Origin of the sequence: Candidatus Accumulibacter sp. ACC007 (assembly GCF_907163205.1) — a bacterium.
GTDB classification, from domain to species: domain Bacteria; phylum Pseudomonadota; class Gammaproteobacteria; order Burkholderiales; family Rhodocyclaceae; genus Accumulibacter; species Accumulibacter regalis.
Genome location: NZ_CAJQUD010000001.1, coordinates 2,237,827 through 2,352,466 on the forward strand (window position 1 = coordinate 2,237,827; position 114,640 = coordinate 2,352,466).

Below are 114,640 nucleotides of genomic sequence, written 5' to 3' on the forward strand. Positions count from 1 at the left end.
TCGCTCGCGCTGAGCGACCGCCTCCTCGAGCGTCTGTGGCACGGGGACTGGCGCAGGCTCGTCGGCGCAGGCGCCGCCACTGATCGATATAAAGACAAGCAGCAGGCTGCCCGTAAGACGCATGCAATTCTCCTTCATTACCTTCCTCGGATCCCGGGGTAGCCGGCTCGCTCGCCTCACGGCAGCGGCGCGCCGACTGACCGACCGGCTACCCGCGTATACTACAGACGAGCCTGATATTTGGGCGTAACCGGAGCACATGCATGCGCGCTCTGCAGGCAATCATTCTGCTGCTGGCCATTCTTGCCGCGCTTGCCCCGGCGAGTGCAGACACGCAGGTTCGCCTCACTGCGCTCAGCAGCTCGGTGCCGTTGCGCCCGTTCACGGAGGTTCTAGAAGACCCGGCCGGAGAGCTCACGCTGACCGACATCGAACGGCCGGAGACGGCAACGCGATTCCGGCGGCACGCTGGCGACGGTGATCTCAATTTTGGCTATTCGCCGACGACCTACTGGCTGCGCCTGACGCTGGCGCCCGAACTCGGGGCCGCAAAGCGATGGCTGCTCGAGATCAGCTATCCCTCGCTCGACTCCGTGACGGTCTTTGTCCGCCACGGCGCCACGGTGGTACGCCAACACGCCGGCGACCAGGCGCCTTTTTCAAGCCGGCCATTTGTGCACCGCAATCTCGTCTTCCCGCTCGAACTGGTGCCCGGTAGCGAACAGCGGGTGTACCTGCGCATCGCGACCAGCGGCAGCGTCACCATCCCTCTGACCCTATGGTCCCCGGCCGCCCTGCACGCCAACGATCAACGCGTCTACAGCGTCATGGCCACCTACTTCGGGATGTTGCTGGCACTCGGTCTGTACAACCTGCTGCTCTACTTCTCGCTCCGCGAAGCCGCCTATCTGGCCTACGTCGGCGTCGTCGCCTCCATCGCCGTCGCTCAGTTGTCGATACTTGGGCTGGGCAATCAGTTCCTGTGGCCCGACTGGCCGGCGTGGGGAGACCTTGCCATCCCGATAGGCTTCTGCTCAACCGGCTTCTTTGGTGCCCTATTCACGCGACTCTTTCTCGAAACCGGGAAGGCGACCCCACGCTTCGACCGCCTGCTGGCCATACTGCAGGCCGGCTTCGTACTGGCCGCCGCGACGGCCGTCTTTTATGGCTACCGCCCGGCAGGAATGGCCACCGCGCTGCTCGGTGCAGCGTTCGCGGCAACCGCGGTTGCCACCGCCACACTTTGTGCCGTTCGTCGTCAAGCGGGCGCGCGCCTGTTCCTGGCCGCCTGGAGTTTGCTACTGGTCGGCGCGGCCCTGACCGCCCTGCGCGCACTGAACTGGTTACCGACCAATCTACTGACCGTCTTCGCCCTGCAAATCGGATCGGCGCTCGAGATTCTGTTGCTTTCCTTCGCCCTCGCCGATCGCATCAACAGCACGCGCCGTGCGCTGGCAGCGGCGCAGGCGGAAACCCTGAGCGCCCGAGAGAGCGCCGTGCAGACCTTGCGGCAGTCGGAAAGAACGCTCGAGCAACGTGTCATGCAGCGCACCCTCGAGCTGGCCGAAAGCAACGAACGCCTGCGCCACAGCGAAGCCGAGCTGCGCAAGCTCGCGCACCACGACCCGCTGACCGGACTGGCCAACCGCTCCCTGCTTTACGACGAGTTGCGACGGATCATCGCCCGCGGCAAACGCAGCGGCGACATGTTCGCGCTGCTGATGGTCGACCTTGACGGTTTCAAGTTGGTCAACGACACCCACGGGCACGCCATCGGCGACCAACTCCTCGAGACCATCGCCGCGCGCCTGCAGGAATGCGTGCGCGTCTCGGACACCGTCGCCCGCCTCGGTGGCGACGAGTTCGTGGTCGTCGTCGAAGGCGTGCTCGACGAAGAACAGGCGCTGGCCGTCGGCGCCAAGCTCATCGCCACGCTGAGCTGCCCGGCGACACTCGACAGGCAGGTGGTGCAGGTCGGCGCCAGCATCGGTGTGGCCTTGTGGCCGCAGGACTCCGACGACATCGACTCCCTGCTGCTGGCTGCCGACCGCGCCATGTACCTGGCCAAGGAAGGCGGGCGCGGACAGTGTTGCCTGGCGTCGGCGGCGGTCAGATCAGCACCCGGTCAGCAGCAAAGCGGAGAGTGAGCACCGGCGACGATCACCCGCCGGCGGTGGCGGCCCGCGTGACCGGCGAGACTGTCGGAGCGCTGCCGCGCTGCGTACCTGGCAGGGCGGATTTGGTAGAATCTCGGTTTTTTGCCAAAACCTACCCACCGGGAGCCTGCCGTGCAAATCGTCTGCCTTGACCTCGAAGGCGTACTCGTCCCCGAAATCTGGATCGAATTCGCCGCTCGCACCGGTATTCCAGAGCTTCGCCGCACCACGCGCGACGAGCCCAACTATGACAAGCTGATGAGCTACCGCCTGGCCATCCTGGCCGAGAACAAACTCGGCCTGCCGGACATCCAGAAAGTCATCGCCGAGATGGGACCGCTCGAGGGTGCGCGTGCTTTCGTAGACGGGCTGCGCGAGACCTACCAGCTGATCATCCTCTCGGATACCTTCTACGAATTTGCGCACCCGCTGATGCGCCAGCTCGGCTGGCCGACGCTGTTCTGCCACAGCCTGGAAGCCGATGCCGATGGCAAGGTGGTGCACTACCGCCTGCGCATGCCCGACCAGAAACGCGAGGCCGTGCAACGCCTGAAGGAACTCAGATTCTCGGTCGTCGCCGCCGGCGATTCGTACAACGACACGGCGATGCTCGGAGAGGCGCACGCCGGGATTCTCTTTCGCCCGCCCGCGAAAGTGATCGCGGAATTCCCGCAGTATCCGGTCACCCGGACCTTCGCCGATCTGCGTGCCGAAATTGACAAAGCCTTTGCCGCGCGCGCGGCAATCTAGGATCGCCACGGCATGCAGACGAGACGTTTCTACACGCTTTCCGGCTCCTGCCCCGACCAGGTCGGCATCATTTCGCGCATCTCGGGCTTCATCGCCCAGCACAACGGCTGGATTCTCGAATCGAGCTATCACGCCGACAACGGCAACGATGACCATGGCAGTCGCTACTTCATGCGCATGCAGGTAAAGGCCGATTCGCTGCCCTTTCATCTGGCCGAGTTCCGCGAACGCTTCGCGCCACTGGCGGCAGAGCTGTCGATGGAGTGGAAGATCAGCGACTCGGCCGTCAAGCGGCGCGTCGTGCTGATGGTCAGCAAGCAGGAGCACTGCCTTTACGACCTGCTGGCACGCTGGCAGTCGAAAGAGCTCGACATCGAGATCCCGTGCGTGATCTCGAATCACGATACCTTCAAGGCCTTCGTCGAGTGGCACGGCATCCCTTTCCACCACGTGCCGATCAGCGCCGACAACAAGATTGGCGCGCACGCCGAAATCTGTCGCATCTACGACGAGGTCAGGGGCGACACCATGGTCCTGGCCCGTTACATGCAAATTCTTCCGCCGGAGATGTGTGCCCGTTACCCGGGACAGATGATCAACATCCACCATTCGTTTCTACCCAGCTTCGTCGGCGCCCGGCCCTACCATCAGGCTTTCCAGCGCGGCGTCAAACTGATCGGCGCGACCTGCCATTACGTCACCCGCGAACTCGACCAGGGACCGATCATCGAGCAGGACGTGATCCGCATCGATCATTCGGACTCTGTCGAAGACATGGTGCGCTACGGCAAGGATATCGAAAAGGCGGTACTGGCACGCGGGCTGCGCTACCACCTCGAGGATCGCGTGCTCCTGCACGCCAACAAGACGGTGATATTCCGCTGACCGCTGCCCGCGCCCATCCCGACCATCCCGACCATCCCGACGTCTCGGCACGACCAAGGCTGCCGGACAAACACCTGGAGTTTCCTGCCGCATGATCACCCTCAAGGGCGTTACCCTGCGCCGCGGCGCCAGGGTGTTGCTTGATAACACCTCGGTGACCATCAACACCGGCGAGAGAGTCGGCCTGATCGGCCGCAATGGCGCCGGCAAATCGACGCTCTTCGCGCTGCTCGACGGCAGCCTGCACGAAGACGCTGGCGAGTTTTTCCGGCCGGCACAGTGGCGCCTCGCGCAGGTCCTGCAGGAAATGCCGGAAACCTCGCAGAGTGCCACCGACTTCGTGATCAGTGGCGACACGGCCCTGCTCGCCGCCGAGGAGGAAGTCCGCCTGGCCGAAGCGAGCGGCGACGGCGAAGAGCTGGCACACGCCTACATGGCGCTACACGACGCCGGCGCACACGATGCGCAGGCGCGCGCGCAGTCGCTGATTCTTGGTCTCGGCTTCAAGACCACCGAACTGAACAATCCGGTCGACAGCTTCTCTGGCGGCTGGCGAATGCGGCTGCAGCTGGCGCGGGCACTGATGTGTCCGTCCGACCTTCTGCTGCTCGACGAACCGACCAACCACCTCGACCTCGATGCGCTGGTGTGGCTGGAAACCTGGCTCAAGCGCTACGAAGGCACGATGCTGGTGATCAGTCACGACCGCGAGTTCCTCGACGCGATTTCGACCGTCACCCTGCATCTGGACAACGAGCAGTTGACGCGTTACGGCGGCAATTACAGCGTTTTCGAGGAAACCCGCGCCCAGCAACTCGAACTGCAGCAAAACGCCTACGCCAAGCAACAGGACAGGATTGCCCATCTGCAGAGCTTCATCAGCCGCTTCAAAGCCAAGGCCACCAAGGCCAAGCAGGCGCAAAGCCGGGTCAAGGCACTGGAAAGAATCGAACGTCTGGCCCCGGTGCTGGCCAACGCCGAGTTCAGCTTCGAGTTCAAGGAAGCCGCCAACCTGCCCAACCCGATGCTGATCATGGACGATGCCAGCTTCGGCTACCCGGCGCCGGCCGAGGCGGCCGCCGGCACGCCAGCAACGGTGATCGTCCGCCAGGTCACGCGTTCGGTGCTGGCTGGCCAGCGCATCGGCATCCTCGGCGCCAACGGACAGGGCAAATCGACGCTGGTGAAAACCATTGCCCGCGTCCTGGGCTGTACCAGCGGCACGATCAGCGAAGGAAAAGGCCTGCACATCGGCTACTTCGCGCAGCAGGAGCTGGACGTCCTGCGTCCGGACGAAACACCGCTCGAACACATGCTCCGCATGGCCAAGGAAGGTCTGGCCAACGGGCAGAGCGGCCGCGAGCAGGACCTGCGCAGCTTCCTCGGCACCTTCAATTTCAGTGGCGACATGGTCAAGCAGGCGGTCGGCACCATGAGCGGCGGCGAGAAAGCTCGTTTGGTGCTGTGCATGATCGTCTGGCAACGCCCCAACCTGCTGCTGCTCGACGAACCGACCAACCATCTCGACCTCGCCACCCGCGAAGCCCTGTCGATTGCGCTCAACGAATTCGAGGGAACGGTGATGCTGGTCAGTCACGACCGCTCGCTCCTGCGCTCGGTTTGTGACGAGTTCTGGCTGGTCAGCCGCGGTGGGGTGGCCGACTTTACCGGCGATCTCGATGACTACCAGCGCTACCTTCTCGACGAGGCGAAGCGCAACCGGGAAAGTCTCAAGGAGTCGCTGAAGAGCGCCAAAGATCCGCTCAAACCGGCAGAATCGGTCGTCGCCACGGCCGCCCGGAAAGCGCCCGGCAAGCTGAAAGGACTGGCTCGCGACCTGGGCCGGGTCGAACAGGCGCTACTCGATCTGCAAAAAGAACAGCACTCTCTGGAGAGCCGCTTGTCGAACCCGCTGCCCGCCGCTGATCTGGCGACACTGGGAGGACGAATGGGCGAGATCGCCGAGGAACTGGCAAAACTGGAAGAGCGCTGGCTGACGCTCTCCGAGCAGATCGATTCGGCCCGCCAGCCGACAATTTCGTGACACGCCTGGCCCACCCCTACGGAGCAAATGGAGCGGCAAATGAACTATGAGTTGGTGGAGTGGTCCCCGAAGATACTGGTCGGCTTGCCCAACATCGATGCGCAGCATCGGCAATTGTTCGACCTTGCAGCAACCTTCACTGGCGATGGTGACCAGATCCGCGTGCTGAAATCGCTGGCCATGCTCACCGAGTACGTCAAGGTTCATTTGCGTGAAGAAGAGCAGATGATGGCCGCTTGCCAATACCCTGGCCTCGAGGCGCATCGGCAGCTGCACACGGAATTCCGGCGCATGCTGTTCAAGCTGCTGGAGAACGCCAAGCAGATGACCCTCGACGAGATTGCCGACGAGGTGAAATTCCTGATCAACGGCTGGTTCTACAACCACATCCTGGTCGCCGACTTCGACTACGTGCCGAGCGTCAAAGCGGCTGCCACGCCAAGGCCAATGCCAGCATCTTGACGAGGGGTGCTCGCTGCGGGTCTCCCTCGCGCCGCCAGGAAACCGCTTGACGACCGGCGTTGCCAACCGCCGTGACATCCGTCACGCGGGCCCGCGCGGCCTTCGCCTAGCATTCGCTCTAGCCAGTGCTCAGGCGTGCGGGCCCTTACAGCCTGTGCCCCTGTTAACGATGAAGTGCGGCGCAGCGCGGCGGCTTTTCTGGCGCGCTTTTCACCGAGTCGCTCACCGCGAGAGTCCATGAAGTTCCTGCAAATCCTTTCCCTGCGGCAGATGCTCACCCTGCCGTACGTGGTGCTGGTGCTGTTGCTGGCAGGCGCCATCGGCGGCCTGTCATACTCGACAGGGCGGGTCGCCGTCGACACCCTGTCCAATCAGTTGCTGTCGGAGATGGTGTACCGCATCGCCCAGGCCGCCGAGCGGCACGTCTTCGGTGCCAGCGCGGTGCTAGAAACGGCGTTTCCCGCCGGCGTGGCCGCGCCGGAAAACATCAACGACGACCTCGACAACCTGCGCACTCGCTTCTGGCTGGCCACCTCGGTGCATCGCGACCCCAACAATTACGCCTACTACGGCGATCGTACCGGGCGCTTTTTCGGACTCTGGCGGCATTCGGAAAGCGACGCCGAATTGCGCCTGCGAACCGTTGGCGACGGCCCGCGAACGATCTATTACTTTTCCGGGATTGCTGGCGAACTGACCAATCCCGTTCGCGAAACGCGCATCTTCGAGCCCCGCGAACGCCCGTGGTTCAAGTCCGGCGAGAGTTCGACGGCACATACCTGGACCTCGGTGTACATTGACTTCAAGACCGAGGAACTGGTCGCCACCCGCGCCCGGCGAGTCAGCAACGCTCGGGGGGAGTTTCAGGGCGTCGTCGCTACCGACCTGTCGCTGCAGGGAGTCAACGATTTTCTGCGCTCGTTGAGACTGAGCGCCAACGGCATCGCTTACGTGGTCGAAACCGACGGCCAGCTGATCGGTACCTCACGCGGCCCGCACCTGCGCAAGGACGCCGCCGGAGACAAGGTGCGACTCAAGGTGCAGGATAGCGACGATCCACTGGTCGCCGCCAGTTATCGCGAGATCCGCAAGCTGCTGCACCCTTCCGCGGGAGCCCCGCACCCGCAAACGGCGGTGTTTGAAAGCGCCGACGGCGAGGCAGTCGAGGCTGCCTATGCACGCATCCAGGACGCCGCCGGACTGGACTGGATCATCGTCGTCGCCGTACCACGCAGCGACTTCCTGTTTGGGGTGACCGAGAACTTCAAGCGCACGGTGGCGCTAGCCTTGCTGGCCTCGCTGATGACCATCTTGATCGGCTTCATGGTCCTCTCGGTCGTCGCCCGCGACCTCAAACAGCTCGCCGTGGCCGCCCGCAAGGTCGGCAACGGTGACCTGAACGCGGCCTTCGACGTCACGCGCAGCGACGAGATCGGCGACCTGGCGAAAAGCTTCAGGAACATGCAGAGCAAACTGCTCAGCGACCGCTTGACCGGGCTGGCCAACCGCGAAGCGTTCCTGCGCCGCGTCGATGAGCGCCTGGCACAGCAACGCGAACTCTCTGACCCGCGCCCTTTCGCCATCCTTTTCATCGACCTCAACGATTTCAAGAACATCAACGACAGCTTCGGCCACGACGTCGGCGACAAGGTGCTGCAGGAAATGGCGCAGCGCATGCTTACCGGACTGCGCAGCCGCGATCTGGTTGCACGCTACGCCGGCGACGAGTTCGTGGTCATGCTCGACGCGGTCAACAACCGGCACGACGCCGAGAGTGCGCGCACCAACATCGAGCAGTTGCTCGGCACGCCATTGTTGTCGATCGATCCGGCCGCGTCGGACGCCAACACCGGCGCCTCGATCGGCCTGGCCATGTACCCCGACGACGGACAGGATGTCGAATCGCTGGTGCAATACTCCGACGCCGACATGTACCGGCGGAAACAAGCCCTGCAGAGCGATCGCGACGGACCGTCGACGCCGAGCACCTGAGTGCTTGCCGGTAGTCGCTACGCGGGCATGAACCAGCGCAGCTGGCCAGCATCCACTTCGCGCAGCGGATAGCCGTACAGCCGGCTCAAGGAGTCGCTGCCGATCACCTCGTCGCTGCTTCCCTGCAGCGTCGTGCCGTCGTCGAAGAGCAGTAGCGCCCGCGAGCAGAACCGCGCCGCCAGCCCGGGTTCGTGGAGAACCATTACGGTGGCCATCCGCTGGTCGCGATTGAGCGCGGCAAACAGCTCGAGGGTGGCGATCTGGTGGTTCAGATCAAGGTGCGCAAGCGGCTCGTCGAGCAGGTAGAGCTGCGGTGCCTGCGTCAGCAAGGTGGCAATGGCCAGCCTTTGCCGCTCGCCACCGGAAAGCGTCTGCACGTCGCGTTGCGCGAATTCGGCCAGGCCGACCGCGGCCAGCGCCTGACGGGCTTTTCGGGCATCCGCTTCGGACTCCCAGTCCCAGCGATCAAGGTGGGGATGGCGTCCGACCAGTGCCGTTTCGAGGACCGTCGAGGAGAACGCCTCGCTGCGGCTCTGCGGCAACCAGCCCCGAATGCGGGCGCTACGCCGCGCGCCGAGTTGGGCGTAGCTGCTCCCGGCGAGGCACACCTCGCCCGCTTCCGGCGCGCGCAAACCGGCCAGCACCGAGAGCAGGGTCGACTTCCCGGCACCGTTGCGGCCGAGAATGGCCAGCGACTCACCCGGTCGCACGCTCAGCGCCAGATCGCGACAGAAAGTGCGGCCAGCGATGCCGACGCGAAGGCCTCGGGTGGACAGCAGGGGCTGAGGGTGATCCATCTCAGCCGCGCCCGGCCGCGCCGCGCGTCAGCAGGAAGAGAAAAACGGGCACGCCGATCAGCGCGGTGAGCACGCCGACGGGCAATTGCTGTGGCGCCAGAATGGTCCGTGCCAGGGTGTCGGCGATCACCAGCAGGCTACCGCCAGCGAGCACCGAGGCCGGCAACAACAGGCGCTGGTCGTTGCCGGTCGCCAGGCGGACGAGGTGCGGCACGATCAGGCCGATGAAACCAATCGCCCCGGCATGGGTGACCGCCGCGGCAGTGGCCAGCGAGGCGACCAGATAGACGCCACGGCGCAAGGGGCGGACGGCGACACCGAGCGCCTGCGCGACGTCGGCGCCGCGTGCCAGGAGATTGAGTTCGCGGGCGAACGGCAGCGAAACAAGGAGCACCGCGACGAGCAGGATCAGCACCAGTTGCGGGTCGCCGGTCTGCGAGAGATCGCCCATCAACCAGAACAGCATTCCCCGCAAACGATCGTCGGGGGCCATGGCCAACATCAAGGTGACCACGGCGCCGCAGCCGGCGGCAACGATCACCCCGGTCAGCAACAGCCGTGAGTGCGTCCAGCCACCCTCGCCATGGGCCAGGCCGAAAACCAGCAGCATGGCGCCGAGGGCACCCGCGAAAGCCAGCCCGTTGACCCCGGCAACGCCGAGTCCGAGGACGATGGCCAGCAGCGCGCCAATACCCGCCCCACCCGAAATGCCCAGCACATACGGATCGGCGAGCGGGTTGCGCAACAGCACCTGCAGCAGGGCTCCGGCCAGTGCCAGCAAGCCACCGCAGGCGAAACCGGTCAAGGCGCGCGGCAGGCGCAGGCTGCGTACCACCTCGCCGGTGACGCCACCATTGCCGTCAAGCAGCGTCGCCAGGACATCGAGCGGACCAATCGCGATGCTCCCCACCATCAGCGCCAGCACAATGCTCAGCTGCGACAGCCCGACGAGGGCTGCGAGAATCAGCAAGGCACGGCGGCGGGTGGGCACGCAGCGTCCTACTTCGGCGCGTAACGGACACCGACGAAGACGTTCGCCCCGGCGGTGGCGTAGTTGTCGATCGTCTCGTAGTACTTGTCGAAGATGTTGTTGGCCCGGGCAAACAGCGTCCAGTCGCGCTGCAGGCGGTAGTCCGCATAGAGGTTGACCAGGCCGTAGCCACCGAGGAGCTTGGTATTGGCCGGGTCATCGTAGCGGTTGCCGACCAGCTGCCACTCGCCGCGCAGGTCCCAGTCGCCGAGCTTTCGACTGATGTAGCTGCTCATCTGCTGGTCGGAGCGGCGGGCCAGTCGATTGCCGTTGTTGGGTCCGTCTTCGTCATTGCGCGGATCGAGAAAATCGACGACGACGCCCACCCCCCATTCCGAAAAGCGGCCGTCGTAGGTCAGTGTCGCGCCGCGCAGCAAGGCTTTGCTGACGTTGACCGGTGCGTAGGTCGGTGGCCTAAACTCGATCAGGTCGGTGACGTCGTTGTTGTACACGACGATTGAGGCACGATGATCGCCGCGCTCCCAATTGGCCCCCAACTCGATGTTCTTCGCCTGCTCCGGCTTCAGGTCGGGATTGCCCCCGGTAAAGAAATTGCCGGCCGGGAAATACAGTTCGTTGAACGTCGGCGCCCGAAAGGCCGTCCCATATGACACGTGCCCTCGCCAGTCGGGAGCGAACTGATAGCCGTAGGAAGCGGAACCGGTCGTTTCGGCGCCGAACTGGGAATTGTCGTCACGACGCAGGTTGAACTGCAAGCGGTGCTTCTCGATACTGGCATTCCAGCCGCCCAGCAGCGAGCGAATCGTGCGTTCGCTCACTGTGTAGTCGGTACTGCCGGACACTTTTTGTTTGGTGTATTCGGCGGCCAGCAGCGCTTCCCCGACGGGCAGCACGATATCGTTCTGCCACGACGCCAGATCCGCGTCGGTACGTATGGTGTACTCCCTGACGTTACCGGCGTAGCCCTTGCTGGCATCGGTACTGGTGCCGACACGCAGCGTACTCGTCCACGCCTGATTGATGCGGTTGCGCGAGTACAGCGAATACGATTCCACCAACTGATCGGCGGTGAAGTTCTGCCCGGCACCGCGAGCACCGAAGTCGTTTGAGTCATAGCGGTTGGTACCGTCGCTGGCCAGCAGATTGACGCCGATTTCCTGACCAGCCGCGGGGCGAACGGAGAAGTTCGCACTCAGATTGCTGTTGCGATAGCCATCGTCGTCCGGGTTGTAGTAGATGTTGGCCTTGTCGTGAATGGCGTTGAAACCGCCAGTGTCCAGATAACCCGCCTGGACACTGTAGGAAACCAGATCGGTCCCGCCCGAAATGCCGACGGTGGTGTCGGTGGTTCCGTAGGTGCCATACCCCGTACTCGCGTTGAGTCGCGCCGGACCCTCGCCCTTGCGCGTGAAAATCTGAATGACACCGCCAATCGCGTCGGCACCGTACAGCGACGAAGCCGGACCGCGCAGGATCTCGATGCGATCGATCTGGTCCAGCGGGATACGCGCCAGCGCAGCACTTCCGGTCGTCGCCGAGCTGATTCGCTGCCCGTCGATCAGAACGATCGACTGATTGCTGCTCGCGCCGCGGATGAACACGCCGCTGTTCGTGCCCGGGCCGCCGTTGGCGGTGTACTGAACGCCGGGTTGGCGCGACAGCAGCTGCTCGAGTGTGGATTGGCCGGCCTGATCGATTTCTTCACGGGTGATGACCGACACGTCGCTGGTCAACTCGTTGGCGCGCGTTGCCTGTCGGGTCGCGGTGACAACGATCGGATCGAGCTGCTGGTCGGCGGCGTTGGCCGCGATCGGAAAATGCGCCCCGCATAGCGTGGCCAATGCCGCGGCAAAACCTGCGCGCGGCGTCCTTTGATTCATCATGGGTTTCTCCCTGCTTCCGGCGAGCGTCCCCGCGAACCGGCGAGCAAACAAATATCAAATGCACGAGGGAGAAAACGACGAGGCGGGCGGCACGGCCGAGCGTTTCGTGTCCGCTTCCCCGCGGCACTTCCGTCAAATGTGTGCGAAGGCCGGTATCCGGGCTCGCGAGTCTTGATGTGTCGCCTTCCCAGGCTCTCGCCCAGTGGCATTTCGACACACCCGCACTCACTTACCGTTGCGGGGGCAGCTCAGGCCTGGTGTTCTGAAGAACACGCACCTGCTTCCCGTTTAACCGCTGCAGAGAATCTGCGTTGCGGCACCTTGCACGATGTCTTTCGCCGACCAAGGCCGACGAAAGCGCGGATTATAGCGCGCCCGGCATCGGACGGAACGCCCATGCCGCAGAAAGCGGTCAGCGGTCAGCGAGCAAGGCGCCGCCGGGAAGCAAGCTGCGCGCCTTGACCAAGGATAGCTCTTGAATCTATAGTCTGGCCATGCTGAATGAACTAGACACGCTCGAGAGCAAGATTGGCCAGGTGGTCGCGCTCTGTCAACGCCTGCGCGCCGAGAATGACCAGCTCCGCGAGCAGCTCGCTGTCGCCGAAGGGGACAGACAACGCCTCGCCGAGCGCATGGGCACTGCGTCCACCCGGCTTGAGCAACTTGCCCTGCAACTCCCCGAAGCCAAAGCCTGAGAGTTCTTTCCCGATGCCCAACGAAACCAATTTTCTGGATATCACCCTGCTTGGCAAGGAGTACCGTGTCGCCTGCCCGCCCGAGGAGCGTGCCGCACTGCTCAACGCCGCAGCCTACGTCGACGGCAAGATGCGCGACATCGCCGAGAAGACCAAGAGCAATCTCGCCGAGCGCATCGCGGTCATGGCAGCGCTGAACATTGCCCACGAGTACCTCTGCGCGAATCAGGACGCGCCGGCAAAAGATCAGAAAATTGAATCCGAAATAACGCTGGACAGCGACGCCTTTAGGCGTAGAATTTGCCACATGGAGACGGAACTTGAAGCGGTTCTAAAGCCCGACTGAGTGGTTCCGAAGACTCCGAGAGAGTTCCCTGCGGTGTTTGTTAAGGTCATAGATTCCTTGAACCAATGCAAATTGGCATTGGTTGCAGACCATAGAAACCGCTGTTGTGTGTGCCCCTCAAGTCGGGTATACCTGATGCGGAAGGGATGTGACCTATCTGAACCCAGGTTCAGGATGCCGGCCTGACGGCACTTGCGGGGACAAAATTAAAAAGCGCGGAACCTTCGGTCCCGCGCTTTTTTTGCGTCGCATCGCGTCGTCCTGTGCGTCGTTTCCCGGCGCGCGGGCGCTGCTGTGACGCAGCGGCCACGATGGCAGGCTGCCGTTCTGTCGCGCTCGTCCCGCCCGCGGCAAACCACCCACCGACACCTCCAGCGCTGGCGCTCGCCGCCTGCAGTCAGCCAGATTCCCTCCGCGCTTGACCTGCATCAAGCAAAAGGCCGCATGGCGCGCTTAGAGTACTTCCCTGGTGCACGCTGTCTGATTCAGTGTCCGGCCGCAGTGGCGACACGACAAGTCAGCTTGCCAACAGGGGAGCCTCGATCTGATGAATATTTCCAGTCTGCTGGTCAATGCCCGCCCCGAAGTACAGCAGCGGGTACAGGACGGTCTGCTGCTCCTGGGCGGCGTTGAAGTCCATGCAGCGAGCAAGGATGGCCAACTTATCGTGACCATCGAAGCGGACAGCGACCGCGCTGCGGCGGACATGTTCACCACCATCAGCCAGCAGCCAGGCGTGCTCTCCGCATCATTGGTCTACAGCCAGTTTGAACCCGATCCTGATGAGGAAGTATGAGATGAAAGTGACCTTGACTCGCCGTGATTTTATCAAGAGCAATGCCGTTGCCGCCGCCGCCACCGCGGCGGGCATCAGCATTCCCGGCATCACCCAGGCGGCACCCGCGAAGTCCGATGGCGTGCGCTGGGACAAGGGCGCCTGCCGCTACTGCGGAACGGGCTGCGGCGTGCTGGTGGGAACCAAGGGGGGGCGCATCGTCGCCACCCAGGGCGACCCGGACGCGCCGGTCAACCGAGGGCTCAACTGCATCAAGGGTTACTTCCTGTCCAAGGTCCAGTACGGCAAGGATCGCCTGACCACGCCCCTGCTGCGCATGAAGGACGGCAAGTTCGACAAGAACGGCGAGTTCGCGCCGATATCCTGGGATCAGGCCTACGACATCATGGCCGAGAAATGCAAGGCTGCGCTCAAGAAAGGCGGCCCGCGCAACATTGCCATGTTCGGCTCCGGCCAATGGACGGTGTGGGAAGGGTATGCCGCCGCCAAACTGATGAAGGCCGGCTTGCTGAGCAACAACATCGATCCGAATGCCCGTCACTGCATGGCGTCGGCCGTCGCCGGGTTCATGCGCACCTTCGGCATCGACGAACCAATGGGCTGCTACGACGACCTCGAACACGCCGATACCTTCGTGCTGTGGGGTTCGAACATGGCCGAAATGCACCCGATTCTGTGGTCGCGACTCACCGATCGGCGGCTGACGGGCAAGGGCGTCAAGGTGCACGTACTTTCGACTTTCAGCCACCGTTCAACCGAGTTGGCCGACAACGAGTTGATTTTCAAGCCACAGAGCGATCTGGCCATCCTCAACTACATCTGCAACTACATCATCCAGAACAACGCGGTGAATGAGGCATTCGTCGCCCGCAACGTCAACTTCAAGAAAGGCGTCACCGATATCGGCTATGGCCTGCGGCCAAATCATCCGCTCGAGAAGGTGGCGATGAACAACGGCTATCCGGGCGAAGACGGCAAGCCCAAGGGCAACCCCGGCGGCACCAGCGACATCACCTTTGACGAGTTCAAGGCCTTTGTCGCCGAGTACACGCTCGACAAGACGCACGAGATCTCCGGGGTACCGAAAGAAAATCTCGAAGCGCTGGCCAAGGCCTATGCCGACCCGAACGCCAAGGTCACCTCGTTCTGGACGATGGGCTTCAACCAGCACACGCGCGGCACCTGGGCCAACAACATGATCTACAACGTGCACCTGCTGGTGGGCAAGATTTCCGAGCCCGGCAACAGCCCGTTCTCGCTGACCGGTCAGCCTTCGGCCTGCGGCACGGCCCGCGAAGTGGGCACCTTCGCCCACCGTCTGCCGGCCGACATGGTGGTCAACAACCCGAAGCATCGGGAGATCAGCGAAAAACTGTGGAAATTGCCGGCCGGCACGATCCCGGACTGGATAGGCGCACACGCCGTGTTGCAGAGCCGTCTGCTCAAGGACGGCAAGATCAATTTCTACTGGACGACGACGACCAACAACATGCAGGCCGGGCCGAACATCAATGATGAAATCTTCCCGGGCTGGCGCAACCCCGACAATTTCATCGTCGTCTCCGACTGCTACCCGACCGTTTCGGCGATGTCCGGCGACCTGATCCTGCCGTCGGCGATGTGGATGGAGAAGGAAGGCGCTTTCGGCAACGCCGAGCGGCGCACGCAATTCTGGCGCCAACAGGTCAAGGCGCCGGGGGAGGCGCGCTCGGATCTTCTGCAGTACATCGAGTTCTCGAAGCGTTTCACGACCGACGAGGTGTGGCCGGCCGACCTGCTCGCCAAGAACCCCGAGTACAAGGGCAAGACGCTCTACGAGGTGCTCTTCGCCAACGGCCAGGTCGACAAGTTCCCGACCAGCCAGACCTACAAGGGCTTCGACAACGACGAAGCAAAGGCTTGCGGCTTCTACCTGCAGAAAGGCCTGTTCGAGGAGTACGCCGCCTTTGGTCGCGGCCACGCCCACGACCTGGCAGAGTTCGACACCTATCACAAGGCGCGTGGCCTGCGCTGGCCGGTGGTTGACGGCAAGGAAACGCTGTGGCGCTTCCGCGAAGGTTACGACCCTTACGTCAAGGCAGGCGAAGGCGTGAAGTTCTACGGCAAGCCCGACGGCAAGGCGGTTATTTTTGCGCTGCCGTACCAGCCGGCCGCCGAAATGCCCGACCAGGAGTACGACCTCTGGCTATGCACCGGGCGCGTTCTCGAACACTGGCATACCGGTTCGATGACGCGGCGCGTCCCGGAGTTGTACAAGGCCATGCCCGACGCCTGGATCTACATGCACCCGGACGATGCCAAGAAGCGCGGCCTGCAACGCGGCGACGTCGTCAAGACGGTTACCCGGCGCGGCGAGATCGCGTTGCGCGTCGAAACGCGTGGCCGTAACAAGCCACCGGCCGGCCTGGTGTTCGTGCCCTTCTTCGACGAACATCGACTGGTCAACAAGCTGACGCTCGACGCCACCTGTCCGATCTCCAAGGAAACCGACTTCAAGAAGTGCGCGTGCAAGGTGGTCAAAGCCTGATAGACACGCGAACGCAGGACAATCAGGGAGAGCCAGGGCGGGCAGAACATCGCCCGCCTCATGGCCGCTGAGCACCTGCCCGGTTTCTGGCGACACCATAAATGCCCACGGCAAATAAAGACCGCAGCCCCGCGCCCGCGCGCGCGGCCAACACTCAATCGTTGGCCCGCCGCCAGTTCGTCTTCGATTCAGCGCGGCTGCTTTGCGGCGTCGGCGTGCTCGGGCTGGGTCTGGCAAGCTATGCCAAGCAGGCCAGGGCCAGACCACCACTGGCCGTCCGCCCGCCCGGCGCCACCGCCGAAGACGACTTTCTCGGCGCCTGCATTCGCTGCGGCATGTGCGTGCGCGACTGCCCCTACAATATCCTCGAACTGGCCAGACCGGAATCGCCGATTGCCACGGGCACGCCGTATTTCACCGCGCGCAGCGGGCCCTGCGAGATGTGCGAAGACATCCCCTGCGTCAAGGCCTGCCCGACAGGAGCCCTCGACCACAGCCTGACCGACATCAACCAGTCGCGAATGGGCCTCGCCGTTCTCTCCGACCAGGAGACCTGTCTCAACTTCCTCGGCCTGCGCTGTGACGTCTGCTACCGCGTCTGTCCGGTCATCGACAAGGCGATTACGCTCGAGGTCCGGCCGAACACGCGTACCGGCCGGCACGCGATGTTCATTCCGACGGTGCACTCCGAGCATTGCACCGGCTGCGGCAAATGCGAAAGCGCCTGCGTCACCGAAGAGGCATCGATCAGGGTGCTGCCGGCCAAACTGGTGAAAGGCTCGCTCGGCGAGCATTACCGCCTTGGCTGGGAAGAGAAGAGCAAGGCCGGCGGGCATTCCCTGGTCGAGGACCGGGAACTGGTCGATTTGCCCGATCGCCTGCCCGAAGGCGTCCATCTCGAAGGCCACTTCGATCCCGGTAGCGACCCCTTGCCGGCAGGAGTTCCGGCTGGCGGCCCGGCGGTTCCCAGCCTGCCGCCCGGCCTCGGCGGTCCCGCGGCACCGGGCAGCGGTTTGAACAAGCTGCCTGCCGAGGCCCCACGATGAACAGCAAGCGGGCCGGTGCCGAAGCGGTTGCCAGCAAAGGCTGGATCGCCGCCCACCGCTGGCTGCTGGCTCGCCGCCTTTGCCAGTTGGCGATCCTGGCACTGTTCCTGCTCGGCCCGCTGGCCGCCGTGTGGATCGTCAAGGGGAATCTGGCGTATAGCCTGACGCTCGACAGCCTGCCGCTGACTGACCCGTACGTGCTGCTGCAGTCGCTATTTGCCGGAAACTGGCCCGAGAAACTCGCGCTGACGGGTGCGCTGATCGTTATCGTCTTCTACTTCCTGGTTGGCGGCCGCGTCTATTGCGCCTGGGTCTGCCCGATCAATCCGCTCACCGACCTCGCCGGCTGGCTGCGCCGCCGACTGGGGATAAAGGGCAGCGCACACGTTTCGCGCAGCAGCCGCTACTGGATCCTGGCGATGACCTTGCTCCTTGCTTCCCTGACCGGCAGCATCGCCTGGGAACTGGTCAATCCGGTATCGATGCTGCACCGCGGACTGCTCTTCGGGCTGGGCGCCACGTGGGTTGTCGTGCTGGCGGTCTTTCTCTTCGATCTGTTCGTGATGAGCCGCGGCTGGTGCGGCCACCTTTGCCCGGTCGGCGCCTTCTACAGCCTGCTCGGCAAGGGGAGTCCGCTACGCGTTACCGCCAGCAAGCGGGCGGCGTGCAACGACTGCATGGACTGCTTCGAAGTGTGCCCGGAACCGCAGGTCATCCGCCCGGCACTGAAGGGTGCGGGCAAGGGTATCGGCCCGGTCATTCTGGCCAGCAACTGCACCAACTGCGGACGCTGTATCGATGTCTGCTCCAAAGATGTTTTCACTTTCGGCCTGCGCTTCAACAACCCACCGGACAACGGCACGCAGGGCGAACCAACAGCAGCGACCAGCGGCCACTGAAGTACTCGAGCAAAAGCAGAAATCCTTTTTTTGACGTGGAGGGAACGCCAACCATGAAGCACTCACTGAAACTTACCATCGCCGTCGTCGCCAGTTGCCTGACGTCCCTGGTGTTTGCCGCCGACGCCACCACCTCGATGCGCGGAATCGACGTCGCAGCACCCAGCCCGGCACCCGAGATCAAGGATTACGCTGGCAAACGCCCGGGGACGGAAGAGCCAGTCGCGCGCACCTTCAGCACGCAGCCGCCGGTAATCCCGCACGCGGTGCAGAACTTCGACGAAATCAACCTCGAAGGCAACCAGTGCATGGACTGCCACTCGGCGGCGACCTATCAGAAGAAAAAAGCGCCGAAAATGGGCGATAGCCATTTCATCGACCGTGACGGCAAGAAACACGCCGAAGCGACCGGTGGACGCTACAGCTGCGTGCAGTGCCACGTGCCGCAGGTCGACGCGCCACCGCTGGTCGACAACACCTTCAAGGGCGACGCCGTCAAGAAACCAGTCAAGAAGAACTGAGGCAGGAGGGTCGCCGGCAATCCGCCGGCACTCACCTCCGACGAAAAGCCAGTAAACAGCCTTGCCGCGATCAGCGCCCTTCGGCCACCAGCGGCACTCACGCTGCTCAGCGTTCCAGATCGTGCTCTTCGCAAAGCCCGAGCATCGCCCTGCGCACGGCATCGCGCAAGGCCACGGCCGCGGCCCAGTCGTCGCCCGCCGGGGCCAGCAGTGGCCCGAAGGTGAGCGCCAGGCGACCGTGCCGCGGGAGCCACGTCTGATCGCGCAGGATCGCACGCGTGCCGCACAGACCGGCGACCAGTGCTGGCGTCCCAGCCCGCGCAGCGGCAACGAAGGCGCCCATGCGAAACGGTTTCAGCCCAGCTTCGCGCGAGAAGGTTCCTTCCGGGAAAATGACCAGATTCTGACCTTGCCGGAGCGCCGCAGCGATCTCGTCGACGTCCTCGGCACTCCTCGATGCCGCGAAGCGCTCGACGAACAGCGTGCCGAGCGCGCTCAGGAAAGCATGGACTGCCGGCTGTTCGACGAACTCGCGTTTGGCGACGAAACAGTAGGCCTGGCTCGGCGGCAATGCCGCGCAGAGGGCCAGCGCATCGAGATAGCTGCAATGGTTGACCAGTAACAGATGCGGCGCTTTCGGTAAACCCGCCGCGGCGCCGATCTGCAAGCGAATCCCGACGAGGACCAGGACGAGCCGCGCCACCCGGTGCACCAGGCGACGTCCGCTCGCCGGCGAGCGCAGCACTTTGCCCAGGACGACAACTGCCGCCGCAGTCGGCACGCCAAGGACGAGAAAAACACTCCAGCACCACGCGCCATAGAGCCGCCGCCCAAGACGCCGCGCCATCTCTCCCAGGCGCGCGCGCAGCGACGCGACGCCAAGGCGCAGCATCTGTTGCCGAGCCGGCGCCGCCGGAGCACCGATCGATCCGTTCTCGTAGGCATCGCGCGACGCGTTGCGGCGAATCTTGCCACTCGAGGTCTTGAGCACCGAATTCGGCGGGGCCAGGACAATTTCGTCAGCAGGCATTCCAATTGCATCGATTGCGGCAGCGTTGATCTTCTGCCGCAGCACATCGAGCACCGCTTTCTCTTCCTCGCGCGTCTCGGCCAGAACGACCAGCCGTTCGCTGGCACTGAGCGCATCCTTGCTCGCGAAAACAGCCACGCAGCCCTTGCGCACGCCCGGAATATCGCCGACCGCCTGTTCGAGTTCGTAGGGGTAGAGGTTTCTTCCGCCACGGATGATCAAGTCCTTGACCCGGCCGGTCAGATAGATCTCGCCAGCGACGGTATACGCAAAATCGCCGGAGTCGAGCCAGCTGTCGCTGAACAGGGCCTGCGTCGCCGCCGGGTTGCGATAGTAGCCACGCGTCGCCGAGGGGCCACGAAACTGCAGTCTTCCGACGCGCCGATCCGGCAGTTCGCAGCCTTCCGCGTCGACGATACGAATCTCATGCCCTGGCAGGGCCCGCCCACACGCCGGAACGCGCATCGCTTGGTCATCGTCGCTGCCCGCCGGAACAGCGCTTTTCTCGTTGACCAGTTCTTCGCGCTTGATCCGATCGATCAGCGGACCGCGCTGCAGCGTTGGGAAAGCCAGCCCGACCGAACATTCGGCAAGACCATAGACCGGCGTGATCGCCTCGCCGCACAACCCGAACGGGGCGAAGCGCTCGGCGAAAGCCTGCAGCGTTGCCGGACTCACCGGTTCGGCGCCGTTCAATGCCAGACGCCATGACGAGAGGTCCAGCCCCTGCACATCGCTGTCGGCAAGTTTTCGCGCGCAGAGTTCGTAAGCGAAGTTGGGCGCCGGAGAAATCGTCCCGCGATGATCCGAGATGGCCCGCAACCAGCGTGCCGGGCGCGCGAGAAACGCCAGTGGCGACATCAGCACCAGCGGCATGCCGAAGTAAAGTGGGCAAAACCAGGCGCCGATCAGTCCCATGTCATGATAGAGCGGCAGCCATGAAACGAAGACATCGTCACTGGTCACCGCGCAGGCCTCGCCCATCGCGCGCACGTTGGCCAACAGGTTGGCATGGCTGAGAACGACTCCCTTGGGGTCGCCCGTGCTGCCGGAGGTGTATTGCAGGAAAGCGATATCGTCCGCCTGCGCGCGGTAAAGCAAGTCGATCGGCTCGCTATCGAGTTCCGCCGGGGTGAGCACTTCATTCAGGCTCGGCACCTCGCGGCGCAACAGCGCGGCAACGCCTTTAGCCTGCGGCACGGTGACGATGAACACCGCTTCGGCGTTGGCGAGAATACGCGCGTGCCGGCGCAGGTGATCGTCGATCTGCGCCAGCCGCGCCGGAGGATAAATCGGCACCGGAATTCCACCGGCCAGCAACACCCCGAAAAAGCTGCCCAGATAGTCGCGACTGGTGGGCAACATAAGGGCCACGGTCTGTCGCGGCAACAGTCCGCGGGTCACCAGGCCGGTGGCCATGCGGCGCGCCTGCGCGAACAGATCGGCGTAGGAAATGGCCTCGGGGAGGAACTCGCCATGCTCGCCGCCAGTCCCGTAGAGCAGCACATGCGTGCGTTGCGGATTGCGTTGCGCGTGCCACTCGAAGACATCGATCAGCGTCGCCGCCTGCGCCGGAACGCTGATCGGGCCGCCACTGTGCTTGGCCAGATCGACGCCGGTCGGCGAATGGTCTTCGGCCGCTGCACCGACGATGAAGCGCAGAAAATCCTGCGCCGTTTCAGCGTCGGCCAGCGCCGCCTCCGGCAACGAGCGGCTGAACTCATTGCCGACACGCAACAGGAGTTCGACGCGCGCCAGGCTGTCCAGGCCAAGATCGCGCTCGAGATGACTACCCAGGCTCACCCGTGCGACACGGCCCGGGCGCGTCTCGGCGACCAGAGCCGTGAGCACGCCCAGCAGGCGCTCCGACACTTCCGGCGACGGCGGCAGCAAGGGCGCTGGCAGCGGTTCCGTGCTCACCCCCGGCGCGCCTCCCGGCCAGCGATCGCCCTGCCGAACAGCGGCTGGCGGGCGGCGCGGCGAAGAGCACTGCGCTCGCCGCGCTCAGCTACGCTCATGAATTTCCCCGATACGAATGGCCTGCGTCGGACACGGCGCGAAACACGCCGCGCAACCGTTGCATCGCGAAGTGTCCACCACCGGCAAGGCAATTCGGCCGACCCGCGGCACGAAGCGAATGGCGCCTGCCAGGCAATGATCGCCGCAGATTCGGCATTCGATCTGCCTGGCCGCCAGGCAGCGCTCGCCAATGGCCGCGCGCACAGACCAAGCTTCCTGAGCCGGTGCCCGATGCAGCGCACCGGTGGTGCACGCGTCAACGCAGGCGGCACAGAACGAGCATTCGCCAACGCTGAAATCAAGCACCGGATAGCCGCTGTCGCTGGTGCGGATGATCCGTGTCGGGCAGACTGGCTGGCAATCGGCGCAGCGCGTGCAGGCCTGCAGAAAAGCCTCTTCAGCGACGGCCCACGGCGGCCGCAAGGGCGCCGTTGCCCGTGAGAACCTCCCGCGGAGAAAGTTGCGACGGCTAGTCGGGTCGCTCACGGGTCCACTCCAGGCATTCAATACGCCGCTGGTGTGCCACCGGCGCCAGCTCGCCAGCGGTCCTCGAAGAGCACCTCGTCGAGCGGCAGGCGGTTGCCCCAACCCTTTGCTTCGAGCACTGGCAGCGCCGGGAACTCGGCCACCGGACCGAGACAGAGAATGGCGATCGGACGGCTGCCTGCCGGCATTTCCAGCAAGTCGCCGACCGCTGCAGGGTCGAAGAAGGAAACCCAGCCCAGGCCCACCCCCTCGGCCCGTGCCAGCAGCCACATGTTCTGGATGGCACAGGCGGTCGACGCGAGATCCATTTCCGGCAGGGTGCGGCGGCCGAAGATGTGCGCTTCACGCTCCGGCATCAGCGCCACCACCAGCACCTCCGCCGCCTCGCGAATACCGTCGATCTTGAGCTTCAGAAACTCGCCAGCACGCGTCGGCAGGTGGGCAGCGGTCGCCAGGCGTTCGGCATCGACGATACGCCACAGCGCCTCGCGCGTGGGGGCAGTGGCGATACGCACGAAACGCCAGGGCTGCATGTAACCCACCGATGGCGCCAGGTGGGCAGCCTCGATCAGGCGGCCAAGCAGCCCGTCGGGTAGCGTCCCGTCGGCAAACTGGCGAATGTCGCGGCGCTCGCGGATGACCCGCTCGATGGCGGCAACATCCGCCGCGGGGTAACGGTGCTGGTTCATCAACCGACAGACACCCTTGAGCGTTGCCTCGTCGGCGCTAGCCGCTTCTCGCCAGCGGGCGCAACCCCGCGCTGATGTGGGACGACGCGGGTCTTGCTTGCGGCGGCGCGCCGCCGACTGCCGGGCACGGCCAGTTGGTCACACATGCAAAGCTCTCCGGTGGTTGCAGCGATCATCCTTCGCCGGCCGAGTCTACCAGACTAGGCAGAGCAGCGTCGGGCAGGCGTCGTTGGCAGGAGATCCTACCACCCCGGCTTCCAGCCGAACGGCGTCACCGCCAGATAGGCGAGGCTCCGCCAGTAGCTGCGATCGATCGACCAGGCCTTGAGAAACGCCCTGGCAGCAATGGCGCGGCTTGCCCCAGCACCCCCTTTCAGGTGCCCGAGGCCGAATTCGGCGCAGTAGATGGCCAGTTGCCGCCGGAAACGTTCCGCCGCAACGCAGCGACCATCCTGGCTGCACAGTCCCCAGCGTTCTGCCGCCGTCTCGAGCAGGCGCGTGCGGTAGTCGATTGGCCGGATGACCCGCGACCCCTGCGCCGAGTGCTGCCGATAGAGCGTCGTCGCTTCGCGGAGCTTCAGGAACTGCGAGCTTCTCGACACTCGCAACCAGAAATCCCAATCCTCACTGTAGGGAAGCGCTTCGTCGAAACCCGCCTGAGCGACGACGACCGCGGTTCGTGCCAGGGCGGTACTGGTCAATACCCAGCTGTCGAGCAGCATCTGGTGATAGATCCAGCCCGAAAAGTCGCCGTCGACACCTTGCGCAGCCGCTCGCGGGAGGTAGTCTGCCGGCGCCGGGAATGCTCCCGCGTCGTCCTGCCGCCACCAGACGAAGTCGGTGAACACCACATCGACCTGGGGATGGTCGGCGAAAGCCGCCAGCTGGTTGGCCAGCTTGTTCGGCTGCCAGTAGTCGTCATGGTCGACCAGGGCAATGAACTCGCCGTGCGCTTCCCTTATGCCGTGGTTGCGGGCGGCGCAGACGCCGGCGTTGCTTTGCTCGATGACCCGAACCGGATCGCCGAAACGGCGGGCAATGGCGCAGGTGTCGTCGGTCGAGCCATCGTCGATGACGATGATCTCGAGATCCGCAGCGCCCTGGCGAAGAATGCTGTTGAGGGTTTCGCTGATGTAGCGCGAGCAGTTGTAAGTGGGGATGACCACGGAGACGGACGACATGGCGAAAAATCACTCCAGGCAAGAGCTGCAAGTAAACGGGCGCACAGCAGAACTAGGGCTTGTCCGGGGACCCGCAGGCCGCGAGCCAGAACGGGTGCCGCTTGGATGCGGACGAATGTTACCCGATTCACTCACCTTGTTCGTGACAGGCTTTGCACGACCGCCGCACAAGGTACCGGCGTCGCGCCTGCCTGTACAACATCGGCCGCAATGCCAACTCGGTCACACCACGACTCCTGTTGACAGCCCTTCCACGCCTACAAGCCTGTTAAACCTTGCTATGATTTCCTCCGGCAAAGCAAGCTTCCTTGTCCGGGGGCCGCTGAAGACGTCCTAGCGTAATGTTTCACGCAGTAGGGAACATAAGAATGCCAGCGGCGACATGGTTTCAAGCGGCTGTCCGGCGTGCTGAAAGTTTCGTCGGAAATACAGCGCCACAACAACCTGCACGTCATTGCGAGGAGGCGTAGCCGACGTGGCAATCCAGAGGTTCTGTTTTTCGCGCGGCTGATATGGCGCACCTGCAGTCAGAGAATGGAACTGGATTGCCGCGTCGGCTACGCCTCCTCGCAATGACGGTGGCTGGGAAATGGTGGCCCGGGTTTGGCGAGGCGGGCAGCGGTATGGACCGGGCGAACTCCAGCCACCCTACGCTTTTACGCTGCTGTCAGGGTCGCTGAAAGCCTCATCAAAAAAGTAGGCTACACTAGCGTAGCAAGGCAAGATGCTCGCGCTCGCCTGGCAGGGGATGACTTCGTTCTCGGCAGCGCCGCTGCGCATGATTACCGCACTCGGGATGCTGGTGTCTCTACTCAGCCTGGGCATGGGGCTCTGGGCTTTCGGCGTGCGCTTGTTCACCGACGCCGCGCTGCCCGGCTGGGCGTCGATCGTCATTCCGCTGTTTCTGATCTCGGGCGTCCAGCTGCTGTCGCTGGGCGTCATCGGCGAATACCTGGCGAAAATCTTCCTGGAGACCAAACGCCGGCCGCTCTTTTTTGTCGATCGCCTGGTTCGCTCCGACACTGACCCTTTGTCGTGAGAGCCGCGCACGCCGAGCGCGCCGCCAAGCTCACCGGCGCCATGCTGCTGCTCGCCGTCGTCGCGGTGACGCTGCTGCTGCAACTCGTCCTGCAGGCGTATTTCTTTCCGCTGTCGGCCTTGTCGGACGCCGCGCGCCTGGTGCACATCGACGCCCCTTTCCACCAGTACCAGATGGAAGTTGCCCGCCAACTGTGCGCCGAGCAGCGCCTGACCGGCTACGACATCTTCTTCGCTGCCGGCCACCTCGGCGGGGTGACCTTCAACGCCAGCGCCAAATTGCCGGCCCTGCTGGCCTGCCTGGATACGGCATCCGCCAACATTCCCGTGATCTACAAGCAGTTCAGCTTCTGGTCCGGGGTGCTCGCCCCGGCGATGCTGGTCGCCACCTGTGTGCTGCTGCGTCTGCCGGTCAGCGTCGCGGCGCTGGTTGCCCTGCTGAGCCTGTTGCTCTGGTGGACGGGCGCCATTCGCTGGTACCACGCCGCGGGGCTGGTATCGTACGTGATCGTCGCCTTCGCCAGCGTCCCCTTCGCCGTCGCCGCGCTACGCGTTTGCCGCCGGCCGACGCCGTGGCGGCTGGCGCTGCTGACCGTCGTGGCGGCAATCGGCCTGCTCGTGCACCCCCTGTTTGTCGTCGCCGCCGCGCTGATCGGCTTGCCCTTGCTGGTGGACGAGCTGCGCGCCGGCTTGCGCATTGGCAACGTCGCCCTGGTGGTGGCCGTCCTGCTCGCCGGCATGCTGCTCCTGAACGGCATCTGGCTGTGGCCGTCGCTGACCACGCCCAGCTTCGCGACCATTGTCCACCCCTATCAGCGGGCCGTCGATCCAACACTGGCGCTGCAGGAACTGCTCGGCTCGGCGCCGACGGCTGCCGGCGGGTCGCGACTGTACAACGTCCTGTGGATCGGCGCTCTGCTGTGTATCGGCTGCTGGCGCGGCAGCGCGCGGCGCGCGCTGCTGGCGTTGATCGCCGCTGCCGTGCTGCTCATGATCTGGGCCTCGTTCGGAGCCGTCGTCCCGGCGATCGCTTCCCTGCAACCCAACCGCTTCAGCGCATTGGCCTGGCTGTGCCTGGTCGTCCCGGCGGCTGCCGGCGTGGTCGCCGCAGCGCGGCAGATTCCTGCGGTGCACGGGTTCGGGCGCTGGCTCCGTGGCGCTGCGCTGCTCCTTGTCGCTGGTTTTCTGGCCTTTTTCGTGCGCGAAGCTGAGCGCGAGATCTTTGCACCGGCCGAGACCGGCCACTATGCGGTGGCCGCACCTGAAGTCAAGGGCGAGGGCGAACTTTCCCGGCCGCTGCTCGACTTTCTCGGCACACAGACCGACGCCTCAGCGCGGGTTTTCTTCGAGCTCTCACTGGCACGAGTTCACGACGGGGGCCACATGGCCGGCCTTTACGCCCTGGCCAGCAATCGCGAATTCATCGGCGGCCCCTACCCCTTTACCGACTTCGCCAGCGCCTGGGACGACTTCGCCTTCGGCAAACCCTACGCCGAGCATTCGCCGGAGCAGCTGAACACCTTCCTCGACGCCTACAACATCCGCTGGATGTTGTGCCACAGCGCCGCCTGCCGGGCAGCCATGGCGGCCTTGCCCGGAGTCAGCAAGCTCGCCGAACTGGGGCCGGTGACCGCCTTCGTGCGCGCAGCCAGCCCGGGTTTCGTCGTCCACGGGAGTGCGCGGGTGGTCGAGCGCTGCATCAACCGGCTCACCCTGGCCGATGCCGCCGGCTCTCCGCTGATCCTCCGCTACCACTGGGTGCCCGGACTGGTGAGCATTCCTCCGGCGCGCATCGAGCCGGTAGACATACTGCCCGGCGCACGCCCCTTCATCGCCATCCACAATCCGCCGCCCGACCTGACACTGCGCATTGGCGACGGCCCGGGCCAGGCCTGTGACGCCCGCGCCAGGCTGTCGCCCTGACTCCGCTCCGAGTCAATCGCCTGCGACGCCGCCGCCGCAATCGCTTCGCTCAGCTGCCGGTGGTCGTTCCCGGGGCATCGCTGTCCACCACCGCTGGCTCCTGCCCGGAATCCGTATCGCTACCGGCAGCGCTATCTTTGGCGGCGAGGGCGAGCTGGCGCTTCTCGTCCTTCTTGCGTTTCTTCTCAAGTTCTCTCTGGCGCTTCTCGAACTGATAATTTGGTTTTGCCAAGGCGAGTCCCCCAATAGCCGCGCGCGCGGCTCGACGAAGTAAAAAGCCGGGAGTGTCGCACAAATCGGCTTGCTCGCGGCGGTCGATGTTGCCTTGGCGGAGAATGGAAGGCGATAGCCTGTCTCGGCCAAGGCGCTAGAATGGCGACTTCATAACGCTCGGCGGCATTCCCATGGAGCAGGACCAGCCACCACTGACTTCCCCAGCCGACGACCAGACGCCGGCTCGACAGCCGCTGCCGCGGCCGACACGCCTGCCGCTCTATCTGGCGCTCGCCTACCTGGTGCTGATCAGCTACGCCAGCCTCTACCCGTTCGCCAACTGGCGCGACCTCGGCCTGTCGCCATTGGCCTTTCTCGCTGCCGCCTGGCCACGTTACTGGACGGCTTTCGACCTCGCGGTCAACATCGCCGTTTACGTGCCGCTGGGCTTCCTGCTGGCGCTCACCCTGCGGCGCTTGCCCGGCCGTTGGTCGGCGGCGGTCGCCGCACTGCTCGTCGGCAGCCTGCTCAGCTTCACCGTCGAGTGCCTGCAGAACTGGCTGCCGGCGCGCGTGCCCTCGAATATCGACCTGGCGTGCAACATTTCGGGAAGCGCCATCGGCGCCGTACTCGCCGTCTGGAAGGGCAAGCCGATCTTTCGCCGCATCGCCCAGCTGCAGCAGGCGCTACTGGCACCGATACCGCACGCCGAACTGGGCCTGGTTCTGATCGGCATGTGGCTGCTCACCCAGCTGTCACCCGAAACGCTGCTCTTTGGCGTCGGCGACCTGCGCCAGGTGCTCGGGCTGACGCCGGCGGTCCCATATGCGGCGCCGGCGTTTTTCATGCTCGAAACCGGCGTCATCGTCTGCAACACGATCGTCATCGGCCTGTTCACACGCACCCTGCTCGCCGACCGGAACGCCCCGCACCTGGTGCTGTTCAGCTTTTTCATGCTGGCACTGGCGATCAGGACGCTCGCCGCAGCGGTACTCGTCGCCCCGCACGACGCCCTGGCCTGGCTGACCCCGGGCGCCAGGCTCGGGCTGCTCATCGGCGGCGTGCTGCTCTCGCTGCTGCTGCTGCTGCCGGCGGCTCTGCGCATCGGTTTCGCCGGCGTCGCTCTGATGGCCGGAACGGCGCTGGTCAATCTGACGCCGCCCAACCCCTACTCGGAAGCGGCGCTGGCCACCTGGCGCCAGGGTCACTTCCTCAATTTCAACGGCCTCACCCGCTGGATCGCCAGTCTCTGGCCTTTCCTCGCCCTGCCCTACCTGACCGCCCTCGGTCGCCGCCTCTGATCAGGATCCGGCGGACTTTCGGCGCGCCTGGAGCTGCTGTTCCCAGGCCGCGAGCGGCGGCGCGCGGCGCTCGAGATCGCCGGTCAGTCGCTCTTCCAGGCGCTCGAGCAAATCCAGGTCCTCGGCCGCGAGGCTTTGCGGGTGAATGCGCTGCACCTGCAGCACCAGATCGCCGGCCGCTCGTCGGCCTTTTGCGGGGAAGCCCAGCCCGGGCAGACGATACTCTTCCGGAGGCTGAGGATCCGCAGAGAGTTCGAGCGGCGTCGTACCGCTCAGGCTCGGTACCTCGATCCGCCCCCCGCAGAGCAGGCGATAGACGCTGACCGGCACTCGACAATGGATGTCGCGCCCGTGCAGGACGAAGAGCGGATGCTCCGCCAGGCGGATTTCCAGGTAGAGATCGCCGGCTTTGCCCCCACCCCCTGGCGGGGGCGCCGCCTGGCCGACCAGGCGCAGGCGCTCGCCGGCGAGCAGGCCCGGCGGCACGGTCACCGCCAGGGTTCGTGGCTGGTGCAGCCAGCCACTGCCGCAGCAATCGGGACAGTCGGTCTCACGCAGAAAGCCGCGCCCGGCGCAGCCCTCGCAAACGCTGGTCCCGCCCCCGCGCCGGCTGGTCCGACCGCAACCGCTGCAGCGCTTGCAGGGCACCGAGGTGCGGTGTTGAACGCGGCCACTGCTGCAACAACTGACGCAGCGAACACCCTGCACCAGGGCGATCGTTTTCCGGCAACCGAGGGCAGCCTCCTCGAGAGTCAGCGTCAAGCCCTGTGTCAGGTCCTCCCCGGTGCTCCGCTGGCCCGCAGCCTTGCTGGCGCCGCAACTGCTTTCACGGGGAGCGCTTGCGCTGCCTTTGCTGTCGCGTCGCCCGCTTGCTGCCGCCTTGCTGGCCGCCTGCGCCTGTCGCCACTCGGCGAGCCGCTGCGGATCGAGAAACAGCTCGTAGGCCGCGTGCAAGCGCTTGAACTCGGCCTCGGCCGCCGCCGAGCGGTTACGATCTGGGTGCCAGTGCATGGCCAGCCGGCGATAGGCGCGCTTGATGTCGGCCGGCGAAGTCTCGGAGCTGACGCCGAGGACGGCAAAGGGGTCTTCACAGATAGTCATCGCTTGGGCAGTACCGGTGCCTTGGGAACCTGCCGCAAGCAGGGGACAAGAGGACACCCTGGGGCCGCGGCAGAAGGCGCATTTTACGCGATCAGCGATCATCGTTCTCGCCTGCGGCGCCAAGCCGTCGTCCAGCGTCGCTCAGCGCTGCGCCTGCGGCACGCGAATCGGGGTTAGAATCGACCGCCGCCAACAGCAAACCGTCGCCAGGAGCCCGTTCGCATGAGTTACTTCAAGCATCACGTCTTTTTCTGCTGCAACCAGCGCGGCGAGGGTGAGACCTGCTGCAATGACGCTGGCGCAAGCGCCGCCCAGACCTACGCCAAGGATCGCATCGGCGCACTGAAGATGAAGGGGGCCGGCAACGTGCGCATCAACCGTGCCGGCTGCCTCGACCGCTGCGACAACGGACCGGTGCTGGTCGTCTATCCTGAGGAAGTCTGGTACAGCTACGTCGATAACGAGGACATCGAAGAGATCATCCAGGAGCACCTGGTGCACGGGCGCGTCGTCGAACGACTGCGCATCTGAGAGACGTTCGCGAAAGGAAGCCCAGGCCATGAAAGTGCAGCCCGAACACCTGTTGATCGACGGACCGGTCGGCAAGGTCGAAGTGATCGTCGAGAATCCCGGCGCGCCGCGCGGTATCGCCATGATCGGCCACCCGCATCCCTTGTTCGGCGGCGGCAACACCAACAAGGTCGTGCAGACGCTGGCGCGCACCTTCAATCATCTCGACTACGTCGCGCTGCGCCCCAACTTTCGCGGCATCGGCCAGAGCGAGGGCACGCACGACGACGGCCGTGGCGAAACCGAGGATCTGCTCGCCGTGCTCGCCGAAGCGAAGTGCCGCTACGGCAATCTGCCGGTCGCGCTGGCCGGCTTCTCCTTTGGCGCCTATGTGCAGACGCGCGTCGCCGATGCCTTGCGCGAAGCCGGTCATCCCGCGCAGCGCATGGTGCTGGTCGGCACGGCCTCGGGTTTCGTCGAAGGCTTGCGCCAGTACCGGACCAAGGCCGTGCCTGGTGACACCATCGTCATCCACGGTTCGGAAGACACCACCGTGCCGCTGGCCAACGTCATCGAATGGGCGAAGCCGCTCGAGCTGCCGGTAATCGTCGTCCCCGGTGCCGATCACTTCTTCCACCGCCGCCTGCACGTCATCCGCGAAATCGTCAGTCGCGCCTGGCGACATTGAGCGCCGCCAGCGACGCTGCAGGAGCACGGGAGCCAGTGGAGTAGAGGAGCAGAGGAGTACAATGCGCCCTGTGGCCACTCTGCTCGTCCTGACCAACCTCCCCGACCGACCGTCTGCCGAAGCACTGGCCAGCGAACTCGTCGCAGCGCGTCTGGCGGCCTGTGTCAACGTGCTGGCGCCTTGCCAGTCGACCTACCGCTGGCGGGGAGCCCTGGAAACCACCAGCGAAGTACCGCTGCTGATCAAGACCCGCAGCGAACGCTACGCGGCGCTCGAAGCCGCCATCCGCGAACGCCACCCCTACGAGCTTCCGGAGATCATCGCCCTGCCGGTGACCGCCGGGCTGCCCGCCTATCTCGCCTGGGTCGCCACCGAAACGCGCGCCCCCGACGACCTTGAAGACGCCCCGCAATGACCTGGTTGTTCGTCCTCCCGCACTCTGTGCGGCGCTTTTTCCAGCGCTCCTGGCTGCTGCCGTTCCTGCTCGCGGTCTTCATGCTGCTCGCCTGGCCAGCGCGGGGCGAAGAGTTTCTCGACCCCGCCGTCGCCTTCAAGCCGACGGCGCATGCCGTCGATGGGCAAACCATCGAAGTGCGCTTCGAGATCGCCAAGGGCTATTACCTCTACCGCGACAAGTTCCGCTTTGCTGCCGAGCCGGCGAGCGTGCAGCTTGGCACGCCAATTCTGTCGCCGGGCAAGGTCAAGGAGGACCCCAATTTCGGCAACGTCGAGGTCTATTACAAACAGGCGCTGATCCGCATTCCCGTCGAGCGCAACAGCTCCGGGCCACTGCCGCTGACCCTGAAAATCACCTCGCAGGGTTGTGCCGACGCCGGCATCTGCTATCCGCCGCAAAGACAGACGCTCGCGCTTGAACTGCCGGACCCGGCGGCGGCGCCCTCTGCAGGCGCAACGACGCCAGGCAAGGACTTCAGCGATGACGAATCCAGACGCATTGCGCAGCTGTTCAGGAACGCCAGCTTCTGGTTGCTGGTCGCCAGCTTCTTCGGCTTCGGGCTACTGCTCTCCCTGACACCGTGCTGCTTCCCGATGATCCCGATCCTCTCGAGCATCATCGTCGGCTCCGGCCGCGACGGGCATGGCGTATCGCACGCGCGCGGCTTCGCGCTGTCGCTGGCCTACGTCCTGGGCATGGCGATCACCTACGCCGCGGCCGGAGTCGCCGCCGGGATGACCGGCACGCTGCTCACCGCCGCCTTGCAGAACGCCTGGGTCCTCGGTGCCTTCGCGCTGGTCTTCGTCGCCCTCTCCCTATCGATGTTCGGCTTCTACGAACTGCAGCTACCGACCTTCCTGCAAAGCAAGGTCTCGGAGGAGGCCAGCCACCTGCGCGGCGGCTCGCTACCCGGCGTCGCCGCCATGGGCGTGCTCTCGGCGATCATCGTCGGCCCCTGCGTCGCCGCCCCGCTCGCCGGCGCCCTGCTCTACATCGGGCGCAGCGGTGACGCCGTTCTCGGCGGCGCGGCGCTGTTTGCCATGGGCGTCGGCATGGGCGCACCACTGCTCGCCGTCGGGCTGTCCGCTGGCACCCTGCTGCCGCGCTCCGGCCCGTGGATGGAAGCGGTCAAGAAATCCTTTGGCGTCCTCCTGCTGGCCACCGCCGTGTGGCTGCTGTCGCCGGTCGTCCCGGTGGTTGCGCAAATGATCGCCTGGGCCCTGCTGCTGATCATCCCGGCGATCTACATGCACGCACTCGACCCGCTGCCACCGCACGCCCGGGGCTGGCAGCGCTTCTGGAAAGGCATCGGTATTTTCATGCTCATCGGCGGTACAGCGATGCTCCTCGGCGCGCTGGCCGGCTCGCGCGACCCGCTGCAACCGCTGTCGGTACTGCGCAGCAGCGCGGCAGAGGTCGAAGTCAGGCAACTGCACTTCACCCGCGTGCGCACGCTCGCCGAACTCGAAGGGCGCATCAAGAGCGCCGGCCAGCCGGTGATGATCGACTTCTACGCCGACTGGTGCGTGTCGTGCAAGGAGATGGAACGTTTCACCTTTGCCGATGCGCGCGTGCGCGCGAAGCTCGCCGGCTGGACACTGCTGCAGGCCGACGTGACCGCCAACTCGGACGAGGACAAGGCTCTTCTGCAGCGCTTCAATCTCTACGGCCCGCCAGGGATCATCTTCTTTGACGCCCAGGGTCGGGAGATCGACGGCGTACGCGTCGTCGGCTTCATGAGCGCCGACGAATTCCTCGGCCTGCTGGCACGCCTGGGTTAGGTCACTGTGCGGTTTTCTTGCCTGTCGAAAATTCTTACAGGCCGTTCCCTTGCCCGCCCGGATGCTTCGGCAAGCCCTTGATTAAGAACTGATGGCCGCTGTTGGCACGAATTGTGCTTACATCTCGAAAAGGCTCGTGGACCAGGTGTACGGAACCCGGCCTTGGTAGCGTTCGGTGCTGGCCTGACGACTGCCGCTGGACATGTCCATCCACCCGTGCCAGCCAAGACCCCACCATGAAGGGAGCAACCCGTGTTCACAAGCACTTCGATCGTTCTTGTTGCCGCCATGCTGTTTTGCGCGTCTGCGCAGGCCGGGCCAGTCCTTGTGCTCGACCAGCAGAACGTGGTTCCAGGCGTGCCTCCGGCGCCGAGCGTCATCTCGGTCCAGCTTGGAAGCGGTCCCGAATTCGCGCAGACGTTTACCGTGGGCGTCGGCGGGGTTCTCGCCCAGATCGATCTCCAGCTCGCTCGCTTTGGGTCGATCCCGCTCGTGCTCGACATCCGGGAAACAACCGCTGGCGTTCCCAACAGCACGGTTCTGACGAGCGTGAGCATCGACCCGAATACGGTCGTCCCCTGGCTGCCCACGCCCGACTGGACGCTCCCCTTCACCAGCATCGTGCTCGGTGCAGCCGAGCTTCCGGTCCTTGCGGGAGAGGTCCTGGCCATCTCGCTTTCCCAGCAGGTGACGCTGAACGACTTCTACTATTGGCACGTGACCGGCGATCTGTATTCCGGCGGTAGCACCTATGGCCGCAACGGTCCGGCGGCCCCCTTCGTGCCACTCTCAGAGATCTTCAACCAGCCGGCTTTCTATGACGTCGGATTCCGGACCTATGTCCGCACGAACGATGTGCCCGAACCGGAAGTGCTTGCTCTCGCTGCGCTTGCTTTGGCGCTGGCTGGCGGAGTACGCCGACGGCGCGCCGTGACTGCCCTGTAGTTCCATTCGGGTCTCTCACGGCTGCTGCGGCGCTCGCCTGCCGCAGCAGCCGTCATTGCGAGGAGGCGCAGCAGGCGCGTGTGGTCAGATTGCCAACCCGGGCACCCGACCCATGCCATCAAGCCCCTGCATGCACGGTTGCCTTGCGCTCCAGCTTGCCCCAGCCGACGAGGACGCCTTTCAGCGAGGTCAGGGTGCTCTTGATGGCCACGTAGTACATCAGCTGGCGATAAAAGAAGCGCTGCCAGAACAGCCAGATCAACAAGCCCCAGCTTTCCTTACGTTCGAGGACGAAGGCGAGGATGGCGGCCAGGTAGTCCACGCTGACGAAGAGCGCGTAGTAGAAAAGGACGCGCCACAGGTTGTCGGGGGAATACGCCTCCGGGTGATGCCAGTGATTGAAGGCGGCCGACCCCAGCGAGCCGATCAGCAGCAGGTCCATGATCGGCGAGATCAGCGGAAAGAGCACCTGGAAAATGATCACGTTGGGCAGCGCGACAAAGCCCAGCGCGCCGTAACGCGGACGGAAGACGACATCGCGATGTTTCCAGGCGGCCTGCATGGTGCCGTACATCCAGCGGTAGCGCTGGCCGATGAAACCGCGCACGGTATCCGGCGCTTCGGTCAGGGCAATCGCTTCTTCGTCATAGGCGATGCGCTTGCCGAGCTTGCGAATGGCCAGGGTGAGGTCGGCGTCTTCGGCCAGGGTGTCGTGCCTGAAGCCGCCGGCACGGTCGACGAGTTCGCGACGCCAGGCGCCGACGGCGCCGGGAACGACGGTGATGCAGTTGAGGACGGCGAAGGCGCGGCGATCGAGATTCTGGCTGGTGATGTACTCGAGTGCCTGCCAGCGAGTGAGCAAATTGACGCGATTGCCGACCTTGGTGTTGCCGGCAACGGCACCGACCTGCGGGTCGCTGAAGTGGCGAACGAGCTTGCTGATCGTCTCCCTGGTAAACACCGTGTCGGCGTCGAGGGCGACGACGATTTCGGCGCGCGTTTGCGCGAAGCCGAAGTTGAGTGCGGCCGGCTTGCCAGCGTTCGCCTGGCTGAAAACGCGCACGCGCGGGTCGTTGGCGAAGGCTTCGCTGGCCACACGATAGGTCGCGTCACTCGAGCCATCGTCGACGACAATGATCTCGAGGGGCCCCGGCGAGTCGCAGGCGAGCAGCGAGGCAATCGTCTGGACGATTACCTTCTCTTCGTTGAACGCCGGCACGACGACCGCGACCGATGGCGCATAGGCCGGATCAAAGACGCGATGGCGCTCGCTGCAGCGCTGGTAGATGGCCAGCCCGCCAACGAACAGCAGGCGCGCGATGCCGAGCGCGATGCCGAGAACGAACAGCCAGTCGATTGCCGCGCCGGCCCAGTTGATGACCGCGAACGCGGCTCCGTCGAAGCGGCTGCGCAACTGATCTTCGGGGAGCACTGGCGGCATGATGGCGTCGCGGCTACGGCCGAGGAGTTGCGCAATGGTGACGAATTCGAAACCGCGCCTGTGCAGCGCGTCGGCAATTCCCGGAATCGCCGCCACGGTCTGCGTGCGGTCACCGCCCGAGTCGTGCAGCAACACGACGTTGCCGTCACCGCGCTCCGCCGCCTCGACGACGCGCTTGACGATCTCGGCGGCACCGGGACGCTTCCAGTCGTCCGGGTCGATCTGCATGCCGACGTTGACGTAGCCCTGCCGCGCGGCGAGTTCGACCGGGCGCACCTGGTCGATGGTTTCCGGTTCGGCGTCGACGGCGTAGGGCGAGCGAAAGAGCAGCGAGTGGCGGCCGACCTCGCTGGCCAGCAGGTGTTGCGTCGCCGAGAGTTCGAGCTCCAGCTGCTTTGGCGAGATGCTTGAAATGTTGGGATGGGTGAAGGTGTGGTTGCCGATCTCGTGCCCTTCATTGACCGCGCGGCGCAGCAATTCCGGATGGTTCTGGCCGTTGGCGCCAATGATGAAGAAGGTCGCCGGCACTCCGGCGTCACGCAGCGCGTCCAGGATCAGCGGCGTGAATCTCGGGTCGGGTCCATCGTCGAAGGTGAGCACGACCTTGCGCTCGGCGCTGCCGTGGCGGGTGATGACGTACGGCGACGGGAAAGCGGTGAAGCGCTCGCCGGAGATCAGGCCGCGCTGCGCGTCGAAGCTGATGATCCGCCGGCCGACCTGCGGCTGCGCCGTAACGTCGAGAACCTCGCCCTTGCCTTCGTAGTCGACGCCGTAGGCAAAACGGATTTCGGCGAGTTGCTCGGCGCGCGCGGCATCGAGCGGACCTTTCCGGCCGAAGATCTGCCACAGCGCCGGGTCTTCGCTGCCCAGTCGCCACAAGGCCACTCCACGCGGGTGCAGCGAGCGCAGGGTGACCAGCTGGTTGAATGCCGTCACGGCATCGAGCAGCCAGACATGATGGCGGCGGTCGTCATCGTCAGCGTAGGCGAAGGTCGGGTTGAGCGAGACGGGGTCGAGCTGCAGCTTGGCCTCCGACTCCTTGGCGATGAGTACCGCTTCCTCGAAAGTACGTTCCTCGGCCGGCTGCCCGGGGCGGCCCCAATCGTAGGCGTAGTTGCCGATGGCGACGATCATCTTGTCGGCCGGAATGTCACGCTGCCTGGCGTGCAGGACGCGCGCGAACCACGGCAGGCTGGCGATCGGGCCGTGCCTGCCGTCAGCCCAGTGCTCGTCGTAGGCCATCACGATCAGGTAGTCGGCGTTGCGCACCAGTCTGCGGTAGTCGAAAGCGGCGTCGGCAGCCGGTACGTTGACCGACACCAGCAGCTTCCTCGGATGCATCACCGCATACAGCTCGGCCATGAAGCGCTGGAAGTCGGGTTGCGCCCTGGCGGCAATGTTCTCGAAGTCGATGCTGATGCCGGCATAGCGATGAGCTTCGACAAAGGCAAGAATCTGCTCGATCGTCCGCTTGCGCGCAGCCGGGTCGGCGAGCATGCGTCCCAGCTTTTCGCCTTCCCACTGGTGGCCGTTCCAGTTGTTGACCAGCGGCACCAGCGACAGGTCGGGTCGGCGCGCGCGAATGTATTCGGTGACGTGCGCGGTGCGCAGCGGATCGTTCTCGCGCAGCGTGCCGTCTTCGCTCGCCAGGTGCACCCACTCGGCGATCACCGTATCCAGGCTGCCGAGGTTCTCCTTCAGCGAGCTCATGCTGGCATCGTCCCAGTTGACAAAGAAGGCAATGGCCAACGGTTGGCTGTCCAGGCCGGCGCCACTCGCCCGCGGCGGCTGCAGCAGGTGGCGCAGACTGCGCTCACGCTCGCGGGCAAGTTTGAGCTGGTCGTTGCGCAGGACCCGTTCGCGGCGGCTCGCCGGTCGTTCGGGCGCCAGATCCGGGACGTCGGGAACGGCGTGCGCGCCGTGCGGCAGGAAACTGACATTCGGTAGATGCAGTGCCGGCAGCACCGGTGCGGCCAGAATACTGAGTACGAGTCCGCCCATCAGCAGCGTAAGCGCGACGCCGATCAGCGCCATGCCCAGGCGGAGACGCGGCCAGCGCTTGTTGGCCGGGTCGAAAAACACCGCCTTTGCCGTTTTCGGGCTGGCGCTTGGCCCTGGCGACGGGTCGAGGTAGGGCGGCAGAGACATGCGCGGATCACGGACCTGGATGAATGCGCCACTCGCGCGAGTTGCACTGACCGGCTGATCTTCCCGCACAAGGAGCAAAAGCGAGGCGCGCCGCTCCGGCCGGGACGTCGGATCGAGCGCGGAGGATAGCGGACATTGGGAAACTCGGGTGGCAGTGAATGCAGATCTTATCCGCAGTCCAGGAATTGCGCACGAATCCTGTTCACACGCCAGGTCGACAGCAAGGACCTCGCCCCTAAGCTTGGCCTAATCCTGAGTCGCTATCTTCACGCCTGCGCGAATTCCTGCGTGCTTTGAACGAGCGACGGCCATAAGGAGAAATTTCAATGGGAAAGCAGCGGCCGTCGTTTTTGCGCCCCGCCATTGGCGCGGGCTGCGCCGGAAGATCTGCCGGCAACGATGGCCTGGCGATCGCCGACGCGGTGCCCGATGCTGAATACAAGGGAAACACGAAATCATGTCCTGGTCATTGAAACCCTACTGGCGCAGCGCCCTCGTCGTCTTCGGCGCCGCCCTGACGCTCTACCTGAGCTACTCCGAGTGGCGCCAGTTCTACCCGGCGACGGCCGCGGCCGGCTGGGAGGTGCAGGTCTATCGCGACCAGATCCCCATGGTCAGCGCGCTGGCACTCGACGGCAGGGGCGACCTCTACATCAGCCAGGAGTTGTCCAGCGGCAAGGGCAAGATTCTCAAGCTGACCGCTGACGGCAGCCTGACCGAGATTCTCGCCGGCCTCTCCAAACCGGACGGCCAGGTGATCTTCCGCGGCGGCCTGGTGACCGGCCAGGAAGGCGGCAAGCTGCCGGTGCTCTGGCTGCGCAACGGCCAGACCGAAACGCTCTTCGAGGGCAACAGCGTCGAGGGCATTGCCACCGATGGCCAGGTGCTCTACGCGATCGAGGATGCGCGGCCGGGCCGCCTGTTGCGCTTCAACCCCGACAGTGGCGACCTGACCGTGCTCCGTGAAGGGCTGGACGATGGCGAGGGCGTCAGCCTGTGCGCCGACGGTCGGCTGTTCTATACCGAGAAGCGCAAGGGCTGGGTCAAGCAATGGCAGGCCAAGGGCCCGGACATCATCGTCGCCGATGGCCTCAACGCACCCGGCTTTGTACAATGCACGAGCGATGGCCTGTGGATCACCGAGGACGCCACGCACCTGGCACGCGTGCTGCTGCTCGACACGGGCGGCAAGCTACAGGTCATCCTAACCCACCTGCGTTCCGCGCAAACCCTCATCCCGCTCGCTGCCGGCAGTTACCTGCTCGCCGAACAGGGCCGCAAGCGCATCCTGAAACTCGACCGCCGCCCCACCTGATTCTGACAGTCTGACAGCCTGACATTCCGAGCAACCATGACCGCCACCCTCGCACCGCGCAACGCGCCGCTTCCCCGCCGCATCGCCCAGCCGACACTGAAGAGTCACCTGGCCTTCACCCTTCTCGGCGGCGCCGCGCTGCTCACGCTGTACACCCTGTTGCGCATCGCCTTGCTCGTCTACAACCGCGAATTGATTGGCGACACTCCAAGCGCGACGTTCATCGAGGCTTTCTACAATGGCCTGCGTTTCGATGTGCGCCTGGTGGTCTATGCGCTGACGCCGCTGCTCCTGGCACTGCTCAGCGTCCGCGCCATGGCCGCCCGCGGTCTGCTGCGTGGATGGCTGACCGCCTTCGCCAGCTTCACCCTCTTGCTCGGCATTACCGAGCTCGATTTCTACCGCGAATTCCACCAGCGCCTGAACGGCCTGATGTTCCAGTATTTCGAGGAAGACCTGGCCACGGTGGGGAGCATGTTGTGGAACGGCTTCCCGGTTGGCCGCTACCTGCTGGCCTGGGCGGTGGTCACCTGGCTGCTGGCCAGACTGTTCAAGAGCCTTGACCGGCTCAGCCGGCCGGCGATCCCGGCGCGGCACGAAGAATCGCCGCCGCAGCCGGCGTACGCCGCGCCGACCTGGTACTGGCGGAGCGGCCTGTTCCTTCTCTGCGCACTGCTTGCCGTGGTCGCCGCCCGCGGCCACTTGCGGCAGGGGCCGCCTCTGCGCTGGGGAGACGCCTACACCACCAATTCGATGTTCGCCAATCAGCTGGGCCTCAACGGTTCGCTGACGCTGCTCTCCGCGGCCGAGGCCAGCATGTCCTCGCAGCGCAGCAATGCCTGGCAATCGACCATGCCCGATGAACAGGCCCTGGACATCGTACGCCAGCTGCTGCTCACGCCGCACGACCGCCTGGTCGACGCCGACAGCGCGGCAATCCGCCGTGACTTCACTCCGCCCTCCGACCGTACCCTGCCGATTCGCAACGTCGTGGTCATCCTGATGGAAAGCTTCGCCGGGCGTTTCGTCGGCGCACTGGGCGGCACGGGCGACATCACCCCGCACTTCGACGCACTGGCCAAGGAGGGCCTGCTTTTCGACCGCTTCTTCTCCAATGGCACGCACACCCACCAGGGCATGTTCGCGACGATGGCCTGCTTCCCGAACCTGCCCGCTTTCGAGTACCTGATGCGCACCCCCGAAGGCGCGCACAAGTTCTCCGGCCTGCCGCAGCTGCTCAGTGCGCGCGGCTACGACAACCTCTACGTGTACAACGGCAACTTCCAGTGGGACAACCAGTCGGGCTTCTTCAGCAACCAGGGAATGACCCGCTTCATCGGCCGCGAGGATTTCGTTGACCCGGTGTACATGGACCCGACCTGGGGAGTTTCGGATCAGGACATGTTCGACCGCGCCGCCGCCGAACTCGACAAGCTGCCTGCCGACAAGCCCTTCTATGCCCTGCTGCAGACCCTGTCCAACCACACCCCGTACGCGCTGCCGAAGGTCCTTCCGATCGAGCGGGTGGCCGATCGCGGCATTTTCGGCGAACACCTGACGGCCATGCGCTATGCCGACTGGGCACTCGGCGAGTTCTTCGCGAAAGCACGCAAGTCGGCGTATTACAAGCACACCCTGTTCGTCGTGGTCGGCGACCATGGCTTCGGCAGCGACCAGCAACTGACCGAAATGGACCTCTTCCGCTTCAATGTGCCGCTCTTGCTGATTGCTCCGGGAGTCCAGGACAGCTTCGGCAGCCGCAATCACCATGTCGGCACGCAGGTCGACGTCGTGCCGACCATCATGGGCCGCCTCGGCGGCACGGTACGGCACCAGTGCTGGGGACGCGATCTGCTCAATCTGCCCGAGGGCGACCTCGGGATCGGCGTGATCAAGCCCTCGGGCGGCGATCAGACCGTCGCCCTGGTCACCCCCGAACGCATTCTGATCGAGCCCAAGGGCTTCGAGCCGCGCCTTTACAGCTATCAGCTGGGGGCCGATCCGAAAGCCGAACGCATCCCGCTGGATCTGGCTCCGGAGCTGAAAGCAAAGCTGGAAGCCTTTCTGCAAATGGCCACCCGGAGTCTGCTCGACAATACCGCCGGCGTGGAAGCGGCGATGGGCCACAAGCCCTGAGCCGAACGCACTGCCCGCCATGGCGCCGGCGATGCGCCGGCCGTAGAAAACGCCCAGCCTTGCCACCCGGGTTGGCAGGCGCCGGTCGAGCCAGCTGCGGTGCCTTGCCAACAGGGTCACGGGCAGCGTCTCGCGGGTTCTCAGTGGCCGTTGCTTCTGGACGCCACCGTGGCTTGCAAACAGGCGGAAGCGGACTTCGTACAGCTTCGCTCAACAGCATACTCGACGGCCATCCGCGCATGGCCATCGTAAAAGTCGACAAGCATCCTCGAAGAATCGACGACGATTTTCGCGAAACCATGTTGCGACCGACTGAACAGCAGGCCCGGTTGTTCCCTTGCGACGTCATAGAGGCTCTGGCCCCCGCCTCCAGAAATGACATAGACCGGTTCGCCATCCCGCACGATGAGCTGCTGGTCGTGATCATGGCCCGCCAGGTACAGGTCGACGTGCAGTTTCTGCAGCACGGGCAACAACGCAGACACCAGCTCCGGTGCTTCGCCGTGTTTGCCGAAGTTGCGAAACGGGTGATGCCCTACGACGATTCGCCATGTCGGCTGCTGCGCCGAGGGCGAAAAGGCCTCCTCCATGAAACGCGCCTGCTTCGCCATTTTTTCCCGTGTCGGGTCGTTGGTATCGATAAAGACGACGCGCAGCAAGGGATGCCCCCTGTCCATGCCGAAATCCTTGCTGTAGGAGTGGCCCGGCATCTGCCAGCGGCCAGACCCGGCGTGCTTTCTGGAGTACTGGATTTGTGCTTCGGCGTTTCCCTCGACATCGTGATTTCCGAGAACGGCGTAGAACGGGATGTTGACCAGCTTGTTCCCGATATAGACGTTTTCAAACTTCCAGTTCCACCGCTTGTCTCGCGTTGAACGAATGCCATGACTGTAGAAATTGTCTCCCAGCAAGGCAACGAAGTCGGGGGCGCCGGCACGCTCCGCGACCTTTTCCATGCCGCGAGCAATCTCCCACTGCTTGAGCCCGCCCGAGCCCTGGTCGCCAAGCGCGAAGAAGGAAATGCGGGAGGCGTCGGCAGCGGGTTCAACGAGTTGCACCCGCGTTGGCGCAGCGAACAGCAGATAGGCAAGCGTGGCCAGCGCTCCGAGCAAGACGACGCCGACAAGCAGCGCCAGGCGAATCCGGATTTCTCTGCTAATCGGCATCGGGGTGTCCTGCAGTATGGCCAGACGAAAAAATGGCGACGAAGACCTGCGCTGCGATCCAGCGCGTGTCACGAAATGCTCAGCCTATCGAGCGCGAATTAGATGGAACTTAGGGCGCGATGTAATCGACAGTCCGTGGCGCTCTCGGCGACCCGCAGGTCGGAACTTCATCCAGCACCGCGGGGGCTCCCGACCAAGGCCACAGCCGGCGATCGAAGGCGTATAAGATCCGGGACGGTCAGTGCCCGCAGACCACCACCGACGATCGGCGCATCCACCCCGCCAAACCTCCTGACAAACCTGAGCAAGGCGAGCCTGGCCCGACAGGCTCGCCGGGACATCCCATGAGCACACCCGCAGCAGGACCTCGACCTGGGCCGTCAGCACCGGCGCCCGCGGCGCCCGAACTGAAGCGGACGAACCACGCTCTGCGACGGGAAACGACGGTCGTTGCCGCCATTGGCTTGCTGCTGTTCACCTTTGGCTTGTGGGGTCAGGAGTTCGTCGGCTTCGAAACGCGCTTCGCCGTTTTCGCCAAGGAAATGCTGCGCCTGGGCGTGTCGATCTTTCCCAGAACCTACGGCGAGCCTTATCCCGACTACCCGGCCACCTCGACACTGCTGATCTGGCTGGGCGCCTTGCCCTTCGGCGAAGTGAACAAAATCACGGCGGTGCTTCCGACGGCGATCGCCAGCGCACTGAATCTGGCGCTGACCTATCGCCTGCTGAGCCACGTCTCGCGCCAGTGGGCTTTCATCGGCGTGTGCTTTTCGCTCCTGACCGCCACCTTTCTGGCCGAAGCACGCTCGATTTCACTGGACCAGATGCTGGCGACAGTCACCCTGGCATGCTTCGTGGTGGTCTATCGCGACGGCCATCGGGGGGGCGGGTCGGCGCGCCCCATGCCCTGGATTCTGGCCCTGCTGCTGGTCGGGTTTTCGCTTCGCGGCCCAATGGGCATCGTCATTCCGGTCGGGGTTGTTTGCAGCTATTACGCGCTGACCAATCAATGGCGTGCCGTATTCAAGGTCGGCCTGCCAGCATTGGCGCTGTTGATCGCCTGCTGGTTCGCGCTGCTCGCTCTCGCCAGAATCGAGGGCGGCGAAAGCTTCGTCAACGATGTCATCCGAATGCAGGTGAGCGGACGCTTGAGTGGCAACGACGACGCCTTGCCGCACTACTACTACCTGGTCAACAGCCTGGCCAACTTCGCGCTCAGCTTCCCGGTGGCGTTGCTGGTCACGGTGAGCGTGCTCACCACTTCACGTCCGTATCTGCAATTCCCCTGGCTGCGAAAAGCGTCCACCTCGGCGTGGGATCCCGCCTTGCGCATGGCCGCATTGATGGCTGCATGGCTGCTCTTGATATTGATCGGCTTGTCGATTCCGGAAACCAAGAAGGCGCGCTACCTGTTGCCGGCCGTGCCGGCAATGGCCGCACTGGCGGCTTACGTGTTCATCGATCAGAGCAACAGGCTGCTGTTGGTCACCTACCAGTTGCTGCAGAAACTGCTGCTGGTGCTGCCAACACTGCTCATCGCGCTGCTTCTTTTTGCGCAGCACTATGCGCGCAAGCACCAGCTGAGCGTAGACATCAACGCGGGCCTGCTCCTGGGTCTACTGGCCAGCGCTCAGTTCGTGTCTTTGCTTGCCCTGCGCCAGACGCAGGCGCCGGCTCGACGCGACAAGATCATCGTCGCCGTCGCCGCCCTTGCTTTCTGGCTGACCAATGTCACTCTGCGCGAACCTGCAGAATTGCAGCTCCACTCGGCGCGCCCCTTTGTCGAAGCCGTCGAGACGCTGCGGCGCGACAAACCCGCGCCGCTGGTACTGTACGGCATCGGCAAGGACAGCCTGGCGATCGTCTATCACGTCAATGTCGCTGGCGACTTTCGACCACAATTCGTCAATCAGGGAGAGCCACTGGCCGCCCTGCACTATCCGCTTTATCTGTTGATCAGCGACAGGGGCCGCCGCGCGCTAGCCAGCCCGAGCAGCGGCGACGAGCAAGCGGAATGGCCGACGCCGGCTTACCGGGGCTACTTCCGCGACGGCGATTACAGCGTCTACTATCTGGACCAGCCGCCACACTAGTGTAGTGTTGCACGCAGGGTGGAACATAGACATCCCAGCCACCACGGGGGTTGCGCGCGGCTGTCGGGCTTGCTGAAAGCCTCGTCGGGAAGGCGGCAACACGCCAGCCCGCTCGTCATTGCGAGGAGGCGCAGCCGACGCGTCAATCCAGTTCCATCCTCTTGCTATCCCGCCGCATCGACCGCGCGAAGCGCAAAACCTCTGGATTGCCGCGTCGGCTTCGCCTCCTCGCAATGACGGTGTGTGGGGCATGGGCGCCGCGGGTGGCGACGACGGACGCTCGGGCATGGGCCCGGCGAATTTCAGCCGCCACCGGGAAGCGAGCGCGGCCAGTCCACCCACACGCGCGCCGCAGAGATCACGCAGCCACGGTGGCGTACAGGGCGAGCATCGCCACGACTGCCGCAGCGAAACTGATCACCACGACCATGCCGGCGAGCATGTCCTTCACCTTGCCGACGACCGGGTGCAATTCGGGATGGAGGTGGTCGGCGAGCGCCTCAACGGCCGAGTTCAGCAGCTCTGCGGCGAGTACGAGCGCGACGCACAGTACGATGAGCGCCCACCACAGGGCGGTGGGTTGAAGCACAGCGAAGGCGAGCAGGGTGACGAGGCCGAGCGCCACGTGGACGCGGAAATTTCGTTCCTCCGTCCACGCGAAGCCGATGCCGGCGAAAGCATTGCGCAGTTTCTTCGTGAAGGACTGGTTTTTCATGGTCCTGGCTCTTGCTCGCCACACAGCCGTGAAAGGTCGCCCCGGTCGCCCGGGTCAAGCAGCCACAGCTGCCCGCGGGTGAAGAAATGGCCGCCCATCAGGTAGCTGCCGATCATCGGCGCGAGCAACGGTCGCCGACAAGCGTCGACGGGCTGTCCCGGGCGCTTGAGCGACTCGACGAAGCCTTCAGCCGCCGCATCCACGTCAGGAGAAATCGTGTGCAACACGCCCCAGCGGGTGCCATCGTACTCGCGCACCACCCCGACGAATAGACGATCCTGGCCAACCCGATAGGGCGTCGTCCAGATGCGAACCGTCGCCACCACTTTTTTCTCGGCCTCTTGAAGCGGTCGTTCGAATGCCAGGTCGTTCATCTGGTCGTTCCAGAAAGCCGGTGCGAGCGGTGCCGTGGCGTAATCCAGGCCTTGCCGGGCAAGGCGCAGCATGTTCTGCGCATCGGCTTTATCGGCGGCCAGCCATCCCGACTGACGCAGGCGAGCGGACAAGGCGTCGGCGTTCGCCTCGACGATGGCAAAGCTCAGCGGTTGTTCGGGCCGGCCAAGCAGGGTGAGCGTGCTGGCAAGCATCTGCGTGCGCAACAGCTCAGCGACCGGGCGATCGAGCTCAACGCTCAACTCGGTCGCGTGCGCAGGCGCCGGCAGCCGGCGGCTAGACGCATAAGCGAGGCACCCGATAGCGGCAACAGCGGCCAGAGCACGAGCCGCTGTCCTTCGCCGCTCCTCACTCGGCGCATGCCAGCTGATTCGGCCGCTGGCAGTCAGAAACTCACTCAGGCTGATGCCGACAATCAGCCACAGGGTTCCGATCAGGTAGCCCGCCCAGACATCGCTCAGATAGTGCACGCCGAGCACGATGCGGCTCAGGCCGAGCAGGACGATCAGGACGCCGGTGGCAAAGAATAGCTTGACCTGCGTCTTCCATGTGGCGCTCGAACGGATCAAGAGATAGCCCAGGAAACCGTAGAGCGCAACGGCTGCGGTGGCGTGCCCGCTCGGGAAGGACCAGGACGATTCGAGCAACAGGGCCTCGACCGGCCGAGGCCGCCGAAAGGCCAGTTTGGCCAGCGCGCTGAACGCCGTTGCGCCAAGGCTGGAGAGCAGCAAGCCCGCAATCGCGTAGTTCAGGTTCGCCAGCCAGAGCACCAGGCACGCGACCGCGAGCAGTGCTCCGACGACCGCTGGCTCGCCGAGGCTGGTAATCCACAGCGCCGGGGAAACGACTGCTGGCGTGCGAAACGCGGCGATCAGCTGGGCGGCGGCATGGTCGAGCGCAACGATCGGGTCGGAGGTGACGACATCCTCGACAACGCCCGCGAACAAGGCCAGGGCAAAGGCGAATGCCAGCATCAGAAGCGTCAGTGGCAGGCCTTTGAAATGGGCGCGATCGACACGCTCGGCGAGAAAGCGGACGCCGTCTGGATGGCGGCGCGCCATTCGGCGCAGATAGCGATTACGACCCAGGCCAGCCTTGATCGAGCGTCCGAGCGAAACCGCCACCTGCAGCACCGCGCCCCCATGGCGCACGACGAAGCGCTGCAAGAGCCACAGCAGCACCCAGACCAGCAACACGACGACCAGCGCCATCCCCGCGCGTGACATCCACGCCTGCGCCAGATTGAGCGACTGCCCGAACAGGTAGCCACCACCGACCCACTGCAGGCCCCAGCCGATCGCACCCAGGATATTCCAGAGCATGAACGTATAGCGCGGCATGCCGACAGTGCCGGCCACGAAGGGTGCGATTTCCTTGACGCTCGGGATGAAGCGCGCCAGAAAGACGCTCTTTGCGCCATGCCGATCGAAGAAGCTGCGTGCCTTACCGAAATGATCTGGCGTCAGGAACCACACGCCGTCACGCACCCACCTGTTGCCGTAGCGTTGGCCCAACCAGTAATTGAAATTATCGCCAAGGACGGCGCCGGCGACCGCAAACCACAGCAGGTCGACGAAATCGAGATGGCCGCTGGCCGACAGGGCGCCAAGCATGAGCAAGAGAGTCGAACCGGGCAGGAGGAGACCCACCACGAATGCCGTTTCGAGCAAGGCGGTAAAGAAGGCCAGCCAGTAGCCGAGCAGATGGAAGTGCTCAATGGACGGCAGGATAGAAGCGAAGAGTCTCTCGATCATGGAAGCACGCTAAGCCTTGCGCATGCGCATGGCTGGCTGCCAGGCCAGGCCCAGGAGTGCAATGGCGGAGAAAATCGCGCCGGCATAGAAAGCAAATGACGCGCCGAACCGATCCCACAGCAGCCCCGCCAACACACTGGCCAGCAGCATCGCCAGTCCGCTCACCAAACTGAAGAACCCGAACGCAGTGCCGCGCAGGTCGGCCGGAGCGGTGTCGGCCACCATCGTCGCCAGCAAGCCTTGAGTGATGCCCATGTGGATGCCCCAGAGGGCGACGCCGGCAAGCACGACAGCCCAGTGGACACCGCTGGCCAGGACCAGATCGGCGGCAATCAGGACGACCAGTCCAAGTGCCAGCAAGTTCTTGTGGCTCACCCGATCGGCGAGCCTGCCAAACGGGTAGGCGGACGCGGCATAGACCACATTCATCGCCACCATGAGCAACGGCACCAGGGCCAGCGGTATGCCGCCTTGCTGCGCACGCAGAACGAGAAACGCCTCGCTGAAACGAGCCATGGTGAACACGGCGCCGATGCTCACGACCCACCAATACGAGGCACCCAGGCGTTTCAGGTTCTCTCGCCGGATCGGATTGCTGCGCTTCGCCGTCTGCTGGCGTTCAGGTTCGCGCAGGCCGAAGAACAATAGTGCGACCGCCATCAACCCCGGAATCACCGCCACCCAGAACACCGCACGGAAATCGTTGGCCCAGATCAACATCAGACCCACCGCGATCAGGGGGCCAAGAAATGCGCCCACGGTGTCGAGCGACTGACGCAGGCCGAACGCCGCACCGCGCAAATGCGCTGGCGCGATATCTGCCACAAGGGCATCGCGCGGCGCCCCTCGGATGCCCTTGCCAGCGCGATCGAGCAAACGCGCTGTGAGCACGAGGCCGGTCGACGAAGCGACGGCGAACAGCGGCTTGGTCAGCGCCCCGAGCGCGTAGCCGAAGACTGCCAGGCCCTTGCGTTGGCCAAGATAGTCGCTCAGTGCGCCCGAGAAAATCTTGATGATCAGCGCCGTAGCCTCGGCCAAACCTTCAATCAGGCCGACCACGAAGGCGCTCGCCCCCAGGCTTGTGACCATGAATAGCGGCAGCAGGCTGTGGATCATTTCCGAAGAAATATCCATCAACATGCTGACGAAGCCGAGCACCCATATGCCGCGCGGAATTCGCCGTGACGACGGTTCGGCGGTCATGTCTTTCCCGCCAAGGCCAGGATCGCAATGGCCGGCCACGCCGTCCGACCTCGGCCTCGCTTAACGCTGAGCAATCGTGCCGGCATTTCGCCCCGACCCGCTGAAGGTGACCGTAACGCGCAATCCACGCGACTCGGCGACGTCCGTGTAGTCCAGCGCCACCGAAGCAGCGCAGCGATCGGTGATCGCCTTGACGATGGCGAGTCCGAGTCCCGAGCCGGCTTCGTCATTTCCCAACACGCGGTGGAATGGCTCGAACACCAGCGCCCGCTCGCTCGGAGCGATTCCGGGCCCATTGTCGCTGACCTGTACGACAACCGCGTCGTCTTCGACACCAACCGAAAGATCGATCCGGCCACCCTCCGGGGTGTACTTGATTGCGTTGTCCACGAGATTCCGCAGCAAGGTCATCAGATCGATTTCCGCGATAACGATGCTTGCATCCTGTTCGCTGCTGACCCCAATGTCGATCGATTTTGCCGCAGCCTGCGGATGCAGATCTTCGAGTACCTGGCGAAAGATCTGCTGGAGCGACACTGGCGAGGCCGCCATGACCGACGGCTCCTGGACCCGGGTCAAGGTCAACAGTTGATCGAGCAACAGGCGCGCGCGGCGAATCCCCTGCCGCAGCGATGCCATGCGATCACCTGCGACGCTGGACATTTCCTTGTCGGCCAGTCGCTCGGCTTGTAGCGACAGTGCGGTGAGCGGTGAGCGCAATTCATGTGAGGCGTCGGCGACAAAGCGGCGCTGTTGACTGACTGACTGCTCGACTCGCGAGAACAAGCGGTTGATTGCTGCCACGAAGGGGCGGATTTCGGTCGGCAGACCAGTGGCGCTGAGCGTACCGAGATCCTGTTCGCGCCTTACGTCGAGATCGGTGGCGAGGCGGTTCAGTGGTTTCAGCATTCGGCGGATGACGTCGCGCAGAACCAATAACAAGATGGGAATGAGAATGATGAACGGCATCAAACTGCGTAAAGCGCCGTCGCGGGCGATTTCGTCGCGCACCGCCGTTTGTTGCCCGACGACGAAGCGTGTGTCGGCGGCCAGTGTGGTGACAAAAAGCCGCCAGGATTCACTCCCAACGATCACGGTCTGAAGACCGTCTGGCAAATCGGCGGAGAGCAACAGTGGCGTTGCTGACGAGCGCGCCGCTTCCCCGCCCGCGTTGGGCAGCATCTGCACCACCACGCGCGACTCCGGATCCGAGTCAAGGTCGGGCAAACCTGTGGCCGCGTTGCCAACCGGAAGGTGGTTGCGGTCGATGAGGGCGCCGATCTGCCGCAGCGTGTCGTCCTGCAGTTCGTTCGCTTCTTCGAACGCAGTGACGAACGAGAACACCCCAGCGACCATCGCCACCCCCAGCAACAGCGCACTGACCGACGCCGAAAGCCTGAACTCCAGCGATTGCCTCAATGGTGCTTGGGGACCAGCCATCCCAGGCCTCGCACGTTCTTGATGGCATCGTTGCCGAGTTTCTTGCGCAGCGAGTGGATGATGAACTCGACGGCGTTGCTTTCCACCTCGCTTCCCCAGCCATACATGCGATCCTCCAATTCGCTTCGCGACAGGATCGCCCCGGGCCGGATCATCAGGGCGTGCAGAAGGGCGAATTCGCGCCCCGACAAGGGCACCGTCCTGCCGTCGACAGACACCGCTTTTGCCGCCACATCCAGTGATAGCGTGCCGTTGCACAGCAGAGGGCCGGCAACACCCCCTTTGCGACGGACCACCGCGCGCATGCGCGCCAACAACTCGGCCATTTCGAAAGGCTTCAATACGTAGTCGTCGGCACCGAGATCGAGGCCCTGAATACGGCTCTCAACAGCGTCGCGCGCCGTGATGACGAGCACCGGCACCGCATCGTTGCGAGCGCGAACGATGTGCAACACCTGCAGGCCATCCTTCTTCGGCAGCCCAAGATCGAGCAGTACGATGTCGTAGTGATGGATTTCGCAGGCGTCAATGGCCATCTGTCCGTCGCGCACCCAATCGACGGCATAGGCAGCGTCCAGCAACGCCGCTTGCACGGCTTCGCCGATCATCCGGTCGTCTTCGACAAGTAGAACTCGCATCGAACCCCCTGCGTGAAACGTTTCAGCGCGCACCCGGTCGCCGGACAAAGGCCATCATGCCAGAAGGCCAGCATCGCAGCGACTGTCGCGCGCCTTGATCAGATCCGCTCGGCCAGACGACGATCGGTCGCTGTCAGGTAGGCAACCAGACCCAGGATCGTCAGCAGGAAAACGGCACTGGTGACCACGCTTCCCAGGCCGAGTCCGCCGTTGGCGACCGGTTGTGAGAGCAGGTCGCCGCAGGAGGCGCCGAACGGACGGGTCAGCACATAGGCGATCCAGAACGCCAGCACCGCGTTCAGGTTGAATAGGTAATAGGCGATGGTCACCGCGCCAATCATTGCGCCAAACATCAGAGCCGAGTAGGCGTAACCCAGTTGCAGGCCTTCCCCGGCAAGGTCACCGGCGGCGGTGCCAAGCGCGAAAGTGAACAGGATGGCGGCCCAATAGAACAATTCGCGCCGGGTCGTGAAAATGGTGTGGATCGAGAGCGTTCTTTCGCTCGCGTACCAGAGCCCGAAGGCGGCCAACAGGGCGACGCTGAAGACGGCGGTGGTGGTCTGCAGGGAGACGCCGAAATTATCGACCAGATTATCGGTGACGAGGGTACCGAAAACACTGATCAGTACGACGGCAAGCCAGTAGATCCTGGGAACGTACCGTTTTACTTTGATCTGCGCCAACAGCGCCACAAGTAACAGTCCGCCCATGACCAGTGAGGTCCCGGTGAGGCCAAAATCGAGATTCACATTGAGAAAGTCAGCGGCTGTTTCGCCGACCGTGGTGGCCATGATCTTGATGATCCAGAAGAAGAGCGTGACTTCCGGAACCTTGTTGAGCATGCGCTGGCTATCGTCACGTGACAGGGTATTCATGATGTCCTCCCGCAGGCAGTGGTGGAAAAGGTATAGCCGGAGTTTGGCCGCGCAGTCTTGGCCGTGGCATAGGGTGTCTTCATTCGGTAACCCAGCGACGTCGAATCAGTGGGCCGAAAAGGCGTCGGCAAGCCATCAACGTCCACGGAAGGACCGGCTCGACCAGCCAGTGCGTTTCGCGCCGGCACAGCCAGGCGCTGAACGCTGCCGCCGCACCGGCAGATGGGGGCGCGGTGGAAAGCAGCGCCATCAATCCTTTTCGTCGTGATCTTCGTCGCGACCCTCGTGGCGGTCAGCCTTGTCCTCGGCTGACGACAGGATGGTGCCCTTGTCCGCATCGACCTTGACGTCGAACACCTGGGCCCCGGCGACGACCTCGACTTCATAGATCGCCCCCTGTTTGGTGTGCTCGAACTCGGCCTGGCTCGCCTTGCCGTTGTGCTGCTTCTCGGCGATGCTGATTGCTTGAGCGATGGGGATTTTTGCCTGATTGATCGCCAGGGCGTCGTTTTCAGTGGATCTCGCGGCGTAAGCGGCGCCGCCAAGGGTGGCGATCGCCGTGGCGAGGATCGCAAGTTTGGTGGTCTTGTTCATGTTCGTACTCCTTTTGTATTCACGCAGAAAGTTGCGTGATTCAAAGAGTACGCAGCCAGACTTAGCGGGTACTGAGCAAACGCTGCGCGCGAGACGACGTATCAACGCACGACCCGGACTCGGGCGATGCCAGCGGAAACCGGTACTGCGAGAGCCCCACCTTCGCTCCTTGCTTGCAAACTGCCATCTTTTGCGTAAAGATAACCAAGCGCTTGCTTGCTTAAACATTGATCGCCCTTTTCCGGACACCCCCATATGAACGAGAGCACCGGCACGAAGCTGCCCCCGACACAACCCGCCCCCTACCCGCATCTGCTGGCACCGCTGGATCTGGGCTTCACGACGCTCGGCAACCGCGTGCTGATGGGCTCGATGCACACCGGGCTCGAGGAAAAGAAGAACGGCTTCGAGCGCATGGCGGCCTTTTACGCCGAGCGCGCCCGCGGCGGCGTCGGGCTGATCGTCACCGGCGGCTTCTCGCCCAACCTCGCCGGGCGGGTCTACCACTTCGGTTCGCAACTCAGCTTTTCCTGGCAGGTGCGCAAGCACCGCCTGATCACCGAGGCCGTGCATGCCGCCGGTGGCAGGATCGCGCTACAGATCCTCCACACCGGCCGCTATGCCTATCACCCGCTGAACGTCGCGCCGTCGAAGCTGCGTGCGCCAATCAACCGTTTTACGCCACGCGCGCTGAGCGAGTGGGGAATTCGCAAGACGATCGGTGACTACGTGCGCTGCGCGCAACTGGCGCAGAAAGCCGGTTACGACGGCGTCGAGATCATGGGCTCCGAGGGCTACCTGATCAACCAGTTCATCGCCCGGCAGACGAACCGGCGTGACGACCAGTGGGGCGGCTCCTTCGAAAACCGCATCCGTTTCGCGGTCGAGACGGTGCGCGCGACACGCGAGAAAGTCGGCCCGAACTTCATCATCATTTTCCGCCTGTCGATGCTGGACCTGGTCGAAGGCGGCAGCAGCTGGGAGGAAGTGGTGCAGCTCGCCAAGGCCATCGAAGCCGCCGGCGCGACGCTGATCAATACCGGCATCGGCTGGCACGAGGCGCGCATCCCGACCATTGCCACGATGGTCCCGCGCGCCGCTTTCGCCTGGGTGACCAAGCGTTTGAAGGGCGCGGTGAACATTCCCCTGATCACCACCAACCGCATCAATACGCCCGAGGTCGCCGAGGAGGTGCTGGCCTCGGGCTGCGCGGACATGGTCTCGATGGCCCGCCCCTTCCTCGCCGACGCCGACTTCGTGAACAAGGCGGCAGCCAACCGGGGCGACGAGATCAACACCTGCATCGCCTGCAACCAGGCGTGCCTGGACCATATCTTCAACGGCAAGTTGAGCAGCTGCCTGGTCAACCCGCGCGCCTGCCACGAAACCGAGCTGAGCATCGAAAAAGCGGCTGCGCGCAGGAAGGTTGCCGTCGTCGGCGCCGGGCCAGCCGGCATGGCCTGCGCCACCACCGCCGCCGAACGCGGCCACGCGGTGACGCTGTTCGACGCCGCCGAACAGATTGGTGGCCAGTTCAACCTCGCCAGGCGCATCCCCGGCAAGGAGGATTTCGCCGAGACGCTACGTTACTTCGGCCGGCGCATCGAAACCAGCGGCGTCACCCTGCAGTTGAACCAGCGCGTCGATGCCGAACTGCTCAAGGCCGGCGGCTTCGACCACGTCGTGCTGGCCACCGGCATCACCCCGCGCCAGCCGCCGATCGCCGGGATCGACAGCGACAAGGTGGCCAGCTACGTCGACATCGTCGAAGGCCGCAAGGTCGCCGGAAAGCGCGTGGCGATCATCGGCGCCGGCGGCATCGGCTTCGACATCGGCGAGTTCCTGACGCACGCGCATGACGACAGGAGCGAGGCCGAACGCTTCAACGACGAATGGGGAATCGACCCGAGCTACGCGCACCGTGGTGGCCTCAAGCCGCCGCTCGACGAGCCCGCACCACGGCAGGTCTTTCTGCTCCAGCGCAAGTCCTCGAAAGTCGGTGACGGCCTGGCCAAGACCACCGGCTGGATTCGCCGCACCCTGCTCAAGAAGCGCGGCGTCCAGATGATCGGCGGCGTGAACTACGAGCGCATCGACGACGCCGGCCTGCACATCACCGTCGACGGCCAGGCCAGGACGCTGGCGGTCGACACCGTCGTCGTCTGCGCCGGCCAGGAATCGCGCCGCGAACTGCTCGCCCCGCTGCAGGCCGCCGGCATCCCGGTGACGCTGATCGGCGGCGCCGACGTCGCCACCGAACTCGACGCCAAACGCGCCATCGACCAGGGGACGCGGGTCGCGGCAGCGCTGTGACGATCACCCGCCTGCGCAGCCATCGACCGCGCGCCACGCCGCGCGCGCCGTACGCCCTCGGCCCGGCTTGATACGATGCCGAGACGAAAGGCAGAAGCCGGGCTCGAGCCCAATCGCCGCGCCGAGTTGCTGCGCGCCGCGGCACGACTGTTCGTTGAAAAGGGCTTCGACGCCACCACCACGCGCGACATCGCCGACGCCGTCGGCATGCGCTCGGGAAGCCCCTTCTATCACTTTCGCAGCAAACAGGAATTGCTCAAGACGGCCATGGTCGAGGGCCTCGACGCGGGCTACGCGCGCCTGCTCGCCGCCATCGACGGCGTCAGCGAACCCGAGCAGCGGCTGCGCATACTGGTCCGCACCCACCTCGGCACCCTGCTCGAAGGCGAGTGCCCGGCGCCGATGCTACTCGGCGAAACGCGCGCCCTCGACGCCGCCGCGCACGCCGAAATCGCCGCCGCCTTCGACCGCTACCAGGCGCCGTGGCAAGCGACGCTCGACGAACTGGCGCAAGCCGGCAAGATCCCGTCCGCCGCGTCGCCGGTACGGCTGCTGCTGTTCGGCATGCTCAACTGGTCAAAGCACTGGTATCGTGCCGACGGCAGGCTTTCGCTCGATGAACTCGCCGACAGCGCGGTGGCGCTGCTGCTCGGCGCATCGCCTGGCGACAGCGGCGAGCTCTGACACACCAGCAAAGCAGCGCCCGACAAATCCGCGCTCCCACCCAAAGAACGACGCGCCCGCCCCTGTAGGAGCCCGATTCATCGGGCGATAAAAGCTCCTCGTTCGCACACCACGCCGATAGGCGACGATGTCGATGTCGATGTCGATGTCGTGCGAAACGCTTCGGAACATGAAGACATCAGCCGACGCGTCATTGCGAGGAGGCGCAGCCGACGTGGCAATCCAGAGATTTGCCGCTGCGCATTGGCGATGCGGCGGAAAGGCAGTGAGAGAATGGCACTGGATTGCCGCGTCGGCTGCGCCTCCTCGCAATGACGGTGGGTGCGGGAGGGGCGCCGGATTACCCGCTGTCTTCACGCTTTCTTGAAGTCTCGTCAAGAAGGCAACACTACGCTAGCATCGGCCCCTGGGCTGACGATGATCGCCTGAAAATGCTGCTCCCGCAGGCTTGCTGTTACTGTGGAAGACGTGATTCTCTTTCGGTAGACCAGCTCATACCAACGAAACGAGGTGGTGCGAATAGCGGTGACAACCTCGTCTGGGCCTGTCGTTTATGCAACAGTTCGAAGGGCGCCCGTGACGTGACAACACCGCGCCGCGCACCTGTGGCGTCGTGGCTGGGCGAAAGCCGATGCAGAACTCGGACTTGCATATTTGTGGGCAACGAGGAGGTTCACCCGATGGACGCGACGAATGCGGAGCGAAACGTACTGGCAGAGGAATCCGGGACGCACGCGGCGTCGAACTTCGATCTCCAGCCGACGCTCAGCGGCGAAACGATTTCGCTGCGCCCGGTGCATGCCGACGATTTCGAGGCGCTTTACGCGGCCGCTTCCGACCCCCTGATCTGGGAGCAGCATCCGGAGCCCTTGCGCTATCAGCGAGCCGTCTTTGCGGGCTTTTTTGCCAGCGCCCTGGCGTCTGGCGGCGCGCTGGTGGTCATCGACAAGCCCTCGGGCACGGTGATCGGTTCGTCGCGCTACTACGACTGGAATCCTGACACCACGGAGGTCGCCATCGGCTATACCTTCCTGGCCCGCAGCCATTGGGGTGGCAGCGCGAACCGGGAAATGAAGCAGCTTATGCTCGGCCACGCCTTCCTGTTCGCGAAAGTCGTCTGGTTCCACGTCGGCACGAACAACTGGCGTTCACGGCGGGCAATGGAAAAGATAGGCGGCAAGCTGTCACATGAGGCAAGCGTCGAGTCGAACGGCATCGCGCACGACTACGCCTTCTACAGGATCGACGCGCCAAGCCCGCGTCATCGGAAAGATGAGAACCGTCGCTGTCACTGAAGCCGGGCCTGGTTCAGGCGCAGCCAAGGGCATCGCGATGCCGCTCGCCGGCACGTCATTGCGAGGAAGCGGAGCCGACGCGGCAATCCAGAGGTTTGGCTCCTTGCGTTGTCGATGCGGAGGCGGAAAGAGAATCAGAAGATGGAGCTGGATTGCCGCGTCGGCTTCGCCTCCTCGCAATGACAACCTGGCTGCCTGATGGCGTCGGGTGTGGCGACCGGAAACCCTCACTGAGCGTGCAGCCACAGCCGCGCAGCACCGCTATCTCATAGGCTTCGCGTCGCGCGCGAGCGCTTGCTGCAGTCGCGCGATCTCGGCATGCAGCACTTGCGTGCGCTGGCCGATCTCCGTTTCGGTGAAGCGCGGCGTGATGTGCTGCGGGCAGTTCCAATCGAAGGCCTCGACGCTGATCACCACCGCGCGCTCGCTACGCGCGCGATAGTTGCCATCCTCCAGGCGCGCGATCAGCGGCGCATCGTCAGCCGCGTCCACCAGCCGTGCGCGCCCCCATATCTTCAGGCGGCGCCGCTGCGCATAGTCCATCAGAATCAGGGAGACGCGACCGTCGGCTTCGATGTTGCCCGCGCTGATGTATTGCACGTTGCCGCGAAAATCGGCGTAGCCGATCGTGCGCTGGTCGAGCACGCGCAGGAAGCCGGCCGGCCCGCCGCGAAATTGCACGTAGGGCCAACCGTTGTCGCCCACACTGGCCTGGTAGAAGCCATCGCGCGCGGCGATGAATTCGGCCTCGGTCGGGCCAAGCGTGTCGCCACGGTAGTCAACATGGTCCAGACGGGCGTAGTTTTCCCGGCTGCCCATGCGGGTCTGGAAGGCGCGCACGCCGGGGGTGAAAGCGATTTCGCTGAAGGCACGAGCCATGATGAATTTCCCTTCTCGATGGGTTGGGGTTCGGGTGTCGCAGCAGGGGCGACGATTGCTATCTTGATCGCTTCGCAGGCACCGATAAATGGCGAGAACGGGATTTGATTGCTGCAGATTGCGCAGTAATATCCGACGTCATGGACATGCTCTCCGCGCTGCGCGCGTTTGTGAAGATCGTCGATTCCGGCAGCCTGACAGCGGCGGCGGAGGCGCTCGCGGTCTCGCAGCCGTCGATGGTGCGCACCCTGGCAGCGCTCGAACGCGAAGTCGGGGTGAGGCTCTTGAACCGCAGCACGCGACGCATGGCCCTGACCGACGAAGGCCGCGAATACTGCGCGCGTTGCCGTGTCATCCTGGCGGCAGTCGACGAAGCGCAGGCGAGTCTGAGCGCACGCCGGATCGAGCCGCGCGGGAATCTGCGAATCACCGCGTCGGTGCCCTTCGGCCGCCAGTTCGTGGCGCCGCTGGTCATCGACTTCCTCGCCGAGCACCCGCAGATGCACGTCGAACTGTTGTTGCTCGACCGCCTGACCGATCTGCTTGAGGAAGGGATCGATCTCGCGGTGCGGCTGGCGCCACTGCCCGATTCGTCGATGGTCGGCGTGCCGATCGGGGACACCCGCCGCCTGATCGTCGGCAGCCCGGCCCTGCTCGCGCGCCGCGGCGCGCCGAGCACCCCTGGCGATCTGGCCGGCGAGCCCTGCGTCAGTTTCACGGGCCTGGTGTCACCCGCCGAGTGGGAGATCCGCGAGCGCGACAAGGCGCTGCGGGTAACCGTGAACAGCGTGCTGGCCACCAACCAGATCGATGCCGCCGTGCAGGCCTGTGTGCTGGGGCTGGGCTGGGGACAGTTCTTTGATTACCACGTGCGCGAGGAACTGCGCGCCGGCACGCTGATCGAGGTCCTGGCCAGCCACCATGCCGCGCGAACACCCGCCCACATCGTCTATCCGCAAGCCCGGCTACTCTCGCCGAACGTGCGCGCATTCATCGATTTCGCTGCACCGAGGTTGCGGCGGGGGCTTGGCGATCCAGGTTGATCCGCTGCCCCGCGAAAGCGGGACGGCGCAAGGCAGTTGCAGCGGTATGGCGTTGCGGGGGCGGATCGGTCATCGACACCTGCAAGGCCGCCAACCTCTACGCCACCTACCCGGCCGATTTTCTCGACTACGTGAATGCCCCCATCGGCAAGGGGCGGCCGATACCCGGCCCGCTCAAGGCGCATATCGCCTGCCCCACAACCTGCGGCACCGGTTCCGAGTGCACCGGCATCACGATCTTTGACCTGCTCGCCCAACACGTGAAAACGGGCATCGCGTCGAAGCGCCTCAGGCCGTCGTTGGCGCTGATCGATCCCGCGACCACCTACACCCTGCCCAGGAACGTCGTCGCCGCCAGCGGCTTCGACGTGCTCTCGCACGCGCTGGAGTCCTACACGGCGAAACCCTACACTCGGCGCGCCGCGTCGCCCACACCCTCCCTGCGACCGATGAGCCAGGGCGCCGATCCCTGGAGCGACGTCGGTTGCGAAGCGGCGCTGAAACTTGCCGGTCAGTACCTGCAGCGCGCAGTGAATGACGCCAGCGATACCGAAGCACGCGACAGGATGATGTATGCCGCCATGCTTGCCGGAATCGCCTTCGGCAACTCCGGCGTGCACCTGCCACATGGCATGGCCTATTCTGTGGCCGGGCTGGTTCGCGACTATCGCGCCGCGGGTTATCCGCAGGACGAGCCGATGGTGCCGCACGGCATGAGCGTCATCGTCAATGCGCCCTCGGTGTTCCGGTTCACGGCGAGCGCCTGCCCGCAACGCCATCTCCACGGAGCGCACTGCCTCGGAGCAGAGGTAAAGGGGGCCACCGACGAAGACGCGGCAGAAATCCTCGCCGGCCAGTTGATCAAGATGATGAAGGCTACCGGCATTCCCAACGGCATCGGCGGGGTGGGTTACGGCGAAGCCGACGTCGAGGCGCTGACCCGGGGTGCCTGGGCGCAACAGCGCCTGCTGACCAACGCGCCGCGCGAAATCCTTCAGGACGACCTGCGCCATCTTTACCGCGGCGGGATGAGTTACTGGTAGATTGGGCAGCTCGCGCACCGTGCTTGCACTCGGCAGCAGGCGGCGTGGTGAATCGAACTGGTGTTGACAAGGGACCCTTGGGCGTTGGCAGATGCATTCCAGTGACTACCTACGGAAGATTCAGGCAACCGCTGCTGCCGGCCATGGCGAGATCGCGGCAATTCACGCATGAAAGCCGACACTCCAAGTTTAAGCATAAAATCGAGGCTCTCATTTCAGCGTCGTAGAGCCTCTCGATTTCATTTCGCAGCAGACCCCAATCGCCGCAACAAGATCGCGTACACGCGCGAAGGGAAAGCTGCCGAGAAGTGCAGAAAAGTTTCGCTTTCGGCGGTCGAACGCTTCCCCGCGGGACCGCTCTTGGCAGGGTTTAGGTCGTTTCGTGTGGAACGGGCAAGAATGGGGCGAAGGGCGAGGCGGGCAAATGAGTGAGCTTTCCAGCGATGAGGTAGGCCATGGCGATGAAGTTTTCGACGCGGCGATAGCCACGTGCCCTTGCGCGCGCCTCCTGGAGCGCTCGATTCATCGCTTCGACCCGGCCATTGTGCTTGCCGGGGTGAAAACCGTTGAGGACGCCAGGAAGATGCTTGCTGATGGTCCGGCCGAGGCGCTTGAAGGGTTCGAGTCGGCAGCGGCTGGCCCAACTGAGCCAGCGCTTGAGCAGGGGGTTGGCTTCGTCAGGTGTCGTGGCGGTGGCGTAGATGGAGCGCAGCGCCTGCTTGATCCGCCAGGCCCGTGCGGTCTTGAGGTTCGAGCGCTGCAACCAGTACATGGTGTCGGTTTGCTTGACGGTCCAGTCGGCGGGTTTCTTGTGCAGGCCCCAGCGGGTGCCTTTGAGTTCGGGCGCGGTCTTGACCTCGGCGCGTCGCACCTCGTCCAGCGCCGTGCTGCTCAGAGCAACGACGTGAAAGCGATCAAAGCAGACCTCGGCTGCTGGAAAGTGCTCGGCGGCGCCGGCCTGAAACGAGCCGCTCATGTCCATGCTGACATGGGTGATCGCGGTGGGCTGGCCGCCATGCGCCCTGAGGTCGCTGGCGAACTTCCCGAGCGTGGCCTTGTCCCGGCCCGGCGTCGCAAACAGCAGACGCTGTGCGTCGAGGTCATAAAAAACAGAGAGGTACGTCTGGCCGCGCTTGCTCGCGGTCTCATCGACGCCGATCGCGCGAACCCTGGCATGACTTTCCCGGGCGCGCGCCCGGCCCACATGATGATTGATCACGCGCCACAGTCGGCGACTGCGGACACGCAGCAGTCGGCCGGCCGCCAGGACCGACATGGTCGGCGCCAGCATCAGCGTCAACGCCTCGAACAGCAGGGTGAAGCCACTGCCTTCACGCGCCCAGGGTACGGCGATCTGCGTCACCTTGCCGCAACCGGCACAGGCCACTCGCGGCACCTCGGCATGCAGGTGGGCCTCGTATTGGAAGAAATCCAGATGGCGCCAAGAGCGCGCCAAGCGGTCGTGCAGCGGCTGCGCCGCTGCACCGCAAGCTGGGCAAGCGTGAATGGCGGCGCCAAATCCGACCTGGAAATCGATCCGCGCGTTCTCTGGCTTGAAGATGACTTCATCGACCTGCCAAGGAGCAACGAGGCCCAGAGCCTGGGTGAACAGCGTTTCAATCATGAGGAACCGGTCGCGAGAGGAAAGGCCGCCATTGTCCTCCATGCCGAGGGCGGCAGACTGCCTTCCTCGGCCCGGAGCAAGCGTAAGCGAGGGGGCAGCGATGTAAAGGGTTCGGCTGCGCCCGGACTGCGTCCGCCCTTGACATCACCGCCCCCTCAAAACGCGAAACCCATCGCCGGTTCCACACGAAACGACATAGAGCCTCTTGGCACCATCCTCAGCGCTTCCCCAAGACTCGACACCTCAGAAAGGCGACAAATGAACAAACTGAAGCTGACCTATTTCGACTTCCCCGGCGGACGGGCAGAGCCTGCCCGGCTGGCCATGCATATCGGCGGAGTTCCGTTTGAGGACTATCGCTTTGCGCCGAGCGATTTTGCTGAAGTCCGCAAGACGACACCCCTGAATCAGGTTCCGACCCTTCACGTCAATGATGTGCAAATCACGCAAAGTGACGCGATTACGCGTTATGTCGGGAAACTTTCCGGGCTGTATCCCGAAGATAATTTTCAGGCCTTGTTGTGTGACGAAGTCATGGGTGCGCTGGAAGATATTAACGTGAAACTTGGGGCAACTTTTGGAAAAGCAGGCGACGACCTGAAAAGCGGTCGCGACGCCTTGGTAACCGACGCATTACCCAAGTATTTGCGGTGGCTCCAGCATCAACTTGAAAGCCACGGCGGAGAGTTTCTTTCGGACAATCGCCTGACCATTGCCGACCTCAAAGCCTTCGTTATCCTGCGTTGGCTCAGTTCCGGGAAACTGGATCACATTCCAAGCGATTTGATCGAAACAGTGGCGCCAAAACTCAACAATTACATGAATTGTCTCGCCAAACTTCCTGCCATAGCGCAATATTATACTAATGGCGGTTGATCGTGAGGCACTAAGCGTTCAACGGCCGCCGATTTTCTTTAACTCCCTTTCCATACGTCGTTGCGGGCCGCTTTCGGCCATTATGCATAGTTCCCAGTTATGACCAGTTGCGGTGCGGGCCGCGGCATCGCACGAGCACAGGGTCGGTGTACGATACCTGCGGCCTGCGCATAATTACAGGGTCTTCAGGAACTCGAGCAACGAGTTGGGTGCCTTGTAGCGCCTGATCGCGGCGTCTGGTTCCTGCAGTCTCCCCAGGGCCTGCTCCTTCATCGCGAGGTCAGCTTCGACGTATAGGTGAGTTGTCGTCGGGCTCTCGTGCCCCAGCCACAGCGCGATGACGCTGATGTCTACGCCGGACTGCAAGAGGTGCATTGCCGTCGTGTGGCGGATGAGGTGCGGGGAGACCCGACGCTTGGCAAGCTGCGGCTGCGCTACAGTCGCGGCCTTGACGGCGAGTGTGAGGCGCTGGGTGACGTTGCCACGCGTCATGGCGTGGCCATCGCGGTTGGGCAACAGCGCCGATGTTGGTTGCAGCTGCGGGTTTAGTCGCAGCCACGCCCGAATCTGCTTCACCGTCGATCGCCACAGCGGTACCGTGCGCTGCTTGCGCCCTTTGCCATGCAGTTGCACGCACGCTGCACCGTCAAGCACCACGTCGGCCAGCGTCACGCCGATGATCTCGGAGACCCGGGCGCCGGTGTTGTAGAGCATCCTGATGAGTAGGTGGTCGCGCTGGCTTGTCCAGGACTCGTCCGGCTTGCCGATGATCGCCAGCATCTCCTCGCGCGTCAGGAAGCCCAACATCGGCCGCTCGAAACGCTTCATCGGCACGGCTAGCGCCATCTCGACGGCATGCAAGGCGCTCATGTCGCGCCGACCGGCGAACTTCAGGAACGCGCGCAGCGCCGCCAGCCGGGCATTGCGGCTCCTCACCGCATTGCCGCGCTCGCACTCGAGGTGGTCGAGGAAGGCCAAGATCAGCCCCGGCGTGATCTCCTCGAGCCGGATCTCGGTAGGCTGCTTGCGCAGCCGCACCTGGGCGAAGTTCAGAAACAGCAAGAAGGCATCGCGATACGCGGCAACTGTGCGTGGGCTCATCGCCCGCTGCTGCTGCAAGTGCTCGGCGAAGAACGCCTGTACCAGGGCCGCGAAGCTGGGCGCCTGGACTGAATCGGGCTTAACCATCGTCGTCCTCCTCGGCTTCGTACGGATCGACGAAGTGCTCGAAGCGCCTGCTCACCACTTGCAGGAGTTCGGGCGTGCCCGTGAGGTACCAGTACGTGTTGGAGACCTTGGCGTGGCCCATGTAGGTCGACAACGCCAGCATGTGCTCGTGCACGTTCTCGCCCTGCTCATGCCAGCGCAACAGGCGGCGCACCGCAAAGCTGTGGCGCAGATCGTGGATGCGCGCCGCACCGTGGCCGCCGCGGGAGACCCAGCCCAGTTTCCGGCGCAGCTGATCGAAGATGCGGTGTGCCTGCCGATCACTGAGCGCCCGGCCGAGACGGCGGCCGCGGGTGGCGATGAAGAACCGCCCTTCAGGATCGGCAGGCACATACTTCGTCCGCTCACCGCGGTAAGCGCACAGGGCGGCCACTGCACTGGGGTGCAGCGGCACCAGCCGCGACTTGCCGAACTTGCTGCAGCGGACGGTCAGCAAGCCGACCTTGAGGTCGACATCCGCGTTGACCAGTGCCAGGGCTTCGGAGATGCGCAGACCTGTACAGGCGATCAGCCCGAACAACGTCCGCATGACGGCACTACGCAGTGGCGGCCCGACCTGCCCGGCCGCTTCGAGCAACGCCTCGACCTCCTCGTCGCGGAAGATGTGTGGGGTCAGCCGGCCCGGGACCGGCCCGAAGGTCGCCTCATCGGGCACCTCGGTGGCCGGCTCGAACTGCTGCAGCCAGCGCGTAAACGGCCTGAGCAGACGTAAAGCGCGAGTCGCCGTACCCCGATCACCTTGGCCACCCTTGGCCTGACGCGCCCAGGAAGCCATTAACTCGACGGTGAGCGGCCCGCGGTGACCGGCTGCCTCGGCATAGCGCGCGAACCGGCCGAGCGCTTGACCCATGTAATGAAGTTCGAACCCGAGGCGACGCCGCTCGGCCAGGTACTCCGCGATCCGCTCGGGAAGGGATATGCGCGCGCTCATGCTGCGCTCCCGGGCCAGGGCAACGCCACTTCAGCCAAGGCAACGCGATCGGTCTTCGCGTAGATGAGAGAGGTGTTCAGCGAGCGGTGGCGCAGCACGTCGGCGACTTCCTTGATCGAGCCGCCGCTGTTGACCAGCCGACAGGCCAAGGTGTGGCGCAGCGCGTGTGCCCGGCCATGCGGGATACCGGCACGGCTGAAGGCGTCGCGGATCACCCGCCGGATGGCATGAACGCTCACCGGCGCATCGTGCGGTGCTATGCAGCGTACGAACAGGGATCGGTTGCTGGTAGCCGGTCGCTCATGCCGCAGGTAGGCCTCCAGCGCCTTGCCCGTGAGTACCGGCAGCGGCAGGACATCCTGGCGGCGAGACTTCGTCCGCCTCAGCGTGAGCGTGCCGTGCGGCCAGTCGATGTCGTCCAACTGCAGCCGGTTGATCTCGATACAACGAAGGCCCAGATCAAGCGCCAAGCGGACGACCGCATAGCCGCGCTTGGGCGAGCGCAGCGTCTGGCTGAATGAGCTCAGGACACGGCCGACCTCATCGGGCTGCAGCGCTTGCGGCAGCGACGCATGAGCCCAGTTGGCGGGCGAGGCGATGACGCCCAGCAGCGTTTGCACCGGATCGCCGCAAGTGGAGCGCCAGCGCAGATAGTCACGCACGGCGGCGTTGATGGTCACCGCGTTGCTGATCGTGTTGCGCAGCTCCAACTGCTCGCCGACGAAGCGGCGGATGTCCTCCGGCCGCAGCTTGCGCAGATCCAGAGGGCGGCCTGCGAATTTGTGCACCAGTAGCCGCTCGATGATCCGCAGTCGGACGGAACGGGTGCCGCTCGCCAGCCCGCGGGTATCGAGCATGTAAGCGTCGTAGTGACTCAGTTCTTCGGCGATCGGACCCGACGCCGTCGGCAAGTCAGCGATCACGCCGCGCTGGCGAAGGATGGCCAGCAGGGGCATCAAGGCAGCATGTGCCTCGCGCGGATGCCGCATCACCGGCGCTCTGCAACCACAGTGTGGCAGGTGCTCCTGGAGAAATTGATCGATGCGGCTCTCGTCGAGCTTGGCCACCGGCAATCGGCACAGCGACATCCAGTGAGCGAAGTGTGAGACGGCGTTCAGACATCGCTGGCTTGTGCTGGATGCGTAGCGGCCGCGCTCCAGTCGTTCGCGGTAGGCCGGCACATACGCGGCCAGCGGACCATTGAGCAACCAGCCTCGCAGCGTCAGATGCAAGGAGGGGATCTTGGGCATGGTAATCTCCTATCCGGAAGAGGAGTTACCGTGCTGCTCCTGCGCCGGACTTATGTCCAGCCCAAGGCTCGTCAACGCTTCAGATTAGGAGCAAGGACAGGCCGATTCAGCCATTGCGGTGGGCCAACTGTTCATAACTGGGAACTATGCATAATGGCCGTTATGAACATCTATCCATAACGGCCACAACCTGCCGGTCGAGGTGGTCATCCAATTTGAATAGCCAAGGCGTTCCGTGACGCGGCTGAATGTCCCGAATTCGGCAAGCAACTTGTTGCCTGCACTGTCTCGACCCGGCCAACTGCGGACGGTCGCCTATCCTCGGAAGCAGTCACCTGAATGACTGCTTAACTCTGTCACCGGTCGCGGGCGTCATCTAGAGTTCGCCTCCTGATCGGCCATTTCCGCTATGACGATGCGTTGGCCAATTCACCAAACGTTGGCTCTATGTCGTTTCGTGTGGAACCGGCGATGGGTTTCGCGTTTTGAGGGAGCGGTGATGTCAAGGGCGGACGCAGTCCGGGCGCAGCCGAACCCTTTACATCGCTGCCCGCTCGCTTACGCTTGCTCCGGGCCGAGGAAGGCAGTCTGCCGCCCTCGGCATGGAGGACAATGGCGGCCTTTCCTCTCGCGACCGGTTCCTCATGATTGAAACGCTGTTTACCCAAGCTCTGGGTCTCGTTGCTCCTTGGCAGGTAGCTGAAGTCATCTTCAAGCCAGAGTCCGGACGGATCGATTTCCAGGTCCGATTTGGCGCAGCCATTCATGTTTGCCCGGCTTGCGGTGCGGCGGCGCAGCCGCTGCATGACCGTTTGGCGCGTTCCTGGCGCCATATGGATTTCTTTCAGTACGAAGCCCACCTGCATGCCGAGGTGCCGCGAGTGGCCTGTGCCGGTTGCGGCAAGGTCACGCAGATTCCTGTGCCCTGGGCGCGTGAAGGGAGCCGCTTCACGCTGCTGTTCGAGGCCTTGACGTTGATGCTGGCGCCGACCATGTCGGTCTTGGCAGCTGGCCGACTGCTGCGCGTGCGCAGTCGCAGACTGTGGCGCGTGATCAATCATCATGTGGGCCGGGCGCGCGCCCAGGAAAGTCATGCCAGGGTTCGCGCGATCGGCGTCGATGAGACCGCCAGTAAACGCGGCCAGACGTATATCTCTGTTTTTTATGACCTCGACGCACAGCGTCTGCTGTTTGCCACACCGGGCCGGGACAAGGCCACGCTCGGGAAGTTCGCCAGCGACCTTACCGAGCATGGTGGCCAGCCCACCGCGATCACCCATGTCAGCATGGACATGAGCGGCTCGTTCCAGGCCGGCGCCGCCGAGCATTTTCCCGCAGCCGAGGTCTGTTTCGACCGCTTCCACGTGGTCGCTCTGAGCAGCACGGCGCTGGACGAGGTGCGACGCGCCGAGGTCAAGAGCGCGCCCGAACTCAAAGGCACCCGCTGGGGCCTGCACAAGAAACCCGCCGACTGGACCGTCAAGCAAACCGACACCATGCACTGGTTGCAGCGCTCGAACCTCAAGACCGCACGGGCCTGGCGGATCAAGCAGGCGCTGCGCTCCATCTACGCCACCGCCACGACACCTGACGAGGCCGAACCCCTGCTCAAGCGCTGGCTCAGCTGGGCCAGCCGCTGCCGACTCGAACCTTTCAAGCGCCTCGGCAGGACGATCACCAAGCATCTTCCTGGCGTCCTCAACGGTTTTCACCCCGGCAAGCACAATGGCCGGGTCGAAGCGATGAATCGAGCGCTCCAGGAGGCGCGCGCAAGGGCACGCGGCTATCGCCGCGTCGAAAACTTCATCGCCATGGCCTACCTCATCGCTGGAAAGCTCACTCATTTGCCCGCCTCGCCCTTCGCCCCATTCTTGCCCGTTCCACACGAAACGACCTAAACCCCAAACGTTCCAGTCCGAATCCATCTACCCGGAACGCTTCCGCAAACGTGGCACTAAAGTGGTCCCCTTAGTCAAGACAAATATCAACTCAGTTTAAGTTGTGCATTTGACTTCGCTAGCAGCTGGACGGCGCTGCCCCGGTGTTGCCTTTGACTCTGCTTTTGATGCTGTCGTTGACTTTGCTTTTGCGGGTGGGGCATCGCCTGTGGAGCGTAGCGGAACAGGCGATGCCCCACCCGCGCCGCCAAACTTGTCGAGGATCAACGCCCCGCCACCTATGCCGTTCCGATAGACGACGGCGGGTGCCGTGTTGCCCAGCGACTGGTGCGGACGCTCAGCGTTGTAGAAGGCGAAATACTCGGTCAGGCCAAGCATCAATTCGCCCATCGTGGCATAGCCCTTTAGATACACGTCCTCGTACTTGACGCTGCGCCAGAGGCGCTCGACGAAAATGTTGTCGAACACGCGCCCCCGCCCATCCATGCTGATCACGACGCCTTCCCGTTTCAGCACCCCGGTGAAGGCTTCACTGGTGAACTGCGCGCCTTGATCGCTGTTGAAGATTTCTGGCTTGCCGTGGCTACGCAGGGCCTCCTCCAGGCAATCGACACAGAACACCGATTCCATGCTGTTGCTGATCCGCCAGCTGAGCACCTTGCGGCTATACCAGTCGATCACGGCGACCAGGTAGGCGAAGCCGTGGGCCAGCCGGATGTAGGTGATGTCAATGCTCCACACCTGGTTGGGTCTGACCACGGGAACGCCGCGCAGCAGATAGGGATAGACCGCGTGCTCAGGGCGCGGACGGCTGGTGTTCGGCCCCGGCGCCATGCCCGACAGCCCCATCAGTCGCATCAGCCGTTGCACGCGTTTGCGATTGACCGTGTGCCCCACCTTCTCAAGGAAAATCACCATCCGGCGCGTACCGTAAAACGGGCGCCGGGTGTACTCCTCATCAATCAGCCGACTGTGGACGAGATCGTTGGCATCGACCACCGGCGGCCGGCGCTGCGCGTAGACCGTGGCTCGGCATAAGCCTGCCAGAGCGCATTGCTGCACCACCGCGACGGGCTCGCCTGGGTCGATCCACCCATGCCGTATCACGGCAGGCTGATCCCAGACTTTTTTTTGAGCCAGTCCAGTTCCATCTTCAACTTGCCGATCTCGCTGTACAACAGCTCCGGCTCCCGGTGCGCCGCCGCCGGCTTGGGGCCGCGCTTGCCTTCAAACAGCGTCTTGGCATTCTCCTGGATGGCCTTCTTCCATTGCCCCACCTGCACAGGATGCACGCCGTATTCCCGCCCAATCTCGTTGATCGTCTTTACCCCGCGTACCGCCTCCAGACCAACCTTGGCCTTGAACTCCGGCGTATGTACCTTCCGCGTCGTGGCTTCACTCATCGCTTCTCGCTCCTATGATGGAGCACAGCTTAAACCACTGTCTGATTTCCAGGGACCACTATACACCTCCTGCTGTCTCGTCTGGTTTAGCCAACGATGTCGATGCGGATCTTCAGCCAACAGAAAGGTCTTCATGGCCTCGCGACCGTCGGCATCAAGCTGTTGAAAGATGCTTCGCAGTTCCGAGTCGATACTCTTTTCGGGTGCGCCGCGCTCTCGCGCTTTTTCATACCATGCGTGACCACATTCAAACTCGGCTTGCTCCATGTGAACTGCGCCAAGCAAGGTGCACGGGCGGTAGTCCCGAGGCCTAAGGGAATGCGCCTTCTCACCCATCTGAATTGCTTCGCACGGTCGTTTGAGGTCCCGCATGACACCACCGTGAGTAGTGAGCAGGGCGGATCGAACTTTTGGGTGCTTCAGGCGATCAAGTGCAACGCTGTCGAGCAGTTCGAGCGCAGTCTCTGCTCGGCTGCACTTCCGGTAGTGCCCACTGGCGTTGATAACGCTCCACGGATCCTGGGTAATCCGATACTGATCGGCATGAAATTCTGCTTCAAGAAAATGATAGGCCTCCTGAAGTCGCTCCGTGAAATGACTCCTGGCTTCGGTGCTGAGCCAGACAAGCTCGTCCTGAGGTAGGCGATTACCGGCATCGATCAGCTGGAGCAGGTTTGTCATCCGTGGCATCAACGACTTATCAGTCAGCGATACCCCGTATTTTCTGTACAAGGTTTGCGTCTGTATCATCGCGATGTACTCGGGTTCGCTTTCGCGGGCGATGCGGGCGGCCTCGGCAGCCTCTTCACTGGCCTCACGTGCAGCGAATTCGGCCGCGGCGGCTCTTGCTGGACCCATGTACGCGTCAAAGGTCAAATGGCCAGATGCGAGTCGGTAGAGGTTGTCGGGAGCACTGTGCTTGAGGTGGATAAGCTCCTCATCAGTTAGCGGTCGGCCCCGGAAAAGTGCTTCCAGAATGTCGCTCGTGGGTAGGCAAAGCGCAGCGGCGATGTGTTCGAGATGGAAGTGGTGAGCGACGTCGTGGGCAGTCGGTGCCCTGTAATCCGGGCTGATCGCGCGAGCTTGGTAAGCGACAGCGGCTAGTTTGGAATTGCGTTCACGCTGTGCGTTCAATTCGGCCTGGCGAGCCCTTTGCGCCTTGAGAACGGCTTCAGTAGCCTCCCGCTCGCGCTGGCGTCGGAGGTTTCGATCAGCCTCCCAATCCATTTTCTGGGCTGCCTTTGGAGCTGGGTAGGTAATCCTGGAGGGAAGGTAGTGGGCTTCAAGTGCCTGCCGCTCAGATTCCTTGGCTTGATGCGCTGCCTTAGCTGCCTGGTTTCTCGCCAAATAGGCGGGGTCGAGCCCTGCGATGTAGGCCTCATAGGTGATCTCCCCGCAGGCCAGCGGAAACAGGCCAGGAAGTTCCTGCTGCCGCAGGAAATCCAGCGCGTATTGCGTTAGTGGGCGGCCCTGGTGCATGCGTGCGAGGATGCTGCTCAGGCGTGAGCCCAGAATGGTTGCAGCGGAAATATGGCTGACGCAGTAGTAATCTGCGACGAAAGAAGTCGACGGGTCCATGCCAGTTCCACTGTGGTTTGTTGATTTCTTCCGACCGATTATGACGAAATTGGCGATGGCTGTCAGGGGCTGATCTCGCGGTCCACGCGCACGATAGCAGGTACGAGCTTCGAGGGAAATCTCGCATAGCCGCATGTAGCAAACGGACTCGCAAGTGCTTTAGCTACCGATTCATGACCGCGACGGCCGCTGACAGCGGACATCAGATTCCCGCAGCCGGCAGGTCCCTGATCGATAAGCCGCCATTCACCATGGAAACGTCATCAGGCAGTTCTGGGTCGTCAGCACTCCGTGATGAATGGCCGCTTCCGGGAAGCGAAACTTCACTGACCGCTTTCCGGCGACGAAGTCGACGAGAGGTCGGTCGCATCACGACCCGTAGCGGTCTGATGACCATCGCACTACCTGTGGCAGCTTAGCCATCTCCAAGCTGTCGGTCACCGGGTCGGCCATTGCGGCCTGCAAGACCTTCTCGACAGGAAGGATGCAATCGCCAGCGGTCGTTCGAAACTGGCAACAGATCTTGCCACCTGATCAACGGTACGGTAGTGTTTCGTGCCGCGCCACGACGCCCTGCCGTAAGATCGCCATGGGAGTCCTTCGCCAGCGTTTTTGACCGGTGCTCGCGGCTAGCTAGACGCAACTGACGTCATGAAACTGGGCGGTTTCCAGTCCGAGCTGCATTTATACCGTGGAGGCCAACATGTTATTCCAGCATCGATTCGAATCGGCACGCGCCGCCAGACGCATCGAAGTTCCTCTGCGCTACTGTTCGCTCGTCGCACTCGGTGTCGCTTCCCTGGCAACCGGTCAGGTGTTCGCTGGGGGCATGCTTGCCTACGAAATCGGCACCGCCGACGTGGGTCTCGCCTCGGCTGGCTACAGCGCCCGTGCGCAGGACGCCTCGACCGTGTTTACCAATCCCGCCGGCATGACGCGGCTGGAAGGCACCCAGGCCCTGGCCTCGGGACAGCTGCTTTGGGCGAACACCAAATACTCGATCGGCGCGGGAACTTCGCCCCTGCTGGGCAACGAGAATGGCGGTTATGCCGTGGGTTCGGACGGCTGGTTCCCCGGCGGCGGCGCTTTTATCAGCTACAGCGTCTCGCCGGACCTGAAGCTGGGCTTCGCGCTGGCCGGCAATTTCGGCGCGCCCTTGAAATACGACAACGACTGGGCGGGCCGTTACTACGTCCAGAGCACGACCATGCTTGGCCTTTCCTTGCTGCCCAGCATCGCCTTCAAGGTCAACGACAAGCTTTCGCTCGGCGCCGGCCTGAATGCCATGTACGGGATGTATACCAACCAGGTGGCAATCAACAACGTCGCACCGATCTTCGGTGACGGCCGGCTGAAGCTGGACGACCGGACCTGGGGCTGGGGTGCCAACCTGGGTCTTCTCTACGAGATCGACGAGGGGACGCGCATCGGACTGACCTGGAACTCGCAGATCAATCTCGACTTCAAGGGGCCGGCCAAGTTCTCGAACCTCTCGCCGGATGTCGCAGCGGCATTGAACAAGGCCGGTCTGCTGAACTCGACGATCAAGGTCGGCATCCAGGTTCCGCAACAGGTGATGGCCAGCGTATTCACCCAGCTTGATCCGAAATGGGCGCTGCTCGGCAGCGTCGGCTGGCAACAATGGTCGAAGTTCGGAGCGATCCACATCGGTATCGACGACACCTCGAATCCCGTCAGCCTGACCACCGACATTCCCTTCAAGGACACCTGGCACGTCGCCGCAGGCGCGCAGTATCGTTTGAGCGATCCGTGGCTGCTCAACTTCGGAGTGGCCTACGACTCGGGTTTCCAGCCGGATGGCTCGACTGTCTCGCCGCTGATGCCCTTGAACACCGCCTGGCGTTTTGGCGCCGGTGGCCAGCAACAGCTGAGCAAGACGAGCGTATGGGGCGTCGCCGCGGAATACATCTACGGCGGCACCCTCAAGACCGATCTGCAGGGCACCGCGCCGGTCGCCCTTGGCGGTCGTGGCAACCTGATCGGTGCGTACGACAACACCGGCACGATGGTGATGAGCGTTTACGGCAACTGGAAGTTCTAGTACTGGTCAGCAATCGAATCGGCGTGCCAAAGCCGTGCAAGGCCGGTCACCGAGCGACAGCGTTCAATCCGCTCGCGCCACATGAAATTGAAGCACCTCCCCGTCAGGAGAAAAACACGCATGCGCAACAAACCCAAAACCACGCTCCTTGTCTTGCTCGGCAGCGGGCTTCTGAGCCTGACGTCGGCAGCCGCCTTGGCGCAGCAGAAGAACCCCGAACGCAATGTCTATTACGGCGAAACGCATTTACATACCAGCTGGTCGTTCGACGCCTACGCGTTTGGCGACACGCAGACCGGGCCCGAGTCCTTCTATCAATACGCGACAGGTAAGCCGACCTTGCACCCCGGGGGCTACCAGGTGCAGATAACGAAACCCCTCGACTGGGGCGCGGTCACCGAGCATGCCGAGTACATGGGCATGGTCCAGGAAGCCATCGATCCCGAGTCGCCGCTGCGCAAGAGCTCGCCACTGCTGGCCCGGGCCTACGAGGACGGCGTCAGGGCCGATGGACTGCTGGCTTTCAAAGTGCTCTCGCTGGCGATTGCCAAGGGACTGCCAATTAAGGAATTCAGCGATCCCGCCGTCGTCGCGCCGGTCTGGAAACGGGTCATCGACATCGCCGACAGGTACAACAAGCCCGGCAAGTTCACGACCTTCGCCGCTTACGAGTGGACCTCCACCCCGGATTCCAAGAACCTGCATCGCAACATCTTCTTCCGCGATTCGAAAAAAGTACCGCAAGTGCCGTTCACGCCCCTGGACTCGCCCGATCCGCGTGATCTCTGGAGCTGGATGGACCAACAACGCGCGGCAGGCAACGACTTACTGGCCATCTCGCACAACGCGAACCTGAGCAACGGCATGATGTTCCCGACCGAAGTCGATCACACCGGCCGGCCGATCGACCGCGCCTGGGCGGAGTCGCGGCTGCGCAACGAGCCGCTGACCGAGATGAAACAGGTCAAGGGGCAGTCGGAGACAACGCCGGGGCTTTCGCCCAACGACGAGTTCGCCAACTACGAAGTCTTCGTCTGGCATCTGCTCGGCAAGAAGGGCCCGCCGCCGCGCGAATACGGCAGCTACGTACGGCAGGCCTACAAGGACGGCCTTGCCATGGAGCAGGCGCGCGGCTTCAATCCCTACAAGCCGGGCGTCGTCGGTGGCTCCGATTCGCACGTCAGCGTCGTGCCCTACCGTCAGAAGAACTTCTTTGGCGTGCACGGTACGGTCGACGACACTATCGAGAAACGCATCAACGGTGCCACGGTGCTCGGACTGAACAGCCTCTGGGTCACCCCCGCCGGCCTGAGTGCGGTGTGGGCCGAGGAGAACACGCGCGACGCGCTCTTCGACGCGATGAAGCGCAAGGAGACCTACTCGACCAGCGGGGTGCGCATTCCCGTGCGTTTCTTCGGCGGCTGGGGGCTGGATGCCGGCATGCTCAAGCAGAAGGAGTGGGTGAAGACAGCCTACGCCACCGGCGTCCCGATGGGATCCGATCTGCTGAAACCGGCAGGCAAGGCGCCCTCCTTCGCGGTCTGGGCGGCGAAAGACCCGGACAGTGCCAATCTCGACCGTGTTCAGATCGTCAAGGGCTGGAGCATCAACGGACAATCGTTCGAGAAGATTTACGATGTGGCCTGGGCCGGGGCGCGCAAGCCCGACCCGGCCACCGGCAAGGTACCGGCGATCGGCTCGACGGTTGATCTCGACACCGGCACTTACACCAACAGCATCGGCGCGGTGGAGCTGAAAACCCTGTGGTCGGACCCCGACTTCGACCCCGCCCTCGATGCCTTCTATTATGTCCGCGTGCTCGAGATTCCAACGCCGCGCTGGAGCACCATTCAAGCGGTGAAACTGGGCCGGGTTCCCCCGAGCGGCACCGGCTTCACTGCGGTCATCCAAGAACGTGCATGGAGTTCGCCGATTTGGTACACGCCCAGCGCAGAGGCGCGCAAGGCCGCCAAGCCAGGGGTGACCGTCGCTGACCTGAGCAAGCAGGGTGCAGCAGTGCTCACCGATCAACAACTCAAGGAACTGATCGTGGGCAAGACGGTGAAAGTGCGCAACTCGGTAACCGGGCAGCGCTTCGAGATCCTCCACGGAGCCACCGGCCGGCGCTTGATAACGTCGGTCGACGGCAAGGCATCGGACTTGCGCGAAGTGGGCGAGATGATGCATGGCGGTGACCATGACTACGACATTCGCGATGGGCGTCTGCGCACAGACATCAACGGTACCGAGTTCGATGTCGCGGTCTACAAGCTGGGCGACAAGTACTTGGCGGCGCGCAGCAACGAATTCGGTTACGCGAATTACGAGGTCGAGCCCCTGAAAGAATGAGCATGAGTCCCTCATCACCTGGCGGACCGCAGCCATCACGCCTGCGTCGCTGGCTGAGTGAGCCCCTGCTGCAGTTTTTGGTGATCGGTGGTGCGCTGTTCGCGATTTACGGCGCACTCAACCCACAGACTGTTACTACATCCCAGGCCAATCAGATCCGGCTGACGCGCGACGATCTGCGCCAGATGGCCATGGTGTGGGCGGCGAAGTGGCAGCGCCCGCCGACGCCGGAGGAACTGCACAGCCTGATCGAAAACAAGATTCGCGAAGAAATCCTCTATCGCGAGTCGCTCGCGCTCGGCCTCGACCAGAACGACACCATCGTCCGCCGCCGTTTGGCGCAGAAGATGGAATTTCTTGCCGAGGACACGTCCGCGATTCGCGATCCCGCTGCCGAGCAACTGAAGGCGTGGTTCGAAGAGAACCGTGCGAGCTTTGCTTTGCCGGGCCGGGTGTCGTTCCGCCATGTATACTTTTCACCCGACCAGCGCGGCCTCGGCGCGCGGGATGCTGCCGCCGAAGCACTGGGACAGCTCGTCGGCAAGCCAGCCGGCTCGCCTGCAGTAGCCAACATTGGCGATCGCTTCATGTTCCAGGATTACTACGCCGACCGCGTGCCGGAGCAGGTGGCCAGTGTGTTCGGAACGGCATTTGCCCAGTCGCTGTCCGGGCTCAAGCCGGGTGTCTGGCTCGGACCCGTCGAATCGGGGCTGGGCTGGCATCTGGTTTTCATCGATTCGATTACGCCGGGACGGGTCCCGATATTTGATGAGATCGAGCCGGAAGTTAAAGCCGAATGGATCAACGCGCAACGCGCCGAGGCAAAGCGCAAGGTGTTTGCCGCGATGCGCGCGCGCTATGAAGTCGTGTTGCCGCCGCCGGATGACAAGGATGCTCCGGTCGCCGGAACGGAATCGACCGTGAAGACTCGATGAACCGCGCCCGGTGAACAGCGGCATGCGCGTCTTGGTGCTTTTGCGCTGCTCACTGTTGAGCGCGATGGCCATGCTCTGTATGCCGTTGCCAGGCGCCTGGGCGCACGAAACCCGCCCCGCGTATCTTGAAATCAACGAAACCGCGCCGGGCCGCTACGACGTCTTGTGGCGCACGCCGGTACTGTCGGGAAGGCAGTTGCCGATCGTGTTGAAGTTCGCCGAGGGCACGCGAAACCTCACCGAACCTGCGCTGCGTGAACTTCCCGATTCGCTTCTGGAGCGCCGCGTGATCGAATTGCCCGGTGGACTCGCCGACACGCGTATCGATATCGTCGGCCTGCAAGCCACGATTACCGATGTGCTGGTGCGCGTCCAAATGATCGACGGTGCCCACTCGACGACGCTCATCCATCCGTCGCAGCCGTGGCTGGAAATTGCCGCGCAGCGCGGCTGGCTCTCGGTCGTCGGCGCTTACCTGCGGCATGGCATCGACCATATTCTGCTCGGCTACGACCACCTGCTGTTTGTCCTGGCACTGATGCTTATCGTGCGTCAGACGCGGATGTTGCTGTGGACGATCACCGCATTCACGCTCGCGCATTCGATCACGCTGGCGCTCGCAACGCTTGGTCTGGTGCATGTGCCCGGCCCGCCGGTCGAAGCCACCATCGCCCTCTCGATACTGCTGCTCGCCAGCGAGGTCGTTCGATTGCAGCGCGGCGAAACGAGCTTGACCTCGCGTTGGCCGTGGCTGGTAGCATTCTGCTTCGGACTGCTGCACGGGCTTGGATTCGCCAGCGCACTGGTCAACATCGGCCTGCCGAGCGGCGATATTCCGCTCGCGCTGGTCGCGTTCAACATCGGCGTCGAACTCGGTCAGCTGGCATTCATTTTCGTCATGCTCGGGTGTTTCACCTTGGCCAAGCGAATCAAGCTTGCGATGTCACTGGAGCGCTACGCCCGCGCAGCCACGCCATATGTAATTGGGATTCTGGCATCGTTCTGGTTCTTCGAGAGGCTGGCGAGATTCTGAGTGCGCTACGCTTGGGCCATGAACGAGAGCCGAGACCGCATGGGAACGCTTGGTGAACATCCGCCTTGGAGTGAAATCAGCAAATGCGGCAGTTCACCGAAAGCCGCCGTTCGAGTTCGCCTAGTTTGTGGCGGCGCTATGACTCTTGTTGGCCGGTAGGTTGAGGTCGCCAATGGCCGCTTCGGAGCAGTCCTGTTCGCTGAATCTGGACTTGGCTGACTGGCCGGTTTAGAGAAAGCTGATCGACGGCTTGGGGTCGTCAGCACTCGGTGATGAATGGCCGCTTCCGGGAGGCGAAACTTCACTGACCGCTTTCCGGCGACGAAGTCGACGAGAAGTGGGTCGCATCACGACCCTGAGCGGCCTGATACGCATAGCGTTCTAAGTGTCCGGTCCAGGCGATTAAACTGCCGTCCTGTTGATTGCAGCGCTCGTTAGCAAGCTGCTCGGCAAGACACGGTCGGCGCGGATTCTCCCCTATGGGGTCGTCTTTTTGGCGCCGCTCCATGCGCGGATCAGCAGTATTGTCAGGATCACGTGCAGCACGACCGCTGGCCACAGCAGTATGCCAGTGGAGTTCCCCGTTGTGCCGAGGTAGGCGAGATAAAGCGTGATGGTCGCGCTGTAGGTTAGCATGCCGACTAGCGGTGTGCCCGGCCAGCAGGCGACCCCCAATCCGATCAGAGCGAATCCCGCCACACGTGCCACGATGACGGCGACACCGGCAAGTTCTTCGCCGAGCAGCACTTGTCCGACCACGGCCGGGGTGATCAGCAACGCCAAGCCTGTCACGATTTCCCCGGCCGCGGCCAAGGCCAGCACCCTTGTTACAACGGTCATTTCGGGTCCTTTCGTGCGCCAAGCTTGACGCTCCATTTTAATCGCTAGTCTCGTGCTTTGGCGACGGATTTATTCATTTCCTCGCGCTCTTCTGCCGTCATTTGGTCGGGCTCCAGCTGGAAGGTGAGTTTGTTGATCGTACCGGTGAGCTCGAATGGTGGATCGTAGCGATACTCAACCATGGCGACACCGGTGCGGGTGTCCTGGCCGATGTCGAAGGTTTCGTCCTTGGGAAAGGTAATCGGTGTCGAATGTTCCATCGAATTGCGCGCCACTTCCTTGCCGTCCACGCGGAGCACGCCCGTCCCGCCCTTGCCCAGGCCCGGCTCAGCGGGTTTGTAGTCGAAGACGCTCGTGTGCTTGCCGGCTTGCAACTCAGCGCTGGAGACCTGGCAGCGGCGCGCCGTCGCCACCACCTCGGGGTCCGGCGGCGCGATGGATGACGCGTTTCCAGTCGCCCTGCGGGCTCCTTCCAACGCGTTATCCATCGCCCAGGGCTTCCGCACTCGGATGTCATCGCTTTGACAGTCCCAGCATGTTCATCCGGAGATCGTCATCCCAAGCGGCGGCTTTACGCTTCAGGCGTAAGCTGCCTTTGGTCTTGTGGGTCGTATCGAGGCGGATCATGTTGAGCACGATCTTCTTCAGGAGCGAGAGGTTCTGCGGCGCGTTGTCCTTGCGGATGGTGCTGCCATCCTCACCGAAGCTGACATCAAGGACCCAGTGAAGCCGGTTTTCCACGCCCCAGTGCGCACGCGCGGCTGCCGCCAGTTGTTCGGCGGTCAATACACGCGAGCTGATGTAGTAACGCCGCTCCAGGTCCGACTCATGGTCGCCAACCTTGCGCAGAGAGTCGATACGGCCGATGGTCTTGCACTCGGGCCAATCAACGGGATGCACGATCCCTTGCGCAGGGAGGACCGAGGCGATCTGCCCAACCAGCCGACCATGACCTTTTTGGACCTCGCGTTGGCGATCGACGCCTTCGGCTTGGTACTGGTCGATGAACGCCGCCTCGATGGCCTCCAACAGTGTCGGTTGATTGCCTTTGACCGCCAGCAGATAGTCGCCACCCTGATCCGTGATCTGCGACGCGATCTTCTTCTGGCAGCCCATGGCGTCGATGCTGACCAGGAAGCCCTTGAGGTAAAGGGCTTCGAGCAATTCCGGGATGGCGGTGATCTCGTTACTCTTGCCGCTCACCTTCTCCTGGCCAAGAACGATGCCCAGGTCCGTGGCGAAGGCACTGACCATGTGAATAGCAGTCTCGCCGCCACTGCCCGACCCGCGCACCGTCTTGCCATCGACGGCAATGCTGCCGCTCAAGGCGCCAACAATGCCGCCCACCCAGCGCCGGAAAGCGCTTTCGAATTGCTTCGGGTCGAGGACCCGAAAGACGCGAAGGAAGGTCTCCTCGGAGGGAACGCCGTTCGTAAGCATGAGGAATTTGCGCAACCACGCTTCCTTCGCCCGGCCCCAGTACGCGATGTCCTCGACCGTGTCGCAATCCGACAGTGCCGCCGCAACGGCAATCACCAGCATCTCCAGAAAGTCATGCAGTGTCCCATTGCTCGGCTTGCGCGGGTCGTCGATTTCGGGCTCTATGTCGTTTCGTGTGGAACCGGCGATGGGTTTCGCGTTTTGAGGGAGCGGTGATGTCAAGGGCGGACGCAGTCCGGGCGCAGCCGAACCCTTTACATCGCTGCCCGCTCGCTTACGCTTGCTCCGGGCCGAGGAAGGCAGTCTGCCGCCCTCGGCATGGAGGACAATGGCGGCCTTTCCTCTCGCGACCGGTTCCTCATGATTGAAACGCTGTTTACCCAAGCTCTGGGTCTCGTTGCTCCTTGGCAGGTAGCTGAAGTCATCTTCAAGCCAGAGTCCGGACGGATCGATTTCCAGGTCCGATTTGGCGCAGCCATTCATGTTTGCCCGGCTTGCGGTGCGGCGGCGCAGCCGCTGCATGACCGTTTGGCGCGTTCCTGGCGCCATATGGATTTCTTTCAGTACGAAGCCCACCTGCATGCCGAGGTGCCGCGAGTGGCCTGTGCCGGTTGCGGCAAGGTCACGCAGATTCCTGTGCCCTGGGCGCGTGAAGGGAGCCGCTTCACGCTGCTGTTCGAGGCCTTGACGTTGATGCTGGCGCCGACCATGTCGGTCTTGGCAGCTGGCCGACTGCTGCGCGTGCGCAGTCGCAGACTGTGGCGCGTGATCAATCATCATGTGGGCCGGGCGCGCGCCCAGGAAAGTCATGCCAGGGTTCGCGCGATCGGCGTCGATGAGACCGCCAGTAAACGCGGCCAGACGTATATCTCTGTTTTTTATGACCTCGACGCACAGCGTCTGCTGTTTGCCACACCGGGCCGGGACAAGGCCACGCTCGGGAAGTTCGCCAGCGACCTTACCGAGCATGGTGGCCAGCCCACCGCGATCACCCATGTCAGCATGGACATGAGCGGCTCGTTCCAGGCCGGCGCCGCCGAGCATTTTCCCGCAGCCGAGGTCTGTTTCGACCGCTTCCACGTGGTCGCTCTGAGCAGCACGGCGCTGGACGAGGTGCGACGCGCCGAGGTCAAGAGCGCGCCCGAACTCAAAGGCACCCGCTGGGGCCTGCACAAGAAACCCGCCGACTGGACCGTCAAGCAAACCGACACCATGCACTGGTTGCAGCGCTCGAACCTCAAGACCGCACGGGCCTGGCGGATCAAGCAGGCGCTGCGCTCCATCTACGCCACCGCCACGACACCTTATAGTGGTCCCTGGAAATCAGACAGTGGTTTAAGCTGTGCTCCATCATAGGAGCGAGAAGCGATGAGTGAAGCCACGACGCGGAAGGTACATACGCCGGAGTTCAAGGCCAAGGTTGGTCTGGAGGCGGTACGCGGGGTAAAGACGATCAACGAGATTGGGCGGAAATACGGCGTGCATCCTGTGCAGGTGGGGCAATGGAAGAAGGCCATCCAGGAGAATGCCAAGACGCTGTTTGAAGGCAAGCGCGGCCCCAAGCCGGCGGCGGCGCACCGGGAGCCGGAGCTGTTGTACAGCGAGATCGGCAAGTTGAAGATGGAACTGGACTGGCTCAAAAAAAAGTCTGGGATCAGCCTGCCGTGATACGGCATGGGTGGATCGACCCAGGCGAGCCCGTCGCGGTGGTGCAGCAATGCGCTCTGGCAGGCTTATGCCGAGCCACGGTCTACGCGCAGCGCCGGCCGCCGGTGGTCGATGCCAACGATCTCGTCCACAGTCGGCTGATTGATGAGGAGTACACCCGGCGCCCGTTTTACGGTACGCGCCGGATGGTGATTTTCCTTGAGAAGGTGGGGCACACGGTCAATCGCAAACGCGTGCAACGGCTGATGCGACTGATGGGGCTGTCGGGCATGGCGCCGGGGCCGAACACCAGCCGTCCGCGCCCTGAGCACGCGGTCTATCCCTATCTGCTGCGCGGCGTTCCCGTGGTCAGACCCAACCAGGTGTGGAGCATTGACATCACCTACATCCGGCTGGCCCACGGCTTCGCCTACCTGGTCGCCGTGATCGACTGGTATAGCCGCAAGGTGCTCAGCTGGCGGATCAGCAACAGCATGGAATCGGTGTTCTGTGTCGATTGCCTGGAGGAGGCCCTGCGTAGCCACGGCAAGCCAGAAATCTTCAACAGCGATCAAGGCGCGCAGTTCACCAGTGAAGCCTTCACCGGGGTGCTGAAACGGGAAGGCGTCGTGATCAGCATGGATGGGCGGGGGCGCGTGTTCGACAACATTTTCGTCGAGCGCCTCTGGCGCAGCGTCAAGTACGAGGACGTGTATCTAAAGGGCTATGCCACGATGGGCGAATTGATGCTTGGCCTGACCGAGTATTTCGCCTTCTACAACGCTGAGCGTCCGCACCAGTCGCTGGGCAACACGGCACCCGCCGTCGTCTATCGGAACGGCATCGGTGGCGGGGCGTTGATCCTCGACAAGTTTGGCGGCGCGGGTGGGGCATCGCCTGTTCCGCTACGCTCCACAGGCGATGCCCCACCCGCAAAAGCAAAGTCAACGACAGCATCAAAAGCAGAGTCAAAGGCAACACCGGGGCAGCGCCGTCCAGCTGCTAGCGAAGTCAAATGCACAACTTAAACTGAGTTGATATTTGTCTTGACTAAGGGGACCACTTTACCTGACGAGGCCGAACCCCTGCTCAAGCGCTGGCTCAGCTGGGCCAGCCGCTGCCGACTCGAACCTTTCAAGCGCCTCGGCAGGACGATCACCAAGCATCTTCCTGGCGTCCTCAACGGTTTTCACCCCGGCAAGCACAATGGCCGGGTCGAAGCGATGAATCGAGCGCTCCAGGAGGCGCGCGCAAGGGCACGCGGCTATCGCCGCGTCGAAAACTTCATCGCCATGGCCTACCTCATCGCTGGAAAGCTCACTCATTTGCCCGCCTCGCCCTTCGCCCCATTCTTGCCCGTTCCACACGAAACGACCTAAACCCCGATTTCGCTCAAGCAGTTCATCAGCGTCGCTCCGTTGGTCAAAGTCATTTCGGTCGCCCAAAAGACGAGAGTAGACCCGATTCCAACGCAGTTTACAAGCTGTTGGCATAACACCATGAATGTTAACGATTTTTCCCCGGCTCATGACATGCCATCCGAGTGCGGAAGCCCTGATCCATCGCCAGTGCGGCTTGTCCGTTCATCAGAACCTTCGTGTCGTTTGCCATGATGGGACCCTACCTTTCTACTCTAATTCGTCAGGGGTAGGTTTCTCAGGTCATATTGGCACAGGGGGCAGCCGCCAAGAAACATGTGCTGAATCGGTGCCCAAATGCGTGAACCTATCGGTCGAAAGGCCGCTGACATCGCATTACCAGCTCGCTGATGCAGAGCTGTTGTTCGCTTTGGCAACGACCGATCCTGGCCGGTAGGTTGAGGTCGCCAATGGCGGCTTCGGAGCATTCCAGTTCGCAGAATCTGGATTTGGCTGACTGGCCGGTTTGGAGAAACCTGATCGGCTGCTGAGGGTCGATTGCGGCCATAGCGCGGGGATGCCTTCTGCACCGAAAACACGCACGCTTGGGGTCAGCTCTTTCTTCTTGCCTTCGTGATAAAGACTGATGGTATGTATCCGGGAAAAAGCAAAGACCTGATAGTCATCTAGCTGGGGTTTAGGTCGTTTCGTGTGGAACGGGCAAGAATGGGGCGAAGGGCGAGGCGGGCAAATGAGTGAGCTTTCCAGCGATGAGGTAGGCCATGGCGATGAAGTTTTCGACGCGGCGATAGCCGCGTGCCCTTGCGCGCGCCTCCTGGAGCGCTCGATTCATCGCTTCGACCCGGCCATTGTGCTTGCCGGGGTGAAAACCGTTGAGGACGCCAGGAAGATGCTTGGTGATCGTCCTGCCGAGGCGCTTGAAAGGTTCGAGTCGGCAGCGGCTGGCCCAGCTGAGCCAGCGCTTGAGCAGGGGTTCGGCCTCGTCAGGTGTCGTGGCGGTGGCGTAGATGGAGCGCAGCGCCTGCTTGATCCGCCAGGCCCGTGCGGTCTTGAGGTTCGAGCGCTGCAACCAGTGCATGGTGTCGGTTTGCTTGACGGTCCAGTCGGCGGGTTTCTTGTGCAGGCCCCAGCGGGTGCCTTTGAGTTCGGGCGCGCTCTTGACCTCGGCGCGTCGCACCTCGTCCAGCGCCGTGCTGCTCAGAGCGACCACGTGGAAGCGGTCGAAACAGACCTCGGCTGCGGGAAAATGCTCGGCGGCGCCGGCCTGGAACGAGCCGCTCATGTCCATGCTGACATGGGTGATCGCGGTGGGCTGGCCACCATGCTCGGTAAGGTCGCTGGCGAACTTCCCGAGCGTGGCCTTGTCCCGGCCCGGTGTGGCAAACAGCAGACGCTGTGCGTCGAGGTCATAAAAAACAGAGATATACGTCTGGCCGCGTTTACTGGCGGTCTCATCGACGCCGATCGCGCGAACCCTGGCATGACTTTCCTGGGCGCGCGCCCGGCCCACATGATGATTGATCACGCGCCACAGTCTGCGACTGCGCACGCGCAGCAGTCGGCCAGCTGCCAAGACCGACATGGTCGGCGCCAGCATCAACGTCAAGGCCTCGAACAGCAGCGTGAAGCGGCTCCCTTCACGCGCCCAGGGCACAGGAATCTGCGTGACCTTGCCGCAACCGGCACAGGCCACTCGCGGCACCTCGGCATGCAGGTGGGCTTCGTACTGAAAGAAATCCATATGGCGCCAGGAACGCGCCAAACGGTCATGCAGCGGCTGCGCCGCCGCACCGCAAGCCGGGCAAACATGAATGGCTGCGCCAAATCGGACCTGGAAATCGATCCGTCCGGACTCTGGCTTGAAGATGACTTCAGCTACCTGCCAAGGAGCAACGAGACCCAGAGCTTGGGTAAACAGCGTTTCAATCATGAGGAACCGGTCGCGAGAGGAAAGGCCGCCATTGTCCTCCATGCCGAGGGCGGCAGACTGCCTTCCTCGGCCCGGAGCAAGCGTAAGCGAGCGGGCAGCGATGTAAAGGGTTCGGCTGCGCCCGGACTGCGTCCGCCCTTGACATCACCGCTCCCTCAAAACGCGAAACCCATCGCCGGTTCCACACGAAACGACATAGAGCCTCTAGCTGGCCCCCCCTTGTGCGGACCCCGCTTGTGCTCGTGCTGCGCACGTGGACCCACTACGAGTGAGCGCACGGGCTAACCGCAACCCAGCCGTAGCCTGCGGTGGCGGTGGCGGTGGCGGGGGAAAGAGTGATGGCTGAACCTTGGCTTTGGCCCGCGGTTTTCCCGATCACTGGATGGGGAATATCGCCGAAACTTGAAGGCGGCACGCGCTGCGCGGCATTAGTGGTTAATCCGATGAGATGACTAGCTACAGAGCCCTCTTTCGGTAGGTGGTGAAGTATGCGCCATTCGCCTTTTTCGCAGTTATTTCTGTAGATTGTCTGATATTTATCATAGTCAGCACCAGATTTCGTTGAGATATCGATAACCTCTATAAAATAGATTACTTTAATATTCTTTCCTCCTATATTAACCAGAAAAACCACTTGGTCACCACCAATGTAGCCATTTTCTGGCGAGTATTTAAGGTGAGATACGTCTCTGGTTACGATCGTGCCATGCCGTGGCTGTTGAATTATATTAACCTCGGCTGCCTCAATGCCTGCTTGCAGGTTGCCGTCGAATCTGGCGTCTGGGAATATTTGCCCAGCACTGTCTTTTGGGTGAATGTCAAGGCCATCTGAAAAAGGTGAGTCGCTACCCTTTTCCATCCGTTCAAGAGTGGGTGATACGACACAAACGCCCATGGTTCCATATAGCAACTTTGGTCTCCCGGTAGCGGTGTTGTCCGCGATTTCAATGACGGACTGAGGTGCCATGTCAATACCATCGCCAACCATGCTCGGCATGTCTGAAATTAACATTCTTGGTTCTCCCGGAAAGCTATAGATGTTGGTCTTCGCGCCTCTCGGAAACTCGTTCGAATCCGTTCTTGAGGCGGTCGCAAATACCGACTTACGCCCAGTCTGCAAGTTCCGGGCGCCCGGATCAATTACTTGCTGAGTTCCTGTATTTCGAAACAAGCCAAAATTCGTATTGTAAGTCTCAGCTCTTTCAGTCGTCATGCCCATGGCCTTGCGGTCACGGGGTCACGGGGTCACGGGGTCACGGGTAGAGTAGAGGGCAGGCACGGCCGACACGACGCGCAAGCTCATTGCAGCGATTTACACAGCTTTACAGTAACGCCAGCCGTTCTGGACCCCAAACCCCGATCTATCGCCTAGACTACACATCCTCGACCTGCATTGCTGCTGACTCGCTTACGGGCGAATGGCCCGCGACTTTTCCAGCAGCAAAGAACGAGCGACCTCCACGAGAGGGCGGAGAGCACGCAGAGGGCTGACGAAGACGTGGCAAGAATCTCAGGCACGACTCTGCCTGCCGGCGCCGTCTGGTGACTTTATGGAAAGAAAGGAACACCTCATGAGCAGTAGCATTGGCGGAATCGGCGGCAGCAGCGCGATAGGCCTGCGCGAGATGCGAGCCATGAAACGCCCGGACCCGGCACAAATGGCCGACGCATTGTTCTCCAAGCTGGACTCGGCAAAGCAGGGTTACATCGAGAAGTCAGACCTGCAGGGGGCTATCGCAAAAGTCGTTTCGTCGTCCTCCGCACGCTCATCGGCGGCAGCCGCAACGTCGGACAGCGCGTCGCTGGCCAACGAGTTGTTTTCCAAACTGGACTCGAACAGCGACGGCAAGGTCACGAAGCAGGAATTTTCCGACACCCTGAAGAAAATCGGCGAGCAGCTCGACAGCCAGCTGATGCACGCGCGCACGACGGGAGCGATGGCGCAGGGTGGGGCCAACGGGACCCAAGCCATGAACGGCCCCCCTCCTCCCCGCCCACCCGAAGGGGCCGGCTTGACCAAGGAGCAACTGAGTAGCGTGGCAAGCAAAATGGAGACCTCGAATAGCGACCTCTCCAGCAAGCTGACGGCACTGGTCACGAGTTTTGATCAGGCCGACACCAATGGCGACGGCAAGATCAGCTTCCAGGAGGCACAGGCCTACCAGGAAGAAAACGCTGCCGTCAGCTCTTCCGCGTCGGCATCGTCGGCGGCGAGCAGCGCCGGGAACAACGCCGACACCAGCTCCGACGCCCGTCTGGCGTCACAAATCGCGCGCCTGATGGATGCCTACGGCAGCGGCAATGGCGGCCGCGGCGTTGCATCTGCCGAGTTGGCCAGCGTCTGAGCCATGTTCGCCCGGCGTGACGGGGCAAGGCCATCCGTCACCAAGCGGGCGCCGACAAAACTGTCGGCGGCTCGAGCAACCACGCTAGAAAGCCGTTAGCAGCAAGCCGCCGACCGTCGCCGGTAGACGGCTTGGTCGCGACGCCCCCTCAGATTGCCCCCACCTCCCGCAGCCGATCGATCGCCGACCGATCCCAACCGAGTTCGCTCAGGATGGCGTCGGTGTGCTCCCCGAGCGCCGGCACGGCGTCCATGCGCGGGGTAAAGGAATCGACCTGGCCGGGTGGCCGCAGGGCGGGAATCGGGCCGGACGGCGTATCGACCTCGGTCCACCGCCCGCGCGCCTTGAGCTGCGGATGCTCCCAGACCTCGTGCATGTCGTTCATGCGCGCGTTGGCGATCTGCGCCGCGTCGAGCCTGGCGATCAGCTGCTCGGAGCTGAGCCGCGCGAAGCGCTCGTCGATCAGCGTGCGCAGTTCGTCGCGCGCCTGCGTGCGCCGCGAGTTGGAAGAGAAGCGCGCATCGCTGGCCAGATCCGGGCGTTCGAGCACCTGCGCGCAGAAGACCTGCCACTCGCGCTCGTTCTGCAAGCCGAGCATCACCGTCTTGCCGTCGCCGGCGGTAAACGGGCCGTAGGGAAAGATCGTCGCGTGCGCGGCGCCGGCACGCGGCGGCGGCGTGGCGCCAGCGAAGGCGTAGTACAGCGGGTAGCTCATCCACTCGACCATGCTTTCGAGCATCGACACCTCGACATGGCAGCCACGCCCGCTCTTGCCGCGCTGCAGCAGCGCGGCGAGGATGTTGCTCTGCGCGTACATGCCGGCCGAGATGTCGGCGATCGAGCAGCCGGCCTTGGCCGGCGCGTCCGGCAGGCCGGTGACCGAGAGGAATCCCGACTCGCTCTGGATCAGCAGGTCGTAGGCCTTCTTGTCGCGATACGGCCCGTCGCTGCCGTAGCCCGAGATGTCGCAGACGATCAGCCGCGGGTGCTTCTCGCGCAGCGCCTCGTACGACAGGCCCAGGCGCGCCGCGGCGCCGGGCGCCAGATTCTGGACCAGCACATCGGCGTGTTCGAGCAGTCGCATCAGGATGACCTGCGCCTCGGCGTGCTTGACGTCGAGCGTCAGGCTCTCCTTCGAGCGGTTGGTCCACACGAAGTGCGACGCCAGTCCGCGCACGCGCTCGTCGTAGGCGCGTGCAAAGTCGCCGGTAAGCGGGCGCTCGATCTTGATCACCCGGGCGCCGAGGTCGGCCAGCTGGCGGGTGCAGAAGGGTGCGGCGATGGCGTGTTCGAGGGTGACCACGGTGATGCCGTCGAGCGGGCGCATGGCGGCCTTCCTAGAAAGAGCGCGGCAGCCCGAGCAGGTGCTCGGCGACGTAGGAAAAGATCAGGTTGGTCGAGATCGGCGCCACCTGGTAGAGGCGCGTCTCGCGAAACTTGCGCTCGACGTCGTACTCGCTGGCGAAGCCGAAGCCGCCGTGCGTCTGCAGGCAGACGTTGGCTGCTTCCCACGACGCCTTGGCCGCCAGGTACTTGGCCATGTTCGCCTCGGCGCCGCAGGGCCGCTGCGCGTCGAACAGGGCGCAGGCCTTGAAGCGCATCAGGTTGGCCGCCTCGACCTCGATGAAGGCGTCGGCGATCGGAAACTGCACGCCCTGGTTCTGACCGATCGGCCGGTCGAAGACGACGCGTTCCTTCGCGTAGCGGCTGGCGCGATCGACAAACCAGTAGCCGTCGCCGATGCACTCGGCGGCGATCAGCGCGCGCTCGGCGTTGAGGCCTTCGAGGATGTACTTGAAGCCCTTGCCCTCCTCGCCGATCAGGTTCTCTTCCGGAATCTCCAGATTGTCGAAGAAGAGTTCGTTGGTCTCGTGATTGACCATGTTGGCAATCGGCTGCACGCGGAGGCCCTTGCCTATCGCCTGTCGCAGATCGACGATGAAGATCGACATCCCTTCCGACTTCTTCGGCACCTCGGCGAGCGGCGTCGTGCGCGCCAGCAGGACCATCAGGTCCGAGTGCTGGACGCGCGAGATCCACACCTTCTGGCCGTTGACCACGTAGCGGCCGTCCTTCCTCACCGCGCTGGTCTTGATGCGCGTGGTGTCGGTGCCGGCGCCCGGCTCGGTGACCGCCATCGACTGGATGCGCAGCTTGCCGGCAGCGATGTCGGGCAGGTACTTCGCCTTCTGCGCCGGGCTGCCGCTGCGCAGCAGCGTTCCCATGTTGTACATCTGGCCATGCACGGCGGCAGCGTTGCCGCCGCTGCGATTGATCTCCTCCATGATCACGCTCGCCGCGGTCAGCCCCAGCCCCGATCCGCCGTACTCCTCGGGAATCATCGCCGCCAGCCAGCCGGCGCCGATCAGCGCAGCGACGAAAGCCTCGGGATAGCCGCGCTGCTCGTCGATCTTGCGAAAATAGGCGTCCGGAAACTGGCTGCACAGGTCGCGCACGGCGTCGCGGATGTCCTGGTGTTCGTCGGGGGTGTCGAGCATGGCGACCTCGTGGTTGCTTGGGCGAATGGCCGCCTGCCAGCGGCGGCCAGATTGTGCTTCAGACGCTGCCGCGGGGCAAGGCCGCCACCAGGCGACCACCAGGCCGCGCGCGCGAAAGCCCTGGGCCTGCTGCGGCCCGCCCTCCCCCGCTCCACCCCCTCAGGCGGCCAGTTTCCTTTGCAGGAAGCGCATCAGCCAGCCGATTGCCGGCAGCTTGGCGCAGAGCTGCCCGAATTCCGACTGATGGCAGACCTGCGCTGGCGTGCGGGCCAGACGCCAACGAAAAACCCCGCCGAGGCGGGGTCTTGCGGGGGATTGGCTGACCAGCGCTAGCCTTGCTTGCGCTTGCCCGCGGCGATGACGCCCAGCAGGCCGAGGCCGAGAAGGGCAAGCGACCCTGGCTCGGGTACGCCGTTAGGAGGGAAAACCTCTGCGGCCGTGCCCTGTACGCCCACGGTAAAACCGTTCCAGAACTCGTCCGAACTACTTCTCCAGCTTACCGTGTCGAATGCGCCAAGGAAGCGCAGTGTGCCGTGCGGCTCACTTCCCCCGACGTTGTTGCTGTTGAGCTGGTACTCGAAGTTTCCCCCGCCAAGGTCGACGACGACCTTGCTGGCACCACCGCAACCCCAGTAGCCGCAATTGTTGCCATCAACGCCGCCAAGACTGAGAAGCTCGAAATCCTGGTCGAAGGCATAACCATTGCCATTCAGGCTGACGAAAGCGAAAACCGGGTTGGCGACCGTCTGCGAGAAGTTCAGGGTCTGCGTGCCTGCCCGACTCAACGCGATGAGGTCTGAACCGGTCGGACGATTGTCGACCGCTGTGCTGGTGTACGGCGAGGGGCCTGCTCCGTTGAATTGGTTGATCCAATAATCGCCACCCCCACCCGTCTCATAGAACCCGATTCCTTGCGGATTGGTATAGGTCACCCCAATCGTTGCCGTGCCGGTGGTGATCGTCCCGGTACCCTGAAATCCCGACGTCACGGGGTTGGAGCCGATCCAGTCGGTCCAGTAGATCTGGGCGGCGCTGGCGCCGGCGCTGGCCAGGCCGAGCGTGATGGCCGCGGCCGCCACAAAGGCTTTATTGATTCGCTTACCCTTCATTTCACCCTCCTTATACAGATTGTCCATTGTGTCGCAAGAGCGCGGCCATCCCGAAACTGCACTCACTCCAAGCACAAAACGTGCCTAACAATCTTATTGCTTTTAAAACATTGCCTTGACGGAAGATAGTCGATCCAAAAAAACCCGCTACTGTAAAAAGCTCCGACACTTGGCAATGTCTGCCGATCTCGTCAGGGGGGTGGGGGGGGAAAGGGAATCGACGAACAAGCAAGCGTCGCCGGGGCAGTCGGCGACGGTCGCGCACGCGAATGCCCTGGGCCTGCTGCGGCCCGCCCTCCCCCGCTCCACCCCCGCTCCACCCCCTCAGGCGGCCAGTTTCCTTTGCAGGAAGCGCATCAGCCAGCCGATTGCCGGCAGCTTCGCGTAGAGTTCCTCGGCGGCGTCCCAGTAATCGCGATGCCAGACGACCTTGCCTTCGCCGTCAAACCTGAGGTGCGAGGCGCCATGGATTACCTGTGCCTGGCCCCGCGCTGGCATGCCGTTCAGACGGAAGTGCATTTCCCAGACCAGCATCGCGCCGTTGTCGGCGACCACCCGCTCGCGCACGACGAAGCGCGCTTCGCCGACCTGCCGGAACAGGTGCGCGAAGATGCGCTGGATCGCCGCCACGCCACGCACCTCGTTGAACGGATCCTTGAAGGCCGCGTCGTCGGCGTAGAACTCCGGAAAGCGTGCAACGCTCTCGGCGCTCAGGCCTTCGTAGAACGCGCTCAGCGCGTCGACGGCTGCCGCATGGCTCATGCTCGCCTCCTCATCGGTCAACGAAACGGCGGAGCAGCGGGAAATAGATCCGGTACGGCAGGTGGGCGAGCAACTTGACCACGCGCGTGAAGCGTTTCGGAAAGTGGATTTCGAACGCGCTGCCGGCGAAACCGTCGATCGTCTCCTGCGCTGCCTGCTCGGGGGTCAACAGCGCCGGCATCGCGAAATCGTTCTTCGCGGTGAGCGGGGTGGCGACGAAGCCCGGGTTGATCACCCGTACGCCAATCCCTTTCGCTTGCAGATCGAGATAGAGCGCTTCGGCGAAATTGATCAGCGCCGCCTTGGTCGGGCCGTAGATCAGGGACTTCGGCAGTCCTCGATAACCGGCGACGCTGGCCACGAAACCGATCTGGCCACCCCCCTGGCGCAGCAGTTGCGGCACCACGCAGGCAGCGAACGACACCGCCCCGGCGAAGTTGATGTCGATCATCTGCCGCGCCCGTTCCACATCGAGGTCCCAGGCGCGCATCGGCAGGTAATCGCCGGCGACGTAGAGCGCCACGTCGACGCCTCCCCACGCCAGCAGCAGCTTCTCCCAGGCGGCCTGCAGGCTGGCGTGGTCGGCGGCGTCGCAGGGCAGGACCAGCGCCCGCTCGGCCTCGCCGGCCGCTTCGGCGAGGCGGGCCGCATTGCGAGCCGAAAAAGCGACGCGGGCGCCACGCGCCAGCAACAGGCTGCCGAGCGCCGCGCCGATGCCGCTCGAGGCGCCGAGGAGCCAGACGCGCTTGCCGGACCAGTCTTCGATGGGTGGATTCATCGCTTCACCGCTTGCTGAAACCGAGTGTCACTTCGCCGAGCCGGAAGCCGAACTTGCGCATTTCTGAACGGTTGAGCATCACCTTGTCGTCGATCAGGAACATCCAGTCGTCGAAGTCCACGTTCCACACCCGGCCGTCGACCGGCAGCGCCAGCACGTAACGCCAGCGCAGCGCGTTGCCCGCGGCTTCGCCCTGCGCCTCACCGACGACGTCGTCCGCGCGGCCAACGTAGTGCGACGCGTCGACCCGGGTGATGGTCCACACGCGACGGGAGGTCGTGCCGTCGGACCAGGAGAAGTGCTCATCGAGGGTACCGACGTCGACGCCGTCACGTTTTTCCCAACTGGCGTCGATCAGCACGTGAAAACGCTTGATCACAGCGCCCGAACGATCCTGGAACATTCCCCAGCCGTCGATCGTTCCGTTGAAGTACCGGGCCAGATCGAGCACCGGCTGTTCGCCCCGGTAGCGCTCGACGGGAACGCCGGAGCAGCCGCCAAGACCAAGAACGCCGCAGGCAAGACACGCCAGCCACAGGGTTTTCATCAGCAGACCTCCAAAGTGTTTCGCCAGCGCCACGCCAGCAGTGCCGCGACCGTCTTGAAGAGCAAGGGAAGCAGGCAATAGACGGCGGCGAGACCGGTCGCCGTCGCAGCGACTCCCGGCCGGTAGCCGACCGACTCGAGCAGCGGCAAGGCCAGGCCGGCGGCGAGCGCCAGGTTGAGCTTGGCGACCAGATTCCACCAGCCGAAGTAGGCGCCGGCCTGCGCTGGCCTGGCGTCGGTGACCGCAACGACCTCCCCACCTCCCGCCCTGTCTTTCGCATCGCCAGCCCGCGCACGGTACTCCGCGATGTCGGCGAGCAAGGCAGCCGGCAGGGTCAGGTCGGCGCCAAGCGCCGCACCCGAAAGCAGGCAGACGACGGCGAAAGGCCCGACGTCACCAACGCCCAGACCCCAGGCCCAGGCGAAGGAGCCAATCGCCACCAGCATCGACGCGATCCAGCTGCGCACGCGGCCGTAGCGCCGGGCGAGCGTCACCCACAGGGGCAGGAACGCGACTCCGCTGACGAAGTACAGGGCCAGGAAAGCGCCACTCCAGGCTTCCGCCTGCAGCACATCGGCGACATAGAACAGGACCAGGGTCGCCGGCAAGGCGGCAGCGATGCCGTTGACCACGAATACCCCGAGCAGGCGGCGAAAGCGCTGCTCTGCCAGGACGCCGCGCAGGTCGCCGAGCAGACTGCCGCTGGCCGGCGTTCGGGCCAGCGCCTGCGGTGAACCCGACAGCGTCCACACCGCCAGCACCAGGAGCAGCAGCGGGAAAATCTGCGCCAGGCCTGACAGGCCCTGCGCCAGGTCGCTCGAGAGGAGACCGGGGAGTGCAGCGGCGAGGACGACGCCGAGGAGACCGAAACCTTCACGACTGGCGGTCAGTCGCGTGCGCTCGCCGGCGTCGCGGCCGAGTTCCGCTCCCCACGCCTGATAGGCGACGCTGGCCAGCGAAAACCCGAAATAGGTGACCAGCATCGAGCCGAACAGCCACAGTGGCGCGGCGCTGGCGGGCGGGTGGAGCAAGGCCAGCATACCGAGTGCGAGACACGGCAGGGCGAGCAGGATCAGCCGCTGACGATTGGCCGTCCGGTCGCTCCAGCCGCCGAGCAGCGGATCGATGACCGCATCGACCAGCCGCGCCGCCAGCAGCAGCCCGCCGAGCAGGCCCAGGCTCATGCCGGCGGCGTCGGCGTAGAGGCGGGGCACATGCACATAGACCGGCAGGGCAGCCATCGCCAGGGGCAGACCCAGCGCGCCGTAGGCGAGGAGCTGCCGGCGCGGCAAGGACAGCGCTTGCGCTGCGTTCATGCTCAGGCTCACAGTGCGGGACGCTCGAGGAGCGCGGCGCGCAACCCCGGCTGGCTGCTGCGCGGGTCGAGCCAGATGGCGAAGAACAGGCGCGCGAAATCGGCGTCGGCTATTTCGCCGTTCGGGCGACCACGGTGAAAGAACGACGCTCCCCGCCCGGGGTAATGAACGCCGACGATGCTCTCGCCGTCCTTGACGTCGGGAAAGACGCGCCGCAAGTCGCCCTCCCAGCGCTGCAACTGCGTGTCGCTGGCGCCGAGCCGACGCATCTCGTCGAGGCTGGCCTGCACCAGCCGGTCACGCGGGATGTCGCGTCGGTAGTCGAGCTGCAGGGCCGTCGGCACGTTCGCCGGAAGATCGACGCCCGGCCGTACCGCGACCCACAGGGTGGCACGGTAGAGCGTGAAGCCGAACCAGCTCATCTCGCCGCTGCCCCAGCGCGTCCACTCGGCCCCGCTCTGGCGCAGGGCGTCGGGAACGGCCTGCGCGAAAGCGCTGGCGGCGAAGAGAACGGCTGCCATCAGCAGTCTTTTCATCGCGCGTGTGCCAGCTCGAACTGCATGACGTCGGTCGCGCCGCTGTTGAAACCGGCCTGGCAGTAGGCCAGATAAAAACGCCACAGGCGACGGAAGCGTTCGTCGAAACCCTGCGCCTCGATCGCCGGCCAGTGCCGCTCGAAGTTCGCCGACCATTCGGCGAGCGTGCGCGAATAATCGCGCCCGAAGGCGAAAGCGTCGGCGACCGCCAGGCCGGCACTCGCTGCTCGCTGGCCGAACACCGACGGGCTGGGCAGCATGCCGCCAGGAAAGACGTGCTGCTGAATGAAGTCGGTGCCGCGACGATAACGCGCGAACAGCTCGTCGGCGATGGTGATGCTTTGCACCACCGCCCGCCCGCCCGGCGCCAGCAGCTGCTGCAGGGCGTTGAAGTAGGTCGGCCACCAGCGTTCGCCGACCGCTTCGAACATTTCTATCGAGACGATATGGTCGAACTGCTGGTCGAACGGCTGGTCGCACTGCGCGCCAAGCAGATCGCGATAGTCGCGCAACTCGATCTGCACCTGCTGCCCGACGCCGGCGAGCAGCATGCGCCGGCGAGCGAACTCGTACTGGGCCGGCGACAGCGTCAGTCCGACGACCTGCAGACCCGCCTCGCGTGCCGCGGTTTCGGCGAAAGCGCCCCAGCCGCAACCGATCTCCAGCACTCGCTGGCCGGGGCGGGCGTCGAGCCGATGCAGGATTCGCCGGTACTTGGCGCGCTGCGCCGCGGCCATCGACCGCGGTGCGTCGGTCGAGTAGAGGGCGCTCGAGTAGCTCATCGTCGGGTCCAGCCACTGGCCATAGAAATCATTGCCCAGATCGTAGTGCGCCATGATGTTGCGGCGCGCGCCGCTGCGCGTGTTGGCGTTCAGCAGGTGGCGCAGGCGAGCGCTCAGCAGCCCCCACCAATGGCCATAGACGGCGCGCGAAAGCGCCTGACGATTTTCGGCCAGCAGGGTCAGCAGCGCGGTGAGATCGGGGCTGTGCCAGTCACCGTCGATCCACGCCTCGGCGAAGCCGACGTCGCCGCGTTCCAGCACCTGATCGAAGACCGACCACTCGGCGACCTCGAGTACGGCGGCACGCTGGCCGGCGGCAACCTGACCAAAACACGGCGTGCTGCCGTCGGGCAGGCGAACTTCCAGGCGCCCGTGCTCTATCCCTTCGAGCAGGGCCAGCACAGCCCTGGCGCTGCGCGGCAGTGTCTTGCGGCCGGAGGCCGCGGGGAGGCTGAGGGTATTTTCCATGGCATTCATCGGGTAGTTTCCTCGAGTGGAGGTTCGGGTTTGCTGAAAAAGGGCACGCGCTTGACCCACAACTTCAGCGCCTGCCAGTGAATGCGCAGGACGACCGCCAGGGTCATCAGGGGAAAGCGGACAAAGGCTTTCAGCAGCGGGCCGCTGGCCAGTGCTTCGGCCTGGCCGGAAATCGACGTGTGCAGCAGATCACCGGCTGCGTCACCATGATCGATGCGCGCCAGGCGCCATGCCGGGCGACCGTCTCGCCCGCCGCGCCAGTGAAAGCGGAAGCGGTAGTAGCCCGCAACGTCCATGAATGGCGAGACGTGGAACACCTTGCGCCGCTCGAGCGTCTCGCCGTCGCGGATGGGTCGGCCGTCGGCGTGCGCGAGCAGGTAGTTGTGGCGCTCACCGAAGGTATTGTTCACCTCGGCAAGCACGGCCAGCAGATCGCCGGCACGGTCGTGACAAAACCACAGGCTGATCGGATTGAAGACGAAGCCGAGGACACGCGGAAAACACTGCAGCCAGACCTCGCCGTCGGCCCTGATTCCTTCGCGCTGCAGCAGCTGGCGAACCCAGGGCAGCGGATGCGAGCCGTCGCGCGCACCGTGGTCGGAAAAATGGAAGCTGAAGAGATTCCAGCGATTGACCGCGAACAGGGCGCTGGCCGATTGCTCGATGCGCGACAGCGGCAGCAGGCAGAAATAGACGGGATAGACGAAGCGGTTGGCCGCCGGCCGTACCCGGCGGTGCATCACCTGCCCGACGAAGAGGCGCGCCGGTGGCGCGTTCATGCCGCCAGTTCCTCGATCCGCGCTGCCGCCGGGCGGCCCCGGAGAGCCGCGTCGACACCCTGCCACGGCGCGTGGCAGCCCATGGCGTTGGCCACCCGCAACGCCGACTTGAGGCCGTCCTCGTGGAAGCCGTAGCCATTCCAGGCGCCGCAGAACCACACCCCGTGCGCACCGGAAACCGCCGGCAACTCGCGCTGCGCAGCGATCGCCGCGCGGTCGAAAATCGGATGCTCGTAGTCGAACTCGGCGATCACGCGCTCGCGCGCTGGCTGACGCTGCGGGTTCAGCGTAACAATGACTGGCGTGGCGAAGGGTAGCGGCTGCAGGCGATTGATCAGGTAGGAAACGCTGACCGGGTGCCGGTCGAGTTCCTGCCCGCCCGCCATATAGTTCCACGCCGACCAGAGGGCCGGCGAGCGCGGCAGGAGCGCGGCGTCGGTGTGTAGCACGGCGCGATTCGGCGCATAGCCGATGGCACCCAGCAAGCGGCGCTCGGCCAGCGTCGCCGCTTTGCCCAGGACGGACAGCGCCTGATCGCTATGGCAGGCGAGAACCACCTGATCGTAGTGCTCGACAGCAGCGTCGGTGCGCACGATCAGACCCTGCGAAGGGCGACCCAGGATTCGCTCTATGGCGCGCACCGGAGTCGACAGGCGAACATCGTCGAGAAACGTGGCAAGCTTGTTCACGTATTGCCGCCCGCCGCCACGCACCGTTCGCCACAACGGCCGGTCGAAGACCTGCAGCAGACCGTGGTTGCGGCAGAAGCGCACGAAGCTGGCGAGCGGATAATCGAGCATCTGCCCGGCCGGACACGACCAGATCGCGGCGGCCATGGGCAGCAGATACCACTCGGCGAAGGGACGCGAGTAGCCCCCCACGGCGAGGAAGTCGCGCAGGCTCAGGCTGTCTTCGCCGTGTCGGTCGAGCCAGGCGACGCTCTCGCGGTTGAAGCGCACGATGTCGGCCAGCATTCGCCAGAAGTCCGCCCGCAGCAGATTGCGCTTCTGCCCGAAGACCGTCGCCAGGCTGCTTCCCGCCCACTCCAGACGGGGCTCGTCGAGGCTGACGGCAAACGACATTTCGCTTTCGACGCTGGCCACACCGAGATGGGCAAACATCGCTGTCAGGTTCGGATAGGTGTGCGTGTTGTAGACCAGGAAACCGGTATCCACCGGATGACTCACGCCGTCCAGCGTCACATCGACGGTGTTGGTGTGCCCGCCGAGCGCGTCGCCCGCCTCGTAAAGCGTCACCTGATGCTTCTGCGCCAGTAGCCAGGCACTGGCCAGACCCGAAATCCCCGAACCGACCACCGCGATACGCTGTGCACTACGCATATTGATCTCCTTGCCGTTCAGGCGCGTTGAGGATTTTCGCCACAGATCTCGGCATAGGCCGAGTGGTTGTGGATCGATTCGAAGTTCTCCGACTTCACCGTCCATTGCGCGATCCGTGGCTCTTTCATCAGACGCAGCGCGATGTCGCGGACCAGGTCCTCGACGAACTTCGGGTTGTCGTAGGCGCGCTCGGTCACCCACTTCTCGTCCGCGCGCTTGAGCAATCCGAACACTTCGCACGAGGCTTCCTCCTCGGCCAGCCGCACCAGTTCCTCGGGTGACATCCCCGAACGCAGGCGAGCGCTGATCGTGATGTGCGAGCGCTGGTTGTGCGCGCCGTAGGCACTGATCTCCCGGGAACACGGGCAGAGGCTGGTCACCGGCGCAACGATTGCGAGGGTCAGCTCGCTGCGCTGCCCTGCGCGCTTCTCGGCGATCATGCGCACGTCGTAGTCGAGCAGGCTCTTGGCGGCCGACACCGGCGCCGCCTTGCTGATGAAGTAGGGGAAGGCCAGCTCGATCTCACCGCTCTGCGCATCCAGGCGGAGGAGCATTTCGTCGAGCATGCGCAGCAGGCGGTTTACGTTCAGCGGCGCACGCTTCTCTTCGAGCAGCTCGACGAAGCGCGACATGTGCGTTCCCTTGAGCTCGGGCGGCAGGCCGACCGACATCGACAGTCTGGCGACGGTGTTCTGCACCTTGCCGGCCGCGTCGAGCAGCGCCAGCGGGTAACGCAGGCCCCTGACGCCAACCTTGTGAATCGCCAGCTGCCGCTGATCGGCGCTGGCCTGGATGTCGGGGAGAAAGAAGTATTCAGGTGCGTTCATGGCGTACTCTCCAGTGGCGAAAAAGCGAGTGCTCGAGGGTCGCTGGCCACAAGACCGCGCATCGAACGGATGGGCCTTCGTGTCCAGGACATATAAACCAGGGGCCGATAACGTCGGCAATCGCTCTCGGCAGCCGGCTCACTGCCATCCGGAGCAGTTGATGGGCGAGTTTCAGCCGCTCAGCGACCGTTGGCGCCGAACCTTGCCGGCCGCGGTCGGCGCTGAAACGCATACCCCAAGAATTATTTTGTCCAGGACATAAATACATGCCCTCTAATATATTGACGCATCGTCGATGTGTCAAGGCCTTTACGCCCTTTTTGTCCAGGACATCTATCGAGTCGCGTCAGGAATGATGGTTCGCGAATCGACCTTGCCGCAGGTCAGACGAAGGTCCCCGACCAGGCTCGACCCGCCATAGACTTCTCCAGCGCTTTTTCCACCTCGGCAACACAAGAAGCGGCGGCGCTGCGAACCCGTTAAATGTCCTGGACAATTTGAGACATCTAGGCTAACTTGCTCGGCAAACGTCTACGCCATGAGCGCCCTTCCTGCAACCACTTCCCGGCACGATATGAACAAGCTTCCAGTCATGAACATCGGCGCTGTCGAGCGCGACACCGGTCTCGGCAAGGACACCCTGCGCGTCTGGGAGCGCCGCTATGGCTTCCCGCAGCCGACTCGCGACGAGCACGGCGAACGCGCCTATCCTGCCGAGCAGGTCGATCGGCTACGCGTGATGAAGCGCCTGATCGACCAGGGCCTGCGCCCCGGCCGCCTGTGCGCCGCCAGCGAGGAAGAGTTTGCCGAGTTGAGCAAGGCCTGCGCATCGCCCCCGCGCAACGACTCCGGGCAGCACGCAGCGGTGATCGGCCAGACGCTCGCCCTGGTCAAGGCGAACGACGTTGCGGCGCTCCGCCAGCTGCTCAACCAGGCGATGATGCGGCTCGGCCTGCAGCGTTTCGTCATCGACGTGGTCGCGCCGCTCAATGACGCCGTCGGCGAAGCCTGGATGAGCGGCGAGTTCGAGGTTTTCGAGGAGCACCTGTACAGCGAGCAGATCAGGTCGCTGTTGCGGCAGGCGATCGGCAACCTGCCGGCCGCTGGCGGCGCGCCGCGCATCCTGCTGACGACGCCGCCCGACGAACAACACGTGCTCGGCTTGCTGATGGTCGAGGCCCTGCTCGCACTCGAGGGCGCGACCTGCATTTCGCTGGGCACGCAAACGCCACTGGTCGACATCGAAATGGCCGCCCGCGCCCACCGGGCCGACATCGTCGCCATCTCGCTTTCCGCTGCTTTCCCGGGACGACAGGTCGCTACGCTGGTCAGCCAGTTGCGCCAGATGCTGCCCGCGGCAATCGACCTGTGGGTTGGCGGCACGGGTGCTCAACGCGCGACGCCGAAGGCCGGCATCGTGCTGCTGCCGACCCTGCAGGCCACGCTCGACGCACTCGATGGGTGGCGAAACGAGCCCGCTGCTGTGCGCCACTCGTGAGTGGAGTCACGGCCACCATCCCCCTCACCCCCCACCCGCCGTCATTGCGAGGAGGCGCAGCCGACGCGGCAATCCAGTGCCACCCTCTCACTGCCTTTTCAGCGCATCGACCCGGAGAACAGCCAAACCTCTGGATTGCGACGTCGGCTGCGCCTCCTGGCAATGACGGGCGGGCTGATGTGACGTCGGACTTTCGGCCACCACGACGCCCCCGCGACGCTGTCATGCCTGCCGAAAGCCTGGCCAAGACGGCAGCACGACACTGACGGGAGGCCGGCGCGCCGCGACGCCATCCTCCATGTCATAATCCCGGCCCATGACCGAACCCAGCCCGAGCGCCGATCCCGAGACGGCGCAAGCCGCCGCCTTCATCGCCCGCTGGCGAACGGCCGACGGTTCCGAGCTGGCCAACTACCAGCTCTTCGTCACCGACCTCTGCCGGCTGCTCGACGTCCCCTCCCCCGACCCGGCGCGCGACGACACCCGCGACAACGCCTACGTCTTCGAGCGCAGGGTCAGTTTTCGCCACGGTGACGGCAGTTCGTCGAATGGCCGCATCGACTGCTACAAGCGCGGCCATTTCGTTCTCGAAGCCAAGAAGATCCGCCTCGACGTCGCCAGCAAGGCTTTCGACGACGCCCTGCAGCGGGCGCGCGGCCAGGCCGAAGGCTACGCCCGCGCGCTGCCTGCCAACGAGGGCCGGCCGCCGTTCCTGATCGTCGTCGATGTCGGCCAGGTCATCGAGCTGTACGCCGACTTCACGCGCTCCGGCGCCACCTACACGCCCTTCCCCGACCCGCGCTCGCACCGCATCCGCCTCGCCGACCTCGCCGAACGCGGCCTCCGCGAGCGCCTGCAGATGCTGTGGCGCGACCCGCTGGCGCTCGACCCCACGCGTGTCTCGGCGCGGGTCACGCGCGAGATTGCCGGCCATCTGGCGCGCATCGCCCGGACACTCGAAGGCGCCGGCCATCACCCCGAACTCGTCGCCGGTTTCCTCACCCGCTGCCTGTTCTCGATGTTTGCCGAAGACGTCGGCCTGCTGCCCAGGGAGAACGGCCAGGGCGCGTTCACCACCTTGCTCGAAACGCTGCAGAACAGTCCGCAGCAATTCGTCCCGCTGCTCGCCGCGCTGTGGCGCGAGATGGACACCGGCGGCTTTTCGGTCGTCCTGCGCGCGACGCTGCCGCGCTTCAACGGCAAGCTCTTCAAGCAGCCGGAAGTCATCGCCCTGGACCGCGAGCAGATCGGCCTGCTGCTGCAGGCCGCGCACGCTGACTGGACGCAGGTCGAACCGGCGATTTTCGGCACCCTGCTCGAACGTGCGCTGTCGCCCAGCGAGCGGCACGCGCTCGGCGCCCACTACACGCCGCGCGCCTACGTCGAACGTCTCGTCCTGCCGACCGTCGTCGAACCGCTGCGCAGCGAATGGCGCAACGTCCAGGCGGCGGCGCTGCTCCTCGCCAACGAAGGCAAACTCGACGCCGCGCGCGCCGAGGTCGACGCCTTCCACCACCGCCTGTGCCAGATTCGCGTCCTCGACCCGGCCTGTGGCTCGGCGAATTTTCTCTACGTCACGCTCGAACACATGAAGCGCCTCGAAGGCGAGGTGCTCGACCAGCTGCACGCCTTCGGGCGCGGCCAGCAACGCCTCGAAGCCGAAGGCCTGACCGTCGACCCGCACCAGTTCCTCGGCCTCGAACTCAACCCGCGCGCCGCCGCCATCGCCGAACTGGTGCTCTGGATCGGCTACCTGCAATGGCACTTCCGCACCAGCGGCAGCGGCCTGCCGCCGCAGCCGATCCTCAAGGATTTCCGCAACATCGAATGCCGCGACGCCGTGCTGGCCTGCGACGGCGTTGAAACCGTGCTCGACGAGCGCGGCGTGCCGGTCAGCCGCTGGGACGGCGTGACGACCAAGGCGCACCCGGTGACCGGCGAGCAGGTGCCCGACGAAAACGCCCGCACGCCACTGCAGCGCTACGTCAATCCGCGCAAGGCGAGTTGGCCGCAGGCCGATTACATCGTCGGCAACCCGCCGTTCATCGGTAACAAACGGATGCGCGATGCGCTCGGTGATGGTTACGCCGAGGCGCTACGCAAGACCTGGAATGACGTTCCCGAGTCGGCCGACCTGGTCATGTTCTGGTGGCACCACGCCGCGCAACTGGTCGCCCAGGGCAAGGTGCAGCGTTTCGGGCTGATCACCACCAACAGCCTGACGCAAGCCTTCAATCGCCGCGTCGTACAAGCGTAAGCGGTAACTACGCGGCGTCAGGCCCTACGTGCCGAGGCGGTACAAAGGCGTGCGAAGTGGATCGGCCGCGAAGAGCTGCTTCCAGAGACGAGGCGTGAGTTCCCGGACGCGCTCTGCCGGATGCTGGCCGACGCGCTGTAGCACATCGACCAGGTAGTCGTACGGGTCGATCTGGTGCAATCGACAGGTGGCGATCAGGCTGTGGATGATCCCCACCTGCCTGGCGCCCAGTTCGGTCCAGCAGAACAGCCAGTTGCGGCGCCCCATCGGGATCACGCGCAAGGCACGCTCGAGGTGGTTGGTGTCGATGGGCACGTCCGGGTCGGTGAGGAAGACCTCCAGTCCACATCGTCGGTCGCGCGCATAGGCGAGCGCCTTGGTCAGCGGATTGCTGGGGAGCAGCCCCTGGGCCGCGAAGCGTTCGCCGATCCAGGCGAAGAAGCGCTCGACGATCGGCCTGGCATGCGCCAGGCGATAGTCCCGCTTGCCGGCGCCAGAGAGCTTCTCTTCCCGGATGGATTCTTCCACCTGATAGAGCGCACCGATCAGTTCCAGCGCCTGGCCCGCCGCTTCCGGCTCGACGGTTTGTGCCTCGAAGAAGTTGCGGCGGGTATGCGTCCAGCACTGGGCATGGGTGATCCCGGTCCTGGTCGCATAGTGCGCATAGGCGTGGTAACCGTCGGACAAGAGGACCGCTCGTTCGGCAGGCGTCAGTCCCAGCGCCGCCTCGACGTGTTTGATCTCCCGGCTCGGGAAGAACGGGAAACAGATTTCGTCCAGTTCGCCATAGACTGGCCAGAAGAAGGCTTTCTTCAGCTTGCCCGGTCCCGCCTGTCCGGCCTTGATCGGCGTCTCGTCCATGGCCTTGACGCGTGACTCGCGAATCGAGGCGAACTGGGCCTCGTAGATCGGTTCGAGCAGGGCGATGCCCTGTTGCGCGATCTGCGTCAGCCAGGGGCGACTGACCGTGATCCCGGCGTCGGCGAGGCGCTGGTGCTGGCGATACAGCGGCAGGTGGTAGGCAAACTTGTCGAGCAGCAAGCCGGCAACGAAGCTCACGTCCGCCCGGCTGCCGTCGATCACCCCGGCCGGTGCGGCGGCGCAAACGAGCGCTTCACTGGCCTTGATCTTGACCACCGGCCGCCGATACTTGATCACCACGTAGCTTCCCGGCCGTTGCGCCAGGCGATAGCTTTCCTTGTGGCTGATCACCTCGTACTCTTCCGCAGTAAGGCCGTCGGTTTCCGGAGCCGCGAGTTCGATGACTTCGACCGGCACGCGTGACTCGTCGAAGAACGGGACGGCTTCGTCGTCCTGGCGGCGGGTCGCTGGCTTGCGGGTGTGGGCGGCTACCTGCTGGCCCGGGGGTGCCGGTAGCGTCGGCGGTGGAAGACACTCGCCGAAACTCATCTGGCCATTCGGACCCGTCTCGATGCGTCGTTCGCTCTTCTGCCCGAAGAGCTGGCGCTTGAACCAGTCGAGTTGCTGTTTGAGGGCGGTGACTTCCTGGCGCAGGGCGCCGATCAGTTCGACGATCTGTTGCGGGGTCAGTGCGGCCGCCTCGTCGAGGCTTGGGAAAGGGGTCGCAAGCGCCGGATTCATGCCGCTATTATACCGCGGGAGTCGTCTTCAAGACGCTGTTTAACATACATTTTATGTACATTTCTTGCTGTTTTTCGGGTGCTGATAACGCTTCTTGAAGCGCTTGGGCTCGATGCCTTCCAGGAGGAGCTTCAGGCCGGTCCAGTCGGTTTCCCGCGTGCTCACCTTCGACCAGTCGGAGACGAAGCGACCGGCTTCGAGGCGCTTGGCCCACAAGCAGAAACCCGTGCGATCCCAGTAGAGGACCTTCACCTGCGTGGCGCGGCGGTTGAAGAAGGCGAACAGCTGTCCGCTCAAGGGGTCCTGACCCAGCGCGTGGCGAGTCAGTGCGTACAGGCCGTCGAAGGAGTTGCGCAGATCGACCGGACGACCGTAGACGTGCACCCGGATCTGGCCTTCGGGGAAGAACATCAGCCGCGCACCAGGTGTAGCTGCAGGCCGCCGCCGAGATCCAGGGTCAGCTCGATACGTCCCGACCGCCCGGTTTCGCTTTGCAGCGGGCCGACATCGACGAAGCCTGTCGACGCCGAGTTGACCAAGGCGTCGCATCGGCCCATCGGCGCGCCCAGTCGGCTGCGCCACCGGTAGAAGCTGGTATCGCTGATGCCTTCGCGATTGCAGAAGGCCTCCACCGCCAAACCGCTGCCGAAAAATCGCGACAGCACCTGCCGCCACTCGTCCGCGCTACGCCGTGCCCGCCGGCTCTCTTGATTCGTTGCCATCTTGACCTCCTCATCTTCTCGCGTGTCAATGAGGAAATTGTCGACGCCAGCGCCGCGCCTGGGAAGAACGCCGCGGAGTTACCGGTTACGTACAAGCCGCGCTTACAAACGGCATGTCGCTTGCTTTCGGGGTGCCCGACCACCCGTGGATCGATAGCGCCGACGGCGCCGCCGTACGCATCGCGATGACCGTCGGAACGCAGGGCAGCAGCGAAGGCCGACTGCTCAGCGTGACCGCCGAGTGCGAAGGCAAGGGCGACGGGCTGGAGGTGACACTGCACGAGCAGTCCGGCCTGCTACATGCCGACTTGCGTGTCGGCGCAAACGTGGCATCGGCAAAACCGTTGTTGGCAAACAGTCGCATCTCCACCAACGGATTCATGCTTGCCAGCTCGGGGTTCATCGTTACAACCCAAGATGCTTCACGCCTTGACGCCGATGCTCCGACCAAGCCCTACCGGAATGGCCGCGACCTGACCGACCGACCACGCGACGTGCTGCTTATCGACTTTTTCGGTCACGATGCCGACCAAGTGCGTCACCGCTGGCCAGCCAGCTATCAATGGGTGCTTGAGCATGTGAAACCGGAGCGCGACCACAATAACCGCCCGCGCCTTCGCGAACACTGGTGGTTGTTCGGCGAGGTGCGTAAGACACTGCGCGCTGCGATGGTTGGCTTGCCGCGCTACATCGCCACGGTAGAAACCACCAAGCATCGCGTCTTTCAGTTCCTCGAAGCCAACATTGCACCAGATCACATGCTTATAGGCATCGCGCTCGCCGATAGCTATTTTCTCGGTGTGCTATCGAGCCGAGTGCATGTCGTCTGGGCACTTGCTGCCGGCGGCCGCTTGGGTATGGGGAACGACCCGCGCTACAACAAATCCCGTTGCTTCGAACCCTTCCCCTTCCCCGTCGCCAACCCCGACCAAGCCACCCGTATCCGCGACCTTGCCGAGCAACTCGACGCCCATCGCAAGCGCCAGCAAGCCGCTCACGCCACTCTGACGCTGACCGGCATGTACAACGTTCTCGAAAAACTGCGCCGCGGCGACGTACTCGCTGCCAAGGAAAAGACGATCCACGAGCAGGGCCTGGTCAGCGTGCTGAAGACGCTGCACGACGAACTCGACGCCGCCGTTCTCGACGCCTACGGATGGAGCGACCTCCGTGCGGCGCTCGCCGACCCGGCGCAGAAAGACGCGGCCAGCGAAACCCTGCTCGTCCGCCTGGTGGCGCTGAACGCAGAACGCGTGGCGGAGGAAGCGCGTGGCGAGGTGCGCTGGCTGCGGCCGGAATACCAGCACCCGCAGGCAGTGGCCAGCCAGTCGTCGCTGGCCATCGACGATGCGGCAGGAAAACAGGCGGCGCTCGCCGCCGCCGTTCCGGCCGGCGCCACCGCACGCCAGCCCTGGCCAGCCGCGCTGCCCGAGCAGGTCGCCGCCGTCGCCGCCGCACTGGCGGGCGCGCCGGCACCGCTTTCGGAAACCGAACTGGCGGCGCGCTTCACCGGCAAGGGGGCGTGGAAAAAACGCCTGGCGCAAATCGTCGACACCCTCGAAGCGCTCGGCCGCGTGCGCCGTCAGGGCGCGCTACTGAGCAGCGCCGGCTAGGCGCACCCGCCGTACGGCATTCGTGACGGGATTTCCGGCCACCATCCGCCCCCCAACCGTCATTGCGAGGAGGCGGCAGCCGACGCGGCAATCCAGAGATTTGGCTTTTCGCGTGATCAACAGGTCAATGTGGCGGGAACGAGTGAGAGGATGGAACTGGATTGCCACGTCGGCTGCGCCTCCTCGCAATGACGGGGTGGGGCGGCGGGTGTAGTGCTGCATTCCTGACGAGACTTTCACCAACTCCGAAAGCCGCGCAAAAGATGACGGGCCGGCGGGAAGTCTCGAGTTTCAACCGGCGTGCAGCACTACACCACGAGCAGGGGTTACTTGCCGGCGCCTGCAGGCGCCGGGGCTGGCGCTGCCGCCGGGGTGGCTGCCGGCGCCGCGGCCGGGGCTGACGCTTCGATAATCGCGATCTTGGCCTTGGCCTTGAGATCGTCGAGCAGTTTCGTCAGTTGCTGCTGCTGCAGGTGTTGCGCCAGATCGGCTTTCACTTGGTCGAAGGGAGGTGCTTGTACCGGCCGGGTGTCTTCCAGCAGGATGACGTGATAGCCAAACTGGGTGTGCACCGGCTCCTGCGTGAAGCTGCCCTTTTCCAGCTTGCTGGCTGCGCTGCCGAACTCCGGCACCATCGAGCCCGTGTCAAACCAGCCCAGCTCGCCGCCATTGGCCTTGGAGCCGGGATCCTTGCTTTTTTCCCTGGCCAGCTTTTCGAACGCTGCCGGATCTTTCTTCAGCCTGGCGATGATGTCCCTGGCTTCGGCCTCGGTCTCGACCAGGATATGGCGCGCCTTGTACTCGCTGCCGGCGGCCATTTCCTTCATGCGCTCGTATTCGGCTTTCAGCATTTCGTCGCTGACCGGATTGGTCTTGATGAAGTCCTGGACATAGGCGTTGGCCAGGATCGACTGCCTGAGCATATCGAATTGGTCGCTGATCTCGGGCATCTTGTCCAGTCCCTTCTTCACCGCCTCCTCGGCGATCAGCATTTGCACGGTCAGATGCTCGATGATCCCCCTGCGCGTTTCGGGAGTGTCCGGTTGGCCGGTGCTGGCGCCCTGCTTGACGATCATGTCGACACGCGCCTTGGTGATGGCGGTGCCGTTCACGGTCGCCACGGCGTCTTCCTGCACCACCGGCGCGGCGGCTTCCTTCACTGCCGGTGCAGCGGCTTTTTGCTCGGAGTTGCAGGCGCTGAGGGCGAGCAGCGAAGCGGCGCTGGCGAGCAGGACTCGGGATTTGATGAATCTCATGGATGTTTCCTTGCAGTGAAAGTGGCGTCCGCTGGCACCTGCGCCCGACCTGCGGCGCAGATTGCCAGCGAAACGAATGGTTGAGGAACGAAACGGCGATGCAGCGCGAAGGACTCAGTTGAGGTCGGCGTCCTTGAAGAATTTTGTCCCCGACACCGTGAGCGTGGCCGAAAGCCCGCTCTCGGTCAGTTGGTACAGGTAAACGCCGGGTGCCACCGACGCGGCGCCGGCAAACATGCTGCCCTGACCGCGGTCCATCGCCGCGAAGCTGGCCTGGCCGCCGAAGTCCCAGCCCTGGTCGATGAAGTTGCGCAGGGCCTGCTCGCTGGCGAAGACGAAGATCAGGCGGTTCTTGTTGACCCCGAAGCCCAGCCCGCCCTGCACCTGCGCCATCTGCATGAAGGTCTGGCGACCGGTCATTTGATTGACGACCATGCCCTTGCCGGTGGTGCCACCGGCAAAGAAGAGCTTGATGCCGAAGGTGCTGAAAACGGCATAGCCCGCCGAACGTTCGATCGCCCGCTGCGCCCCCGGCGCGATCTCGTAGAGCGAGCTCAGCGCATCCTGTGACATCTCGCGAACCTGGTGCCTGCCCTGAATGATCTTTCCTTCGTTCGGTACGCCGGCGGGCAGGACGTTCTCGACGTCCTTCACGGGGTCCCAGGACCATTGCTGGGCGGCGAGCGGTGGCGAAGCGAGACAGATGGCTGCGGCGCAGACCAGCAGGCGTGTTTTCATAGTGTGTTCTCCTGAAGCATGGGTGTCGCGATACGAAGGAATCATGGCCTGTTCATCTGCCGTCAGCGGGGCGCCATTGCCGGCGAATGGCGGCGGCGTGCCGACTGACCGCCGCCTGCCGTACGCTCAGCCGACCGCCGGCGCGGCGCTGAGAGCCGCCTGCAGCTTCGCTTCGTCCTGGTGCGACAGCGTCGTCTCGATGAGCTTGCCGCCGGTGCCCTGCAGTGCTTCCAGCACCTTGTCGGGATCTGCCTGACGGACCAGGACGAAGAGCACGGAACTGCCGTTCTTGAACGTCGCCGCGAGATCCTTCAGGAATTCCTCGTCGACGCCGGCGCCGGCCAGCGCACCCCTGATCGCGCCGCCGCGCACGTCGCTCGCCATGCCGAGCACCGGGTCCATGACGATGGCCCCGACCAGCGTATTCCAGAAACCCTTGCTCGCTTCGACCACGGCGGCCGGCTGGTACATCTGCAGCAGGGTGACCTCGCCCTGGCCGTCCTTGACGGCAACAAGCGCCTCCTCGAGATCGACGAGGTGGTCCTGCTGCAGCTTGCGCAGCTTGGTGCGGACTTCTTCTGCCCGGAATTGATCATCGTAGGCAATTACCACGAGCTTGCTCATGAAACGTTCTCCTAGCTGGGTTGAGTGACAGTGATCGGAGTGCGTACTGCACCGCGTCCGCGATGCCAGGGCAATCGCTTGAATTGCGACCGCAACCGCTCGCCCTCTTCGGCCGGAAGGATATCACCTACGCAGCCAGTTGCCGCGTCGGCTTCGCCGCCCCGAACTGACGGTGTGGGTCGGCAAAAAGACAGCCCTGCCCCCGCATGGCCCTGTTCGCTTGCCGGTGGTGGCAGGGGCTTCGTCCAGCGTTCGCCTGAAACTCCCACGCCGCCGTGCTCAGGCCGGCGCAGCGCTCCCGTTCGCGGCCGCCGCCTCGCCCTTGCCGGGCTGGGCCTCGTACTCGGCGACGACCGCGTGGATCGAGCCGTAGATGGCGTGTTCGCCCAGGCTCTCCGTGATTCCATGCCGTTCGAATTGCGCACGCACGTCCATGGACAGGTGGGCAAAGACCATGCGGATTCCCTGCTCCCTGAGTGCCTGGCCGGTATCACGCAGCATCGCCGCTGCCGAGAAGTCGACGTCGCCGATCGCCGCCGCCTCGACACACAGGCAGGCCAGTGGTGGCTGTGCCCTGGCCTTGACCAGGAAAAGCACCTCCTCGGCGAACTGTGCGGCGTTGGCGTAGTACAGACTGTGGCTGAAGCGGTAGACCAGGACGCCGGACGCAATCTGCCGCGGCGTGCTCACCGGGACCATCTGCCAGCCTTTCCTGCGCTTGTCGGCGACGATCACCGAATTGTTGCCGCGGTAACCCCGGCGCACATGATCGAGCAGCGACAGGACCATGGCCAGGACGATGCCCTGCTCGACACCGACGACGACCACCGTTGCCGCGGTCAGCAAGGCCACCCAGAACTCGGCGCGCGCCTCGACGAAGATGCGCGTCATGCCCTTGACGTCGATCATCTTCAGTGCCACCAGGAAGACGATCGCCGAAAGGACGGCGGTCGGCAGGTGCGCCAGCGGCCCGGTCAGGAAGAGCAGGACGAGGAGCACGATGACGCTGGTGGTGAGCTGAGAAATCTGGCTGCGGCCACCGCCGCTGGCGACCATCTCGGTATTCGTCGGGCTGCCATTGACGATGAAGGTGCCGGACAGGCCGGCGCCGACGTTGGCCATTCCCAGCCCGACCATGTCCACGTTCTCGTCGAAGCGATCGCTGAAGCGGGCGGCGTAGGCACGCGAGGTGGCCGCGCTCTGCGAGAGGATGACCACGAAACAGGCCAGCGCGATCGGCATCAGCTTCCAGAGCAGCGGCCAGCTCCAGTCGACCTGCGGCAATCCCAGTGTCGGCAGGCCACTGGGTACCGCGCCAAGGGTCTCGAGGTGGGTATCCAGACTCAGCGCCCAACTGACGACGATGGCGGCGAGCACGGCGATCAGTCCGCCGGGGATCTTCGGCGAGATCCTTCGACCACCGACAATGATGGCCAACACGGCGAGCGAAACGGCGACGGCATAGGGATTGGTTTCCCCGACCGACTTCAGGTCGTGCACGATCTGCGCCAGGGGATGGTTGCCGATACGCGAAAGGCCCAGCAAGCCGGAAACCTCGAGCAGCGATACCTGCACGCCAACGCCGGTGAGAAAGCCGGTGAGCACGGTGCGCGAGAGAAAGTCGGCGAGGAAGCCCAGCCGCATCACCCGGGCGAGGAACATGAACGCCGCCGCCATCAGGGCGATCAGGCTGCACAGGGCCAGCCACTCGCTGGAGCCCTGCACGGCCATGCCGGCGAGACCGGCGGCGACCACCGCCGCGGTCGCCGAATCGGCATTGACGGACAGGTGCCGCGACGAGCCGAAGAGGGCGAACAGGCTCATCGGGATGAGAATGGTGTACAGGCCGGTGATCACCGGCGTACCGATTATCTTGGTGTAGCCCATGGTCCCGGGAATCGACAGCGCGGCCAGGGTGAAGCCGGCGATGATGTCGCGCCTGACGCCTGCCCGGTCGATCGGCAGGATGCCCTGCAGGATCGGCAAGCGGAAGCCACTGCCCTCGCGCGTCTCTGTCATCGTCCCCCTCCCTCGCCCGCCCCGGGCTCCCTGCTGCTCATGTAGTGCTGCCCTCTTGACGAGACCTTCACAAAGCCTGAAGTCAGTGGGCAACCCGGCACCCAGCCGGCACCCACCGTCATTGCGAGGAGGCGCAGCCGACGCGGCAATCCAGTTCCATTCTCTGACTATTGCTGCGCCACATCAGCCCGGCGAAAAACAAACCCTCTGGATTTCCACGTCGGCCACGCCTCCTCGCAATGACGTTCGGGTGCGTTTGGCGCCGCATTTCCGACGCGACTTTCAGCGCTTGAAACGCTGTCGTCGCTGGCATTCTTCGGTTCCACACTGCGTGCAACAGCACCCTAGCCTTTGCCGTTTCGCTTCTCCTGCGCCACCGCTGCGGCGTGATACTTGCGGCGCACGTCTTCGAGGTCCACCCGCGTCGGCGGCAGCTTGAGCTTCATCTCCTCCATGGTCTCGGCAATGATCTGCGAAGCCGCCAGGTTACGGAACCACTTGTGATTCGCCGGGATGACGTACCACGGCGCATGCGCGGTACTTGTCTTGACCAGAGCCTCTTCATACGCTTCGACGTACTGCGGCCACAGCTCGCGCTCCGAGTAGTCCGACTCGCTGATTTTCCAGTTGCGGGCGGGATCGTCGAGCCGTTGCTTGAAACGTTCGAGCTGTTCCTCGGGGCTGATGTGCAGGAAGAACTTGAGAATGCGCGTGCCGTTCTCGGTGAGCAGCTTTTCGAAGTCGTTGATCAGGGCGTAGCGTTTCGACCACACCGATTCGGGGACCAGCCCGTGCACGCGCACGACCAGAACATCCTCGTAGTGGGAACGGTTGAAAACGACCACTTCGCCGTTGCCCGGCGTTCGCTGGTGCGCACGCCACAGGAAATCGTGCGCCGCTTCGGCGGCGCTCGGCTGCTTGAAGCCGAACACCGACGTCCCCTGCGGATTCATGCCGCTGAACAGGTGGCGCACGACGCCGTCCTTGCCGGCAGCGTCAAGCGCCTGCAGCACGACGAGCAGCGACCGGTCGGCGTTGGCATAGAGCAGCGCCTGCAACTCGGCCATGCGCGTGACGTATTTGGTGATCTCCGGCTGCGCCGCTTCGTTCGAGGCGTGCCCGCCGCTCTGCGCCGGGTCGATCCTGGCCAGCTTGAGCTTCTTCCTGGGGTTGACGACAAATTCCTTGCGATAGTCCATGCCTTGGAGCTCCTTTCCCGGGTTGCAGGCGTTGGCTGCTGGTGCGCTCGCCGGTGCCAGCTGGCTTGAATTTCGCGGCTGGCGGCAGAACACCGTCTTCGGCCGGAAGAATATCACCTGCGCCGCCACTCGCCGCGCCGGCTGCCGTTTTCCGCGTCGCCAACGTTCGCCGCAAAAAATGCCAGACGCCGCTCAGCGGCGGGTGCAATTGCCGCGCTTCTCGACCGGCAGAGAGCGACCGGGCGACGCAACGACGGTCAGTGGCAACGTGCTATATTGCCTGTCGCCAGACCGGCACGACCCGCAGCACAACTGGATGATCGACATGAAGACTGTTCATTACTTTCTCCTGGGGATTTTCGCCGCAGCGGCCGCCGCGGCGCAGCCAATCTACGAAACGCCCGGCAAGGACGGCCCCGTCTTCTCCGACCTGCCAAGCCAGGGGCGGGACCTGCCAAGCCCGGGGGCGACCGAGGTAACCTTGCCGCCGATCAACCTCAGCGACTCGCCGCCAGCGGCGCCGAAACCGCCCGCACAGACCCAGGCCGTCGCTGCCCATTACCAGTCGCTGGCGATCACCGAGCCGGCAAGCGGCGGAACGATCCACTCGAACACCGGCCAGATCCCGGTTCGGCTCGCCATCCAGCCGGCGCTGCGGGCCGATCAGGGTGACGCCATCGTCGTCAGTCTGGATGGTGGCGCGCTGCCCGGCACGTACACCACGTCGCAGTTCGAGATCAGCCCGGCGCAATGGCAGGCAGCTGCCACGGACAGTGTCGAGCATCAACTCCAGGTGTCGATAATGGACCGCTCGGGAAAGCTGCTGATCACATCCGCGCCGCAGAGTTTCTACGTCCACCGCGCAACGGCGGGCAGCCGGGCGAGGTAGACCGGCCTGTCGCCGCAACCAGGCAACACCGGCAATCCCGGCGTCGATGGCATTGCACTGTACTGGTCGCGAGCCCTGCTCCTGCTGGAGGGGTCTCCGGGCGGGTTTCGGAGCGGCGGCCGATATCTGTCAATATCTGTCAATTCGTGCTCTCGATATGCCTCCGGACTTGCCGCGAACGGGTATACTCGCGCACTTTGCGGCGCGCCGATCAGCGAACTCTGCCATCGTGAGCAGGCCGCTTCCGTGAGCCCTTTCCGGAAACCCCGATCGACAACGCGCAGAGCCCCATGGAATCCTTTGCCTCCCTGCTGAGCACCGGCAACCTGGTCGAGCTGTCGGCCACGACGGCAACCAGCTTCGTCCTGATCGCCGCCGCCGAAATCGGCGACAAGAGCCAGCTGGTGTGCATGACCCTGGCCTCCCGGCACCGGCCGGCACCGGTGATGCTCGGCGCACTGGCCGCCTTCGCTTTGCTCAATACGCTGGCGGTCGTCTTCGGGGTGGCCATTGCCAACTGGTTGCCGCCCTACGTCGTCGGCACGATCGTCGCCATCCTGTTCGCCCTCTTTGGCATTCATGCCTTGCGCGCCAAAGACGACGCAGACGATGAACAAGTCGAGGAGAAAAGCGGCCAGGGCATTTTCTTCACCACCTTCCTCTTGCTGACGGTGGCCGAGTTCGGCGACAAGACGCAGCTCGCGGTGGTGGCCCTGAGCAGCACTCAGGTTCCGGCCGCGGTCTGGCTCGGTGCCACCGCGGCACTGGCCGCCACGTCGGCGCTGGGAATCGTCGCCGGTCGCACCCTCCTGCAAAGAATCCCGATCGCGCTGCTGCACCGGATCAGCGGTGCCTTTTTCCTGATCCTGGCGTTGGTCGCCGCCTGGCAGGCCTACGCGGCTTACAGCGGGACGTAGCAGCGGCGATTGCCCAAGCGCAGCGCCTGCCATCCGCGGGGCACCTGACCGGGCGGCCGCAACGGATGCGCGCCCTGCCCTGTCAACCGTAGCCGCCGCGCACCTTGCCGCGAAACACCCAGTACACGCCGATGGTGTAGACGGCGATCACCGGCAGGACCACCACGCCGCCATAGAAGAGGAAGCGCAGCGAGGCGTCCGGCGCGGCGGCGTTGCCGACCGTGATGGCGTAGGGAACCATGTACGGCCAGAACATCACCCCCAGGGTCAGGAACGCCGCCACGAAAAACAGCGCGCTGAAAGCGAAGGGCCAGGCATCGCGCCTGACACGCGCACCCCATGCTGCCGCCAACAAGGCAAGCACGCCAAGCAACGGCAAGGCCCAGCCCCAGGAGCGGTCGGCCAGATGGCCCTGTGCCACGGCACCGGCATCGACCCCCAGCACGGTGGCAAAGGCGGTGGCGATGATCACGAAGACGATGGCCACCAGCCAGCCGATGCGCGCGTAGGCCCAGTCGCGCAGCGCGCCGTCACTCTTGAAGACGATCCAGCCGGCGCCGAGCAGGGCGTAACCGAACACCAGGCCGACGCCGGTGAGTACGGCGAACGGATGCAGCCAGTCAAACGAGCCGCCGGCGTACTGGCCGTCGACGACACGGATGCCGCGCATCATCGCGCCCACCGCCGCACCCTGCACGAAGGCAACGACGATCGAACCGATGGAGAAACCCCAGTCCCACAGCCAGCGCAGGCGTTGGCTGCGGTAGCGGAACTCGAAGGCGACGCCGCGAAAAATCAGGCCGAACAGCAGGAGCAGCACCGGGATGTAGAAGGCGCTCAGGAACACCGCATAGACCGTCGGAAAAGTGGCGAAAAGCCCGGCGCCGACGACCACCAGCCAGGTCTCGTTGCCGTCCCAGAACGGGGCGATGGTGTTCATCATCGACACGCGCCTGGCCTCGTCGGCGGTGGTCCCAAACAGAATACCGACGCCCAGGTCGAAGCCGTCGAGGATGACATAGACCATGATCGCCAGGGCGATCACCCCGGCCCAGAACAGCGCCAGGTTGCTGGGCGGAAGCTCGCTCATGGCGCTTGCCTCCCGCCGCGGCCGGTGGCGGTGTCGGGATGCCCGGCAAAGGCCAGCGGCCGGCGGCCGGTGGCTCCGCTGACCGGCTTCGCCTCCGGCCCCGGGCCGTCGCGCAGCAGGCAGTAGATGTAGTGCAGCCCGAAGCTGAACACGACCGCATAGACCAGCACGTAGCCGGCCAGAGAGAAAGCCACGTCGCCGGTGCTCAGCGAGGGAGTGACCGCGTCGCTGGTGCGCAGCAAGCCATAGACCACCCAGGGCTGGCGGCCCACCTCGGCGGTGTACCAGCCGGTGAGCACGGCGATGAAACCGGTCGGAAACGACAGGTAGGTGCACCACAGGTACCAGCGCGTCGTCTCCAGCCGGCCGCGCCAGCGCAGGAAGTTGCCGAACCACGA

At 64.1% G+C, this 114,640-nt stretch carries 93 protein-coding genes, 5 pseudogenes and 1 riboswitch (2 of these 99 running past the window's edge); of the genes and pseudogenes, 45 read left to right on the forward strand and 53 right to left on the reverse strand.

Going from position 1 to position 114,640, the window contains the following annotated elements; all coding sequences use genetic code 11:
• Positions 1-123, reverse strand: the 5' end (the start) of a protein-coding gene (locus tag QZ634_RS09820) for a hypothetical protein (RefSeq protein WP_291987684.1). 489 nt of this gene lie to the left of the window's left edge; only the first 123 of its 612 coding nucleotides appear in the window; it begins with the start codon at positions 121-123; the stop codon falls past the left edge of the window.
• Positions 124-263: 140 nt separating this feature from the next.
• Here QZ634_RS09820 and QZ634_RS09825 point away from each other — a divergent pair, with 140 nt between their 5' ends.
• From QZ634_RS09825 to QZ634_RS09850, 6 genes are all read left to right on the forward strand, one after another.
• Positions 264-2,147: a 7TM diverse intracellular signaling domain-containing protein gene (locus tag QZ634_RS09825; RefSeq protein WP_291987686.1), complete on the forward strand. Its 1,884-nt coding sequence runs from the start codon at positions 264-266 to the stop codon at positions 2,145-2,147.
• Between the two features lie 141 nt (positions 2,148-2,288).
• Positions 2,289-2,906 (forward strand): bifunctional phosphoserine phosphatase/homoserine phosphotransferase ThrH, encoded by a 618-nt coding sequence (gene thrH / locus QZ634_RS09830; protein WP_291987688.1) that lies wholly within the window; start codon positions 2,289-2,291, stop codon positions 2,904-2,906.
• A gap of 12 nt (positions 2,907-2,918) precedes the next feature.
• On the forward strand, positions 2,919-3,791 hold the full coding sequence (gene purU / locus QZ634_RS09835) for a formyltetrahydrofolate deformylase (protein WP_291987690.1): 873 nt from the start codon (positions 2,919-2,921) through the stop codon (positions 3,789-3,791).
• Positions 3,792-3,882: 91 nt separating this feature from the next.
• A complete protein-coding gene (locus QZ634_RS09840; protein ID WP_291987693.1) occupies positions 3,883-5,835 on the forward strand; it encodes an ATP-binding cassette domain-containing protein in 1,953 nt (650 codons plus the stop codon).
• A gap of 39 nt (positions 5,836-5,874) precedes the next feature.
• Positions 5,875-6,297 (forward strand): hemerythrin family protein, encoded by a 423-nt coding sequence (locus QZ634_RS09845; RefSeq protein WP_291987695.1) that lies wholly within the window; start codon positions 5,875-5,877, stop codon positions 6,295-6,297.
• Positions 6,298-6,534: 237 nt separating this feature from the next.
• On the forward strand, positions 6,535-8,289 hold the full coding sequence (locus QZ634_RS09850) for a GGDEF domain-containing protein (RefSeq protein WP_291987697.1): 1,755 nt from the start codon (positions 6,535-6,537) through the stop codon (positions 8,287-8,289).
• Between the two features lie 17 nt (positions 8,290-8,306).
• Here the strand turns inward: QZ634_RS09850 and QZ634_RS09855 are convergent, their stop codons facing one another.
• From QZ634_RS09855 to QZ634_RS09865, 3 genes are read right to left on the reverse strand one after another with little or no spacing between them, the layout of a single operon-like run.
• Entirely contained in the window at positions 8,307-9,086 is a 780-nt protein-coding gene (locus tag QZ634_RS09855) for an ABC transporter ATP-binding protein (RefSeq protein ID WP_291987699.1), read from the reverse strand.
• Position 9,087: 1 nt separating this feature from the next.
• A complete protein-coding gene (locus QZ634_RS09860) occupies positions 9,088-10,077 on the reverse strand; it encodes an iron ABC transporter permease (protein WP_291987701.1) in 990 nt (329 codons plus the stop codon).
• A gap of 8 nt (positions 10,078-10,085) precedes the next feature.
• Positions 10,086-11,960 (reverse strand): TonB-dependent receptor, encoded by a 1,875-nt coding sequence (locus QZ634_RS09865; RefSeq protein ID WP_291987703.1) that lies wholly within the window; start codon positions 11,958-11,960, stop codon positions 10,086-10,088.
• Between the two features lie 129 nt (positions 11,961-12,089).
• A riboswitch (cobalamin riboswitch) is annotated at positions 12,090-12,299 on the reverse strand.
• A 155-nt stretch (positions 12,300-12,454) separates the two neighbouring features.
• Here QZ634_RS09865 and QZ634_RS09870 point away from each other — a divergent pair.
• From QZ634_RS09870 to QZ634_RS09900, 7 genes are all read left to right on the forward strand, one after another.
• Positions 12,455-12,655, forward strand: a complete 201-nt coding sequence (locus QZ634_RS09870) for a hypothetical protein (RefSeq protein WP_291902894.1) — start codon at positions 12,455-12,457, stop codon at positions 12,653-12,655.
• Between the two features lie 13 nt (positions 12,656-12,668).
• Positions 12,669-13,001: a cell division protein ZapA gene (locus QZ634_RS09875; protein WP_291987705.1), complete on the forward strand. Its 333-nt coding sequence runs from the start codon at positions 12,669-12,671 to the stop codon at positions 12,999-13,001.
• Between the two features lie 547 nt (positions 13,002-13,548).
• Positions 13,549-13,797 (forward strand): chaperone NapD, encoded by a 249-nt coding sequence (locus tag QZ634_RS09880; RefSeq protein ID WP_043566621.1) that lies wholly within the window; start codon positions 13,549-13,551, stop codon positions 13,795-13,797.
• A 7-nt stretch (positions 13,798-13,804) separates the two neighbouring features.
• Positions 13,805-16,324, forward strand: coding sequence for a nitrate reductase catalytic subunit NapA (napA, locus tag QZ634_RS09885; protein ID WP_291988099.1), 2,520 nt, complete (start codon positions 13,805-13,807; stop codon positions 16,322-16,324).
• Between the two features lie 101 nt (positions 16,325-16,425).
• Complete coding sequence (gene napG / locus QZ634_RS09890; RefSeq protein ID WP_291987706.1) at positions 16,426-17,370, forward strand: ferredoxin-type protein NapG; 945 nt, start codon at positions 16,426-16,428, stop codon at positions 17,368-17,370.
• Complete coding sequence (gene napH / locus QZ634_RS09895; RefSeq protein ID WP_291987708.1) at positions 17,367-18,269, forward strand: quinol dehydrogenase ferredoxin subunit NapH; 903 nt, start codon at positions 17,367-17,369, stop codon at positions 18,267-18,269. The genes napG and napH overlap by 4 nt, the downstream gene beginning before the upstream one ends.
• A 53-nt stretch (positions 18,270-18,322) precedes the next feature.
• Entirely contained in the window at positions 18,323-18,790 is a 468-nt protein-coding gene (locus QZ634_RS09900; protein WP_291987710.1) for a nitrate reductase cytochrome c-type subunit, read from the forward strand.
• Positions 18,791-18,896: 106 nt separating this feature from the next.
• On the opposite strand, the gene QZ634_RS09905 is transcribed toward QZ634_RS09900, so the two are convergent.
• The 4 genes from QZ634_RS09905 to QZ634_RS09920 all read right to left on the reverse strand — a co-directional run bounded on the left by QZ634_RS09905 (position 18,897) and on the right by QZ634_RS09920 (position 24,195).
• Complete coding sequence (locus tag QZ634_RS09905; RefSeq protein ID WP_291987712.1) at positions 18,897-21,740, reverse strand: AMP-binding protein; 2,844 nt, start codon at positions 21,738-21,740, stop codon at positions 18,897-18,899.
• Positions 21,741-21,824: 84 nt separating this feature from the next.
• Positions 21,825-22,325: a ferredoxin-type protein NapF gene (gene napF / locus QZ634_RS09910; protein WP_291987714.1), complete on the reverse strand. Its 501-nt coding sequence runs from the start codon at positions 22,323-22,325 to the stop codon at positions 21,825-21,827.
• Positions 22,326-22,342: 17 nt separating this feature from the next.
• On the reverse strand, positions 22,343-23,014 hold the full coding sequence (gene bluB, locus QZ634_RS09915; RefSeq protein WP_291987716.1) for a 5,6-dimethylbenzimidazole synthase: 672 nt from the start codon (positions 23,012-23,014) through the stop codon (positions 22,343-22,345).
• 242 nt (positions 23,015-23,256) lie between these two features.
• On the reverse strand, positions 23,257-24,195 hold the full coding sequence (locus QZ634_RS09920) for a glycosyltransferase family 2 protein (protein WP_291987718.1): 939 nt from the start codon (positions 24,193-24,195) through the stop codon (positions 23,257-23,259).
• 724 nt (positions 24,196-24,919) lie between these two features.
• Here QZ634_RS09920 and QZ634_RS09925 point away from each other — a divergent pair.
• Together QZ634_RS09925 and QZ634_RS09930 are read left to right on the forward strand one after the other, a co-directional pair.
• Positions 24,920-25,234, forward strand: coding sequence for a hypothetical protein (locus QZ634_RS09925; protein WP_291987720.1), 315 nt, complete (start codon positions 24,920-24,922; stop codon positions 25,232-25,234).
• Positions 25,231-27,156, forward strand: coding sequence for a hypothetical protein (locus QZ634_RS09930; protein ID WP_291987722.1), 1,926 nt, complete (start codon positions 25,231-25,233; stop codon positions 27,154-27,156). The genes QZ634_RS09925 and QZ634_RS09930 overlap by 4 nt, the downstream gene beginning before the upstream one ends.
• A gap of 49 nt (positions 27,157-27,205) precedes the next feature.
• Here QZ634_RS09930 and QZ634_RS09935 read toward each other — a convergent pair whose 3' ends face one another.
• A complete protein-coding gene (locus QZ634_RS09935) occupies positions 27,206-27,388 on the reverse strand; it encodes a hypothetical protein (RefSeq protein WP_291987724.1) in 183 nt (60 codons plus the stop codon).
• 172 nt (positions 27,389-27,560) lie between these two features.
• Between QZ634_RS09935 and QZ634_RS09940 the strand changes: the two genes are divergently transcribed.
• Positions 27,561-28,670, forward strand: coding sequence for a VanZ family protein (locus QZ634_RS09940; protein ID WP_291987726.1), 1,110 nt, complete (start codon positions 27,561-27,563; stop codon positions 28,668-28,670).
• On the opposite strand, the gene QZ634_RS09945 is transcribed toward QZ634_RS09940, so the two are convergent.
• Positions 28,671-29,771, reverse strand: coding sequence for a DnaJ C-terminal domain-containing protein (locus tag QZ634_RS09945; RefSeq protein ID WP_291987728.1), 1,101 nt, complete (start codon positions 29,769-29,771; stop codon positions 28,671-28,673).
• A gap of 222 nt (positions 29,772-29,993) precedes the next feature.
• Here QZ634_RS09945 and QZ634_RS09950 point away from each other — a divergent pair, with 222 nt between their 5' ends.
• The 5 genes from QZ634_RS09950 to QZ634_RS09970 all read left to right on the forward strand — a co-directional run bounded on the left by QZ634_RS09950 (position 29,994) and on the right by QZ634_RS09970 (position 34,152).
• The gene (locus QZ634_RS09950; protein ID WP_291987729.1) at positions 29,994-30,302 is read left to right on the forward strand and encodes an NAD(P)H-dependent oxidoreductase subunit E; all 309 of its coding nucleotides are present in this window, start codon (positions 29,994-29,996) and stop codon (positions 30,300-30,302) included.
• A 28-nt stretch (positions 30,303-30,330) separates the two neighbouring features.
• Positions 30,331-30,969: an alpha/beta hydrolase gene (locus tag QZ634_RS09955; RefSeq protein WP_291987732.1), complete on the forward strand. Its 639-nt coding sequence runs from the start codon at positions 30,331-30,333 to the stop codon at positions 30,967-30,969.
• A gap of 61 nt (positions 30,970-31,030) precedes the next feature.
• On the forward strand, positions 31,031-31,384 hold the full coding sequence (cutA, locus tag QZ634_RS09960) for a divalent-cation tolerance protein CutA (RefSeq protein ID WP_291987734.1): 354 nt from the start codon (positions 31,031-31,033) through the stop codon (positions 31,382-31,384).
• Between the two features lie 80 nt (positions 31,385-31,464).
• Positions 31,465-33,207: a protein-disulfide reductase DsbD gene (gene dsbD, locus QZ634_RS09965; protein ID WP_291988101.1), complete on the forward strand. Its 1,743-nt coding sequence runs from the start codon at positions 31,465-31,467 to the stop codon at positions 33,205-33,207.
• Positions 33,208-33,459: 252 nt separating this feature from the next.
• Complete coding sequence (locus QZ634_RS09970; RefSeq protein ID WP_291987736.1) at positions 33,460-34,152, forward strand: PEP-CTERM sorting domain-containing protein; 693 nt, start codon at positions 33,460-33,462, stop codon at positions 34,150-34,152.
• A gap of 118 nt (positions 34,153-34,270) precedes the next feature.
• Here QZ634_RS09970 and QZ634_RS09975 read toward each other — a convergent pair whose 3' ends face one another.
• Positions 34,271-37,741, reverse strand: a complete 3,471-nt coding sequence (locus QZ634_RS09975; RefSeq protein ID WP_291987737.1) for a glycosyltransferase — start codon at positions 37,739-37,741, stop codon at positions 34,271-34,273.
• A 457-nt stretch (positions 37,742-38,198) separates the two neighbouring features.
• Between QZ634_RS09975 and QZ634_RS09980 the strand changes: the two genes are divergently transcribed.
• Entirely contained in the window at positions 38,199-39,056 is an 858-nt protein-coding gene (locus QZ634_RS09980; RefSeq protein WP_291987739.1) for a hypothetical protein, read from the forward strand.
• A 36-nt stretch (positions 39,057-39,092) separates the two neighbouring features.
• On the forward strand, positions 39,093-41,192 hold the full coding sequence (locus tag QZ634_RS09985; protein WP_291987741.1) for an LTA synthase family protein: 2,100 nt from the start codon (positions 39,093-39,095) through the stop codon (positions 41,190-41,192).
• A gap of 140 nt (positions 41,193-41,332) precedes the next feature.
• Here QZ634_RS09985 and QZ634_RS09990 read toward each other — a convergent pair whose 3' ends face one another.
• Positions 41,333-42,358, reverse strand: coding sequence for a metallophosphoesterase (locus QZ634_RS09990; protein WP_291987743.1), 1,026 nt, complete (start codon positions 42,356-42,358; stop codon positions 41,333-41,335).
• 344 nt (positions 42,359-42,702) lie between these two features.
• On the opposite strand from QZ634_RS09990, the gene QZ634_RS09995 reads away from it, so the two are divergent.
• Positions 42,703-44,451 (forward strand): glycosyltransferase, encoded by a 1,749-nt coding sequence (locus QZ634_RS09995; protein WP_291987745.1) that lies wholly within the window; start codon positions 42,703-42,705, stop codon positions 44,449-44,451.
• A 358-nt stretch (positions 44,452-44,809) separates the two neighbouring features.
• Here the strand turns inward: QZ634_RS09995 and QZ634_RS10000 are convergent, their stop codons facing one another.
• From QZ634_RS10000 to QZ634_RS10030, 7 genes are all read right to left on the reverse strand, one after another.
• Positions 44,810-45,166 (reverse strand): diacylglycerol kinase, encoded by a 357-nt coding sequence (locus QZ634_RS10000; protein ID WP_291987747.1) that lies wholly within the window; start codon positions 45,164-45,166, stop codon positions 44,810-44,812.
• A complete protein-coding gene (locus tag QZ634_RS10005; protein WP_291987749.1) occupies positions 45,163-47,313 on the reverse strand; it encodes a bifunctional DedA family/phosphatase PAP2 family protein in 2,151 nt (716 codons plus the stop codon). Before QZ634_RS10005 ends, QZ634_RS10000 begins: the two co-directional genes overlap by 4 nt.
• A gap of 9 nt (positions 47,314-47,322) precedes the next feature.
• Complete coding sequence (locus tag QZ634_RS10010; protein WP_291987750.1) at positions 47,323-48,516, reverse strand: MFS transporter; 1,194 nt, start codon at positions 48,514-48,516, stop codon at positions 47,323-47,325.
• 60 nt (positions 48,517-48,576) lie between these two features.
• Positions 48,577-49,956 (reverse strand): ATP-binding protein, encoded by a 1,380-nt coding sequence (locus QZ634_RS10015; RefSeq protein WP_291987752.1) that lies wholly within the window; start codon positions 49,954-49,956, stop codon positions 48,577-48,579.
• Entirely contained in the window at positions 49,932-50,594 is a 663-nt protein-coding gene (locus QZ634_RS10020) for a response regulator transcription factor (protein ID WP_043566579.1), read from the reverse strand. The genes QZ634_RS10015 and QZ634_RS10020 overlap by 25 nt, the downstream gene beginning before the upstream one ends.
• 98 nt (positions 50,595-50,692) lie before the next feature.
• Positions 50,693-51,469, reverse strand: a complete 777-nt coding sequence (locus QZ634_RS10025; RefSeq protein ID WP_291987754.1) for a hypothetical protein — start codon at positions 51,467-51,469, stop codon at positions 50,693-50,695.
• A 249-nt stretch (positions 51,470-51,718) separates the two neighbouring features.
• Positions 51,719-52,063, reverse strand: a complete 345-nt coding sequence (locus QZ634_RS10030; RefSeq protein WP_291987756.1) for a PepSY domain-containing protein — start codon at positions 52,061-52,063, stop codon at positions 51,719-51,721.
• A gap of 255 nt (positions 52,064-52,318) precedes the next feature.
• Between QZ634_RS10030 and QZ634_RS10035 the strand changes: the two genes are divergently transcribed.
• From QZ634_RS10035 to QZ634_RS10045, 4 genes and pseudogenes are all read left to right on the forward strand, one after another.
• Entirely contained in the window at positions 52,319-54,376 is a 2,058-nt protein-coding gene (locus tag QZ634_RS10035) for an NADPH-dependent 2,4-dienoyl-CoA reductase (RefSeq protein ID WP_291987758.1), read from the forward strand.
• Positions 54,377-54,451: 75 nt separating this feature from the next.
• Entirely contained in the window at positions 54,452-55,060 is a 609-nt protein-coding gene (locus tag QZ634_RS10040; RefSeq protein WP_291987761.1) for a TetR/AcrR family transcriptional regulator, read from the forward strand.
• Between the two features lie 431 nt (positions 55,061-55,491).
• Positions 55,492-55,626 (forward strand): annotated as a pseudogene (locus QZ634_RS21540) (HNH endonuclease); the annotation flags it as partial.
• 114 nt (positions 55,627-55,740) lie between these two features.
• Positions 55,741-56,355 (forward strand): GNAT family N-acetyltransferase, encoded by a 615-nt coding sequence (locus QZ634_RS10045; protein ID WP_291987763.1) that lies wholly within the window; start codon positions 55,741-55,743, stop codon positions 56,353-56,355.
• Between the two features lie 261 nt (positions 56,356-56,616).
• Here QZ634_RS10045 and QZ634_RS10050 read toward each other — a convergent pair whose 3' ends face one another.
• Positions 56,617-57,234 (reverse strand): pyridoxamine 5'-phosphate oxidase family protein, encoded by a 618-nt coding sequence (locus tag QZ634_RS10050; RefSeq protein WP_291987765.1) that lies wholly within the window; start codon positions 57,232-57,234, stop codon positions 56,617-56,619.
• Positions 57,235-57,374: 140 nt separating this feature from the next.
• On the opposite strand from QZ634_RS10050, the gene QZ634_RS10055 reads away from it, so the two are divergent.
• Positions 57,375-58,277, forward strand: a complete 903-nt coding sequence (locus tag QZ634_RS10055; RefSeq protein WP_291987767.1) for a LysR family transcriptional regulator — start codon at positions 57,375-57,377, stop codon at positions 58,275-58,277.
• On the forward strand, positions 58,274-59,320 hold the full coding sequence (locus QZ634_RS10060) for a hydroxyacid-oxoacid transhydrogenase (RefSeq protein WP_291987769.1): 1,047 nt from the start codon (positions 58,274-58,276) through the stop codon (positions 59,318-59,320). The genes QZ634_RS10055 and QZ634_RS10060 overlap by 4 nt, the downstream gene beginning before the upstream one ends.
• Positions 59,321-59,690: 370 nt before the next feature.
• Here the strand turns inward: QZ634_RS10060 and QZ634_RS10065 are convergent, their stop codons facing one another.
• Positions 59,691-60,944 carry an ISL3 family transposase gene (locus tag QZ634_RS10065; protein WP_291988103.1) on the reverse strand — a complete coding sequence of 418 codons (1,254 nt, stop codon included), beginning with the start codon at positions 60,942-60,944 and terminating at the stop codon, positions 59,691-59,693.
• Between the two features lie 258 nt (positions 60,945-61,202).
• Here QZ634_RS10065 and QZ634_RS10070 point away from each other — a divergent pair, with 258 nt between their 5' ends.
• Positions 61,203-61,820 (forward strand): glutathione S-transferase, encoded by a 618-nt coding sequence (locus QZ634_RS10070; RefSeq protein ID WP_291987771.1) that lies wholly within the window; start codon positions 61,203-61,205, stop codon positions 61,818-61,820.
• Between the two features lie 174 nt (positions 61,821-61,994).
• Here QZ634_RS10070 and QZ634_RS10075 read toward each other — a convergent pair whose 3' ends face one another.
• Genes QZ634_RS10075 through QZ634_RS10085 form a run of 3 tightly spaced genes read right to left on the reverse strand, consistent with a single transcriptional unit; the run spans position 61,995 to position 65,228 of the window.
• Positions 61,995-63,008, reverse strand: a complete 1,014-nt coding sequence (locus QZ634_RS10075; protein WP_291985053.1) for a tyrosine-type recombinase/integrase — start codon at positions 63,006-63,008, stop codon at positions 61,995-61,997.
• Positions 63,001-63,978: a tyrosine-type recombinase/integrase gene (locus tag QZ634_RS10080; protein ID WP_291985051.1), complete on the reverse strand. Its 978-nt coding sequence runs from the start codon at positions 63,976-63,978 to the stop codon at positions 63,001-63,003. Before QZ634_RS10080 ends, QZ634_RS10075 begins: the two co-directional genes overlap by 8 nt.
• Positions 63,975-65,228, reverse strand: a complete 1,254-nt coding sequence (locus QZ634_RS10085) for a site-specific integrase (protein ID WP_291985049.1) — start codon at positions 65,226-65,228, stop codon at positions 63,975-63,977. The genes QZ634_RS10080 and QZ634_RS10085 overlap by 4 nt, the downstream gene beginning before the upstream one ends.
• Positions 65,229-65,872: 644 nt before the next feature.
• Between QZ634_RS10085 and QZ634_RS10090 the strand changes: the two genes are divergently transcribed.
• Positions 65,873-67,126, forward strand: coding sequence for an ISL3 family transposase (locus QZ634_RS10090; RefSeq protein ID WP_291988034.1), 1,254 nt, complete (start codon positions 65,873-65,875; stop codon positions 67,124-67,126).
• A 240-nt stretch (positions 67,127-67,366) separates the two neighbouring features.
• On the opposite strand, the pseudogene QZ634_RS10095 reads toward QZ634_RS10090, so the two are convergent.
• Together QZ634_RS10095 and QZ634_RS10100 are read right to left on the reverse strand one after the other, a co-directional pair.
• Positions 67,367-68,529 (reverse strand): annotated as a pseudogene (locus tag QZ634_RS10095) (IS3 family transposase); the annotation flags it as partial.
• Positions 68,530-68,541: 12 nt separating this feature from the next.
• The gene (locus QZ634_RS10100; protein ID WP_291987773.1) at positions 68,542-70,107 is read right to left on the reverse strand and encodes a hypothetical protein; all 1,566 of its coding nucleotides are present in this window, start codon (positions 70,105-70,107) and stop codon (positions 68,542-68,544) included.
• Positions 70,108-70,810: 703 nt separating this feature from the next.
• Here QZ634_RS10100 and QZ634_RS10105 point away from each other — a divergent pair.
• The 4 genes from QZ634_RS10105 (at position 70,811) to QZ634_RS10120 (ending at position 76,486) form a co-directional block, all read left to right on the forward strand.
• Positions 70,811-72,169 (forward strand): outer membrane protein transport protein, encoded by a 1,359-nt coding sequence (locus tag QZ634_RS10105; RefSeq protein WP_291987775.1) that lies wholly within the window; start codon positions 70,811-70,813, stop codon positions 72,167-72,169.
• Positions 72,170-72,289: 120 nt separating this feature from the next.
• Complete coding sequence (locus QZ634_RS10110) at positions 72,290-74,518, forward strand: DUF3604 domain-containing protein (protein WP_291987777.1); 2,229 nt, start codon at positions 72,290-72,292, stop codon at positions 74,516-74,518.
• Positions 74,515-75,453: a peptidylprolyl isomerase gene (locus tag QZ634_RS10115; protein ID WP_291987780.1), complete on the forward strand. Its 939-nt coding sequence runs from the start codon at positions 74,515-74,517 to the stop codon at positions 75,451-75,453. The genes QZ634_RS10110 and QZ634_RS10115 overlap by 4 nt, the downstream gene beginning before the upstream one ends.
• Positions 75,454-75,523: 70 nt before the next feature.
• On the forward strand, positions 75,524-76,486 hold the full coding sequence (locus QZ634_RS10120; protein WP_291987782.1) for a HupE/UreJ family protein: 963 nt from the start codon (positions 75,524-75,526) through the stop codon (positions 76,484-76,486).
• A gap of 477 nt (positions 76,487-76,963) precedes the next feature.
• Here QZ634_RS10120 and QZ634_RS10125 read toward each other — a convergent pair whose 3' ends face one another.
• From QZ634_RS10125 to QZ634_RS10135, 3 genes and pseudogenes are all read right to left on the reverse strand, one after another.
• Complete coding sequence (locus QZ634_RS10125) at positions 76,964-77,326, reverse strand: hypothetical protein (protein WP_291987784.1); 363 nt, start codon at positions 77,324-77,326, stop codon at positions 76,964-76,966.
• A gap of 44 nt (positions 77,327-77,370) precedes the next feature.
• A pseudogene (locus QZ634_RS10130) lies at positions 77,371-77,703 on the reverse strand (arylsulfatase); the annotation flags it as partial.
• Positions 77,704-77,839: 136 nt separating this feature from the next.
• Positions 77,840-78,931 carry an ISAs1 family transposase gene (locus QZ634_RS10135; protein WP_291988105.1) on the reverse strand — a complete coding sequence of 364 codons (1,092 nt, stop codon included), beginning with the start codon at positions 78,929-78,931 and terminating at the stop codon, positions 77,840-77,842.
• Positions 78,932-79,126: 195 nt separating this feature from the next.
• On the opposite strand from QZ634_RS10135, the gene QZ634_RS10140 reads away from it, so the two are divergent.
• The 3 genes and pseudogenes from QZ634_RS10140 to QZ634_RS10150 form a co-directional block, all read left to right on the forward strand.
• Complete coding sequence (locus tag QZ634_RS10140; protein ID WP_291988107.1) at positions 79,127-80,122, forward strand: ISL3 family transposase; 996 nt, start codon at positions 79,127-79,129, stop codon at positions 80,120-80,122.
• 12 nt (positions 80,123-80,134) lie between these two features.
• Positions 80,135-81,297, forward strand: a pseudogene (locus tag QZ634_RS10145) (IS3 family transposase); the annotation flags it as partial.
• A 186-nt stretch (positions 81,298-81,483) separates the two neighbouring features.
• Positions 81,484-81,792, forward strand: a pseudogene (locus QZ634_RS10150) (transposase); the annotation flags it as partial.
• Between the two features lie 676 nt (positions 81,793-82,468).
• Here QZ634_RS10150 and QZ634_RS10155 read toward each other — a convergent pair.
• Together QZ634_RS10155 and QZ634_RS10160 are read right to left on the reverse strand one after the other, a co-directional pair.
• The gene (locus QZ634_RS10155) at positions 82,469-83,722 is read right to left on the reverse strand and encodes an ISL3 family transposase (protein ID WP_291988034.1); all 1,254 of its coding nucleotides are present in this window, start codon (positions 83,720-83,722) and stop codon (positions 82,469-82,471) included.
• Positions 83,723-83,984: 262 nt separating this feature from the next.
• On the reverse strand, positions 83,985-84,935 hold the full coding sequence (locus QZ634_RS10160) for a hypothetical protein (protein WP_291987786.1): 951 nt from the start codon (positions 84,933-84,935) through the stop codon (positions 83,985-83,987).
• Between the two features lie 358 nt (positions 84,936-85,293).
• Between QZ634_RS10160 and QZ634_RS10165 the strand changes: the two genes are divergently transcribed.
• On the forward strand, positions 85,294-86,067 hold the full coding sequence (locus tag QZ634_RS10165; protein WP_291987788.1) for an EF-hand domain-containing protein: 774 nt from the start codon (positions 85,294-85,296) through the stop codon (positions 86,065-86,067).
• 148 nt (positions 86,068-86,215) lie between these two features.
• Here the strand turns inward: QZ634_RS10165 and QZ634_RS10170 are convergent, their stop codons facing one another.
• The 12 genes from QZ634_RS10170 to folE2 all read right to left on the reverse strand — a co-directional run bounded on the left by QZ634_RS10170 (position 86,216) and on the right by folE2 (position 97,818).
• Positions 86,216-87,394, reverse strand: a complete 1,179-nt coding sequence (locus tag QZ634_RS10170) for a CaiB/BaiF CoA-transferase family protein (RefSeq protein WP_291987790.1) — start codon at positions 87,392-87,394, stop codon at positions 86,216-86,218.
• A 10-nt stretch (positions 87,395-87,404) separates the two neighbouring features.
• Positions 87,405-88,565, reverse strand: coding sequence for an acyl-CoA dehydrogenase family protein (locus QZ634_RS10175; protein ID WP_291987792.1), 1,161 nt, complete (start codon positions 88,563-88,565; stop codon positions 87,405-87,407).
• A 329-nt stretch (positions 88,566-88,894) separates the two neighbouring features.
• Positions 88,895-89,674, reverse strand: a complete 780-nt coding sequence (locus tag QZ634_RS10180) for a PEP-CTERM sorting domain-containing protein (protein ID WP_291987795.1) — start codon at positions 89,672-89,674, stop codon at positions 88,895-88,897.
• 324 nt (positions 89,675-89,998) lie between these two features.
• Positions 89,999-90,436, reverse strand: coding sequence for a nuclear transport factor 2 family protein (locus QZ634_RS10185; RefSeq protein WP_291987797.1), 438 nt, complete (start codon positions 90,434-90,436; stop codon positions 89,999-90,001).
• A 10-nt stretch (positions 90,437-90,446) separates the two neighbouring features.
• Positions 90,447-91,214, reverse strand: coding sequence for an SDR family NAD(P)-dependent oxidoreductase (locus QZ634_RS10190; RefSeq protein ID WP_291987799.1), 768 nt, complete (start codon positions 91,212-91,214; stop codon positions 90,447-90,449).
• Between the two features lie 4 nt (positions 91,215-91,218).
• Positions 91,219-91,761, reverse strand: a complete 543-nt coding sequence (locus tag QZ634_RS10195) for a DUF3833 domain-containing protein (protein ID WP_043566527.1) — start codon at positions 91,759-91,761, stop codon at positions 91,219-91,221.
• Positions 91,761-93,077 carry an MFS transporter gene (locus tag QZ634_RS10200; RefSeq protein WP_291987801.1) on the reverse strand — a complete coding sequence of 439 codons (1,317 nt, stop codon included), beginning with the start codon at positions 93,075-93,077 and terminating at the stop codon, positions 91,761-91,763. Before QZ634_RS10200 ends, QZ634_RS10195 begins: the two co-directional genes overlap by 1 nt.
• An 8-nt stretch (positions 93,078-93,085) precedes the next feature.
• Complete coding sequence (locus QZ634_RS10205; RefSeq protein ID WP_291987802.1) at positions 93,086-93,613, reverse strand: chalcone isomerase family protein; 528 nt, start codon at positions 93,611-93,613, stop codon at positions 93,086-93,088.
• Positions 93,610-94,872, reverse strand: coding sequence for a cyclopropane-fatty-acyl-phospholipid synthase family protein (locus QZ634_RS10210; RefSeq protein ID WP_291987805.1), 1,263 nt, complete (start codon positions 94,870-94,872; stop codon positions 93,610-93,612). Before QZ634_RS10210 ends, QZ634_RS10205 begins: the two co-directional genes overlap by 4 nt.
• A complete protein-coding gene (locus QZ634_RS10215) occupies positions 94,869-95,651 on the reverse strand; it encodes a DUF1365 domain-containing protein (protein ID WP_291987807.1) in 783 nt (260 codons plus the stop codon). The genes QZ634_RS10210 and QZ634_RS10215 overlap by 4 nt, the downstream gene beginning before the upstream one ends.
• Positions 95,648-96,991 (reverse strand): FAD-dependent oxidoreductase, encoded by a 1,344-nt coding sequence (locus QZ634_RS10220; RefSeq protein WP_291987810.1) that lies wholly within the window; start codon positions 96,989-96,991, stop codon positions 95,648-95,650. Before QZ634_RS10220 ends, QZ634_RS10215 begins: the two co-directional genes overlap by 4 nt.
• Positions 96,992-97,008: 17 nt before the next feature.
• Positions 97,009-97,818, reverse strand: a complete 810-nt coding sequence (folE2, locus tag QZ634_RS10225; protein WP_291987812.1) for a GTP cyclohydrolase FolE2 — start codon at positions 97,816-97,818, stop codon at positions 97,009-97,011.
• A 574-nt stretch (positions 97,819-98,392) separates the two neighbouring features.
• Between folE2 and QZ634_RS10230 the strand changes: the two genes are divergently transcribed.
• Entirely contained in the window at positions 98,393-99,316 is a 924-nt protein-coding gene (locus QZ634_RS10230) for a MerR family transcriptional regulator (protein WP_291987814.1), read from the forward strand.
• A 316-nt stretch (positions 99,317-99,632) separates the two neighbouring features.
• On the forward strand, positions 99,633-101,573 hold the full coding sequence (locus tag QZ634_RS10235; protein ID WP_291987816.1) for a DNA methyltransferase: 1,941 nt from the start codon (positions 99,633-99,635) through the stop codon (positions 101,571-101,573).
• A gap of 24 nt (positions 101,574-101,597) precedes the next feature.
• Here the strand turns inward: QZ634_RS10235 and QZ634_RS10240 are convergent, their stop codons facing one another.
• Genes QZ634_RS10240 through QZ634_RS10250 form a run of 3 tightly spaced genes read right to left on the reverse strand, consistent with a single transcriptional unit; the run spans position 101,598 to position 103,897 of the window.
• On the reverse strand, positions 101,598-103,175 hold the full coding sequence (locus tag QZ634_RS10240; protein ID WP_291987818.1) for an IS66 family transposase: 1,578 nt from the start codon (positions 103,173-103,175) through the stop codon (positions 101,598-101,600).
• Between the two features lie 51 nt (positions 103,176-103,226).
• The gene (tnpB, locus tag QZ634_RS10245; protein WP_291987820.1) at positions 103,227-103,586 is read right to left on the reverse strand and encodes an IS66 family insertion sequence element accessory protein TnpB; all 360 of its coding nucleotides are present in this window, start codon (positions 103,584-103,586) and stop codon (positions 103,227-103,229) included.
• On the reverse strand, positions 103,586-103,897 hold the full coding sequence (locus QZ634_RS10250; protein WP_291985082.1) for an IS66 family insertion sequence element accessory protein TnpB: 312 nt from the start codon (positions 103,895-103,897) through the stop codon (positions 103,586-103,588). The genes tnpB and QZ634_RS10250 overlap by 1 nt, the downstream gene beginning before the upstream one ends.
• A 113-nt stretch (positions 103,898-104,010) precedes the next feature.
• Between QZ634_RS10250 and QZ634_RS10255 the strand changes: the two genes are divergently transcribed.
• Positions 104,011-105,510 carry a type IIL restriction-modification enzyme MmeI gene (locus QZ634_RS10255; RefSeq protein ID WP_291987822.1) on the forward strand — a complete coding sequence of 500 codons (1,500 nt, stop codon included), beginning with the start codon at positions 104,011-104,013 and terminating at the stop codon, positions 105,508-105,510.
• A 326-nt stretch (positions 105,511-105,836) separates the two neighbouring features.
• Here QZ634_RS10255 and QZ634_RS10260 read toward each other — a convergent pair whose 3' ends face one another.
• The 5 genes from QZ634_RS10260 to QZ634_RS10280 form a co-directional block, all read right to left on the reverse strand.
• Positions 105,837-106,766 carry a peptidylprolyl isomerase gene (locus tag QZ634_RS10260; RefSeq protein ID WP_291987824.1) on the reverse strand — a complete coding sequence of 310 codons (930 nt, stop codon included), beginning with the start codon at positions 106,764-106,766 and terminating at the stop codon, positions 105,837-105,839.
• Positions 106,767-106,880: 114 nt separating this feature from the next.
• The gene (locus QZ634_RS10265) at positions 106,881-107,504 is read right to left on the reverse strand and encodes a YSC84-related protein (RefSeq protein ID WP_291987826.1); all 624 of its coding nucleotides are present in this window, start codon (positions 107,502-107,504) and stop codon (positions 106,881-106,883) included.
• A 126-nt stretch (positions 107,505-107,630) separates the two neighbouring features.
• Positions 107,631-108,128: a DUF1269 domain-containing protein gene (locus QZ634_RS10270; protein WP_291987828.1), complete on the reverse strand. Its 498-nt coding sequence runs from the start codon at positions 108,126-108,128 to the stop codon at positions 107,631-107,633.
• 279 nt (positions 108,129-108,407) lie between these two features.
• Positions 108,408-110,147 carry a SulP family inorganic anion transporter gene (locus QZ634_RS10275; RefSeq protein ID WP_291987830.1) on the reverse strand — a complete coding sequence of 580 codons (1,740 nt, stop codon included), beginning with the start codon at positions 110,145-110,147 and terminating at the stop codon, positions 108,408-108,410.
• Between the two features lie 344 nt (positions 110,148-110,491).
• A complete protein-coding gene (locus tag QZ634_RS10280; RefSeq protein ID WP_291987832.1) occupies positions 110,492-111,346 on the reverse strand; it encodes a polyphosphate kinase 2 family protein in 855 nt (284 codons plus the stop codon).
• Here QZ634_RS10280 and QZ634_RS10285 point away from each other — a divergent pair.
• Together QZ634_RS10285 and QZ634_RS10290 are read left to right on the forward strand one after the other, a co-directional pair.
• A complete protein-coding gene (locus tag QZ634_RS10285) occupies positions 111,345-112,235 on the forward strand; it encodes a hypothetical protein (protein WP_291987834.1) in 891 nt (296 codons plus the stop codon). The genes QZ634_RS10280 and QZ634_RS10285 overlap by 2 nt on opposite strands.
• Before the next feature lie 290 nt (positions 112,236-112,525).
• Positions 112,526-113,152, forward strand: a complete 627-nt coding sequence (locus QZ634_RS10290; protein ID WP_291987836.1) for a TMEM165/GDT1 family protein — start codon at positions 112,526-112,528, stop codon at positions 113,150-113,152.
• Between the two features lie 82 nt (positions 113,153-113,234).
• Here the strand turns inward: QZ634_RS10290 and cydB are convergent, their stop codons facing one another.
• Both cydB and QZ634_RS10300 read right to left on the reverse strand, forming a co-directional pair.
• A complete protein-coding gene (gene cydB, locus QZ634_RS10295; RefSeq protein ID WP_291987838.1) occupies positions 113,235-114,242 on the reverse strand; it encodes a cytochrome d ubiquinol oxidase subunit II in 1,008 nt (335 codons plus the stop codon).
• Positions 114,239-114,640, reverse strand: the 3' portion of a protein-coding gene (locus QZ634_RS10300; RefSeq protein WP_291987840.1) for a cytochrome ubiquinol oxidase subunit I. It continues 1,008 nt past the right edge of the window; 402 of the gene's 1,410 nt are visible here — the last part of the coding sequence; its start codon lies beyond the right edge, outside the window; the stop codon is at positions 114,239-114,241. The genes cydB and QZ634_RS10300 overlap by 4 nt, the downstream gene beginning before the upstream one ends.

What these genes read in the sequence shown, in the direction of transcription:
- QZ634_RS10230 (WP_291987814.1), top strand. Translation starts at nt 98,393, where the DNA reads ATGAACAAGCTTCCAGTCATGAACATCGGCGCTGTCGAGCGCGACACC.
- QZ634_RS10220 (WP_291987810.1), bottom strand. Translation starts at nt 96,991, where the DNA reads ATGCGTAGTGCACAGCGTATCGCGGTGGTCGGTTCGGGGATTTCGGGT.
- QZ634_RS10170 (WP_291987790.1), bottom strand. Translation starts at nt 87,394, where the DNA reads ATGCGCCCGCTCGACGGCATCACCGTGGTCACCCTCGAACACGCCATC.
- QZ634_RS10010 (WP_291987750.1), bottom strand. Translation starts at nt 48,516, where the DNA reads ATGACCGCCGAACCGTCGTCACGGCGAATTCCGCGCGGCATATGGGTG.
- QZ634_RS10160 (WP_291987786.1), bottom strand. Translation starts at nt 84,935, where the DNA reads ATGACGACTGAAAGAGCTGAGACTTACAATACGAATTTTGGCTTGTTT.
- QZ634_RS10050 (WP_291987765.1), bottom strand. Translation starts at nt 57,234, where the DNA reads ATGGCTCGTGCCTTCAGCGAAATCGCTTTCACCCCCGGCGTGCGCGCC.
- QZ634_RS10255 (WP_291987822.1), top strand. Translation starts at nt 104,011, where the DNA reads ATGTCGCTTGCTTTCGGGGTGCCCGACCACCCGTGGATCGATAGCGCC.
- QZ634_RS10070 (WP_291987771.1), top strand. Translation starts at nt 61,203, where the DNA reads ATGAACAAACTGAAGCTGACCTATTTCGACTTCCCCGGCGGACGGGCA.
- QZ634_RS10030 (WP_291987756.1), bottom strand. Translation starts at nt 52,063, where the DNA reads ATGAACAAGACCACCAAACTTGCGATCCTCGCCACGGCGATCGCCACC.
- QZ634_RS10285 (WP_291987834.1), top strand. Translation starts at nt 111,345, where the DNA reads ATGCCTTGGAGCTCCTTTCCCGGGTTGCAGGCGTTGGCTGCTGGTGCG.
- QZ634_RS10180 (WP_291987795.1), bottom strand. Translation starts at nt 89,674, where the DNA reads ATGAAGGGTAAGCGAATCAATAAAGCCTTTGTGGCGGCCGCGGCCATC.
- dsbD (WP_291988101.1), top strand. Translation starts at nt 31,465, where the DNA reads ATGCTGCTCGCCTGGCCAGCGCGGGGCGAAGAGTTTCTCGACCCCGCC.
- QZ634_RS10205 (WP_291987802.1), bottom strand. Translation starts at nt 93,613, where the DNA reads ATGAAAAGACTGCTGATGGCAGCCGTTCTCTTCGCCGCCAGCGCTTTC.
- QZ634_RS10115 (WP_291987780.1), top strand. Translation starts at nt 74,515, where the DNA reads ATGAGCATGAGTCCCTCATCACCTGGCGGACCGCAGCCATCACGCCTG.
- QZ634_RS10005 (WP_291987749.1), bottom strand. Translation starts at nt 47,313, where the DNA reads ATGATCGAGAGACTCTTCGCTTCTATCCTGCCGTCCATTGAGCACTTC.
- QZ634_RS10075 (WP_291985053.1), bottom strand. Translation starts at nt 63,008, where the DNA reads ATGGTTAAGCCCGATTCAGTCCAGGCGCCCAGCTTCGCGGCCCTGGTA.
- QZ634_RS09980 (WP_291987739.1), top strand. Translation starts at nt 38,199, where the DNA reads ATGTCCTGGTCATTGAAACCCTACTGGCGCAGCGCCCTCGTCGTCTTC.
- QZ634_RS10055 (WP_291987767.1), top strand. Translation starts at nt 57,375, where the DNA reads ATGGACATGCTCTCCGCGCTGCGCGCGTTTGTGAAGATCGTCGATTCC.
- QZ634_RS10120 (WP_291987782.1), top strand. Translation starts at nt 75,524, where the DNA reads ATGCTCTGTATGCCGTTGCCAGGCGCCTGGGCGCACGAAACCCGCCCC.
- QZ634_RS10065 (WP_291988103.1), bottom strand. Translation starts at nt 60,944, where the DNA reads ATGATTGAAACGCTGTTCACCCAGGCTCTGGGCCTCGTTGCTCCTTGG.
- QZ634_RS09850 (WP_291987697.1), top strand. Translation starts at nt 6,535, where the DNA reads ATGAAGTTCCTGCAAATCCTTTCCCTGCGGCAGATGCTCACCCTGCCG.
- QZ634_RS09995 (WP_291987745.1), top strand. Translation starts at nt 42,703, where the DNA reads ATGAGCACACCCGCAGCAGGACCTCGACCTGGGCCGTCAGCACCGGCG.
- QZ634_RS09870 (WP_291902894.1), top strand. Translation starts at nt 12,455, where the DNA reads ATGCTGAATGAACTAGACACGCTCGAGAGCAAGATTGGCCAGGTGGTC.
- QZ634_RS10020 (WP_043566579.1), bottom strand. Translation starts at nt 50,594, where the DNA reads ATGCGAGTTCTACTTGTCGAAGACGACCGGATGATCGGCGAAGCCGTG.
- QZ634_RS10275 (WP_291987830.1), bottom strand. Translation starts at nt 110,147, where the DNA reads ATGACAGAGACGCGCGAGGGCAGTGGCTTCCGCTTGCCGATCCTGCAG.
- QZ634_RS10175 (WP_291987792.1), bottom strand. Translation starts at nt 88,565, where the DNA reads ATGCTCGACACCCCCGACGAACACCAGGACATCCGCGACGCCGTGCGC.
- QZ634_RS10110 (WP_291987777.1), top strand. Translation starts at nt 72,290, where the DNA reads ATGCGCAACAAACCCAAAACCACGCTCCTTGTCTTGCTCGGCAGCGGG.
- QZ634_RS10000 (WP_291987747.1), bottom strand. Translation starts at nt 45,166, where the DNA reads ATGAAAAACCAGTCCTTCACGAAGAAACTGCGCAATGCTTTCGCCGGC.
- tnpB (WP_291987820.1), bottom strand. Translation starts at nt 103,586, where the DNA reads ATGTTCTTCCCCGAAGGCCAGATCCGGGTGCACGTCTACGGTCGTCCG.
- QZ634_RS10280 (WP_291987832.1), bottom strand. Translation starts at nt 111,346, where the DNA reads ATGGACTATCGCAAGGAATTTGTCGTCAACCCCAGGAAGAAGCTCAAG.
- QZ634_RS09950 (WP_291987729.1), top strand. Translation starts at nt 29,994, where the DNA reads ATGAGTTACTTCAAGCATCACGTCTTTTTCTGCTGCAACCAGCGCGGC.
- QZ634_RS09840 (WP_291987693.1), top strand. Translation starts at nt 3,883, where the DNA reads ATGATCACCCTCAAGGGCGTTACCCTGCGCCGCGGCGCCAGGGTGTTG.
- QZ634_RS10140 (WP_291988107.1), top strand. Translation starts at nt 79,127, where the DNA reads ATGATTGAAACGCTGTTTACCCAAGCTCTGGGTCTCGTTGCTCCTTGG.
- QZ634_RS10015 (WP_291987752.1), bottom strand. Translation starts at nt 49,956, where the DNA reads ATGGCTGGTCCCCAAGCACCATTGAGGCAATCGCTGGAGTTCAGGCTT.
- QZ634_RS09940 (WP_291987726.1), top strand. Translation starts at nt 27,561, where the DNA reads ATGGAGCAGGACCAGCCACCACTGACTTCCCCAGCCGACGACCAGACG.
- folE2 (WP_291987812.1), bottom strand. Translation starts at nt 97,818, where the DNA reads ATGAACGCACCTGAATACTTCTTTCTCCCCGACATCCAGGCCAGCGCC.
- QZ634_RS10085 (WP_291985049.1), bottom strand. Translation starts at nt 65,228, where the DNA reads ATGCCCAAGATCCCCTCCTTGCATCTGACGCTGCGAGGCTGGTTGCTC.
- QZ634_RS09955 (WP_291987732.1), top strand. Translation starts at nt 30,331, where the DNA reads ATGAAAGTGCAGCCCGAACACCTGTTGATCGACGGACCGGTCGGCAAG.
- QZ634_RS10200 (WP_291987801.1), bottom strand. Translation starts at nt 93,077, where the DNA reads ATGAACGCAGCGCAAGCGCTGTCCTTGCCGCGCCGGCAGCTCCTCGCC.
- QZ634_RS10240 (WP_291987818.1), bottom strand. Translation starts at nt 103,175, where the DNA reads ATGAATCCGGCGCTTGCGACCCCTTTCCCAAGCCTCGACGAGGCGGCC.
- QZ634_RS10265 (WP_291987826.1), bottom strand. Translation starts at nt 107,504, where the DNA reads ATGAAAACACGCCTGCTGGTCTGCGCCGCAGCCATCTGTCTCGCTTCG.
- QZ634_RS10195 (WP_043566527.1), bottom strand. Translation starts at nt 91,761, where the DNA reads ATGAAAACCCTGTGGCTGGCGTGTCTTGCCTGCGGCGTTCTTGGTCTT.
- QZ634_RS09945 (WP_291987728.1), bottom strand. Translation starts at nt 29,771, where the DNA reads ATGACTATCTGTGAAGACCCCTTTGCCGTCCTCGGCGTCAGCTCCGAG.
- QZ634_RS10190 (WP_291987799.1), bottom strand. Translation starts at nt 91,214, where the DNA reads ATGAATCCACCCATCGAAGACTGGTCCGGCAAGCGCGTCTGGCTCCTC.
- QZ634_RS09925 (WP_291987720.1), top strand. Translation starts at nt 24,920, where the DNA reads ATGCTCGCGCTCGCCTGGCAGGGGATGACTTCGTTCTCGGCAGCGCCG.
- QZ634_RS10045 (WP_291987763.1), top strand. Translation starts at nt 55,741, where the DNA reads ATGGACGCGACGAATGCGGAGCGAAACGTACTGGCAGAGGAATCCGGG.
- QZ634_RS10040 (WP_291987761.1), top strand. Translation starts at nt 54,452, where the DNA reads ATGCCGAGACGAAAGGCAGAAGCCGGGCTCGAGCCCAATCGCCGCGCC.
- QZ634_RS09855 (WP_291987699.1), bottom strand. Translation starts at nt 9,086, where the DNA reads ATGGATCACCCTCAGCCCCTGCTGTCCACCCGAGGCCTTCGCGTCGGC.
- QZ634_RS10165 (WP_291987788.1), top strand. Translation starts at nt 85,294, where the DNA reads ATGAGCAGTAGCATTGGCGGAATCGGCGGCAGCAGCGCGATAGGCCTG.
- QZ634_RS10035 (WP_291987758.1), top strand. Translation starts at nt 52,319, where the DNA reads ATGAACGAGAGCACCGGCACGAAGCTGCCCCCGACACAACCCGCCCCC.
- QZ634_RS10025 (WP_291987754.1), bottom strand. Translation starts at nt 51,469, where the DNA reads ATGAATACCCTGTCACGTGACGATAGCCAGCGCATGCTCAACAAGGTT.
- napH (WP_291987708.1), top strand. Translation starts at nt 17,367, where the DNA reads ATGAACAGCAAGCGGGCCGGTGCCGAAGCGGTTGCCAGCAAAGGCTGG.
- QZ634_RS10235 (WP_291987816.1), top strand. Translation starts at nt 99,633, where the DNA reads ATGACCGAACCCAGCCCGAGCGCCGATCCCGAGACGGCGCAAGCCGCC.
- cydB (WP_291987838.1), bottom strand. Translation starts at nt 114,242, where the DNA reads ATGAGCGAGCTTCCGCCCAGCAACCTGGCGCTGTTCTGGGCCGGGGTG.
- QZ634_RS10080 (WP_291985051.1), bottom strand. Translation starts at nt 63,978, where the DNA reads ATGAGCGCGCGCATATCCCTTCCCGAGCGGATCGCGGAGTACCTGGCC.
- QZ634_RS09825 (WP_291987686.1), top strand. Translation starts at nt 264, where the DNA reads ATGCGCGCTCTGCAGGCAATCATTCTGCTGCTGGCCATTCTTGCCGCG.
- QZ634_RS09865 (WP_291987703.1), bottom strand. Translation starts at nt 11,960, where the DNA reads ATGATGAATCAAAGGACGCCGCGCGCAGGTTTTGCCGCGGCATTGGCC.
- QZ634_RS10210 (WP_291987805.1), bottom strand. Translation starts at nt 94,872, where the DNA reads ATGAATGCCATGGAAAATACCCTCAGCCTCCCCGCGGCCTCCGGCCGC.
- QZ634_RS09880 (WP_043566621.1), top strand. Translation starts at nt 13,549, where the DNA reads ATGAATATTTCCAGTCTGCTGGTCAATGCCCGCCCCGAAGTACAGCAG.
- QZ634_RS10185 (WP_291987797.1), bottom strand. Translation starts at nt 90,436, where the DNA reads ATGAGCCATGCGGCAGCCGTCGACGCGCTGAGCGCGTTCTACGAAGGC.
- QZ634_RS09975 (WP_291987737.1), bottom strand. Translation starts at nt 37,741, where the DNA reads ATGTCTCTGCCGCCCTACCTCGACCCGTCGCCAGGGCCAAGCGCCAGC.
- QZ634_RS10260 (WP_291987824.1), bottom strand. Translation starts at nt 106,766, where the DNA reads ATGAGATTCATCAAATCCCGAGTCCTGCTCGCCAGCGCCGCTTCGCTG.
- QZ634_RS09985 (WP_291987741.1), top strand. Translation starts at nt 39,093, where the DNA reads ATGACCGCCACCCTCGCACCGCGCAACGCGCCGCTTCCCCGCCGCATC.
- QZ634_RS10105 (WP_291987775.1), top strand. Translation starts at nt 70,811, where the DNA reads ATGTTATTCCAGCATCGATTCGAATCGGCACGCGCCGCCAGACGCATC.
- QZ634_RS10090 (WP_291988034.1), top strand. Translation starts at nt 65,873, where the DNA reads ATGATTGAAACGCTGTTTACCCAAGCTCTGGGTCTCGTTGCTCCTTGG.
- QZ634_RS10250 (WP_291985082.1), bottom strand. Translation starts at nt 103,897, where the DNA reads ATGGCAACGAATCAAGAGAGCCGGCGGGCACGGCGTAGCGCGGACGAG.
- napG (WP_291987706.1), top strand. Translation starts at nt 16,426, where the DNA reads ATGCCCACGGCAAATAAAGACCGCAGCCCCGCGCCCGCGCGCGCGGCC.
- QZ634_RS09845 (WP_291987695.1), top strand. Translation starts at nt 5,875, where the DNA reads ATGAACTATGAGTTGGTGGAGTGGTCCCCGAAGATACTGGTCGGCTTG.
- QZ634_RS10100 (WP_291987773.1), bottom strand. Translation starts at nt 70,107, where the DNA reads ATGGACCCGTCGACTTCTTTCGTCGCAGATTACTACTGCGTCAGCCAT.
- bluB (WP_291987716.1), bottom strand. Translation starts at nt 23,014, where the DNA reads ATGAACCAGCACCGTTACCCCGCGGCGGATGTTGCCGCCATCGAGCGG.
- QZ634_RS10215 (WP_291987807.1), bottom strand. Translation starts at nt 95,651, where the DNA reads ATGAACGCGCCACCGGCGCGCCTCTTCGTCGGGCAGGTGATGCACCGC.
- cutA (WP_291987734.1), top strand. Translation starts at nt 31,031, where the DNA reads ATGCGCCCTGTGGCCACTCTGCTCGTCCTGACCAACCTCCCCGACCGA.
- purU (WP_291987690.1), top strand. Translation starts at nt 2,919, where the DNA reads ATGCAGACGAGACGTTTCTACACGCTTTCCGGCTCCTGCCCCGACCAG.
- QZ634_RS09875 (WP_291987705.1), top strand. Translation starts at nt 12,669, where the DNA reads ATGCCCAACGAAACCAATTTTCTGGATATCACCCTGCTTGGCAAGGAG.
- QZ634_RS10125 (WP_291987784.1), bottom strand. Translation starts at nt 77,326, where the DNA reads ATGACCGTTGTAACAAGGGTGCTGGCCTTGGCCGCGGCCGGGGAAATC.
- QZ634_RS09920 (WP_291987718.1), bottom strand. Translation starts at nt 24,195, where the DNA reads ATGTCGTCCGTCTCCGTGGTCATCCCCACTTACAACTGCTCGCGCTAC.
- QZ634_RS09990 (WP_291987743.1), bottom strand. Translation starts at nt 42,358, where the DNA reads ATGCCGATTAGCAGAGAAATCCGGATTCGCCTGGCGCTGCTTGTCGGC.
- QZ634_RS09900 (WP_291987710.1), top strand. Translation starts at nt 18,323, where the DNA reads ATGAAGCACTCACTGAAACTTACCATCGCCGTCGTCGCCAGTTGCCTG.
- QZ634_RS10155 (WP_291988034.1), bottom strand. Translation starts at nt 83,722, where the DNA reads ATGATTGAAACGCTGTTTACCCAAGCTCTGGGTCTCGTTGCTCCTTGG.
- QZ634_RS10290 (WP_291987836.1), top strand. Translation starts at nt 112,526, where the DNA reads ATGGAATCCTTTGCCTCCCTGCTGAGCACCGGCAACCTGGTCGAGCTG.
- QZ634_RS10270 (WP_291987828.1), bottom strand. Translation starts at nt 108,128, where the DNA reads ATGAGCAAGCTCGTGGTAATTGCCTACGATGATCAATTCCGGGCAGAA.